This window comes from Rothia sp. 18CD1-1 (assembly GCF_055285355.1).
On the sequence record NZ_JBUZLI010000001.1, the window covers coordinates 242,508 to 357,850 of the forward strand.

The following is a 115,343-nucleotide window of genomic DNA, read 5'->3' on the forward strand; positions in this document are numbered from 1 at the left end:
CGAGCAGAAGCACGGTCAGGATAACCCACTCGTAGGGTTTGAAATAGTGGGTGGCACCGCGTTCACGTTTGGCCCAGACATAGACGGCAGCACCCGGTAGGTAGAGCAGTGCCGTGAGTAGCAGGTTTTGCGGTCCCGCTGCGATAAGTAGCCACACCCCGTAGAGGGAAGCAACGACCGCAATTGCGCAGTCCCGGATACGCTGCTGTTTTTCTTGAGCGTAGCCGTCGCCTCGGGCGGTTATGAGGAGCGCAAAAACCGCTGAGAGTAGGTAGGGGACCAGGATGAGGGCCGCGGCCAGAGTGGCCATAGCCAGGTAAACGTCTTCTGAAAAATATGATGCCACCAGAATAATTTGGGTCAGAATATTGGTTACCCAGAGGGCGTTTGCCGGGGCATCGTTTTTGTTGAGTTTGCCGAAAAAGGCTGGCATGGTGCCGTCTGAGCCGGGTACCTGCATGGTTTCACCGCAGAGTAGAATCCATGAGAGTAGGGCGCCCAGAAGCGAGAGAATCACGCCGATACTGATAAACCATGCACCCCAGGGGCCAACTACGGTAGCCAGCACATCGGCGGTAGAAACATCGGGGAGACCGGCAATTTCCGACCGGCGCATAATCCCTAGCGAAAGCAGGTTTACGGCAATAAGAATAGCGAGAACAAAAGCAAAACCGATAATCGTTGCTTTCCCGACGTCAGAGCGTTTATTTGCCCGCTTGGAGTAGATAGATGCGCCCTCGATACCAATAAATACCCAGACAGTAACCAGCATCATATTCTTGGTCTGGGTAAAAATATCACCGAGCTGAGCATCTTCTCCCCAAAAGTCGATAGTGAAAAGATCAAACCTAAAACCGATAGCACAGATAATGATAAAGACTAGAATGGGAACAATCTTGGCAATTGTGGTAACGGTATTGACCAGGGCTGCGGTACTAACGCCCCTGAGGATAAGAAAGTGGACTGCCCACAGCAGTAGTGAGGCGCAGAATATAGCCGGCAGTGTATTTCCGCCTTCAAAGATGGGAAAGAACTTACCCACCGTTGAAAACAGCAGTACCAGGTAGCCAACGTTGCCGATGAGGGCTGAGAGCCAGTACCCCCAGGCCGAGTTGAAACCCATGTAGTCGCCAAAACCCGCTCGAGCGTAGGCGTAGATGCCGTTGTCAAGCTCTGGCTTACGGGCGGAAAGAAACTGATAGACCAGTGCCAGACACACCATGCCGATCCCGGTGATCAGCCATCCGATAATGGTGGGGCCTGCGCTGGCAGCTACGGCAATGTTTTGGGGTAGCGAGAAAATGCCACCGCCGATCATGGAGCCAATAACCAGGGCTAGCAGTGCAAGAAGGGAGAGACCACCCGGTTTGTGCGCCCCCTCAATTTTGGACGGGGTGGAACCGGTATTTTCGGTGGAGATTGAACTCATGGCACTCCTTCGAGCTGAAACGACGATGTATCCGCTTGATTATCCCTGCCGTGAGACAGGGGAAACATTGTCGACGCTGATTGTTGTTTCGCTCATTAAGTTTACAGGATTATTTATCTGTGTGCATCAAAATTTCCTGTGAGTACTTCGGTGACTTTGGGTTGAAATCAAATTAAGTGATAACCGGTATAATCTACCAACAATGAGCTTACCCTTCTATTCTGTATTATTATTCAATTGAATGGATACTTATTAGTAATACAGGTGTGGCACACAATATTTTTCCTATACTCGAGATTTAACCTAGGCTGAAAAATCCTCACCTATGGGAAGCAGCACGCTCGGTACCGATAGGCCGATGAGCATCAGCGGGTTGACGTACTCCTTGGTTTTGCCCCGACCGCTATAAACACCCCAGTGCAGGCAGCGTTGGGCACAGTGCGGCACCGAGTCGTCCAGATCGGCAATCCTTTCCCCGGCCCTGACCGAGGTGCCTGCCGGCAGCGGACCCTTCACCGGTTCAAAGGTGGAGTGATAACCATCAGAGTGCTCGATGGTTATCACGTCGCGATCAACCACCCTACCCGAAAAAACTACCCGTCCGTCGGCGGGGGAATATACCGCCGAGTCGGAGCTGGCAAGATCAACTCCGCGGTGTCCCGGACTCCACCGCTGTTGAGGCTTCTCAAAGTCCCGCAACACCTCGATATCACCGCTCAGGGGCGGGGACCATGCGTGCCGGCTACCAACTGTGGCTGCTGTGGATACATATCGGGGTGCTGCGATTGCGGTTGCTGACGGTAAGAGGAGCCCCCAGATCAGCACCAAAATATTGGCCAATCTGAGCGCCCCGCACAACCCGGTGTGCATGTGCGGTGGGAAAGGGAGGAATGTCCCGAGAAAAAGCGATAGATTTTTCACCCGTGAGCTCCTTATCCTGTGTCCGGGTGCGAGTACCTCATTCTGAAGATAGGCGGAGGACAGCTGACCGTTCCCCGCGTCTGTAAAAATTGTGGACAGGGTGAGGCAAAAAAATGGTTATCCACAGGAAAGCGGCAGTTTTCTTCCGGGGTGCTCCGATGCATCGTGTACGCGGTCAACCGCACCGGTATGGATGCGGAAGGGTGCGGATAAATTCTCACGTTCGACCCGTCTGCTGTATAGTGGATGATTGCAGTCTGTCCTGGTTGCCCGCCCATGTTTCGAGAAAGATATGGGGGGAATGCGCAGCCGGGTTCAGGAGGAACCCCTCTGGGGAACCTGTGATCCATCCGATGACAACACTGTCTTTGCGGCTCTACGGCCGCACAACAATCGTGAAACGGTGGATGATCTGACAACGCGTAGCGCAAAGCAAAACTTCTCTGTTTGCTCGGGGACTTTCGGTCCGGTAACCCGGTCAGGGCCCCGCGACAAGCGGCTCACCACCGCGACTCTGAGCGCTACTAGGGGAGGGCACAGCGGTGCTACTCCGGATAACCGATAACTACTATGCGCGTGCGCGAACCCCACGAATAGCTAGGGGCCGCCACGGCAACCATAAGAAATGGAGACGACATGCCAGTCGTAACTATGCGCCAGCTTCTTGACTCCGGCGTGCACTTTGGCCACCAGACTCGCCGCTGGAACCCCAAGATGAAGCGCTTTATTCTCACCGAGCGCAATGGCATCTACATCATTGACCTCCAGCAGTCCCTCGCCTTTATCGACCGGGCATACGAGGCCGTCAAATCGACAGTGGCCCACGGCGGGACCGTGCTGTTCGTCGGCACCAAAAAACAGGCTCAAGAGGCAATTGCCGAACAGGCAACACGCGTGAACATGCCCTACGTAAACCACCGCTGGCTCGGCGGTATGCTCACCAACTTCGAGACCGTTTCCAAGCGCATTGATCGCATGAAAGAGCTCGAACAGATTGATTTCGATGACGTATCCGGCTCCCAGTTCACCAAAAAAGAGCTGCTGCTTTTGCGCCGCGAGCACGAAAAACTCGAAAAAACCCTGGGCGGTATCCGCAACCTGACCAAGGCCCCCTCACTGGTATGGATCGTAGACACCAAGAAAGAGCACCTGGCCGTCGACGAGGCCCAGAAACTCAACATCCCCGTAGTCGCTATCCTCGATACCAACTGCGACCCCGATGAAGTCTCCTTCCCCATTCCCGGAAACGACGACGCCATCCGTTCCGTGAACCTGCTGACCCGCGTGGTTGCCGATGCGGTGGCCGAAGGCCTGCTTGAGCGCAGCAATAAGAAAGCGGGCCGGGCCGGCGAAACCGAGGAGCCCATGGCCGAATGGGAACGCGAACTGCTTGAACAGCACGAGACCCAGCAGGCCGAAAAAGCGGCCCAGACCCAGGAAACCCCGGCAGAATAAAGCCCGGTTTTTACAACCTGTTGAACTAGAACAACCAAGGAGTTCACTATGGCGAACTACACCGCAGCAGATATTAAAGCTCTGCGCGAGAAGACCGGTGCCGGTATGCTCGATGTCAAGAAAGCTCTTGACGAGGCAGACGGCGACCAGCAGAAGGCACAGGAAATTATCCGTGTGAAGGGCCTCAAGGGCATTACCAAGCGCGAAGATCGCGCAACCGCCGAGGGCCTGATAGCTGCCACCGTTGAAAACGGTGTTGGCTACATGGTTGAGGTTAACTCTGAAACCGACTTTGTTGCTAAGGCAGACCCCTTTATCGAGTTTGGTAACCGGGTGCTAGCGGCTGCTGTGGCGGCTGACGCAAAGACCGTTGACGAGCTTAAAGCGGCAAGCTTTGACGGTAAAACCGTTGAAGAACTCACCACCGACGCCGGTGCTCTGCTCGGCGAAAAGGTTGTGGTGCGTCGCATCGCCAGGGTTGAGGGTGAAAATGTTTCGCTCTACCTGCACAAAACTTCCAAGGACCTTCCGGCCCAGGTGGGCGTGCTGTTGGCAGTAGCGGGCACCGACACCGATACCGTGGCGCACGACGTTGCCGTGCACATTGCCGCAATGAGCCCCAAGTACCTCAGTGAAAATGAGATTCCGGCGGCAGATATTGAGGCTGAAAAGCGTGTGGCCGAAGAGACCGCCGCCGCTGAAGGCAAGCCCGAGAACATTATCCCCAAGATCGTTGAGGGTAAACTCAAGGCTTTCTACAGGGAGAACACCCTGCTTGACCAGGAATTCGCCAAGGATTCCTCAAAGTCTGTTGCCGAGGTGCTCAAGGAAAACGGCGCACAGGCAACCGCCTTCGCCCGCTTCCGTGTAGGCGCCTAGCACCTAGAAAACTATGCGCATATGAATTGTGCATAGAATTATCGACGGCAAACAGAGGGGAGTACCCGGCAGGGTGCTCCCCTTTGCCGTATGCTGATAGTCGAGAAAAGCGAAATTTCGCTGCCCACCCATGACTACCGGAAGGAACCCTCATGTCTGATTCGGCACAGACCCCCATCCAGCGCGACGATACAGGACGCCGCCGCGTACTGCTTAAACTCTCCGGAGAGGTATTTGGCGGCGGACAGGTGGGTATCGACACCGAGGTTATCCGCGGTATTGCGGAGCAGATCGCGGCCACCGTGGGTACGGTGGAAACCTCTATTGTGATCGGTGGCGGTAATTTCTTCCGCGGTGCTGAGCTGTCTACGGCGGGCATGGACCGTTCGCGGGCCGACTATATGGGTATGCTGGGCACCGTGATGAATTCGCTGGCCCTGCAAGATTTTCTGGAACAGGCGGGGATAGACACCCGGGTGCAGTCGGCTATCACTATGCCGCAGGTTGCCGAGACCTATATTCCGCGCCGAGCTATCCGACACATGCAAAAAGATCGCGTGGTAATTTTTAGTGCCGGCGCTGGCCTGCCCTATTTTTCCACCGATACGGTAGCGGCCCAGCGCGCGCTGGAAATCAACGCAAACGAGGTACTGGTTGCCAAAAACGGTGTCGACGGTATCTATACAGCTGACCCCAAAAAGGATCCCGCTGCACAGCGCCTCTACAAGCTCACCTACGACGAGGCCATGCAGAGAAACATCCGGGTGATGGACCAGACCGCCTTCTCGCTCTGCCGCGACAACAGCGTGGTCATGAGGGTATTTGGAATGCAGGGCGAAGGCAATGTTACCCGCGCCATTCTCGGTGAGGAGATGGGTACCCTGGTCACCGCGTAGAGGCGGCATCACCGGCCCAAATCTACTAGACTGGGATACAGCTAAACCGGAAAGTGCCCTCGTGCGCTGACTCAATACATAAGGAGATCACAGGTGATCGAAGAAACTCTAGCTTCTGCGGGCGACAAAATGGATAAAGCAATTGTTGCGCTACAGAATGAATTTGCACAGGTACGAACCGGCCGCGCAAACCCCTCCCTCTTCTCGGCTATAAGCGTGGAGTATTACGGAACACCGACCCCTCTGCAGCAGCTGGCGTCTTTTCAAACTCCCGAGCCGCGCACTATTCTGGTTACCCCCTACGACAAGTCTGCGCTACGCGATATTGAAGAAGCACTGCGTAACTCTGATCTGGGGGCTAACCCGGCCAATGACGGCAACGTGATCCGCCTGGTCATGCCCGAGATGACGGAGGAGCGCCGCCGCGAATACACCAAGCTGGTGGGGCACAAGACGGAAGAGGCGCGTGTCTCGGTGCGCAATATTCGCCGTACCGCCAAAGCGGCTATTGACAAGTTTGTCAAAGACGGTGAAATCGGTGAGGACGACGGTGCGCGCGCCGAAAAAGAGCTCGATGCCCTGACCAAAAAACATATCGACCAGCTTGATGATCTGCTCAAGCGTAAGGAAGCGGAACTGCTTGAGGTCTAACATATGACTTCTTCTCCGCTTTCCCGGGAAGGGCCTCCTGTTCAGAAACAGTCGAGGGCCGGGCGTAACCTCTCCGCTGCTATCAGCGTTGGCGTGGTGCTGGGTGTTGTGCTCGTTGTTGGCCTCTTTTGGGTGCCGGAGGTGCTGGTGCTCCTTGCCTCTGTGGCGGCAGCGGTGGGAACCTGGGAGGTGACCCACGGTATCAACCAGAAACGTGGAATGGGGATACCGGTGCTCCCTGCCGTGGTTACCGCCTTTCTCCTTCCCATCTCCGCCTACGTGGGCGGAGGGCAGTGGCTGATTTTTGCGGTGGTTGCCTCTATTCTGGTGTTGATCGCCTGGCGGCTTTTGGGGAGCAAAGAGGGCATGATCATGTCCGTGATGGGCTCGGTCTTTGCAATGAGCTGGGTACCCTTCATGATTGCGCTAGCCATGCTCCTTTTCCGTGAGGACCGGGGGGCGGCCAAGGTCTTGATGATTCTGATTATGGCGATAGGCAATGACACCTGGGGGTATATAGCCGGTGTGCTGTGGGGTAGGCATCCGATGGCGCCCAAGATTTCTCCCAAAAAAACCTGGGAGGGTTTTGCCGGATCCATGGTGGGGTCAATCCTCGTGGGTATTGCTGTGGCGCTCATGATCGATATGCCCTGGTGGCTGGGCGTGGTACTGGCAGTATTTTTGGTGGTGACCGCGACAGCCGGTGACCTTTCGGAGTCGATGGTTAAACGTGAGATTGGTATCAAAGATATGTCCAATATCCTGCCCGGGCACGGTGGGGTGATGGACCGGTTGGATTCCATTGTTTTCTGCCTGGCTATTGGCTACGTTATTTTTACGGTTTTTGGTTCAATCATCTAACGTCGTATCTGCTTCCCCGGCACGGTCGTATCCGGCTTGACAGCTCTTCTTTTGCAACGGAGTCTAAGAACATGACACATCAGGAAACTCCAGGTATCAGCGAATTTCGTATGGCAGAGGGCAGTATGCCCGGCTACAGCTGTGCCGAGGTCGACAGCTATTTCAGCAAACTGGCAGATGACTTTGAAGCAATTCGTGCCGGGCGCCCCTACCTGGGAATCACCAGCTCAGACGATATCCGCGCTAACTGTTTTACCGCGGTGAAGGGTGGCTACCTTCCCGAAGACGTGGACAAGGCACTGGATAGGGTCGAAGATCGTTTTGCCGAGTTTGAGCGGGAGCGAGTCCTGGCTGCCGGTGAAGACGCCGCCTGGAGAGAAACTATTGAGGCTGAGGCCCGGCTCATTATGGGTAGGCTGGATAGGCCGGCGGGAAACCGTTTTCGCCGCCCCTCAAAGAAGCTGACCAAGGGCTACTACACCGCCGATGTCGATGCGCTGTGTGACCGCTTGCGGACACATTTTCGTGAGTCTGAGAAGCTCACGCCGTCGCTGGTGCGCGGCTCGTCTTTTCGCCTGTCCACCGGTAACACCTGCTACGAGGAAACCCAGGTTGACGCTTTTCTCGACCGGTGCATCAAGCTGATGCTTGATCTTCGCTAATCCCTGACCGGGGGAGGCTGTACCCCCGTATCTGTAGTATACTTATCGTTGGTTTTGTAAAACTGGGTGTAAACCCTCCCTAAAGATAGAGAGAAAACAATGGGAATTATTAGCTGGATCGTTCTGGGCCTGATCGCCGGTGCTCTGGCAAAACTGATTATGCCCGGCAAGCAGGGCGGCGGTATTCTTGTGACCATGGTCCTCGGTATCGTGGGCGCTTTTATCGGTGGCTGGCTGGGTACTTTCCTTCCGGGTCTCTCCAACGGGATTCAAGGGATTAGCCTGGGAACCATCGTTACAGCCACTATCGGCTCGATTATTGTGCTCTTTATCTACGGTGCGGTCACCGGCAAAAAGTAAGGGGTAGTCTTTAGAGTAGAGAATAAAAATCCTCTCACCGGTGCCGGTGAGAGGATTTTTCGTTGCCTATTCAGGCGATCACGGTACAGGGAATTATCACGGGGGAGAAATGCGGAGTATAGCTCAGATTCTGCGAGCAACCAAAAAACTCAACCACTACTATGTGCTTATCACGCTCTGCGCTCTATTAACCACGGGCAGTGCTCTCATCGCCCCATTTGTTATTAAGGGGGCAACCGATACCGTGGTTGCTTACACCGGCGGTGATCACTCGCGCGGGTTGACCGCGGTCGTCTGGTTCGCCCTGGCCTACCTACTGGCCCAGCTTGCTCACACCCTATTCACCAATATTGGTGGCTACCTGGGCGACGTGATGAGCCAAAAAATGCGCACCATGCTCTCGACCGCCTACTATGAAAAACTCCTCTCGCTACCGCTGTCATACTTTGACGAAGAGCTTACCGGAACCATCATTTCCCGCCTGAACCGAACCATCACAGAAATTACCCGGTTCATCCAGATGTTCAGTAACACCTTTGCCTCCCTCATTCTCACCACGATCTCGGTGCTGGTGATCAGCGGCTGGTACTACTGGCCCCTGGCGGTGCTCCTCCTCATCATTTTCCCCGTCTACTTCTGGCTCACCGGCAAAACCAGTGTGCGATGGCAGGTCTGGGAGGAAGAAAAGAACCGCAATATAGACACCGCTTCGGGGCGGTTTAGCGAGGTCATTAGCCAGATTCGGGTGGTCAAATCGTTTGGGCAAGAAGGCCGAGAACTGGGGATCTTTAGCAAACTCTTTACCCACACCATAGGAGTCACCTCGGAACAGTCACGGTACTGGCACCTGATGGACGTGCTGCGCCTGGCCTTCCTCAATATAGTTTTCTTCCTGCTCTACCTCCTCATCTTTGTGCGTACCGTGCAGGGGCACTTCAGCATAGGCGATATGGTGTTGCTCATTCAGCTGATGGGTATGGCGGTACAGCCCATCAACTCGCTGAGCTGGGTTGTTGATACCGCCCAGCGGGCTATAGCCGGTTCAAAAGACTACTTTAGGGTGATGGAGAGAGCCTCAGATCCCCGAGCCCTGGCACTTACTCAAACCAGCGAGCAGGTACAAGAGCCGCAACCACTTAAATCCGCCGTCGGCCAAGAAATTATCCAATTCAACAACGTAAGTTTTGGTTATGACGGTGAAGAAGACGTGCTTCACACCATTGATCTTTCTATTCGGCGCGGCGAAAAAATAGCCTTCGTGGGTGAATCGGGCGGGGGCAAATCAACCCTGATGGCCCTGCTGGAGGGCCTCTATGACCCGCGCGGCGGCACGGTAACGGTGGACGGCATGGATATTCTCCACGGCGATCTCAAAAAGCTGCGCTCTCAGATAGGTATGGTCTTTCAAGAGGCATCCCTCTTTTCGGGCACCATCGCCGAGAACATCGCCTACGCCCGCCCCGGGGCAAGCCGGGCCGACATTGAGGCCGCGGCACAGAAGGCCAACGCCGACACCTTTATTCGCGGATTCAAAGACGGCTATGAAACGGTGATCGGAGAACGGGGCCTGAAGCTTTCGGGCGGACAAAAACAAAGGGTGGCGGTGGCCCGTGCAATCCTTAAAGACGCACCGATCCTGATCCTTGATGAGGCCACCTCGGCTCTGGACACCAAGGCGGAACGGGCAGTGCAGAAAGGGCTGGAGGAACTCATGGCTGGGCGCACAACGCTCATCATTGCGCACAGACTCTCCACCATTTCCTCGGTTGACCGTATCGTGACCCTGCGCGACGGTCTGATTGACGAAATCGGGACACCGGCAGAACTTGCGGCCTCGGGCGGTATCTATGCACAGCTTCTAGATCTGCAAGACTCGGGGTCACGGAAAGACAGAAAGCGACTGCAAAATTTCGATATCGTGGACTAGGCGGAAAGCAGCACCGTAGCGGCTGTGTCAAAATTGGAACATGCCTCAAAAAGCTGCCCTGATTACCCTAGCTGCCGCTACCGCCGCCCACTGTGTCTTCTGGAACCGCCGGGTGCGCCTCATTCACCCGCAGTTGCGACACCCCCTGCTGTACCTGGCGCCGACTAACGGCGCGGTTGCCCTACTGGATACAATCACACCCCCAACCCGGCGGTCTCTACCGGCGACACGGCCTGTTCAGGGCGTTGAGTATACGCGGGTAGAGATCCCGGTACTGGAGGAGAGCGCCGGTCTACCGGGCCATCTCTACCTGCCGCAGAGGCGGGACTCCCGCGGTGGGCTCCTGTGGATTCACGGGGGCGGGCACCTGTTCGGATCCGCGGCCGGCTACCATCGCTACGCCAGCGGGCTTGCACGGGACCTCGGTGTTCCGGTCCTCAGCGTTGACTACCGCAAGGCCAGCCAGGCACCCTACCCCGCAGACCTCAACGACTGCTATGCCGCCCTCCGCTGGTTCCAGCAACAAGATGCTACCTATCGCTTTGACAGCGAACTTATTGCTATCGCCGGGCAGAGCGCCGGCGGAGGACTTGCCGCCGCTCTTGCCCAGCGTGCGGCAGACTCCGGGCACCCGGTTAACTTTCAGTCGCTCACCTACCCCATGCTCGATGACCGTACAGTGCTGAACAAAAACCCGGAAGGGAGGGGAGCCTTCATCTGGACCCCGAGGGATAACAGGTATGCCTGGAGAACCTATCTGGCCGGAAGGGAGGCGGCAGCAGACCTGCCGGCCTACGCCGCACCGGCCCGTCGCCGCACTATGGCTGATCTACCGGCAGCATGGATAGGTGTGGGGGAGCGAGACCTCTTTTACCCGGAGAACCTCACCTACCATCGGCAACTTGTAGCTGCCGGGGTGCCCAGCGAATTCTACGAGGTAGCCGGTATGTACCACGCCGCAGACATGCTACGCCCGAAAGCCCCGGTGATGCAGGATTTCTACACCGCCATGATTGGCGCCCTCAAACGCTCTTTTGAGGGCTAAATACAGTGAACAAGCACAGGGGTGAAATAATAGACCCATGCGATTCGGTTCAAAACAAACCCTGAGGCCCCTACCAGACCAGCTCACACCGGCACTGCTGAAATTCTTAGAAGAAGGCCGCACCGTCACCCTGCTTGGTTCAACCGGATCTATCGGCACCCAGGGGATCGAGGTTATCAACCACCTCAACAGGCTAGCCGGTGCCCCCACCGGCACAGCAGAGGCACCGGTGCGGGTGCTGGCACTTGCTGCCGGGTCGCATTCTCTGGAGCTGCTCGCCCAGCAGGCTGCCGCACTGACACCGGACCTGGTCGCAACCAGCGGAAACGGTGAGGATGCCGCCCGGCTATCCGAACTCATCGAGACAGCCTCCGCCTCGGTCGGGCTGAAAAACTACAGGCCGCGTATTATCCACGGTACCGCAGCCTCTGCTGAGGCAGCTCGGGCCGGCGCCGATGTCGTGCTCAACGGCATAACCGGCTCTATTGGTCTCGCTCCCACGCTGGCGGCACTGGAGGCAGGGGCGCAGGTCGCGCTGGCCAACAAAGAATCACTGATTGCGGGGGGCCCCCTGGTGGCCGCGGCGGTTGATCGCTCGCCGCTGCGGCAGCCCCTGGTTCCGGTGGACTCCGAACACTCGGCACTGGCGCAGGCGCTCTCGGCCGGGACCGTGAAGGAGATCGACCGCCTGATCCTGACAGCCAGCGGTGGCCCCTTCCGCGGTATGGACTATGAACAGCTCCGCGAGGTCACACCGGAGCAGGCGCTGGCTCACCCCACCTGGAACATGGGCCCGGTGGTCACCACCAACTCTGCATCCATGGTTAACAAAGCCCTGGAGGTATTGGAGGCACACCACCTCTTCGGCGTAGATCTAGAACGGATCGATGTTACCGTGCACCGGCAGTCGGTGGTGCACTCAATGGTTCAGTTTATCGACGGTTCCACCGTCGCCCAGGCGTCACCACCCACCATGCTTCTGCCCATAGCGTTGGGGCTCACCTGGCCGCACAGGATCCCGTCGGTGGCGGCCCCCTGCGACTGGTCATCCGCGAGCGAATGGACTTTCGAACCCCTGGATAACAGGGCCTTTCCCGCGGTAGAGATGATCAAGCAAGCCGGTCGACGCGGAGGCACCTTTCCCGCGGTCTTCAACGCGGCAAACGAGGAGGCCGTAGATGCTTTCCACGCCGGCCGTATCCGATTCACCGACATGATAGAGACCGTGGACGAGCTACTCGACGAACACGCCGACTCGTCTGCGGCAACCGAAGAAAAAAACCTCACCCTGGACGCGGTACTGCAGGCAGAAACCTGGGCGCGCACCAGGGCGAGGCAAAAGCTAGAAACAGACTCCTAGCTCACACTAGTAGACGGTCAGACCGCGGGCCCTAAACTGTTCCCGCACCCGCTCGGTCTCCTCCCGGCTGGGCGGCTGCACGTCTTCCAGCTCGTAGTTGAGACCCAGTGTCTGCCACTTATCCGTACCCATCTGGTGGAAGGGCAGCACCTCGACACGGGACACCGAATTGGGCCAGCGGCAGACAATATCCGCCACTTTCTCCACGTTTTCATACGCATCGGTGTAGCCGGGCACCAGCACAAACCGGATCCAGACCTCCTTGCCCAGAGCGTTGAGCCGGTCCCCGAACTCAATCGTGGGGGCAAGTTCTCTACCGGTTACCCGCTTATAGGTTTCCTCATCGCCGGACTTAACATCGAGAAGCACAAGATCGACCGACTCAAGAAAATCATCGGTGGCCGCAGCCCCCAGATAGCCGGAGGTGTCGATACAGGTGTGGATACCCATTGACTTGGCACTCATCAAAATATTCCAGGCAAAGGCCCGCTGCATGAGCACCTCACCACCGGAAATAGTGAGACCTCCGCCGGTGGACTTAAAAACCTTGCGGTAGCGCTTCATACGCTTGATAAGATCTTCCGCCAGCACCGGCTGGCCGTTACGCATATTAAAAGTATCGGGGTTGTGGCAGTAGAGACAGCGCAGCGGGCACCCGTTCATAAACACGGTCATCCGGGTACCGGGACCGTCAACAGCTGTCACCAGCTCCCAGGAGTGAACCGACCCCAGCTTACCCTCACGCATCTGTGCAAGCTGGGCACTGCGCTCAAGATCCGTCGTCTCACCCAGACCCCAGGTACCAGCTCCCAGATGGCGAGACGCCGGGGGAGCAAAATCCTGCTCCCCAGGCGTCTGAACCGTTGTAGTAGTCATACGAATCTACCCAGCGAATACTTAACTATGCGCTGTGGTGGAAGGTACGCGAGAGAACATCCAGCTGCTGCTCACGGGTGAGACGAACAAAGTTCACCGCATAGCCCGAAACACGAACGGTCAGGTTGGGGTAGTTCTCCGGGTGCTCCATGGCGTCCTCCAGGGTGTCGCGATTGAGCACGTTGATGTTTGCGTGGTAGAGGCCGGGACCAACCTGTTCAGCGTTCTGCTCACGGTTAGCCTTCATCGACGCTAGACGCTCTTCAAAGGTTTTCACTGCCATAATATTCTCCTTAGGCGGTTGATAGGTGCTGTGCGGCGCAAGCTGGCTTCCGCCGCACAGCGGAAAAATTGTGGCGGGTACCGGGCACGGTACCCGGTGGAGGTTACTCTCCCTCGGGCACAAAACCCGAATCGAGAATACCTACCAGGTTCTTCACCTGCTCCTCCTTGGTGCGGCCCAGAGCGGTGGGGGTAATGGTGTTGGTCAGCGAGATACCGTCGAGGGCATCCTGGTAATCCAGCTTACCCACCGACAGCATGGAGGCAACCATACCGTGGGTGTCCTTACCGTTCTCCGGGTTAGCGCCGGGGGAGAAGGGGGTGCCGGCACGGTGACCGGACGGGAAGCTACCGGTAGCCTTACCGTACACCACGTTTGAGGTGATGGTCAGCACCGACTGGGTCGGGATAGCATCGCGGTACATGGGGATAGCCTTGATTTTGCTCATCACGGTGTGCACCACGGTGGCTGCGATATCATCGGCCAGGTCATCGTCGTTGCCGTAGGTGGGGAAATCACCCTCGGTCTTGTAGTCAACAATCAGGCCGGTCTCATCGCGGATAGGCGTAACCTTGGCGTACTTGATAGCCGAGAGCGAGTCGGCAACAATGGACAGCCCGGCGATACCGCACCCCATAGCACGAATAATATCTGAATCGTGCAGGGCCATCTCAATAGACTCGTAGGCGTACTTGTCGTGGCTGTAATGAATAATGTTGAGAGCCTCAACATAGGTCCCAATCACCCAGTCAAGCATTTCCTCGTATTTCTGCCAGACCTCGTCAAAGTCCAGGGGAGCGTCGCCGACGATAGGCTCGTAACCGGTGACAACCTGCTTGCCGCTGACCTCGTCACGGCCACCGTTAATGGCGTATAGCAGAGCCTTGGCGGCGTTCACGCGGGCACCGAAGAACTGCATCTGCTTGCCCACCTTCATGGGGGAGACACAGCAGGCGATAGCGGCGTCGTCGCCCCACTGGTTACGAATCTGCGGATCAGACTCGTACTGGATAGAGGAGGTCTCGATCGAGATAGCCGAGCAGAACTCTTTGTAGCCGGTCGGCAGGTTCTCATCCCAGAAAATAGTGATATTGGGCTCGGGTGCCGGACCGAGGTTGCGCAGGGTCTGAAGCAGACGGAAAGAGGTTTTGGTGACCAGGGTACGGCCGTCGTCACCAAACCCGGCGTCAGACCAGGTGGCCCAGTAGGGGTCGCCCGAGAAAATCTGGTCGTAGTCGATAGTGCGCAAGAAACGAGTGATGCGCAGCTTGATCACCAGCGCGTCGATCATCTCCTGAGCATCGGACTCGGTAATCAGACCGGCGGCCAGATCACGCTCGAAGTAGGCATCCAGGAAACCGGAGAGGCGGCCAATGGACATAGCCGCGCCGTCCTGAGACTTCACCGAAGCCAGGTAACCGAAATAGGTCCACTGCACGGCCTCGTGGGCGTTGCGGGCCGGGTTCGAAATATCAAAACCGTATTTCTCAGCCATCTTTTTCAGCCGCTTGAGGGCTTTAATCTGCTCCGCGTGCTCCTCGCGGTAGCGTGCCCAGTGCTCGGAGAAACCCCGGTCGAGGGTGCGGTTCTTGTCGTTTTCCTTCTCAGAGATCAGAAAATCAACACCGTAGAGTGCCACACGGCGGTAGTCGCCGATGATACGGCCGCGACCGTAGGCGTCGGGAAGACCGGTAATAATGTGCGATGAGCGAGCCGCACGAATGCGCGGGGTGTAAATATCAAAAACCGCGTCGTTATGGGTCTTGCGATACTCGGTGAAGATCTTCTTGACCTCGGGGTTATACTCCTTGCCCGCTTCTTTGATGGCTGTCTCAACCATGCGCCAGCCACCGTTGGGCATCATGGCGCGCTTGAGAGGAACATCGGTCTGTAGACCCACAATGACATCGTCGTCTTCAGAAATGTAGCCTGCGGGGAAGGCGTCGATCTCGGCGGGAGTGTCAACGTCAACATCGTAGATACGGCGCTTGCGCTCCTCGGAGAGATACTTGGTTTCCAGGGTGTCCCAGAGGCGCAAAGTTTTTTCGGTGGGGCCTGCCAGGAAGGAGGCGTCACCCTCATAGGGGGTGTAGTTGCGTTGGATGAAGTCACGCACATCGACGTGCTCCTGCCAGGGGCCACCCACAAAACCTGCCCAAGCCTCCTGTTTGGGGTCGAGCTGATCAGATGCTTGCGAACGATCCGCGGTAACGGTCATATTGTGCTCCTGTAGTAAATGCGGGTCGGAAACCACAAATATTTTCCGACAATACTTATCGTATATAAGGTGGGCGAATAAAGCCTCATCGCTTGCTTCTTATTCACGTGCCCGCCAACGACTCTGTAGCCAGACTACCGCTATATTCCGGGGATTTTCAAGGAACACGCTTACCGCTGAATAAGAGATTGGGTGACAATCACAACCATTAATTCCCATTGTTAAGTTAGGGAAGAAAATACCTAAAGAATTGAGTAGAAATGACCTTTATAGGTGACGAGATATTTTCCGCCCCGGCCCTTCCGGGCAACTACCCGGGAATCACCCGGGTAAATGTGGTTTGATAGGTGCTGGTCTGATAACGATACGGATTGCCTGCTGAGTAGAGGAAGTGAAGACTGCATGGGAACCCTGCTTTTTATAGCCGGTGTGCTGATCATGGCGGTGGCGATCGCCCTGTCAATAGCGCTGCACGAAATCGGGCACCTGCTACCGGCAAAATTTTTTGGTGTGCGGGTTCCCCAGTACATGATCGGTTTCGGTAAAACTCTCTTCTCTGTCACCAGGGGGGAGACAGAATACGGTGTGAAAGCCATCCCCCTGGGCGGATACATCTCCATGGTGGGCATGTATCCGCCCGAAACCAAAGAACAGAGACCGGGGAGGCTCGCCGAACTTTTCAGTGAAGCCCGCCGCGCCGACTCCCAACGAATCACCCCCGATGATGAGGGGCGGCTCTTCTACCAGCTGCCCATCTGGAAGCGGGTTATCATCATGCTGGGCGGGCCCAGTATGAACCTGCTCATCGGTATCGTGTGCATGGCGGTTCTCATCTGCGGATTCGGCCAGCAACAGCCGACCACCACGGTCTCGACGGTGTCCCAGTGCATTCAGTCGGTGTCGGCCACCGACGTCACAGCAGGACAGGAAGCGGACGGCAGCTGCGACGCCGCGGACAGCGAATCGCCGGCTAAGGCGGCCGGGCTGATGCCGGGAGATCGCATTGTCTCCTTTAACGGCCAGAGCGTTGACTCCTGGAGCCAGCTCACCGCCCTCATCAAAAACCGCGCCGATCAAGAAACCGCGATGACCGTTGACCGCGACGGCAGAAATATCGACCTGACTATCACCCCTCTGCTCACGGTACGGCCGGTCATGAACGAGCTCACCGGCCAATACGAGATGAACGACGACGGCAGCTATAAAACCCAGTCGGTTGGTTTTATCGGTATCGGCCCCACCTCGCAGCTAACACCGGGAACCATCGACCAGGTTCTTCCCACCGTGGGGCAGACCATGGAAAGTATCGGTGCTACCGTGCTTAAACTTCCGGTACGGGTATACGGGGTAGCAAAAACCCTGGTGACCGACGGTGAACGTGCCGAAGATTCCCCCGTCTCGGTGGTGGGTGTGGGCAGGGTTGCCGGTGAGATTGCGGCAACAGATCAGATTGACCTTCGTTCTAAAGCCGCCTCCCTTGTGTCGCTAACGGCCTCTATGAACCTCATGCTGTTCGTGTTTAACCTTCTGCCGTTACTGCCGCTTGACGGCGGGCACGTGTTTGGGGCGCTGTGGGAGGGGGCGCGTAAACTGTGGGCCCGGCTCTTGCGCCGGGCTGATCCGGGGCCCTTTGACCCGGTGAAACTGCTTCCGCTGACCTGGGCGGTTGCGGGATCTTTTATGCTGATGTCGGTTATCCTGATCGTGGCGGATATTGTTAAACCCATCTCGGTTTTTTAGGTTCACTCTCGTGCCCGTGCACCGGGCGGGGTCGGGTGTGAGTTCAGCCCGAGCAGTTTACCCAGCTGTCGGTGGTGGTGGCCGGGTAGGACCTCGGCGGCAAAAACTCTCGCCGCAGCCTGCCTGTCTCCCATTTTGGCCGCGAAGGCCTCGCCCATACTTATATCGTGAGTAGGGGCCGGGTAGAATTCCAGCAGATCACCGGCCCTTACCTGACCAGGTTCCAGCACCCGAAAATAGGCGCCGCAGTCGCCGCGGGCGGTAAAGGTTTTAACCCAGCCCTTACGCCCCACCCAGCTGGCAAAAGTGCGGCAGGGCTGACGGGGGACACTCACCTCAAGCAGGGCCGAACCGATACGTACCTTCTGGTTGATGAGTACATCTTTCCATCTGATACCCTCGGTGGTGAGATTCTCCCCAAAGGCCCCGTTGGTGTATCGCTCACCGTTGTGTTGGCCCCAGAAATCAAGTTCTTCGCGGGCAAAAGCATAGACGGCTTTCTGGGCCCCACCGTGGTGCCGGGAATCCCCGATGAGGTCTTTCCGGACACCCGAACCGTCCCCGTAGCTGGGCCCCGGCACAAAAACATCGAGCACAGCGACGGGTAGTTTGTCTATGCCGGTGAGCCGGTCTTCTCCGGTGGGGCAGGGGCGCGGTGCGGCGATATTGGCCGATAGTACCGTGCCGCGGATAGCTGTCGTGGCGGAGGATGATGAGGTCATACTGTGATATTACATATTTTGTGTCATCGTCCGGAAGGGGTTTCTCCGGTGGTGACTGTGGGTAATCTCTATTCGGTTAAAAGCTGAAACTGGTGCACAATAGATAGCGGTATCAGCGCGGTAACACAGCGTGCTGAGTGAAAGTTTTTGGGAGGAATACCTTGGCCTCGGTCGATCTAGGAATGCCGGTACCGGCACCGCAGACCCTCGCTCCGCGTCGTACAACCCGCCAGCTAAAAGTGGGCAAAGTGGGGGTTGGCTCTGACTCTCAGGTGTCGGTGCAGTCGATGACCACGACCAAGACCCACGACATCGGTTCGACCCTGCAGCAGATCGCCGAACTCACCGCCGCCGGCTGCGATATTGTGCGTGTTGCCTGCCCCACCGATAAGGATGCAGAGGCACTGCCCATTATCGCCCAGCAGTCACAGATACCCGTGATAGCCGACATCCATTTCCAGCCCAAATACGTGTACCAGGCTATTCAGGCCGGGTGCGGCGGCGTGCGCGTAAACCCCGGTAATATCCGCAAATTTGATGATCAGGTCAAAGAGATAGCGCAGATGGCCGCCGACCACGGTGTCTCCCTGCGTATCGGTGTCAACGGTGGCTCCCTGGATAAGCGACTACTACAAAAATACGGTAAAGCAACCCCGGAAGCCCTGGTGGAATCTGCCGTGTGGGAGGCATCCCTCTTTGAAGAGCACGGATTCCGGGACTTTAAAATATCGGTGAAGCACAATGACCCTGTGGTGATGGTGGAGGCATACAGTCAGCTTGCCGCCGCCGGCGACTGGCCCCTGCACCTGGGTGTGACCGAGGCCGGGCCGGCCTGGCAGGGCACCATCAAATCGGCCACCGCCTTTGGGGCACTGCTCTCCCGCGGGATCGGTGACACCATCAGGGTGTCCCTCTCCGCGCCGCCGGTTGAGGAAGTCAAAGTGGGACTTAAAATTCTGGAGTCCCTCAACCTGCGCCAGCGCCAACTCGACATTGTCTCCTGCCCCTCCTGCGGACGTGCCCAGGTGGATGTGTGGGAGCTTGCCGAAAACGTGACCAAGGGCCTCGAGGGTATGAAGGTGCCGCTGCGCGTTGCGGTCATGGGCTGTGTGGTCAACGGTCCCGGTGAGGCCCGCGAGGCAGACCTGGGCGTTGCATCGGGCAACGGCAAAGGGCAGATCTTTGTGAAAGGGGAAGTGATTAAGACGGTACCCGAAGCAGAAATCGTCGAAACCCTTATCGCCGAAGCAAACCGAATCGCCGATGAAATGATTGCCCGCGGCGAGTGGACCCCCGACGGCACAGCCCAGCAAGCACAGGTCTCTGTCAGCTAAATGGCAAACCGGTGTAAAAAACCCGACCTGCTGATCAGGCCCCTGCACACCGGTGACCGTGCAGCTCTCGAATCCATCATTGCCGGTAACCCGTTGGCTTTCCTCTACGCCGCCGAGCACCTTGACCATTTTGGGCTACCGGAACCGTCAGCAGTGAGAATTCACCGGCGGCAGTACGGGTTCATGGGTATTTTTGTGTCCCGCCAGATTGGAGGGACGATCGCTAACACCGGTCTTGCCGCGCCCGAGACAGCGGTACCGGCCAGCGGGGGCGAGCATACCCGGGGGTTTCCGCGGCGGCTGCGGACAGCCGCAAACAATTTCTTAGCCCCGCTCTCACACCTGGTCAGGGGCGCAGACCAGAACGCCGCGTACCCGGAGCCGGCTATGTCCGCGACCAATAGGGGCACCGGCGAACAGTCGCCTCAGCCACAGTTCCGCCTGGAGGGTGCCTTCTGGCTGGGAGCCAACTGTGTGCCCCTGGTGATACCGGACCGGTACCGGCGACAGGCAGCAGCTGTTATTGAAAAATACTCTCGCACCATTGCCTCACTATTCGGTGAAGCGCACGAGGTGCTACCCCTCTGGGAAATGCTTGACGGTAAAATCGGTAGGCCATTTTCGGTGCGCGAGAACCAGCCGCTGCTCCATCTTCCCCCGGACCAGCGCCTGGACACCCTGACATCTCAAAAACTGGGCCGGGCCCGGCTAGAGGCTCCCCCGATCGATCCGAGCGGGGTGAGGTGGGCGCGCACATCGGATCGCCCCTCTCTTCTTCAAGCCTCCGTAGCTATGTTTACCGAGGAGGTGGGCTATAACCCGCTGAGTCGAGATCCTACCGGCTACGCGAGCAGGGTCGACCAGCTGATCCGCACGGGCCGTTCGGTGGTGGCCACCAATAGCGAGCAGGTCGTGGTTTTTAAAACCGATATCGGTCTAGCCCACGCTGATACCTGCCAGATCCAGGGGGTCTGGCTGCACCCGAGCTACCGGGGCATGGGCCTATCAGAACCCCTCCTCGCCCGTGCATTTGAGCTTATCCGCCCCCGTTTTCCGCATATTAGCCTCTATGTCAACGACTATAATCGCCGGGCCCGAAAAGTCTACGAGTCGCTGGGTATGAGACAGCGGGGCCGGTTCGCGACGGTACTCTTTTAGACCCCGGCTGCGGCTTTTACCCGCCCCCTATCTGACCAGAGGCCTGTCGGCGCGGTAGACTGATCACGATTATGCCCCCACGGGGGAGTAGCTACACAGGATTGGACAACTCAGGTGACCGTTACCCGCCTTTCACAGCTCTTTCTGCGTACTCTGCGCGATGACCCGGCAGATGCCGAAGTTGCCAGCCACAAGCTGTTAGTACGTGCAGGCTATATTCGCCGGGCAGCACCCGGTATCTACACCTGGCTACCTCTGGGTCTCAAGGTGCTGTCCCGGGTGGAAAATATTGTGCGCGAAGAAATGAACTCCATTGGCGCCCAGGAAGTCCACTTTCCCGCCCTGCTGCCGAAAGAACCCTACGAGCTGAGCAACCGCTGGGACGAGTACGGCGATAACCTCTTTCGCCTTACAGACCGTCGCGGCTCAGATATGCTCCTGGCCCCCACTCACGAAGAGATGTTTACGCTGCTGGTCAAGGACATGTACAGCTCCTACAAGGATCTGCCGGTTTATCTCTACCAGATTCAGACCAAGTATCGTGACGAGGCTCGCCCCCGTGCAGGGCTGTTGCGCGGGCGCGAGTTCATTATGAAAGACTCCTACTCTTTCAACCTCGATGACCGGGGCCTGGAGGATGCCTACTTTGCCCACCGTATCGCCTACCAGAGAATTTTTGAGCGGCTAGGTCTGGAGATCGTGATTGTGAAAGCGCAATCCGGTGCCATGGGCGGATCCCGCTCCGAGGAGTTTCTGCACCCCACCCCGATCGGTGAAGACACTTTTGTGTACAGCGAAGCCGGATACGCGGCTAACGTTGAGGCGGTCACCACGGTGGTACCCGAGGCGAAGGACTGGAGCACCACCCCGGAGGCACGGGTGCTAGAGACCCCCGACTCACCGACGATCGACACCCTGGTGGAGAGGTCAAACGCCCTGCACCGTCGTGAAGATAGGGCCTGGGAACCGGCAGATATCCTCAAAAACGTGATGGTTGCCGTGATACTCCCCGACGGTAGCCGTACCCTGGCTGCTGTGGGTGTGCCCGGCGACCGTGCGGTCGATACGGGCCGGCTCGAAGCGACTATCGGCCCCGCCCTGGGTATCGGCGGCGAGGTGGAAGTGGAGCAGGCCACGGAGGAGGATCTCCGCGCCTACCCGCAGCTGGTAAAAGGCTATATTGGCCCGGGCCTTTCACCGCAGAAACCGCTACTGGGTAGAGAATCCGAGACCGGGATCCCCTATTTTCTGGATCCCCGAGTGGTGGAGGGGAGCGACTGGGTGACCGGTGCGAACGCCCACGGTCAACACGTCTACCACCTCACCGTTGGCCGAGATTTTGTGGCGGACGGAACCGTTGAGGCTTGTCAGGTGCGCGAGGGGGATCCGGCCCCTGACGGCTCCGGCCCACTTATTGCCTCCCGGGGTATTGAGATGGGGCATATTTTTCAGCTGGGCCGCAAATACGCGGAGGCCCTGGATCTCAAGGTGCTCGACGACAGGGGAAAACTACAGACAGTGACCATGGGGTCATACGGTGTGGGGATCACCCGGGCACTAGCCGCGATCGCCGAGGACAATCACGACGATCGGGGACTCATCTGGCCCCGCAATGTGGCTCCCGCCGACGTGCATCTGCTCGTTACCGGTAAAGGTGAAGAGCTGGTGGCCGGTGCCGCCGCTCTTGCCGAGGAGCTCGCTGAGGCCGGCCTCGATGTCCTGTTCGATGACCGCCCCAAGGTTTCCCCCGGCGTAAAATTTGGTGACGCAGAACTACTGGGTGTCCCCACCATCCTGGTGGTGGGCAGGGGCTTCAAAGACGGCAGGGTGGAACTCAAAGACCGCCGCAGCGGAAAGACCCGGGATGTCGGTCTTGACACCGTGTGTGCCGAGGTGCTCGCCGAGGTGGCAGACTAGGCTCATTCTTTAGCGGACCGGGCGGTGGTCGCCCCCGGGGAGTTCTGCCGGGCTTGCGGCATCGCTGAGTTTGAGCTGCAAGAAAACGAGGTCCAGCCACCTGCCGAACTTTGTGCCCACCTGCGGCATGGTAGCAACCCGCTGAAAACCCAGCCGTTCGTGCAACCTGATAGAGCCGGTGTTTTCTCCGGTGATACCGGCGACCATGATATGCATATTCTGTTCTGTGGCCAGGCGGATCAGTTCGCGTATCAGCCGGGTTCCTGCACCCTGCCCGCGGGCCGTATCACGCACGTAGACAGAGTGCTCCACGGTGTGGCGGTAGCCCTCCCAGGCGCGCCAGCTGCCGAAGGTGGCGTAGCCGAGTGCCCGATCGGTCTCATTGGTGTACACGATAACCGGGTAGCCCCGGGCCCGGTGGTCGTGCAGCCACCGGAGCCGGTCTTGGCAGGTGACCGTCGACTCGTTCCAGGTGGCCACGGTGTGGAGCACGGCCTGGTTATAGATGTCGGTGATAGCGGGTATATCTGCGTCGGTGGCGTGGCGTACGGGCATCAAACTATCCTTCGTTGATGTTGTCGGCGGTGAAGGTGAGCTCAACCAGATCGTTGAAGAGCGCGGTATCGGTGGCAAGTGCCGGGTCAGCCAGTGCGGTGTTGGCGTGGCTAATAACGGCAGCGCGTAGGTGCTCTAACGATTCCTGCGGATCCGAGGTATCGACACTGTAGCTGGCTTTGACCGGTGCCGGATAAAATGTGCAGGAGATACTAGTGACGATCTGGTTGCGCCATTTCTCAGCCCGGTTTAGCCCGGTGGCGACAGCACCGGTTCTGCTAGCACTGTAGTGATCGACATCGCTTCGGGCGCTGTATATTTGAGCGGTGTAGAGGTAGGCGTTGACGGTGTCTGCCAGGCTGTCTACCGGATCGGGGGCCGACACCCGCTCGGCAGGGGCCGAACAGGGGGTCTCGGGGCTGTTGCCGGTTACAAAATCGGGCAGCTGGCTGCCGGGGTCAAACACGGTATGGCTAAACTTCCACAGCTTTTGGGCGATAGCGAGTGTAAGCGCGCGGTCTTGCCGGTTGTCGGCGGTGGTAAAGCCGGCATAAGCCTGCTCGGTGATATCTTCTAGCCGGTCTTTGATGGTGTGCTGTTCGGGTTCAAGGTGGGTCGTTTCAGCCCTTCCCTGCCGACGGGCAGATGCGGGAAGCATGGCCAGGGTGTCGTCGGTGAGGGCGAGGGTAGCCTGGCTCTGCTGGGTTTCGGGCACCGATTCGGCAAGGTCGCGTAGCTGATAGAGACTGCGGGCAAGGTCAGCGCTCTCGGCCAGCTGCCGGCTCGTCTCAGCCTGCCAGCCCACGCCAAACAGACCTAGACCGGCACACACCAGCGTGCCCACAGCGGCAATAGATGAAACCGCCGACGATATTTTCACCGCTTCACACTCCCTAGAAAATGAGGCAACACCCCATTCTTGCACACGGGATAATTACGCTCAGAGCACCCGGAACGGATCGTGCAAAATACACGGCATCCCGGTAGGATAGGGGGCTACACAAAGTGAGCAGAAATGAGGGGATATGGCCAAAACCCACCACGAGACCGCCCGCACCCGCCGGGCCAACCAGCGCGCTGAACGGGGCATTACTGCGCCGGATGCAGAGCAGAGTTTTCTCGACACCGCCAGGATGGAGGAGATCCTAGAGCCTGTCGTTGGCCAGTTCGGTTGCGTGCTGGAGAGACTCACAGCCCGCGGAAGCGGCAACAACCGCACCCTCGAAATTGTGGTCGACTACGCAAGCGGTACCGAGCCGCTCTCCCTAGACACTGTCGCAGAAATATCGCGGGCACTGTCCGACCGGCTCGACAGCGCAGACGACGGCGACGCCCCCTACCTTCTTGAGGTCACCTCTGCGGGGGCCACCCGCCGTCTCACCGAAACCCGCCACTGGCACCGCTCGGTGGGTAGATTGTTAGCCATTACTCCGGTTGCGGGGGAAAAATTTTTGGCTCGTCTGCTCGATGTGACCGAGGAGGGGCCGCAGATCAGCCGCAAAAAGAACACCAAAAAAGGACAGAAAGAATCCTACGAAGAACCTCGGGTGCTGCCCTGGGAATCAATTTCTAGCGCAAAAGTTGATATTGAATTCAACCACTAGAACTATTTTCGCTAGAATCTAGTACCAAATGTAAGAATTTGTGCGGGGGCAGCTCGCGTGAATCGACCACAGCGGCGGAGCCGGGATACCAGCGTATCTTAGCCCTGTTCTCCACGGAAAGGCCTGCAATGGATATTGATCTGAGCAACCTGCGTCTGCTCGAAAAAGAGCGCGATATTGCGATAGACGAGCTCATTCCCATGATTGAAAACGCGCTGCTTCTCGCCTACCAGAAACAGCCCGGCGCCATCAAAAATTCGCGTGCAGAAATAGACCGAAAAACCGGCACCGTGACCATCTGGGCCCCGGAACTCGACGACGATGACCAGCCTATCGGTGAATTTGACGATACCCCCAACAACTTTGGCCGTATCGCCGCCTCAACCGCGCGACAAATTATCTTCCAGCGGCTGCGGGAGGCCGAGGACTCCAACCTGCTCGGTGAATTCCGCGACCGTGAAGGTCAGCTGGTATCCGGTGTGGTGCAGCAGGGCCCCAACCCCCGCATGGTCCAGGTTGACCTGGGCACGGTGGAGGCGGTTTTACCCAGCTCCGAGCAGGTACCCGGTGAGAACTACCGGCACGGGGCCCGTATCCGCGCCTACATTCTTGAGGCCCGCCGCGGCCCCAAGGGTCCCTCTATTGTGCTTTCGCGCTCGCATCCTAACCTGGTGCGTCGCCTGTTTGAGCATGAAGTTCCCGAGATTCAAGATGGCTCGGTGTCGATCATGGAGGTTGCCCGGGAGGCCGGGCACCGGACCAAGATCGCGGTGAAGGCGAATAAACCGGGTATTAACCCCAAAGGTTCCTGTATCGGCGAAATGGGTTCGCGCGTGCGCGCTGTGATGGAGGAGCTCAATCACGAGAAAATAGATATTGTTACCTACTCTGAGGATCCTGTTGAGTTTATAGCAGCGGCTCTCTCGCCGTCGAAGGTGAAGTCGGTGTCGGTGATAGACCAGCGCGCTTTCTCGGCGCGTGCGGTGGTTCCCGACGACCAGCTTTCACTGGCCATTGGTAAAGAGGGGCAGAACGCGCGTTTGGCTGCCAAGCTCACCGGATGGCGGATTGATATTCTTTCTCAGTCGCGCTATGAGCAGGCGGTTGCCGAGTCCATTGCTCAGGACGATCAGGCCATCACCGACGAAAATATGGGCTAAAACACTTATTTGCGTCTAGTTCCGCTCGCGGGGCTAGACTGGAAGATGGTTCAACCGAACCTGCACCCGTATGATCACGTGACCGGCGTTCTGCGCGCTGGTTCTATCGGCCAATGTGAGGAGGGGACACCCTGAGCGACCCCCTGCGAACCTGCATCGGTTGCAAAGAAAAAACCGCTCAATCAGATTTAGTCAGAATCGTTTGTCTGCCGGACCGGGGTCAGCTACCCCGCGCCGTAGTGGATGAACGACGACGGCTTCCCGGTAGAGGAGCCTGGATCCACCGTAGCCAGGAGTGTCTGATAGCCGCCCAGAAAAAGGGGGCATTCAGCCGCGCTTTCCGAACCCGGGTGAATGCCGCGGAGCTGGTGATAGGAGCATAGCGCCCGTATTATCCGGTTTCGCTCTCGGGGGCTAGACCCCGGGTAGGCAACCAAGATAAGTCAACTCGTTTGACGGCTTCTTAGTGTGAAAGCGAGTCAGAAAATGATGGAAACCCAGTGAGTGCCGCACGATGAGTACCAGCCTGTGCTCAAAAGTCGGCAAAAAACAGGGCAGGTTCTCTGTGAGAACTGTGCCCCCCTATTCCAAGTACTGAAGGTTCGCGCCGTTCTGGTGCGAACCAGAACAGGAGAACCGTGGCAAAGCCCCGCGTGCACGAGATCGCCAAAGATCTCGGCATTAAATCTAAAGAAGCTGTAGCTAAACTACAGGAGCTTGGCGAGTTCGTGAAAAGTGCGTCATCAACGGTCGAACCGCCGGTGGAGAAGAAGCTGCGTGCTGCCTTCCCCAAGAAAGAATCAACAGAGCCTAAGCCCGCCGAGGGCAAGCCGGCGGCAGAGGACGCTAAGACGGCGAGTCCTTCGCCGCAAAAGCCTGCCGGGCCGACACCCGCGCCCAAGCCGGGTGCACCTCGGGCAGCTGTTCCCAAGCCGGGGCCCGCACCGGCAAAACCTGCGGACGATGCCCCCGCCGCCCAAAAACCCGAACCGGGTACATCGGGTCCTGCACCGGCCAAGGAGACAACACCCAAGCCGGCTGCTCACAGGGGTCCGCGACCGGGCAATAATCCTTTCTCTACCTCGCAGGGGATGACTCGGCCCGAGGCCGCAACACCGGCGGCACCCAAACCCGCCGCGCCCAAACCCGCTGCTCCCAAGCCCGGTGGACCCAAACCCGGGCCGCGACCGGGAAACAACCCTTTCTCCACCTCGCAGGGGATGGGTAAACGCGGTGACCGCAATGAGCGCGGTGGCGGCCCCCGCCCGGCAGGTGGCCGGAACCAGCGCGGTGGCAGCGGTGGTAACCGTTCCGGTAATGCGCCCCGCCCGGCAGGTGGCCGGAACCAGCGCGGTGCCAACCCCGCCGCAGCCAGCCGCCCGGCACCCGGTGCAGAGCACGGTAGCACCACCAGGCAGCCCGGTGGCAACCGCCCCTCACCCAACATGATGCCCAAAATATCAGCCAATGCCGGCGCACCCGCTTCCGGTGCTCCCGGTGGTGGACGCAGCGGTAGCGGCTCAGGCCCCCGCCGCGGTGGTACCGGCGGCTTTAACCGCGGTCCGGGCCGCGGGGGCCCCGGCGGGCGCGGTAATGCCCAGGGTGCTTTTGGCCGCGGTGGCGGTAAGCGCTCAAAGAAATCGAGGGCAGCAAAGCGTCGCGAGCAGGAGCAGCTGCAGGCACCCAGTGTGGGCGGTGTGGTTGTGCCCCGCGGCGACGGCGAGACCCTGGTGCGTTTGCGCCGCGGTGCCTCAATCATGGATTTTGCCGAAAAAATTGAGGCAAATCCGGCTTCGCTGATCACCGTGCTCTTCCACCTGGGAGAGATGGCAACCCAGACCCAGTCACTGGATGAGGACACTTTCGAGCTTCTCGGTGCGGAACTGGGCTACAAGGTACAGATTGTCTCCCCCGAAGACGAAGAGCGTGAGCTGCTGGAGTCCTTCGATATTGATCTTGAGGCAGAAGCCGAGGGCGAGGGCGAGGACGTGCTGGAGTTCCGTCCGCCGGTCGTGACCGTGATGGGTCACGTCGATCACGGTAAAACCCGGCTTCTCGATGCTATCCGGAACACCAACGTGATAGAGGGGGAGGCCGGCGGTATCACCCAGCATATCGGCGCGTACCAGATCACCACCGAGGTGGGGGGTGAGCCCCGAAAGATCACCTTTATCGACACCCCCGGCCACGAGGCATTCACCGCCATGCGTGCCCGCGGTGCGCAGGTAACCGACATCGCGGTGCTGGTGGTTGCCGCCGACGACGGCGTGATGCCGCAGACCGTTGAGGCACTCAACCACGCCCAGGCGGCCGAGGTGCCGATCGTGGTGGCCGTGAACAAGATTGATAAAGAGGGCGCTAGCCCCGATAAGATTCGTGGACAGCTCACCGAATACGGTTTGATACCCGAAGAGTACGGTGGGGACACCATGTTTGTTGATGTTTCTGCGCGGCAGAACCTGCACATTGACGAGCTGCTTGAGGCGGTTATCCTGACCACCGACGGTGCGCTGGAGCTGAAGGCCAACCCCAATAAGGAGGCCCGCGGTGTAGCTATTGAGGCTAACCTCGATAAGGGCCGCGGTGCGGTGACCACCGTGCTGGTGCAGTCGGGTACCCTGCACGTTGGGGATGCTATCGTGGCCGGTGTTGCTCACGGCCGCGTGCGGGCCATGTTCGATGAGAACGGCCACAATATTACCGAGGCCGGGCCGTCCCGACCGGTTCAGGTGCTGGGTCTGTCAACCGTGCCCCGTGCCGGTGACACCTTCCTTTCGACCGATGAGGAGCGCACGGCACGGCAGATTGCCGAGAAGCGTGAGGCCGCGGACCGGAATGCTCAGCTGGCTAAGCGTCGTAAGCGGGTTACCCTGGAGTCCTTTGACGATGCGGTGGCCGAGGGCAAGATGGACACCCTCAACCTCATTATTAAGGGTGATGTTTCGGGTGCCGTTGAGGCGCTGGAGGAGTCGATAATGAAGATCGATGCCGGCGGCGACGAGGTGCAGATCAGGGTGATTCACCGCGGTGTTGGCGCGATCACCCAGAATGACGTCAACCTGGCCACGGTGGATAACGCGGTGATTATCGGCTTCAACGTGCGTCCGGCCGAGCGGGTAAACGAGCTTGCCGACCGCGAGGGCGTGGAGATGAAGTTCTACTCGGTGATCTACTCGGCAATCGACGATATTGAGGCGGCCGTCAAGGGTATGCTCAAGCCCGAGTACGAGGAGGTTGAGCTGGGCTCTGCCGAGATCCGTGAGGTCTTCCGTTCCTCCAAGTGGGGTAACATCGCCGGTTCGCTGGTGAGGTCGGGTATTATTCGACGTAATTCGAAGGCACGCCTGGTGCGTGACGGCGTGGTGGTGTCGGATAATCTCACGATTGAGTCGCTACGACGGTTCAAGGACGATGCCACCGAGGTGCGTGAGGGCTACGAGTGCGGTATCGGTTTGGGCTCTTTCAACGATATTAAAGAGGGCGATATGATCGAGACCTGGGAGCTACGGGAGAAGCCGCGGGTCTAGGCTCTGTAGCCGGTTGACACGGGGCGAGCGGGGATGGTCTGTGGGCCGGCCCCGCTCGCCCCGCGTGGGACTGACGATAGACTTACCTGTAAGGACTGAAGAAGGAGAGGACCATGGCTGATGCGGCACGCGCTGCCCGCCTGGCTGATCGTATTAAGGTGATTGTTGCCCAGGCTTTGGAGCGCCGTATTAAGGATCCGCGGCTGGGTTTTGTGACCGTGACCGATGCGCGGGTGACCAATGATTTACAGCATGCGACCGTCTACTATACGGTGTATGGCAGTGAGGAGGAGCAGGCCGCTACACGGGCGGCACTGGAATCTGCTCGGGGAGTTCTACGGTCCGAGGTGGGCAAGAATATTACTGCCCGTCTGACTCCGACCCTGACTTTTGTGGCTGATGAGGTTCCCGTCAATGCCGCCCATCTGGAGGATCTTCTGCGTAAGACCCGTGAGCGTGATGAACAGCTTGCCGCCGCTTCTGTCGGGGCCGAGTACGCCGGTGACGCGGATCCCTATAAGCAGCCCGAGGCCGCTGACGATGAGAGTGAAGACTAACGAGCTGTGGCTAAGAAACAGCATAGTGGCCCGTCCGGGCTGATCGTGGTGGATAAGCCGGCGGGTATGACCAGTCATGATGTGGTTTCCCGGGTGCGGAGACTGGCTAAAACCTCCCGGGTAGGCCACGCCGGGACCCTTGACCCGATGGCAACCGGACTGCTGATTCTGGGTGTGGGTAAGGCGACCAAACTGCTGAGGTGGCTGGTGGGGGAGTCGAAGACCTATCGCGCGACCATCCGTTTGGGTGCGGTGACGGTAACCGATGATGCTGAGGGACAGCTGGTTGAGCTTGCTGACCCGGGGAGGCTGGCTGCGCTGACACCGGAGCTTATTGGGCAGGAAACTAAAAAATTGACGGGCGATATTATGCAGGTTCCGTCTGCGGTTTCTGCTATTCGGGTGAACGGTGTGCGTGCTTATGCGCGGGTGCGCGGCGGTGAACAGGTGCGGCTGGATCCCCGGCCGGTGCGGGTATCGGATTTTAGTGTGCACGGCATAGACACGGTGGACACCGACGGGTCGGGTAGAAAATTTTGTGATCTCGATGTGACTGTTTCCTGTTCTGCGGGCACCTATATTCGGGCGCTGGCCCGTGACCTGGGGGCCGCCCTGGGGGTGGGGGGGCACGTGAGGGCCCTGCGCCGTACCCGGGTTGGCGGAGTGGAATTGCGCGAGGCACACACGTTGGTGGACCTGGAAGAGACGGTAGAGTCCGGGCACCGTCTGCCCCTGCTCTTGCTCGACGATGTGGCGGCACGGCTTTTTCCGGTGAGGTCGCTCAGCCCCGAGCAGGCAACGGATCTTTCCTATGGTCGCCCCATCGAGCCCGAGCCGGTTTTGTCTGACACGGGCCGGGGAACCGGGGAGAAGTCTCGGGGGGTGGTTGCCGCTTATGCTCCTTCGGGTCAGCTGGTGGCCCTGGTGGAGAACAGGGAGGTGAAGGGGAGGCAGGTGTCTGCCCCGGTACTGGTTTTTGAGGCGGGGCAGCGGTTTGACCGGGCCTTCGAGACCGGGGTGTAGCAATGATTGGGGGCTATGATTTCTGGTTTTGGATCACCCTGGTGCTGGGGGCTGCCGCGTTCGTGATATGTTTCTGGCAGTTCCTTCGGGGTAGAGAACCTGATGACTGGAGTCAGGGTGCAGTTATTGCCCTTCAGGGCTGGCTGTTTATCTACCTGGTGGGTTCGATTATTATGCAGGTGGTAACCGACGGCCCCGGTGGTGACTGGCTTGAATACTACGGCTACCTGTTGACCGCTATGGTGATACCCGCCGGTGCTTTTACCTGGTCGATGAGTGAGCGTTCTCGCTGGGCAACCCTGGTTTTGGCACTGGTGGGACCGGTGCTGATTGTGATGGTGCAGCGCATGAATATCATCTGGTACTACTACTAGTATGGTCCCGGTAGTTTTGTCCGAAATTTTCCCCGTAGCCGAGTAAGAGAGACAGCGAGTAAGAGCATGAGCCAGACAGCCCCCGCTAAAAATAGCGGATTCGGTAGGATCCTTATTGTTGTGTACTGGATTTTTTCGCTCTCTGCCGGGGCACGGGCGGCCTATCAGATGATCCGTAAGTTCGATGAGGCACCGCTGTCGATTTCGCTTTCTGCCGTGAGCGCGGTGATCTATATTGTGGCCACCGTATTTTTGGCGAGAAAAGATGCGGTTTCATGGCGGATAGCCGTGTCTGCTCTGGTGGTTGAGCTGGTCGGTGTTCTTGGGGTGGGTATTTTCTCTACTGTTTATCCCGAGTATTTTCCGATTGCCTCGGTGTGGTCGCATTTTGGGCAGGGCTACGGCTATATTCCGCTGCTGCTTCCGGTGGTTGGCCTGTGGTGGCTCTTTCACACCCGTGCCGCGTCTCTGGGGCAGAAGTAGGAACAAAACGGCTTGCGTTTCTGTGTGCCGGGCCTGCTTTAGCCTAGTATGGGAGAGGCGCAAAGGAGAGAGATGGAACTGTACCGGAGACTCAGCGATGTTCCCGCTGATTTTGGCCCCTCGGTGGTGACCATTGGTAATTTTGACGGCGTGCACACCGGCCACGCGGCGGTGCTACGTACCGTGAGTCGTCTTGCCCGTGAGCAGGGGCTGGTTGCTGCGGCGGTTTCTTTTGACCCGCACCCGGTGAGTGTGCACCGCCCATCGGCTCCTTTGCAGGAGATTATGGGGCAGCGGGACCGCCAGAGGTTTCTAGAGCTGCTGGGTATTGAGGCATACCTGCTGATTCACTACACCCTGGATTTTGCGCGGCAGAGCCCCGAAGAATTTGTGAAAAACACCTTTGTTGACTGTCTGCACGCCCGGTATGTGGTGGTGGGTGATGACGTGCGGTTTGGTCGCGGAAATTCCGGGGATTTGCTGGTGATGCGGAAGCTGGGGGAGAAGTACGGCTTTGATGTGGTGGCGGTTGATGACCTGATGGCTGATGACCTGCACCGAACATCGTCTACCCGTATTAGGGAGCTGCTTGCAGGCGGTGACGTTGAGTCTGCGGCGGGGCTTTTGGGCCGGCCTCACCGGGTGAGCGGTGAGGTGGTGCACGGTGCCGCACGGGGCCGTACCCTGGGTTTTCCCACCGCCAACATGGGCCCGGAGTCCGACGGTTTTATTCCCGCGGACGGCGTGTATGCCGGCTGGCTGGTGGATGGGGCCGGGCAGCGTCACCCGGTGGCTATCTCGGTGGGCACTAACCCGACCTTTGAGGGGCTGACATGCCGGCAGGTGGAGGCACATGTGATTGACCGCCCCGAGGAGGCCGTGGAGGACTTTAACCTTTACGGTCAGCGGGTGGTCTTGGAGTTTACGCACAGGCTACGCGACATTGTTGCCTATGAGGGACCCGAGCTACTGATTGCGCAGATGAACCGGGACGTCGCCGAGGCTGGGCGATGCCTGGGTATCGTTTAAGGTTTTTCGCGGTATCGGCGGTTCTAGCAAGCTGGGGAGTCTCGTACCCTACACATATGCAATAAGACTTACCCAAAGACTCCAGAGGCAGCTTTTGTTGGGTGCACATGGTTTCTTTCTGGGCTAGCTGGCCGAAGGACGCGAGGGCGGGGTCTTAGACAGAACACAGGCTGATTCCACGTCTATGGTATCTCCGACTGATGAGATGAAATGAGAGACACGGGTGCCTAGCTCGGTGTAGTAGACATTTTCAGTACCGCCGTTTGTGAGGGTAATAGATTTAACATCGTGTCCTTGTTCTTCCCAGATTTTGTTCATGTGATCTAGCATCTGCCGGTACTGCTCATGAGTATAGTTTTGCGACTCATCAGAGATCCGTAGGCTGATCATGTATAGAGACTCCTTAGTTTTAGGATTACTATCACAGGCACTGTAGGGATAGTAGTCAGAGTCGGGTTGCACGTCTGCGATATCAAAGGTGCGACCGGTACCATGCGTATAGATGGTCGGGTCGTGACCGGTGTATTCCAGGGTGGTCTCTATCTCCTGCCGGGCTGAGGTCAGAAAATCCTCCCAGATCCGAGCCTGGGTAGCCTCATCAACCGGGAGATCTTCTACCGTGTCTACCCTCTCAACACACCCGGCCAGTAACAGCACAGGAACCACCAACAGCACCGCCAGGACCCTACGAGGGAGCCTGTTCTTGTTCTGTGTGGCCGTGACCGGTAGTGAAGATGTGGGTGTGGTTTTCATTGTTGGTTTCCTTGATCGGGGGTGGAGTCAATTGGTACCGGGCCATTACTGACCACATCGTCGAGGTTGATTCCTTGGGAATCAGCCATTTTCTTCATAAGCTGATCAAAAGACCCGGTAGCCCGAGCATTCTCAAGCATCTGCTCAGTCACCGTGATCTTAGTATAAAGACCACTCTGGGGATTCCTCTCATAATAATAAGCCCTCAAATACACACCCTCCCTCTGCGGGGACTAATAGCCTGTACTGTTTAACTGGCCGAAGGACGCGAGGGCGGGGTCTCAGGCAGAACACAAGTGGTTTCTATGCCTATGATTTCTCCTCCGGATGAGATGAAATGAGAGACGCGGGTGCCTAGCTCGGTGTAGTAGACATTTTCAGTACCACCGTTTGTGAGGGCAATAGATTTAACATCGTGCCCTTGTTCTTCCCAGATTTTGTTCATGTGATCTAGCATCTGTCGGTATTGCTCATGAGTGTAGCCTAGAGACTCATAAGAGATACTCAGGCTGAGTAGGTAGAGGGACTCCTTGGTTTTCGGATTATCACCACAGGCCCTGTAGGGGTAGTCATCAGAATCAGGTTGCACCTCTGCGATATCAAAGGTCTCCCCATTCCCATGGGTATAGATGGTTGGGTCGTGGCCGGTATAGGAGGTGGCGGCCTCCACCTCCTGTCTTACAGCAGCATAAAAGTCTTGTCTGATCTGTGCCTGTGTTGCTTCATCAACCGGCAGGTCTTCTACCGTGTCTACCCGTTCAATACACCCAGCCAGCAACAGAATAGGGACTACGAGCAAGATACTAAGAGCCTTCCGGGGGAACCTGTTCCTGGTTTTACTGGCCGGGAGTACCGGGGCTGGTAGGTGTGTAGGGGTATTTGGCCTAGCTGTCATGATGTGGGTCTCCTTGCACTAGTCTGAGGACTGGCTTGTGGAATCAACCGGTACCGGGCCATTACTGACCACATCGTCGAGGTTGATTCCTTGGGAATCAGCCATTTTCTTTATAAGGAGATCAAAAGACCCGGTAGCCCGAGCACTTTCAAGCATCTGCTCAGTCACCGTGATCTTAGTATAAAGACCACTCTGGGGATTCCTCTCATAATAATAAGCCCTCAAATACACACCCTCCCTCTGCGGGGCCATGCTCTTGAGGGCTGCTTCTTGGCCCTCTAACATAGTCGCCGCGTCTGGAGCCCAGTAGCCTTGTTGCTCACCGAAACCAGGATCAGTAAAAGAAGGATCACTACTGGTATCGACCGGGTGATGATCCACATCATGCCAATAATTACCCTGAGCATCAACCAGAGCAGTCTCCCCGAATTCTTGGACGAAATCGATATTATGAGGGTGTTTGCGGTAAGACCCGTACTGGCCAAACGGGGCCAACCAGTCCATGGAGGGGCGGCTACTATAGAGCTGCTGCTCACCCTGATCATTCTTTTCTAACCGCCAGTCCCCGGCATTAGCCGCTTCCACAGCCTCCTTCGTCAAACCAGCAGAACCATAAAACACAGCATTATCAGCCGCGGTCTGCATCGTCGAGAGAGCCTCAGCCGTAGTGGTCGTCCCGTAAGAATGAGCCTGCACCGACACATAGGGGTCGTTATAAGCATCGGTGACCCCGGCACCGTGCTCAGGAACCACGGTAGTAGCAGACTTAGTAACATTAACCCCGTCCACAAAAGCGGCTAACTGTTGTCCGCCTCGGATAGCGAGCTCGTTACTGAAAACGCTACGGGTATCGTCCGGGGAGGGAAGCCAGGATTCAGGAACAGCCAGTTTTGCTATATCCCTGGCCATATACTCTAAAGAAGTCGATGTCGTATCATCCTGAGTAGGCGTCTCATACCCTATATAAGCGATGGTAGCCGTAGTCTTACCGGTATCAAGTAGCTGCCTTTGCTGGTGGTTGTAGATGGTGGTGGCGTGCTTGGTCATGTCTTTCATGCTGGCGGTGACATTATTATTCATGCCCGGAATCGCTACCGTGACCGCATCAGCAGTATCCACGTCCCCGACCGCGGTCGCAGCCAGCACATTATTCTCATCCACCCCATCATCATCCCTACTATTAGAAATATCCAAGAGCACAATGGATACCGGGGCTTCTTTGCTGCCCATCTTGGCTGCTTCCTGGACCTTGCGGAGTGCTTCCAGGCTGGGCTCGTCCAGATTCGCCGGGTTCCGCTCCGATAACAATTTATCCACCAGAACCCGGTTAGCCTGATCCCGGACACTATAGGGCACCCCGTTCAAATTCCCCACCAAACCCGGAGCAGTCTGAACCAGGGTCTGGCGCTGGTCCTCAGAAAGCCCGGCCCACCACGCCTTGACCGTAGCCGCATCCCAAACCGTGTCCCCGGTACCGGCCAAAGGATAAAAAGCTAGATCACTATGAGCAATAAAAAACACACTCAACTCTTCAACAGAAAGCTCCTCCAAAGCCTTGAGATAAACCCGATAAGCCTCCGCAGACTTCCCCGCCCCAGCAGCTTTCACCGCCACAGCATCCAAAATCTGAGCATCAACCCCGGTCACTTCTTCCAGAATACGAGCCGCGGTCGCAGCAAACCGAGCATAAGAATTCGTCGTAGAAAACCTACCCAAAGTCGCAACCTGCTCAATATCAGTAATCCGATACTCACTCACCGCGATCTGTATCTTATGCCGATACTCACCCCGCACCTCATCCACGACCTGCTGAGCCCGACGAATAGTCGCCATCTCATCAGGATACTCAGCATCCAAATAAGACACTAAAGGACTCGATAAAATACCACCATCTTCCTCACCCACACGAGAAAGAGATATCCCTGTCTCATCAGCTACCAACGAGACCCGCGCACCAAACCCTGAATCCCACGTCGCTCGAGCAGCCCGCAAAGCCTGATCCGCCCGAGTCTGCATACTAATCAAATCAGCTTTCCAATTACCAACCGTCACCTCAGCCGTAGTCATCTTATCCACCAGATCCTGCAAATTAGCCCTAGCCTCCTGCCTGATCTGCTCAAGCTTGCTAATACGATCTGATCTCGTCTCACCCAAATCAATCTGAGCCAGATTATTATCCAAACCTTGAAAAGTTTTTGCTTGAGTACCCCAGTGAGCAATAATCGAATCCCACCCATAAGGATTACCCGGAGCCGGATCCCCACCAGAAAGAGGAAACCAATCAACCGGCCGAGACAGACCAGGACTCCCCACAGAAAACCCCGAAGCATAAGCAGACAAAGAATACTGAGAAGACATCATTAACCCTCCTGACCACCGGCCTGTAGAAACACAGAAACAGACATAAAAACCAACCCTTTCAAGCATCGGTAGTTTTTAACTTTGTTGCGGTATTTGCTTGTTAGGCTAGTCAGCTCTTACAGTGTTTGTCTAGTATCTTTACCGTGTTCGGCAGGGTCGTGGAGTAGCGGTTGACCTCAAGAGTTGTCCCCTTAAATGGCGGCACAACACCGGTGGTGGGCGGGCATATTCTCGGTAAAACACGCGCCAACACTGTAGGCCGTTCAGTGGGCAAAACATACCGTGGTAGGGCAAAAAATATTTCACCCTACCACGATTATTAAGTTTTATGAAGCTTGCCCTACGCACTCGGGACCGTGCTCTACCCTAGTACTCTTCGTGATCCCGCGGGTCAAGACCAAATCCAGACACACCGGTATCAAGACTGCTGATCCTGCCCATCTGCTCCTCGGTGAGCTCCCAGGTGAACACGTCAAGATTCTGCACCAGCCGGTCAAGATTCCTACTCTTCGGTATGGGGAGCAGCTGCTGCTGCACCTCCCAACGAAGCACCACCTGAGCCACAGACCTCCCCACCTCCTCAGCAATAGCCGCAAGCACGGGGTTCTCCAGCAGGTCGGTCTTCCGCCCCAGAGGCGCCCAGCACTCGGTGATGATAGCGCGGTCAGCGTTATAGCCCCGCAACCGCTCCCGCTGAAAATAGGGGTTGAGCTCCACCTGGTTAAGCACCGGGGTTTCACCGGTCTCAGCAATCAGCCGGTCAATATGCTCGGGCAAAAAATTAGAGACACCGATAGACTTCACCAACCCCTGCTCGCGGGCCGCAATAAGCCCGCGCCAGGCATCAACATAGGAGTCCTGGCCGGGGTTAGGCCAGTGAATCAGCACCACATCCAGATAATCAAGCCCCATGCGCGCCAGCGAACCCTTCACCGACTCCACCGCCGGCCCGTAACCGTGATCAGCACCCGGAACCTTGGTCACCACAGACAGCTGACCCCGATCCACACCGGACCGGCTCACCGCCCGACCCACCGTCTCCTCATTGTCATAGCGCACCGCCGTATCAATCAGCCGGTAACCGGCACGGATCGCCTCAGAAATCAGCGTCTCACCCTCCGCACCGGTCAACCCGTAGGTCCCCAAACCAAGAGGAGCAATACTGTTCCCATCACGCATAATATGGTTTTGCACCATCATTAACCCTTTCCCTCAACCTCAGAATCATAAGAGGCTACCGCCTCAACAACAGACAGCGCCAGCCGCGCCGAACGCGGCGCCACACTATCGGTAGAAAGATGAAAATCCTGCCCCGCCTGCGGCCCGCACAGGTCAGAAATACCGCGGGCCGCAATAAAAGCCACCCCCTGACTCGCACACACCTGGGCGATAGCGGTGGTCTCCATATCGGTGGACACCGCATCCGGGAACACCTGGCGGGTATCGGACACATTCGCCGCCGTCACAAAAGAACCCCCTGAGAGCATGGTCCCAAACAAAACCCGCTGACTACCACCGGACACCGCGGCTTTCACCCGCTCCACCAGGGAAACCGGGCTACGATACCTCTCCGGCATACCGGGCACCTGCCCGCGCGCATAGCCAAAAGCAGAAGCGTCAGCATCGGTGTAAAGGTAGTCAGTGCCTACGGCGATATCGCCCACCCGCACATCGGCCCGCAAACCACCGGCGGTACCCGCAGAAACCACAACACCGGCACCCGGTGCCACCAAAAGCGCGGCCGTGGCCGCCGCAGCAGCGTTAACCAACCCGATACGCGAGCGCACCAACAAAAAAGGCACCTCACCCGTATCACCGGTGACGGTGCGGGGGTAGAACTCGGCCTCTCCGTGCGAAAACGATTCGCCGGCCTCCTCACTGAGATCGAAAAAAGGAGCGGCTTCCTCATCCATCGCCACCTGGATGACCGCCGCCGCATGAAAATGTGCGGGCGAGATGAGCACCACTAGGCCATCACCTGCTCCCAGTCGTCGCGGCGGGCCAGAAAATCTTGCACCGCTGCCTGTGCCTGCTCAAGAGAATGGTTGGCACCCCAGCCGCACTGTACCTCGTTGGCGGCGGGGACCTCGGTCGCGTCCAGGATATCCTGCAGGGTCACGGCAAGCAGGGGCAGAAACTCCTGTGGCTCAACCCCCAGGGTCAGCGCATAAAAACCGGTCTGGCAGCCCATCGGGGAAAAATCGATGAGGGAATCGGTGTGGTTACGCATATAGTGGGCGCTCATATGCTCGATAGAATGAATGGCCTTCATCTCGAGGTGTTCGGTGTTGGGTTGGCAGAAACGAATATCGTATTTGATGAGGGTCTGGCCCCCGGGAAGCTCTTGGCGGCCGGCTACCCGCACGTAGGGTGCAGAAACCGCCCGGTGGTCAAGGTCGAAAGATTCAACATTGGTTTTTTGGGTCTCGGTCATGCCTCCATTCTTTCCCACCCGCACCCGGCGTATCAAACACCGCACCGGTGCCCGGCCAAAAGGTTCAACTTTTAACCGGTGTTGGGGTTAGGCTGTTGAGGGATAGAGAATTATTTGCGCATACGGTATGCGAAAACATGAATGTTAAAAATCTGCAAGGAGATAAATAATGAACGTTCTGGTACCCACCGCGGCAGCATCAGCCGGTCTCATCGGCGGATACTCCCTGGCCCGCCGCACCGGAATACGCGCGGTAGGCGGCATAGGTCTAGCAGCCGGCGGTGCGGTAGCTTTTGCCGGCTGGAAGAAAAACAGGGGAGTGGGTACCGCGCTTGCCCTCACCGGAGTCTACCTGGGAAGCTTTGGCTACTCGCACGCTCTAGCCAAAAAGATAGGTGCCTGGCCCTCGGTTTATACGGTAACCGGTGCTACCGCGGCGGCCTCCCTGCTATTCGGGCGGGCAAAGAAAAACTAGGGTGAGCACTGCCGGTAGTCTCGGCAGAATCGGCACGCGAGGCACGGTGGGTGTATAACTATGTAGAACGGCAGCACGTATCTGTTGCCGCACACCGCATACAAGCAATTGAGGTACCCGTACATGAGCAACCCAGCCAGTGAGCGTCCAACCGCCCCTCCACCCGCAGCATCCGCCCAGCTCACGCGGGGGCTCTCACTGCGCCATATCCTCTTTATTGCCCTGGGATCAGCCATAGGTACCGGCCTCTTCTACGGCTCTGCCTCGGCGATCAGCCTGGCCGGGCCCGCGGTCCTGCTTGCCTACCTCATCGGCGGAGCGGCAGTCTTTATGGTTATGCGCGCTATGGGCGAAATGGCACTGGCACACCCGGTATCCGGGGCCTTCTCAGAATACGCGACCCGCTACCTGGGGCGCTGGGCAGGATTTGTTACGGGGTGGTCCTACGCCTTTGAAATGGCCCTGGTAGCAATAGCCGATGTCACCGCCTTCTCCGTCTACATGCAGTTCTGGTTCCCGCAGTCACCGGCCTGGGTGTGGGTCGGGGTGGTCATGCTGGTGATCATGGGCATTAACCTGGTACAGGTCAAAGCCTTTGGCGAAAGCGAATTCTGGTTCACCACAATCAAAGTAACCGCCATCATCGCCATGATCGGCGGCGGAATCATCCTGCTTCTCTTCGGCATGAGCTCTGATACGGGCCAGCCCTCAACAATCGCCAACCTCTGGAACCACGGCGGTTTCTTCGCCACCGGTCTCGGAGGCTTTATCGCCTGCTTTACCGTGGTGATGTTTGCCTTCGGCGGTATTGAAACTATCGGAATTGCCGCCGGTGAAGCCGAAAACCCCGCCACCTCTATTCCCAAAGCGGTCAACACCACCCCGGTGCGTATCCTGCTTTTCTACGTGCTCACCCTCACCGTCATCATGTCACTGACCCCCTGGAACAGTATCGACGGCAGCACCTCACCCTTCGTACAAATTTTTAGCAGCCTGGGTATCCCGTTCGCCGCGCACATCCTCAACTTTGTGATCATCACCGCCGCGGTGTCGGCAATCAACGCGGATGTCTACGGTGCCGGGCGAATGCTCTACGGCCTGGCCACCCGCCGCATGGCACCGGAATCCTTCACCAAAACCGACCGCCGCGGCACCCCCTACATGACGGTGGCCTGCATGGGGCTGGTGCTCATCGTGGGTGTGATCATCAATGTCCTGTTTGAAGATGTTTTCCTGGTGGTGGCTGCGCTGGCAACCTTTGCCACCGTCTTGGTCTGGATCATGATCCTGGTCTCCCACATCGCCTTCAAACGTCAGCTGGCGCGCACCGGGGAAACGAGCAGCTTCCCCAGCCCCGGCTGGCCCTGGGCCTCCTACCTGGCTCTGACCTTCATGCTGGCCATCGTGGTACAGTTCGCCTTCTTCGAAAAAACCCAGCTTGCCCTGATTGTGGGTGCGGCCTGGTGTCTTCTGCTCTATGTGCTGTACCGGGTGTTTGTGGGCCGGCAAAGTACCGACCACCGGCCAGCGGCCCCCGAGAATAAAAAACTATAAATTTCTAGAAAATTTGAGAGACCCTCACACTTTTCTCTCACCCTCCCATCGGGTAGTGTTAGATCTGCATGTGACTGCAGTCCGTGGTTGTCACCTGCGGAGTCCCACCCGGCGGGTGCGACTCACACCCCGGTAGCAAAAATACTACTCGGGCCGTACACGGCACTAACTCTAGGAGTTATTTAGTGGCACTCGATCCCGCAGTTAAGCAGGAAATCATTAAAGAATACGCAACCCACGAGGGCGACACCGGGTCACCCGAGGTGCAGATTGCGGTTCTGTCCCGTCGGATCTCAGATCTGACCGAACACCTGAAGTTCCACACCCACGATCACCACTCCCGTCGTGGTCTCATGATCCTTGTGGGCCGCCGCCGCAACATGCTCGGCTACCTCAAGCGGATTGATATCGAGCGTTACCGCTCACTTATTGAGCGTCTAGGTATTCGCCGGTAAACAATGAGCCGGTAGGGCGGCGTCACCGATACCCGGTAGCGGACGGTGTCTGCCGCCCTCACGCTCGATCCCCTCCACCTTTGGACACGACCATACCCCCTGCGGTCCTCGGTTGCGGTTTACGGAACATCTCGATAAGGTCCGTGAATTCCAATCGAAGATCGGTTCTAGGGGCCCGTGTCCACCCGGACTAAGAGAAAGTAGAGGCACCTTGGAAGGTCCCGAAATTCAGTTTGCAGAAGCAATCATTGACAATGGAAAATTTGGGCAGCGAACGGTTCGTTTTGAAACCGGTCGGCTAGCCAAGCAGGCAGCCGGTTCCGCCCTGGTCACCATCGACGAGGAAACCACCCTGCTCTCGGCCACCGCCATCGGCAAGAGCCCCCGCGATGGTTTCGACTTCTTCCCGCTCACCGTCGACGTTGAAGAGCGCATGTACGCCGCCGGGAAAATCCCCGGATCATTTTTCCGCCGCGAAGGCCGCCCCTCAACCGAGGCGATTCTGGCCGCCCGCCTGATTGACCGGCCCCTGCGCCCGGCTTTCACCAAGGGTATCCGCAACGAAGTGCAGGTGGTGGTGTCGGTGCTCACGATGGAGCCCGACGAAATCTACAACACCGTGGCTATCAACGCCGCCTCCTGCTCCACCACCCTCTCGGGTGCCCCCTTTTCGGGCCCTATCGGCGGTGTCCGGGTAGCGCTGATCGACGGTCAGTGGGTGGGCTTCCCCAAGTATTCGCAGCTTGAAGATGCCACCTTTGACATGGCGGTGGCCGGCCGTATCGTGACCAAGGCCGACGGCAGTGAAGACGTGGCGATCATGATGGTTGAGGCTGAGGCCACCGACCATTCGTGGAAGCTCATCAAAGATCACGGTGCTACCGCCCCCACCGAGGAAATTGTTGCCGAGGGGCTGGAGGCTGCCAAGCCCTTTATCCGGGCCCTGTGCCAGGCCCAGCTCGCCCTGAAAGAAAAAGCGGGGAAGCCGGCCATGGAGCTGCCCACCTTTGGGTCTCACGGTGACGACGTCGATACCGCGGTGCGCGAGATTGCCCAGCAGAAGATTGTTGAGGTCTACTCGATCGCCGCCAAGCAGGAGAGAGAAGATGCATCGGCCGCCCTGCAACAGCAGCTGGTGGAGGAACTGGCCGGTGAGGGTAAAGAGTTCGAGGGCCGCGACGACGAAATCAACGCGGCTTTCAACGCCCTGACCAAGCAGACCGTGCGCCAGCGGATCCTCACCGACCAGGTGCGTATCGACGGTCGCGGGCTGACCGATATCCGCCAGCTGACGGCGGAGGTCGAGGTGCTGCCGCGCGTGCACGGGTCGGCTATCTTTGAGCGGGGCGAAACCCAGATTATGGGTGTCACCACCCTGAATATGCTCAAGATGGAGCAGCAGCTTGACTCTCTCTACCCGGTGAAGTCAAAGCGTTACATCCACCATTACAACTTCCCGCCCTACTCCACCGGTGAGACCGGCCGCGTGGGATCGCCCAAGCGTCGAGAGATCGGACACGGTGCCCTGGCCGAGCGTGCGCTCACCCCGGTGCTCCCTTCTCGCGAGGAATTCCCCTATGCCATTCGCCAGGTTTCTGAGGCGCTGGGGTCAAACGGATCAACCTCCATGGGTTCGGTCTGCGCCTCGACCCTGTCCCTGCTGAACGCCGGTGTGCCCCTGCGGGCCCCGGTCGCCGGTATCGCCATGGGTCTGGTGTCTGACGAGGTGGACGGTGAAACCCGCTACGCTGCGCTGACCGATATTCTCGGTGCAGAGGACGCCCTCGGGGACATGGATTTCAAGGTGGCCGGTACCTCTGAGTTTGTGACGGCTATCCAGCTTGACACCAAGCTTGACGGTATTCCCGCCTCCGTGCTCGCGGGTGCCCTCAGCCAGGCGCGCGAGGCCCGCCTGCACATTCTTGAGGTGCTCAACGCCGCTATTGATGCCCCTGACGAGATGAGTGACTACGCGCCGCGGGTGATCTCTGTTTCTGTCCCTGTCTCCAAGATCGGTGAGGTGATCGGGCCCAAGGGCAAGATGATCAACCAGATCCAGGAGGACACCGGTACCGATATTTCGATTGAGGATGACGGCACCGTCTATATCGGGGCAACCGATGGGCCCTCCGCTGAGGCGGCACGGGCCGCTATCAACGCGATTGCCAACCCGCAGGTGCCCGAGCTGGGCGAACGCTACCTTGGCACCGTGGTGAAAACCACCACCTTTGGTGCGTTTATCTCGCTGACCCCCGGCAAGGATGGTCTTCTGCATATTTCTGAGCTGCGCAAGCTCAACGATGGCCGCCGTGTCAACGATGTTGACGACGTGGTTTCTGTGGGCCAGAAGGTTCAGGTTGAGATTGTCAAGATTGACGACCGCGGTAAGCTCTCGCTAGCCCCGGTCTTTGCTGAGGGTGTGGCCGAAGAGTTCGAGACCGACATCGAGGCTTAGCCCTGGGTTTTGCTGTGGCCCCGCAACCGTACGGTTGCGGGGCCACAGCTTTGAGGGGGTAGACTGAGGGACGCTAGATTTTCTGCCCGCTAACCACCGTATTGTTATCTTGATTGTTGTCTTGAGGAATTTATGCCGACTATATTGCCTACCGACCCCGACCTCACCGCCGAAGAAGCTGACTATCTGAAGGGTCGGGTTATTGATGAGGGGGAGGGCGGTAACGAGGTGCGCCGTTCGATTCTTCCCGGCGGAGTGAGGGTGATTACCGAGCGTATGCCCTCATCGCGCAGTGTCTCGATTGGTTTTTGGGTGGGGGTCGGTTCACGGGATGAGCAGCCGGGTATGCTCGGCTCCACCCATTTTCTTGAACACCTGCTCTTTAAAGGCACCGGTAGCCGGACTGCCCTCGATATTGCCCGGGCCTTTGACGAGGTGGGCGGGGAATCCAATGCGCTGACTGCCAAAGAGCACACCTGCTACTATGCCCGGGTACTTGGCGATGACCTTGCCATGGCGGTTGATGTGCTGGCCGATATGGTGGCAGACGCGGAGATTGACGCCGACCTGCTGGAGCAGGAGCGCGGGGTAATCCTTGAAGAGCTCGCTATGGACCAGGATGACCCCACCGACGTCGTCTTCGAAAATTTTGTGGAACAGCTCATGGGGCGGCACCCGCTGGGGAGACCGATCGGGGGCAGCCCCGAGGAGATTCGCTCGGTGCCGCGCGAAAAAGTGTGGGAACACTACCGCCGGTTCTACACCCCCGACCGTCTGGTTATTTCGGCGGCGGGCGGACTGCACCACGGGGAGGTGGTGAACCTGGTGCTGGATTCGCTGTCCCGCCGCTGGGACCTTGCCGAGGGAGCGCCCCCTCGGGCCAGGCGGGTGCGTGGACGGCAAGAGATTTTTCCCGAAACCAAACAGCGGCGGGTGCACAAGGGTTTTGAGCAGACCAATATTGTGATGGGATGCCCCGGTATTATTGCCGGCGACGACCGCCGGTTCGCCCTCAGCGTGCTCACCTCGGCCCTGGGCGGGGGCATGTCGTCACGACTTTTCCAGGAGATCCGCGAAAAACGCGGACTGGCCTACTCGACGTTCGCCTTCTCCGGGGCATACTCAGATACGGGCTATTTTGGCCTCTACGCCGGGTGCCTGCCGGAAAAAGTTGAGCAGGTACGCCAGCTCATGGGCCTGGAATTTGAAAAAGTAGCGCAGCGTGGGCTGGAACCGGACGAGCTGACCAAGGTGGTGGGGCAGCTGGGTGGGGCAACGATTATGGGAGCCGAAGACGCCGGTTCCCGTATGAGCAGGCTGGGCCGGGCGGAGCTGGAGTCGGGCCGCTACACCAGCCTGGACGAACTGCTGGAGAGCATCCGGTCGGTTACCCTCGACCAGGTGCACTCGCTGGCAGCCTGGCTAGCAGAGCAGGAGATGGTAACCACAACGGTGAGTTAGCGGGCTGCTACCGGTTGTTGACGGCTTCTACAGCCTCCGCTACGGTGCGAGCGTATACCCGCTGGCCCTCCCCGGTGGGGTGTACCCCGTCGGAGACCAGGTAGTCGCTGTGCCCGGCGGCGGCCGAGGCCCAGTCGGCGACCACCACGGTATCGGGGTGTTTTTCTGCCGCTTCCCTGATCAGACTGTTTGACTGTTCCACCCAGGTGAGATGAGCGGGGGCGACACCGGTGACAAAGACGATGGTGCGTTCGCCGCCGGGGGAGAGGTGGGTGACGGTTTCGTCGATCAGCTGGGCGCTCATCGTGGAGTTGGTGGCCAGCGAGATCACCACGGTGGTCCCCAGTTTTCCTTCTGCGGCTTTTTGCGTGAGCTCCGGCAGTACCTGGGAGAGAGTGCGGGATACCTCGGCGTCGATATCGGCCTGCGGGAGCAGTTCCCGCAGTGATTCTGTGGCGGCAACCGTCACGGAATCCCCGATAATTGCCACGGGGGTGAGGCCGGCGGCCTCGACGGGGTCCCGGTCTTGCTGCGCGTCGGCGTGGGGACGTGTTCCGGGGCTGTCAGATCCCGCGGCAACCACCGCCTCCGCCTCGGTCATCGCGGGCGCGGTCGCTACCGCCACCCCGGTGGATCCCAGACCCAGTATGAGCGCTATGGCTCCGATCGTCGGAAGGGTCGCAGCCCCGCGCACTGCGGCGTACCAGGCGGCTAGCGCGCCGCCAAAGCCCAGCGTGCGCACCGGTTCCTCCACGTACATGAAGGAGAGACCGGCGATGACCAGGGTGGTCACGAGCACCAGCAGCATGACACCGTGCCCGGGGCTGGCGCCAAAGATATAGTGGGCAAGCACGTAGAGCGGCCAGTGCCACAGGTAGATCCCGTAGGATCTTTTGCCGATCCAGACCAGAGGGGGAAGCGAGAGAAGACCGCGCAGAAGGCGGGTGCCCGGTGTGTCAACATCGGCAAAAAGCGCCTGAATGACACCGGCGGAGAATATCGAAGCTACCAGTAGACCCCAGGGCATCAGCAGGGGGGAACGGTGACCGAGTTCAAAGCACAGGACGATGATACCGGCCAGGGAAAACCAGCCCAGCAGGGTGCGGGCGAAGCCTGCTGCGCCTTCACCGTATCCCACCACCGGATAGAGACGACGATCGGCCGGCGGGTACATGCTCCAGGGAATGAGCAGGGCTAGAAACACGCCAATCATGAGCCCGAACAGGTGGGTGTCCGTGCCGTAGTAAACCCGGCTGGGGCTGGCACCGGTGAGTGTCAGTACCGTGGCGACCAGAAGTGATAGCAGTCCCAGTATGACCGGTACGGCAGCCCGGCGGGACCACCGGCTCACGGACATGAAGAGTAAAACTAGAAGGACCGGCCAGAAAATATAGAACTGTTCCTCGACCGCCAGAGACCAAAAATTGGTGAGAAGCTCGGGGGAGGTTTGCGCAAAATAGTCGTTGTTGGAGCCGATATAGAGCCAGTTGGAGGAGAAGGTGAAGGCCCCCAGCACCTGCCGGCCCAACCCCACCTGAATATCGCCGCGCACCAGCAGGGCCATGCTACCCACTGCGGCTACCAGTACCAGGATGGCGGGGAAGAGACGGCGGGCACGGCGCACCCAGAAGGAAACGATGTTCATTCGGCCGGTATAGGCGGCTTCGCGAAGAAGCAGGGCGGTGATGAGGTAACCGGAGATTACGAAGAAGACATCGACGCCGACCATGCCGCCGGGAAGTGTGCCGGGCCAGAGGTGATAGACCAGCACAGCGAGTACCGCAACCGCGCGCAACCCGTCGAGGCCGGGCAGAATATAGTGCCTTGTTCCTTCTGCCGGATCCACGGTGGAGTAGAAAACATGGTCGTCTTTCACATCAAACCTCATGGTGCGCTATATGGGCGTGGTTCCTACCCAGAAAACCCTAGTCGGAAGGTAGATAACGGCAACTTTATAAGTTTAGAACGGATTTGCCGGGGGACAAAGTTTGGGGGTGCGTTATAGAGTTGATCGTGAAAAAGAACTCGAGGTGATACGAGGAGAAACTGTGGGCAGGGTCTGGAAGGTAGCGGTAGCGGGTGCGCGGGGCCGGATGGGCGCCCGTGCGGTGAGTGCTGTGGCTGCCGCAGCTGATATGGAGCTGGTGGCAAGCCTTGGTCGCGATAGCGAACGCGAGCTTCTTCTCTCCAGCGGGGCTGAGGTGCTGGTTGATCTCACCGTGCCTGCCGCCACCGAAGCCACTGTGCGGTTTGCTGTGGAGCACGGTATTCACGCGGTGGTGGGAACCACCGGCTGGGATGAGGAGAAACGCGCGAACCTTGCCGAGCTGTTACGGGTCCACCCCCGTGTGGGTGTTCTGATCGCACCGAATTTTGCTATCGGTGCTGTTTTAGCCGCGGATTTTGCCGCACAGGCTGCCCCCTATTTTGAGTCGGTTGAGGTGATCGAGATGCACCACCCCGGCAAGGTCGATGCTCCCAGCGGCACCGCCGTCCATACCGCAGAGAAGATTGCGGCCGCGCGCAGAGAAGCCGGGACCCCGGTGCCCCCCGATGCCACGGAGACAGACCGGGGCGGTTCCCGCGGCGCACGTATTGACGGTGTGCCGGTGCATGCGGTGAGGCTGAGGGGGCTCACCGCCAGCCAGGAAGTTCTGCTGGGCGATGCCGGTCAGCAGCTGGTTATCCGCCATGATTCTTTTGACAGGTCCTCATTCATGCCCGGTGTTTTGCTGGGAATCAGGAAGGTGGCCGCTCATCCGGGTCTCACCTACGGGCTCAACCGCTACCTGGGGATCTAGCCGCGAGCATGAATTCTCTGAAGTTATATACGGTGTGCGCAATCGCGATGGGGCTGCTCACGCTCTGGCTGCTGCCGATAGCTGCGGTCACCAAACTTTTTATTCTGGTGACCCTGGTCTTTTGCGCGGTTTTTACCGTGGTTGAGGCCCGTCATATGGGTAAAACCTTTGTTGCGTTGGCCGCTGCCGCACTGGTCTTCTACCTGGCGCTGAGTCTACAGCGCGGTGTTCTTCTGCTGGAAACCCCTCGGCCGGCCCCGGTGCTGTTGGGGGTTGGGCTGGTTGCGCTTGCCGGCGTGGCAACCTGGGCCGTGGGCAAAGAAATCGTGTTCGGTGCTCGGGTGCAGCGGATGGCAGACGAGCTGGGGCAGGCGGGGCAGCAGGTGACCGAGCCCCTCCCGCGCTCTGCCTCGGGCAGGGTTGACCGAGCCGCAGCCGATGCCGAGTTCGAACAATTCCGGGTAGTGCTTGCCAGCGATCCCGGAAACTGGAAAAACTGGTTCCGTGCGTCGACCCTTTACGGGCAGGCCGGCGATAGAAAACGGGCCCGCCGGGCCATGCGGATAGCCTGGGCGGTGCGGGCCGGGCACACCAATATTGACCTGAGGCTGTAGTCGGAACTGACAAACGTAAGTTTTCACACTGCAAAAAATCGGGCGAAAGAAAACAAAACCGGGTAGGCTTGTGTCTATGTCCGAGCCTTCACCCACACCTAAAGATAGTGCCGCCGAGCCCATCTTTGGTCGGCTGCTTACCGCAATGGTCACCCCCTTCACCGGGGAGGGCCTGGTAGACGAGCAGGCAACCGCGGCGCTAGCCGAAGACCTGGTGAACAGGGGCCACGACGGGCTTGTGGTGTGCGGGACTACCGGTGAATACTCGACCATGACCGATGAGGAAAACGAGCGCGTCTTTCGCATTGTCAAAGAGGCCGTGGGGTCCCGGGCAAAAATTGTTGCCGGCGTGGGTTCTAACGACACCGCCCACACCCTAGCACTGGCCGCCCGGGCAGAAACGGTGGGTGTGGACGGGCTGTTGGTGGTCACCCCCTACTACAACAAGCCCACCCAGGCCGGGCTTGCCGCCCACTTTGGGGCTGTCGCCGATGCCGTATCAACCCCGGTTATGCTCTACGACATTCCCGGCCGCGCGGGTATACCCATCCAACCCGAGACGTACCTGAGACTGGCCGAACACCGCGCCATTGTGGCGGTCAAAGACGCTAAAGCAGACTTTGGTGCCGCTACACGGGTGATGGCGAAAACAGACCTCCAGTACTATTCTGGGGACGACGGACTCACACTGCCCTGGCTGTCGATCGGGGCTGTCGGGCTGATTGGTGTTACCACCCACGTGGCGGCGGAATTTTTCCGCCAGCTGATCGACGCCGCGCTCGCCGGAGACAGTGCCCGCGCACAAAAACTTCACCGTGACCTTGTCCCGGTGGTGAACGCAACCATGACCCGGGTCCCCGGCTGTGTGGCCGCAAAAAATATTCTTTCCTGGCAGAGCAGGCTGGACTCAGCCTCTGTGCGCCTGCCGCACGTGGCACCTACCGTTACAGAAGAGAAGCTCATGCGGGCAGATCTTGCTGACTCAATGATAGCTGGCACCATTATTCGATAACACAGGTAGATCGGGACAAGCGGGCTCACGAACGCGCGTGTTTGTGGGCTCGCTTGTCCCGTGACATGAAAGGTAAAATATATTGGCAGTAATCGACTCAGAAATTCGTTTGCCGAAGAAATTGAAGAGAGACACGCTGCGCGTGGTTCCGCTGGGCGGGTTGGGCGAGGTTGGCCGCAACATGACCGTCTACGAAATTAACGGGAAACTACTGGTGGTGGACTGCGGGGTGCTGTTCCCCGAAGAGTCTCAGCCCGGTGTTGACCTGATCCTTCCCGATCTCAACTACATTAAAGATCGCCTCAACGATATTGTTGCGGTGGTCCTCACCCACGGTCACGAGGACCATATTGGGGCCGTGCCCTATTTGCTGAAGCGTCGACCCGATATTCCCCTGGTCGGGTCTGAGCTGACCCTGGCGCTGGTTGAGGCAAAACTCGCCGAGCACCGGATTAAGCCGTATACACTCACGGTAAAGGAGGGGCAGGTTGAGAACTTTGGCCCCTTTGAGTGCGAGTTCGTGGCGGTCAACCACTCGATCCCCGATGCCCTGGCGGTCTTTATCCGCACGGTCGCCGGCAAGGTGCTGCACACCGGTGACTTCAAGATGGACCAGCTGCCACTGGACGGGCGACTGACCGACCTGAGGCATTTTGCCCGCCTGGGGGAGGAAGGGATTGACCTTTTTCTGCCCGATTCGACCAACGCCGAGGTGCCGGGTTTTACCCCCACCGAAAAAAATATTGGTAAAGTTCTCTCCGCTGTTTTCCGTGATGCCCCCCAGCGCATCATTGTGGCGTCTTTCTCCTCGCACGTGCACCGGGTGCAGCAGGTTCTCGATGCCGCCGCCGAGCGCGGCCGCAAGGTGGTTTTGGTGGGGCGCTCTATGGTGCGCAATATGACTATTGCCGAGAAGCTGGGTTACCTGAAGGTACCGGAAAACACCCTGGTTGATCTGAAGAGAATTGACGACTACCGGGCTGATGAGATCGTGCTGATGTGCACCGGTTCGCAGGGTGAGCCCATGGCCGCCCTCTCTCGGATGGCCAGCGGAGACCACAAGGTGCAGGTGGAGGAGGGGGACACGATTGTGCTCGCCTCGTCGCTGATTCCCGGTAACGAGAACTCGGTGTACCGGGTGATCAACTCTCTGCTCAAACTGGGTGCCGATGTGGTTCACAAGGGCAACGCCAAAGTGCACGTTTCGGGCCATGCGGCCGCCGGTGAGCTGCTGTACTGCTACAACATTCTCAAGCCCAAGAACGTGATGCCCGTGCACGGGGAGGTACGCCACCTGATTGCCAACGGTAACCTGGCGGTAGAGACCGGGGTTCCGCGGGAAAACGTGATTCTTGCCGAGGGCGGTACCGTGGTCGATGTGGCCGGGGGTAAGGCGGCGATCGTGGGACAGGTCAAGTGCGACTATGTCTTTGTTGACGGCCGCTCGGTGGGAGAAATTACCGAAGAGGACCTCAAGGACCGCCGTGTGCTGGGTGAAGAAGGGTTTGTTTCGATTGTGACCGTGATCGACCGTAACAGCAAGCGGGTGGTTTCCGGGCCCGATATCCATGCCCGCGGTGTTGCCGAAGACGAATCGGTTTTCGACGATATTATTCCCAAGATCACCGCGGCTCTGGAAGACTCTCTCCACCAGTCCGCGGACAAGACCACCCACCAGCTTCAGCAGATTGTGCGCCGCACTATCGGCGCCTGGGTGGCCCGCCGTTTGCGGCGCAAACCCATGATTATTCCGGTTGTGGTGGAGAATCCGGTGGAAAAGGGACGATAATACAAAAAATCTAAACATGTAGTTTAGGATTACAATGTCTGTGTAGCCAGTGCGGAGAACGCTCGCGCACATCGCGAGTATTCTCCGCAGAACCTTGATAACACGGGATATATGACACCAAAAACATCGTCGGGCTCGGGCAATACAACGCGGGCCAAAAAAAACACCTCGCGGGCACGAACCGCCAGCCGTCAGCGCACCAGCTCTTCCCGACAACGGGGGGCCGAGCCGCAGAACTGGCTGAGCAAAACGGTACTCGGTGCCTGGATGGGGTGCGCCCACGCCGTGGGCGCCGCCGTGCGTCGCATGGGTGCTCTACGCACCGACATCGGCCCCGAAGACCGCCGAGACGGCGGTGCCCTGCTCATTTTGCTCTTTGGTGTGATGACAGCCGGAGTGGAATGGTGGGCCTGGCGCGCCCTGGAGGCCCCGGGCTGGATAAACTGGCTGATCAACCTCTGGCATGTTGCTGTGGGCGGCACCTTTGGGCAGGGGACCCTGTTGATCCCCGTATTTGCTCTCATTTTCTCGTTTAGGATTTTCCGCCATCCCCTGGACGTGCACGCTAACAACCGCATAGCCCTCGGCATGCTGGTGATGGTGAGCGCCCTGTCGATGCTGGGAGCAAAACTCGCCGGCTACCCCACGCTGGCGGAAGGGTTCGATGCTGTCTGGTCGGGGGGCGGAATCGTGGGCTTAACCCTGTCTGCGCCGCTGGTACGGCTGGTGGGCGGGATCGAATTTTTTGAGTGGCTCATTATTATTTTGATTTTTATGGTGGGGCTGCTCATTGCCACCAAAACCCCCATCCGCCATATCTGGCCCAAGACCGTGCACATTATCGGTCTGCTACTGGGCGAAAAACCCGCCCGTGCAGGTGATGAGGCCAACACCGATGTACTGGGCGGGGAAGAACACGACCGCAGCTACCTCTACGAGACAGAAGGCACCTCGACCGGAACTACCCCGGCTCGGCGCGGCCTGCTGGCCTGGTTGGGCCTGGGGCGTAAGGGTCAGCAGGATCGCCGTCTTGACCGCTACGACGGCGACGAAGCTTTCGACACCGCGCTCCTCTCCGACGACTACGACATCTATGGGCGAGATATCCCCGGTGAAACCGGGCGGAAGAACACGGCAGAACCGGCGAAGGCCCGCCGCGGCTCGGGAACTCGGAACAAAAGAAACTCCAAAAACGAACTCTTTGACCAGGGAGACTGGGAAAAAGACCCAACCCTCATCGACACCGACTACGACCGTTCCTCTGATGCTCCGGCCCAGCGGCTGGCCCAGGCCCAAAATGCCGCGGTGGAATATGGCAGGGTCGGCAGCGATGAAACCGCCCTCATCGAGGCCGGCTCCGCCGGGGCACAGGCATTTCCACCGGCCCCGGTAGCCGACACGGCTGCCGCCAGCGGACGGACCGGTAAAACGCTGCAAAATAACACGGTAGCGGCCCCCACCAACGAGCCGCGCCCGGGCCAGGTAGTGGAGTCTTCCCAGGGCAACTACGAGCTACCCGAAGAGGCAATGCTGGTGACCGGCCCACCGGCCAAAGAATCCTCCGAGGTCAACGAACACGTCGTGCAGGCACTGGCTAATGTGCTTGACCAGTTTAACGTTGACGCTGAGGTCACCGGCTTTTCTCGCGGCCCCACCGTCACCCGCTACGAGATCGAGCTGGGAGCCGGAACCAAGGTGGAGAGGGTCACCGCCCTTTCCAAGAACATCGCCTATGCCGTGGCATCGGCCGATGTGCGGATACTCTCGCCCATTCCGGGGAAGTCAGCTATCGGTATCGAAATCCCCAATACCGACAGGGAGACCGTGGTGCTCGGTGATGTTCTGCGCTCGCCGCAGGCGCACACCAACGACCACCCCATGATCATGGGCGTGGGCAAAGATGTTGAGGGAGGATTCGTGCTTGCCAACCTGGCCAAGATGCCGCACATGCTGGTGGCCGGTGCTACCGGGGCCGGTAAGTCCTCTTTCGTCAACTCGATGATCACCTCTATTCTTATGCGGGCAACCCCCGACCAGGTGCGCCTGGTGATGGTTGACCCCAAGCGGGTGGAGCTCACCGCCTATGAGGGTATCCCGCACCTGATTACCCCCATTATTACCAGCCCCAAGAAAGCGGCTGAGGCACTGCAGTGGGTGGTACGCGAGATGGACGCCCGCTACGATGACCTGGCCCACTACGGCTATAAACACATTGACGATTTCAACCAGGCTGTCAAAGCGGGTAAAATCCAGCCCGAGCCCGGGTCTAAACGTCAGCTGAGAGCCTACCCCTACCTGCTGGTGATTGTGGATGAGCTTGCCGACCTCATGCTCGTTGCCCCGCGCGACGTCGAAGAGTCGATTGTGCGTATCACCCAGCTGGCACGGGCTGCCGGTATCCACCTGGTGCTGGCGACACAGCGGCCCTCGGTCGATGTGGTCACCGGCCTCATTAAAGCCAATGTTCCCTCCCGCATGGCCTTTGCCACCTCGTCGGTGACCGACTCCCGGGTGGTGCTCGACCAGCCCGGTGCCGAGAAGCTGATCGGCCAGGGTGATGCCCTGTTCCTCCCCATGGGGGCCTCAAAGCCTATGCGTGTGCAGGGGGCTTGGGTGGGTGAATCTGAAATTCACGAAATTGTGGAGCACGTGAAAGCCCAGATGCCGGTTCACTATCAGGAAGATGTTTTTCAGGGTGCCGAGAAGAAGAAGATCGATGAGGATATTGGCGACGACCTTGACGACCTCTTGCGCGCAGCAGAACTGGTGATCACCACCCAGTTTGGTTCAACCTCCATGCTGCAACGCAAACTGCGGGTGGGCTTTGCTAAGGCCGGTAGGCTCATGGACCTGATGGAGTCGAGAGATATTGTGGGCCCCTCAGAAGGGTCGAAGGCACGCGATGTTCTGGTGCTTCCCGATGACCTTCCGGCGGTTCTTGCAAAAATTCGCGGTGAAGATCCACCGGCCGGTCAAACCGCCACCGGTGCTACGGATACCGGCTGGGAAGACTCCTCACCGCAACAGACCGAGACCGCGGCACCCGCCGGTGCCCCCGCCCAGGACTACCATGATTCGGCCGATGAACCCGACGAAGATGCCTGGAATCTGACCGGCCGCTCATAGGTTGCCAGCTGCTGTTTTAAGTTTATGACCGAGAAAGGGGGGCCCGCGTGAGTCAGACTCCGCATGCTTCTAACTGGAATCTTCCCAATCTGCTCACCGCCGTGCGCATCGCTATGGTGCCGCTATTTGTGTGGTTGATGGTGCTGGGAGGACCCTACGGGAGTGACCACCTGGGTGCCCGCTGGTGGGCGTTGGCGGTCTTTGTGCTTGCCATGGTGACCGACTGGCTCGATGGACACCTGGCCCGCTCACGCAACCTGATCACCAGTTTTGGCAAGATTGCCGACCCGATCGCCGATAAGCTTTTGACCGGTTCTGCCTTTGTGATGCTGTCTCTGCTCGGTGAACTCTGGTGGTGGGTGACCGCCGTAATTTTGGTGCGGGAGTGGGGTATTACCGTCATGCGGTTCTTTGTGATTCGTTACGGTGTGATGGCGGCCGGTAAAGGTGGAAAACTGAAGACCGTTCTTCAGACGGTAGCCCTGGTGCTGCTGCTTATACCGCTGGGCTTGGTCGCTAGCTGGGCATTGATTCCCGGCTATATTCTGATGGCGGTTGTTCTGGTGATTACAGTGACCACGGGGATTGACTACGTTGTTAAGGCTTTTCAGCTGCGCAGAGATTATCTGGCAAAAAATAGCTAGGACCCTGGACGGGCGCTACCTTTCTGGTTAAGAATGGAAGAGGAGCATCTATTCCGGTGTCTTTGGTGGTACCCGGTGCGTGGTGCTAGTTCTCTAGGAGGTAGTTGTGGCTGAGCTAACCGAAACCAACCCTATTGTTGTGGTCGAGCAGGACCCGGTGCGTGCGGCTTCGCCCCTGGTAGCTCTCGCTGTACGGCGCGGAGTAAAAATTGCTACCGCCGAGTCGCTGACCGGTGGAATACTGGGGGCAACTATCTGCTCTGTTGCCGGGGCCTCTGCCACCTACACCGGTGGGGTTATCTCGTACGCGAATTCGGTGAAAGAGAATGTGCTCGGTCTGCCCGGGGACCTTCTTGCCGCACGCGGTTCGGTGGATCCGCGGGTAGCTGAGCTGATGGCCGAACACGCTGCCAGAATGTGCGGTGCAGACTATGCGGTTTCCACCACGGGGGTGGCGGGCCCCGATCCCCATGATGGGCAGCCGGTAGGCAGGGTCTATATCGGCGTGTTTGGTCCTGACGGTATTCGGTCTATTGAGAAAAACTATTCGGGGCACAGGCAGCAGATTAGGGAACGGGCAGCCTTTGATGCTCTCCAGATTCTTCACCGCGAGATGATGGACGCCTGAGTTGCTACCCCGCAGTGAGTCTCCCAAGTTTTTCCAAGAGAACGCCCAGACATATTTCTGGGAATCGGGGAATGAAAACACAGGTTCATGCTGTTATATGTATTGCAAGCCTTGAAGTTGCTTTCGGCAGAGACGACCGTAGACGGTCGGTGAGCTGCCGGGTAGCGCCACAAGCTAAAAGGTCGCTTGCCAATAACCGAAAATAAGTTAGGCTAATGGAAACCGCCGCTGAAGATTTCAGCGGCCTACAAAATACCAGGAGATAGGTATAAAAATGACTAAGCAACCCGTGTCCGTGAACGGTGTCGTCCGTTGGAGGGATGTGGGTCAGACCGCAAAGACTGCCCCCGCCCCCCGCGAGCAGAAAGAAATTCTTCTCCGGCACGCTATCGGCGAGGTTCTTCGCGATGTTCGTCAGCGCCAGGGCCGCACCTTGCGTGAGGTGTCGCACAGTGCTCGTGTTTCGCTGGGCTACCTGAGCGAGGTGGAGCGCGGACAGAAAGAGGCGTCCTCGGAGCTTCTTGCTTCGATCTGCCAGGCACTGAAGATTTCGCTGTCACAGATGCTGCGCGAGGTATCAGACCGTATGGCGGTTGAGGAGGGGTTCTCGGTTCCCGATACCGTTCCCACCGAGCTTTCGGAACAGTTCAAACGCGAATACGGTATTGCGGCAACATCCTCCAGGGATATTCCCGGTGCTGAACGTCCTTTGGCAACCCGATAAAAATCGTTAAACCGTTTGAGATAGGGGAGTTGTGTATCCGATGCGGGTACACGGCTCCTCTTGCTGTGTGTTCTGGAGGTCCTCATGAAAATAAGTGAGTTCTGGGAAGCGATGGGGTACGAGTTTGGTGACAGCTATGCCAGGGTGCTTGCCCGTGATTTGGTGCTTTCAGAGTTTGGCAATATCACCGCTGCGGAGGCCCTGGAGAAGGGGGAGGACGTGCGCGGGGTCTGGCTGGCAATTTGCGAGGTTCAAGAAATTCCCGAGGCCCGCCGCTGGGGTCCCGATAGGGCCCCTAAACCCTGATACCTGCCTGCGGTGGATGCTACCGCCGGTGAAAGTAGAAAATATGTTCGAATACGGGTAAGCTCTGTACACAGGCAGATGATCTATATAGTGTGGTGACTTTTATCCACAGTTTTAAAAAATCACCCTAAATTGTCAGTGGGTTCCCCTAGTGTGGTTCATGAATGCACAAGCTATGTCCCACGGGATTAAGTGAGGTAAAGACTAATGGCAAAATCGCGTAACACCCAGCAGGTTGGCAGGGTCGCTGAAGAGGGCCGCGAAAAAGCGCTGGAGACGGTGCTGGCGCAGATTGATAAGAACTACGGCAAGGGCGCGGTGATGCGCCTGGGTGATAAGGAGGCTGTGCGGGTTGAGACTATTTCAACCGGTGCCCTCTCCCTCGATGCTGCCCTGGGTATCGGTGGACTGCCGCGCGGGCGGGTGATTGAGATTTACGGTCCTGAGTCTTCGGGTAAGACCACCGTGGCCCTGCACGCGGTGGCAGATGTGCAGAAGAAGGGTGGTATTGCCGCCTTTATTGATGCTGAACACGCGCTTGATCCGGTTTACGCGGCCAAGCTGGGGGTGGATACCGATGCGCTGCTGGTCTCCCAGCCCGACACCGGGGAGCAGGCGCTTGAAATCATGGATATGCTGGTGGGTTCTGGCTCCGTGGATATTGTGGTGGTTGACTCGGTGGCGGCCCTGGTGCCGCGTGCTGAGATTGAGGGCGAGATGGGGGATTCGCACGTGGGTCTTCAGGCCCGTCTCATGTCCCAGGCTCTGCGCAAGATTACCGGCCGGCTCTCGCAAACCGGCACCACCGCTATTTTCATTAACCAGTTACGCGAGAAAATTGGTGTCTTCTTTGGCTCTCCCGAGACCACTACCGGCGGTAAAGCACTGAAATTTTATGCTTCGGTCCGTATTGACGTGCGCCGTATCGAAACCCTCAAAAACGGTGCCAACCCGATCGGTAACCGCACCAGGGCCAAGGTGGTTAAAAACAAGATGGCTCCGCCCTTCAAGCAGGCAGAATTCGATATTCTCTACGGTGAAGGCATCTCTATCGAGGGCGGAATTATCGATATGGGTGTTGAGAACGACATTATTAAAAAGTCCGGGGCCTGGTTCACCTATGAGGGGGATCAGCTGGGTCAGGGCAAAGAAAATGTGCGCCGTTTTCTCAAAGATAATCCCGAGCTTGCCCAGGAGATCAAATATAAGACCCTGGTCAAGCTGGGCATTGTTGAGGCAGAAGAAACTGAAAGCCCCGCCGAAGACAACCTGGCCGGTGTGGTTGACCCGCTTGATGCGGTGAGCGAGAATTTCTAGAAGGAGCCGGGTCGATGGAGGCTGCGCGGTAGAGACGCGGGGTGCGAGAGATGGAAGAGAACGAAAGGCGAGAGATGCGCAGTGATTTTCCTGACTGGCACCCTGCCGCCGGTGCGGCAGAAGACCTGACCGGTAGCGGGGCCAGCGAACCCTCCGCTGATGGCGGGGACGGAGGCTCAGGCCGGGCAGCGGAATCAGAATTCACCAGAGCAAAGAATATTGTGCTCAACCAACTTGCCGCCTCGGCCAAGAGCCGAGCCCAGCTTGAGAAAAAGCTGAATGACCGGGGTATCAGTCCCGACACCGCTGCCGATGTGCTCGACAGGTTTGAGGCGGCCAAGCTGGTTGACGACGCCGAGTTCGCTCAGATGTACGTGCGCAGTCGGGCCACAGCCAAAAAGCTTTCCAGAACCGCTATCCGCAGGGAACTCAACGACAGGGGTATCAGCGGTGAGATAGCAGAACTTGCACTGGAACAGCGCACCGAGGCCGACGAACGGGCCGATGCGCGCGAACTGGTCCGCAAGAAGCTTCGCCCCGGTACAGATCTATCTCAGCGGACAGAGCGAGAAAAAACTATGCGACGACTGGTGGGAATGCTAGCCCGCAGGGGTTACCCGCAGTCACTTGCCATCAACGCGGTGAAACACGAAATGGATAGGTTCTGTGCGGAAAACGGCGCTGGGCAGTACCCCGAAACCCCGTGACGGGCTACCCCCCGCAACTTTTATCCCGTGCACGAAAACAGCGGCTACTGAGGCAGCGGACACGGCAGCCGCTCATAGCCATCTAGTACCCTTTAACGGTGACCTTGAATCTTTCTGAATCCACAACAGCAGAAACAGCCCCCGCCACACGCACCTACGAGGTGCGCACGTTCGGCTGCCAGATGAACGTACACGACTCTGAGCGCATGAGCGGCCTGCTGGAAGCCAACGGCTACGTACCGGCAGAAGAGGGAAAAATCGCGGACCTGGTGGTCTTTAACACCTGCGCGGTGCGGGAAAACGCGGACAACAAACTCTACGGCAACCTGGGTATGCTGGCCTCGGTCAAACGCGACCGTGAGGGGATGCAGATTGCCGTGGGCGGCTGCCTGGCGCAGAAAGATCGGGACACCATCCTCCAAAAAGCCCCCTGGGTGGACGTCGTTTTTGGTACCCACAACATCGGATCGCTCCCCACCCTGCTCGAGCGTGCCCGCCACAACCGGGAGGCTCAGGCAGAGCTGTTGGAGTCGTTGGAGGTCTTCCCCTCCACCCTGCCGACCAAACGCGACCACGTCTACTCCGGCTGGGTCTCCATCTCGGTGGGGTGCAACAACACCTGCACCTTCTGCATCGTGCCCTCACTGCGGGGTAAAGAAAAAGACCGCCGCCCCGGGGATATCCTAGCCGAAGTGAAAGCGCTGGTCGCCGATGGTGCGGTTGAGGTGACCCTGCTGGGGCAGAACGTCAACTCCTACGGGGTTGAATTTGGTGACAGGCAGGCATTCTCTAAACTCCTGCGGGCCTGCGGAGAGATCGAGGGGCTGGAGAGGCTCCGTTTCACCTCCCCCCACCCGGCAATGTTTACCGACGACGTTATCGACGCTATGGCGCAAACACCTGCCGTGATGCCCGTGCTGCATATGCCCCTGCAATCGGGGTCAGACAGGATTTTGAAGCAGATGCGCCGCTCCTACCGCTCCAAGAAATTCCTGGGGATTCTCGAGAAGGTGCGCGCAAAGATACCCCACGCGGCCATTACCACCGACATTATTGTGGGGTTCCCCGGCGAAACCGACGAAGATTTTGAGCAGACCCTGCGGGTGGTTGAGGAATCCCGGTTCTCGTCCGCTTTCACCTTTCAGTACTCGATTCGCCCGGGTACCCCGGCGGCGACCATGGATAACCAGGTGCCCAAGGCGGTGGTTCAGGAACGCTATGAGAGGCTGATCGCCCTGCAAGATCGTATTGCCGGCGAAGAAAACCGTAAGCAGCTGGGTAAGACGGTAGAGCTGATGGTTGTTGCTGAATCCGGCCGGAAGGCGGAACAGACTCACCGCCTGGCGGGGCGTACCCCCGATATGCGGCTGGTGCACTTCTCCGTTCCCGACGGTGCCGAGACCCCGCGTCCCGGCGACTTTGTGACCCTGCCCATCACGGAGGCCGGCTCCTTCCACCTGCTTTCCGATCCGGAACCGGCACAGTACGCGGTGCGCAGATCCCGGGCCGGCGATGCGTGGGATCGTGCTCAGGCGGACTCCTGCGGTGCCGGAACCACACAGGTGCCCGGTGCCCCGGTTAACCTGGGTCTGCCGACCTTCCGCAAGTAGTTACCTACCATGTCGGCATTACCCGTTATCTCGGTGGTTGGCCCCACAGGTTCCGGTAAAAGTGATCTGGCCATAGAGCTGGCTCTGGCGCTGGATGGCGAATGCGTCAACGCCGACTCCATGCAGTTCTACCGGGGCATGGATATCGGCACGGCTAAACTGGCCCCGGAAGAAATGCGGGGGGTGCCCCACCACCTACTCGATATTATGGATGTGCGTGAGGAAGCCTCGGTGGCGGTTTTTCAGCGTCAGGCCCGTGAACTGTTTAGTCAGATAGCCGCCCGCGGAAAGGTTCCCATCCTGGTGGGTGGCTCCGGCCTGTATGTTCGGGCGGCCCTAGACCACCTAGAATTTCCGGGAACAGACCCGCAGGTGCGCGCACGGCTTGAAGCCCAGCTGGCACGGGAGGGCAGCGGGGTTTTACGGGCCCGGTTGGCCAGTGTCGATCCCGAGTCCGCGGCACGGGTCACCGACGAGCGTCGTCTGGTGCGCGCCCTTGAGGTGTGGGAGGTGACGGGCCGGCCCTTTTCGTCGTTTATGCCGGTGCGCCGCTACGTGTCTGAGGCGCTACAGATCGGCATTAACGGGGACCGCCACCAGCTGCATGAACGTCTGCATACCCGGGTTGTGGTGATGAACCGGCGGGGCCTGTTGGCCGAGGTCGAGCGGCTGGAGTCCCGGGGACTGCGCGAGGGTAAAACGGCCTCACAGGCTATCGGCTACAGGCAGTTTCTGCGGGTGCTTGACTCAAGCCGCGGCCTGTTGAACGAGCCCTACACGGTCGATCGGGCAATTGAAGATACGGTGACGGCCACCCGGCAATTTGCCCGCCGCCAGCTCACCTGGTTTAGGGCGGACCCGCGGGTGAGCTGGATCGACTGGGCCGGTGCCGACCCGGTGGCACACGCGGTCAAACTGGCCCGCGATTTTATGGGGCGGGGCGGGTAACCCAACCCGGTGTAGGCCGAGGGCTTGAGAGCCCTCGACAGCGTAAAATAGCACAGGAGAATCGTTTGCTTGAGAGGGTGCAATGAGTGAGAACCAAAACAGGTGGGGGCAGGCCACCGGTGTATCCCTGACAAAGGGGCAGGCCACCGGCAACGACTTTGTGCTGGTGACAGACCCCGACGCTGCCCTTGATATCACCCCTGAACTGGTGGCCGCTGTCTGCGACCGCCACTTTGGTATCGGGGCAGACGGCTTGATCCGGGCCGTAAAAACAAAGGCGGTGAGCCCCGGTACTGAATCGGGGGAGGACCGATGGTTTATGGACTACCGCAATGCCGACGGCAGCGTTGCCGAAATGTGCGGTAACGGTGTGCGCGCCTTTGTGCACTACCTGGTGACCGAGGGGCTGATATCCCTGGCCGAGGGGGAGCAGGTGCAGATTGATACCCGGGCCGGGGTAAAAACTGTGGGCAAGACCGAGGACGGCTACGCTGTCGATATGGGGCCCTGGAGCCTTATTCACGGCGACCAGGCACGGGACACCGGCTCTGACTCCACGGTGAGTGCCGGGGGACTGATAACACCGCGTCCGGCCCTGTCGATCTCTATGGGAAACCCGCACACCGTGGTCATGCTGGGCAGCATTGGCAAACTTGAGGGGCTGGGCTTGGAGAAAGCTCCCCAGGTTTCCCCCGTCCCGGCTCAGGGCACCAACGTGGAGTTTGTGGTTCCCGAGGAAATCGAGGAGACCATGGCAGAAACCGGTGCCTCGGGTGTGGGGGCTGTGCGTATGCGTGTCTACGAGCGCGGCGTCGGCGAGACCCTGTCCTGCGGTACCGGGGCGTGTGCCGCTGCGGCGGCGACCCGGTTTTGGGGTGGGGAAGAAGCCCCCGATGAGTGGCTGGTGTATGTTCCCGGCGGCACCCTAGCCGTCACCTTTGTGCTGGGTCCCGATGATCTGGAACACGTGGTCTTGGCGGGGCCTGCCGAGATGGTGGGTAAGGTGATTCTTCTCTAAAACAGTTGCGCCCCCCTCTGCCGGGCCGGCAACCGGCGCCGGCCTATAGCCGGGACACCCGTATAATCCTGTATCCCTTTGCTGTGTCGTACCGGTCCACCTCAAAGACACCGGGATAGCTGCGGTCAAGGTCCTGCTGAAGCCACCTGTGCAGAGAATCTGCCCCCAGGTTTTTCTGCACCACGAGGTATGCCTGACCGGCGGGAGCCAGACGCGGTATCCAGGTCCGTAAAATTGTGTGAAGTACCTGTTTACCCACACGGATGGGCGGGTTAGACCAGATGGTGTCGAAGGTGAGAGACTCATCCACCTCATCGGGATGGTGGACTTCCACGCCGGTGAGCCCCAGCCGGGCAGCATTGCTGCGGGTGAGACGGGCGGAGCGGCCATTGACCTCCACGCCCACCACCTTTGCCCGCGGTAGCTTGAGGGCGAGAGCGAGGGTCAGCGGCCCCCAGCCGGTGCCAATATCCAGCACCGTCTCACCCCGCGGCTGCGGCACCTTCTCCAGCAGGATTGCGGTTCCCTTATCGACCCCGGCGGGGCTGAAAATACCGGCGGCAGTCTCCACGGTCACCGTCTTCCCCGCGAGGTCAACCTCAACCGGGCGGGGGCGAAAATCACCGGAGGGGTCAGAAGAAAAATAATGCTGCGCAACCATAGAAACCACTCTACTGCCGCCCACAGCGGCCCACCGGCAGAGACCGACTCGCTGTGAGAAAAACCGCCCCCGCGGATAGACCGGCACAGATAACATAGATCAAAGTACAGCGTGAAAGGAATGAATGGGCACCCCTGAAAACAAGACCACAGCAACGGCGGGTCAACAACCCAGCGACGAACTCTTACGAGAAACGGTTGACCGCGTTTTGGGTCGCTCGACCGCCCAGCCACACAGGCACAGCGTACTCGAAGAAAGGGCCCGCGAACTCTCGAGTGACACCCCCGAATATTCGATCCACGACGGTGACCAGGAAGACCTCGCAGACCGCCGCGCCCTCCGCCGCGTATCCGGGCTCTCCACAGAACTTGAAGATATCACCGAGGTTGAGTACCGCCAACTGAGACTGGAACGGGTGGTACTGGCCGGCCTCTGGACCGAGGGCACGGTTGAGGAAGCAGAGAACTCTCTGCGTGAACTGGCTGCCCTGGCGGAGACCGCCGGCTCCGAGGTACTCGACGGTATTGTGCAGCGCCGGCTCAAGCCCGACCCAGGAACGTTTCTCGGCTCGGGTAAAGCGCTAGAACTCAAAGATATTGTGACCGCGCACGGTGCCGATACCGTGATCGTTGACTCGGAGCTGGCGCCTTCCCAGCGTCGCGCCCTGGAGGATATTGTCAAGGTCAAGGTGATTGACCGCACCGCGCTTATCCTCGACATTTTTGCCCAGCACGCTAAATCGCGGGAAGGTAAGGCGCAGGTGGAGCTGGCCCAGCTCGAGTACATGCTGCCGCGTCTTCGCGGCTGGGGCGAATCTCTTTCTCGGCAGGCTGGCGGGCGCGCAGCCGCCGGTGAGGGTATCGGTTCCCGCGGCCCCGGCGAAACCAAGATAGAGATGGACCGGCGGAGGCTACGCGCCCGCATGGCAAAGCTTCGCCGCGAGATTGCGGCCATGGAACCGGCACGCCAGACCAAGCGTCTCAACCGCCGCCGTCACCGGGTACCCTCGGTGGCTATAGCCGGCTACACGAACGCGGGTAAATCGTCGCTGTTGAACAGGCTCACCGACGCCGGTGTGCTGGTTGAGAACGCGCTTTTTGCTACCCTCGACCCCACCGTGCGCAGGGCCCAGACCCCCGACGGTGTGGGCTACACACTCTCTGACACCGTGGGGTTTGTTCGCTCGCTGCCCACCCAGCTGGTTGAGGCTTTCCGCTCCACCCTTGAGGAGGTGGCTGATGCCGACCTCATCGTGCACGTGGTTGATGGCTCCCACCCCGACCCGGAGGGGCAGATCAGGGCTGTCCGTGAGGTGTTTGCAGAGGTGCAGGCGCAGAATATTCCCGAGATCATTGTGCTGAATAAGGCCGACACCGCAGATCCTTTGACGGTGGCGAGGGTGCGTCAGCGTGAGGCGCACACGGTGGTGGTTTCTGCTCGTACCGGCGATGGAATTGACGAGCTGAAACAGCGTATTGCTCGAATGATTCCGCGGCCCTCCGTGGAGGTACATCTTCTGGTGCCCTATGACCGCGGTGGGGTAGTTTCGCGCCTGCACGAGTGGGACGCGGAGATTCTTGACACAGCGTTTGTGACCGACGGCACCTATGTGCGGGTGCTGGTTCGCCAGGAGGCGGTGGCTGAGCTCGCCGAGTTCAGCGTGGACGGTGAGCTGCTGGAGCTGCTGCAACCGGAAATTGACGAGGCTGTGCGTACCGGGGCCGTGGAGACCACCCGCTGATGAGTGGGAACCAGAGGAGGGCCGGAGAGGTGCAGGCCCCCACCGGCAGCGAACCGGAGACCCTGCCGGGGGCGCAGCCGGTGGTGAAGCTGCTGGATACCGCCGTGCAGAAGAGCGGAGGGCAGATACGGGCGGGCCAGCGGATGATGGCGGCGCGGGTAGCGCAGGCCTTTGAGCTGAACCAGCATCTGCTGGTTCAGGCCGGTACCGGCACGGGTAAGTCTTTGGGGTATCTGGTTCCGGCCCTGCACGCCGCCCGCGGCAGTGAGAAGCCGATTGTGGTTGCGACGGCAACCCTGGCCCTGCAATCGCAGATCGTTAACAGGGATATTCCGCGTTTGCTGGAGTCTCTGGCCGATGAACCCGAGTCGGAGATGGAGGTGGCGGTGCTCAAGGGACGTAATAACTATGTTTGCCTGCACAAGGTGGCCGGCGGTTACCCCGAGGAGGAACAGGAAAGTCTCTTTGGCCGTGATGTGAGCGGGGAAGTTGGCAGGCTGGGCGAGGAGATGGTGCGCCTGCGCGCCTGGGCACAGACCACCGACTCGGGGGATAGGGACGAGCTGATGCCGGGCGTTTCCGACCGCGCCTGGCAGCAGGTTTCGGTTTCAGCCTCGGAGTGCTTGGGTAAGCGCTGCCCGCTGGTGGAGTCTTGCTTGAGCGAGCAGGCTAGGGAGCGGGCGGCGAACGCCGATATTGTGATTACCAACCATGCCCTTTTGGCCATTAACGCCTTTGAGGGAATCGGGGTGCTTCCCGATCACGAAATAGTGATTATCGATGAGGCACACGAGCTGGTTGACCGGGTGACCGGGGCGGTGACCGGCTCCCTGTCCGCGCTCATGGTCTCGACCGCCGCACGGCTGGTGCGCAAAAATACCGCTGCCAACCATGAGCCGCTGGAGCAGGCTGCCCGAGCCCTGGACAGTTCTCTGGACGGTGTGCCGGCCGAACTTTTGCCCGCAGGTTTACCCGAGCGTGTGCGTAGCGCGATGGAGGCTGTGCGCGATGCCGGCCGCGCAGCGCTGTCCGACACAAAAAGCGATGCTAAAGATGCTGATGCCGGCCGGCAGATGGCGCGGGCTAAACTCACCGAGATCGTGGACCTTGCCACACGGATACTGGAGGCCGATGAGAGGTTTGAGGCGGTGTGGGTTTCCCGTTCCGGCTCCTGGGAGCAGGGGCGGGGATATGTTCCCGCTGCCGACACGGATCCGGCAACTCTCACCATTGCACCGCTGTCTGTTGCCGCCCGCCTGCGGGAGGGGCTTTTTGAGGGACGCAGCGTGGTGCTCACCTCGGCGACGCTGGCCCTGGGCGAGTCCTTTGACCATGTTGCCGGTGCACTGGGTTTGCAGGGTTCAGGTGCTCCCCGGTGGCAGGCTGTCGATGTCGGTTCCCCCTTTGACTATCCCCGGCAGGGGGTGCTGTACCTGGCGGCCGATCTTGAGAAACCGGGGCGCGGTATTTCACAGCAGCAACTTGATCGGGTAGTGGACTTGGTCAAGGCTTCCGGTGGCGGGGCCCTGGGTCTTTTTTCCTCGCGGCGGGCGGCAGAGGAAGCCGCAGCCTATGCGCGGGATAAGACGGAGTTTAGGGTGCTGGTGCAGGGGGAGTCGTCTCTGCGCGCACTGGTGGCAGAGTTTGCTGAGGATAGCGCCTCCTGCCTTTTTGGCACAATGAGCCTGTGGCAGGGTGTGGACGTTCCGGGGGATTCGTGCCGGCTGGTGATCATCGACAGGATTCCTTTCCCCCGCCCCGACGATCCGCTATCGGCGGCACGCACGCGCGCCGTGGCCCGGGGCGGGGGCAACGGTTTTATGGCGGTTTCTGCCTACCGTGCAGCGGTACGAATGGCCCAGGGGGCCGGGAGACTGATTCGCACCACGTCAGACCGCGGGGTGGTTGCGGTTCTCGACTCCCGGTTGGCCACGGCCCGCTACGGAAACTACATTGTGGGCGCGCTCCCACCGTTTTGGCGGACCGGCAATACCGAGACCGTGCTGGCGGCCCTGCGGCGGCTGGCCGCCAGCACGGACGGGGAAGAAACTGGGTAGCCTTTTTAAAAAGAGACTACGCTGGTGAGCTAGAGGCTTCTGAGGACAGAGACGACCTTTCCCATGATGCTTGCCTGATCCCCGAGGATCGGCTCATAGCGGGTGTTCTGCGGTAGCAGCCAGGTATGGCCGTCCCGCTGGCGGAAGGTTTTTACCGTTGCTTCATCATCGAGCAGTGCGGCCACAATGTCCCCGTTGACAGCGGTGTTTTGGGAGCGGACTACCACCCAGTCGCCGTCGCAGATGGCCGCATCGATCATGGAGTCTCCCCTAACCTTGAGCATAAAAAGATCACCTTTGCCCACGATCTGGCGGGGCAGGGTCATCACATCTTCGATGGACTGCTCGGCCGTAATGGGGCTTCCGGCGGCAATTCTGCCGACGAGGGGGACCACCGCAAAGTCATCGGAGTCCTGTTCCAGCTGCGGAAGTTGGACGATGGCGGTACTACTCTCCTCCGTTTCCTCCTGCGGGGGGTTGAATTCGTCGGTGAGAAGCTCGATGGCCCGGGGGCGCTTTGAATCGCGGCGAATATAGCCCATGTCGGCTAGGCGGCCGAGCTGGTGGTCGACCGAGGAGAGGGAAGCTAGGCCCACCAGGTCGCCAATTTCGCGCATGGAGGGAGGGTAGCCGTAGGTGTCAATGAACGTGGCAATGGCGGACAAAATACTGTGCTGACGCGCGGTGAGGGGGCGTTTCTTTGGCTGACCTGTTCCCTGCACGGGACGAGTATTTTTTTCGCTCACGGTGTTCCCCTCGGTAGAAACTGCTTATCGTGTCAGACCCCCGGCGCACACTGGATGGTGCGCTAGCCTTCCTCGAAATGATGCTCGGGCGCGGCACCGAGAAAACCAAAAACACGGGTGTCCTAGTACAAGATTAGGGGACCGAGAGTGAAAATCCAAACATTTGTTCTAATTTCTGTCGACTGTATTCGAATTTTCTGGTAGAACATAAATACGGGTTTCGAATATAGGTTCGAAAAATGGTTCGAAATCTCACGCACACCACCTTGTAAGGAGAACTCTCATGAGCATGATGGCAGTACCTAGCCGGGTAGCAAACGTTAGCGGTAGCAGCCTTTCTCTGCGCGGTATCCGGAGGGCGAGGGATAGGCGGCGGCAGAAAACCTGGCATCTTACCCGCCGCGGCCGCTTCGTTTTTCGAGGCCTACCCCTGCTCACCCTTGCCACCCTCATTCTTCTGGGCGCTGTAGCCCTGGCTCACCCCGGTATGGCCCGGGCCGGAAACGATGAACAGAGCCAACCCGCCACCGCGCTGGTTACCGTTCGGGCGGGCCAAACTCTCTGGGAAATTGCCGGTCAGACCGCACCCACCCAGGATGTCCGCGATGTGGTCAATGAAATTATGGAGCTCAACGATCTCAGCTCGGTGTCGATCGTCAGCGGCCAGCAGCTTGAGGTTCCTCTGTATACCCAGCAGTAGCGGAGGCCAACACGGCGGTGAGATACGCTTCTCACCGGTAGACTGTTGAGCGTGACTGAACGACTTGAGAGACTCAGCCGGCTGCCGCTACGCGACGATCTGCGCGGCCGCTCTCCTTACGGGGCGCCCATGATCGACGTGCCTGTAGCCATCAACGTCAACGAAAACACCCACCCCCTCCCCGACGAGGTGGTGGACGCCATCTCTCGGGAGGTGGCCCGCGCCGCACAAACCCTCAACCGTTACCCAGACCGTGAATTCACCGCCCTGCGCGAAGAACTCGCCGCCTACCTGGGGAGCGGTCTTGGTGCCGAGAATATATGGGCCGCCAACGGCTCTAACGAGATTCTGCAGCAGCTCATGCAGGCCTTTGGTGGCCCTGGGCGCACTGTCCTTAGTTTTGTGCCCACCTACTCCATGTACCCGCTTTTAGCGGACGGCACCAACACGGCCTTTATCACCGGTCGTCGGGCAGAGGATTTTTCTCTGCCGGCAGAGTTGGCCCTTGAACAGGTCAGAGAATACAGGCCGAATATGGTGGTGCTGTGCTCACCCAACAATCCCACCGGAACGACCCTTGATCTCGCGGTGGTTGAGGCGGTTTATGAGGCCATGGCTGAACACAACGGAATCACGGTGGTCGACGAGGCATACGCCGAATTCGCCCGAGACCCCCGCAAGACCGCGCTCACCCTGCTTGCGGGCAGACCTCTTCTGGTGGTTTCACGCACCATGAGCAAGGCATTTGGGTTAGCCGGGGCCCGCCTGGGCTATTTTGCGGCCGATACGGCAATAGCCGACGCCGTGCGTCTGGTGCGCCTGCCCTACCACCTGTCTGCACTCACCCAGGCTACCGCGGTTGCTGCGCTGCGGCATCGGCGGCAGCTGCTGGCAAATGTTGACGATATCCGGGCCCAGCGGGACCGAATCGTTAAAAAACTCACGGACCTTGGGTTGCGGCCGGCACGATCAGACTCAAATTTTGTGTTCTTTGGTGGGCTCCGCAATGAAAAAGAGGCCTGGCAGTATTTGCTTGACCGCGGGATCCTGGTCCGTGACAACGGGATCGCGGGGCATCTGCGGGTTACCGCCGGTACCGAGGAGGAGACCACCGCCTTTTTGGAGAATCTTGAAAACTATGTGCGCGATAGCGGGGAGATAGAACACCGGCAGCCCAGCACGGGCTAGGGAATGGCCGGACATTTTCTTACCCGTGCTATAGGCTGTGGAACAGGAAAATGATAAACCCACGGGGGAAACATGGAAACAAGCACCGGGATCGGCCCGCGTCTGGCGCAGGCGAGCAGGGAAACCAGCGAATCGTCGGTGAGCCTCACGATTAATCTGGACGGCCGGGGAGACTCTGACATAGACACGAGTGTGCCCTTCTTCGATCACATGCTCACCGCCCTGTCGCGGCACTCGCTTATAGATATGAATATAAAATGCAGCGGAGACACCCATATTGATGTGCACCATACGGTGGAGGATACCGGTATTGTGCTGGGTCAAGCCCTGCGGGAGGCGCTGGGAGATAAAGCCGGAATTCGCCGCTTTGGCGAGGCCACCGTGCCGCTTGACGAGGCAATCGCCCACTGCGTGGTGGACATTTCGGGTAGACCCTACCTGGTGCACCGGGGTGAACCCGAGGGTTTTGAATACCACCTGATCGGCGGGCACTTTACCGGATCCATGGTTCGGCACGTGCTGGAGGCTATCGCGTATCACGCTGGAATATGCGTGCACATGACGGTTATGGGTGGCCGAGACCCCCACCATATTGCCGAGGCAGAGTTTAAGGCGCTGGCTCGTGCTCTGCGGCAGGCACTTGAGCCGGATCCGCGCCATACCGGTATTCCTTCTACCAAGGGGGCGCTCTAGTGGCGGGGAACGCGCAGCCTGCCGTTGTTGTGCTTGACTACGGGGCGGGCAATATCCGTTCGGCCGTGCGTGCCCTGCGGCAGGCCGGTGCCAGGGTGATTCTCTCCCACCGGGAAGACGACGTGCTGGCCGCAGACGGCCTGGTGGTTCCCGGGGTGGGTGCCTTTCATGCTGTGGTTGAGGGGCTCGAGAGGGTGCAGGGTTTTCGTCTCATTGGCCGCCGTGTGGCGGGGGGACGGCCCGTGCTGGGTATCTGCGTGGGTTTGCAGGTGCTCTTTGACAGGGGAGTTGAACACGGTATTGAATCGCGGGGAATGGGGGAGTGGCCCGGAACCGTTGAGCGGCTCAAGTCGGAGGTGGTTCCGCATATGGGCTGGAACACCGTGCAGCCGCCGCCGGGATCCACTCTTTTTCGCGGCGTAGAAAATGAGCGGTTCTATTTTGTGCACTCCTACGGGGTGCAGCGCTGGGACTTTGAACAGAACAGCGATTCTATGGCCCCGCCGCAGGTAACCTGGTCACACCACGGTGGCCCCTTTATCGCCGCGGTGGAGAACGGCCCCCTCAGCGCCACCCAGTTCCACCCCGAAAAATCTGCGGATGCGGGGATTCAGCTGCTCAGAAATTGGATATCAACCCTGCCTATCAGTGGCAGACTTGACCACCGTCTAGAGGAGGAGCGCTAGTGAGTACCGCTGTTTCGGGTTTGATTTTGATGACGTTCGGAGCCTTTTTTGTGGGCGGTGCCTGGTCGTTTCGCCAGCAGAAGCTGCCGGTTCCTGTGCAGGTTGTCATGGCGCTTGCCGGTCTTGCCGTGTTTGTCTACGGCGGATACATACTTTTCACCTACAACTGAGTTAGCGAGGTAGAGCACACCATGGTAGAGGATCGTTTAGAGTTACTTCCCGCTGTCGATATTGTCGATGGCCAGGCCGTGCGGCTGGTTCGGGGGGAGTCCGGTTCGGAGACCGGCTACGGGGACCCTCTTGAAGCGGCGCTATCCTGGCAGAGAGCCGGGGCACGGTGGTTGCACCTGGTTGATCTTGACGCGGCTTTTGGGCGCGGAAACAACACCGAGGCGCTTGCGCGGGTTGCCGAGCATACCGACATCAAGATTGAGGTATCCGGCGGTATTCGCGACGATGAATCCCTGGAACGAGCCCTATCGCTTCAACCGGCCAGGGTTAATCTGGGCACCGCAGCCCTCGAGGACCCGGAGTGGACGGCGAAGGTCATTTCCCGCTACGGGGAGAAAATCGCGGTGGGCCTAGACGTGCGCGGTACCACCCTTGCCGCACGGGGGTGGACCCGGGACGGCGGTGATCTCTGGGAGGTTCTGGACCGCCTTGAAGAGCAGGGGTGCTCCCGCTACGTGGTGACCGATGTGACCAAAGACGGTACTCTGCGGGGTCCCAATCTCTCCCTGCTGAGAGAGGTTGGGCGGCGTACCGCTAAACCGGTGGTTGCCTCCGGCGGTATTTCAAGCCTCGACGATATTCGGGCTCTGCGTGAACTGGTTCCTCACGGGGTGGAGGGCGCCATTGTGGGTAAGGCGCTCTACGCTCACAAATTTAGCGTGCGGGAGGCCCTGGAGGCTGCCGAGGGTCGGGCCTAGCGTGTATGGCTGAGAACAACTACGAAGATATGCGAACCGGTCTGCCCGAACCCGAACCGGGGTCAAGCCAGCTTCCCTCCCACATTCAAGCGCAGCTGGCAAGCGCCGGTGGAGTGACCGATACCGCCGGCCAGCCCTGGGCGGGGCGTAATCTGGGGGAGGGAACCAGCCACACCCACAGGTTTCCTGCCGATACCGGGGAAACATCTGCCGCGGTTGATGAAGCCTGTGCCCAATTTTTAGCGGGAGACATAGGCGAAGAAGACCTGGTAGGTGTGCTGGCGGGCAGCCGGGTTTTTGCCCCGGTGGTTGCCGAGGTCTCGCACGCGGTGATTACCGAAGAGGGACTGGTCACCGACAAAGAGTCGGATATGGCTCTGATCAGTATGACAGCCCCCGACGGACGGAGGGCACTGCCGCTTTTTACCGATGTTGAATCGCTGACAAACTGGCATAAGAAAGCGCGGCCGGTTGCCGCAGAAATGCGCCGGGCAGCGCTTGCCGCCGTGGAAGACGGCAACCAGCTGATTGTGGTTAATCCCGGACAGAACCTTACTTTTGTGCTGCGCCGCCCCGCGATGTGGGCCGTCGCCAGGGGACAACGGTGGATACCCTCCTATAAGGATCCTCGGGTGTCTGAAGAGCTAGAGCGGCTGGCTGCCGGTATTCCGGAGGTGGTGGACCTGCGCGCTGAAGCCGGGCAGGGTGTGGCGACGGTCAGCGGGGAGGGACAGCGGCTCACCGGTGGTGGCCCGGGGCCCGAACTTAAAATCACTGTCCGCCTTATTCCCTACCTCAACCGCCAACAGCTGGATACAACGATAGCGGTTTTTCAGCGCGCATTGGCTGCCAGCACGCTCGTCTCCGAGCGGGTGGACTCGGTGCAACTGGCGCTGGAGACAGCCGGCTAGAAGACCGGGCCGGTGAATTTTTCCCCGGGGCCCTGCCCCGGGGCGTCGGGAATGGTCGATGCCTCGCGGAAAGCAAGCTGGAGGGTGCGCAGCCCGTCACGGAGGGGCGCGGCATGCTGCGAACCTATCTCGGGTGCCGCCGCTGTCACAAAACCCGCCAGGGCGGTAATGAGTTTCCGTGCCTCATCCAGGTCTTTGAGGTCGTCGGCATTTTCTTCGGCTGCGAGACCGCACTTGACCGCGGCGGCGCTCATGAGGTGAACCGCCGCGGTGGTGATTACCTCAATGGCGGGGACTTCGGCAATATCGCGGATCTGATCGTTGACAGCCTCGAGGTGTTCGGCGGTGAGGTTCTGCTCGGTGTAGGAGGTTTGTCCGTCGAAACGAAAAGAGTTGTTATCAGTCATAGAACAAGAATCTCATACGGGTGGGGAAGGCGATAACTGAGACTGACGCGGACCCCTAGAAAATAGCCGCGACCACTCCGGCTGATCGGCTATTTTCCCCGACTAGGTCTTGAAAAATTCCCGGCCGACCGGTACAGTAGAAAACTGTCTGCAAGCGGAGGCTACTCCCACCCGCATCGACCGCGCCGTAAGGCTACCAAGGTTGTCGGGTTTGTAGGCTGGCTATCACCGCTAGAAGGCCGGCCACGAGATAAGCCTTTGCTTGCGTGCGCAAGCAAAGGCATTTTTTATGCCCTCTTGCGCCCCACACCAATCACGGGGAAACCCACTGAGCTAACAGGAGCTACTTATTAGCGATCCACGCATTAATGAACGTATTCGCGTTCCGGAAGTCCGCCTGGTTGGCCCCGGCGGCGAACAGGTTGGCATTGTTCGTGTTGAAGATGCCATGCGTCTAGCACAGGAGGCCGACCTCGACCTTGTGGAGGTTGCCCCCTCCGCAAAACCGCCGGTATGCAAGCTCATGGACTTCGGCAAGTACAAATACGAAGCCGCGGTTAAAGCACGTGAATCCCGAAAGAAGCAGGTTAACGCCTCTCTCAAGGAAATCCGTTTCCGTCTCAAGATTGACACCCACGACTACGAAACCAAGGTGGGTCACGCCCGTCGTTTCCTCACCGGTGGCGACAAGGTCAAGGCGATGATCCAGTTTCGCGGCCGCGAACAGCAGCGCCCCGAAATGGGGGTGCGCCTGCTCGAACGCATGGCGGCAGATCTGGCTGAGGTTGGGGCTATCGAGTCCAACCCCCGCGTAGACGGCCGCAATATGGTTATGGTTCTCGCCCCGCTTCGCGGTAAAGCAGAAGCCCGCCGCGGATCCCAGCAGAAGCGTTCGGGGTCCCGCAGGAGCCGTGAACGTGTCGATACCCAGACCGCGCAGCCTGTCAGCAACTCCGTGGCAGACTCGATGCCCGAGGAGCTTAAGGCACAGGCACGGCAGGCAGCCTCCGAGCAGGAGGGCTGACCCGGAAACGGACACCGGTGGTTCGGTCACGGTGAGCGAACCACCCGGTTACGGTTGCACGCTCCGCGTTTCCACGGGGCGTGAATCCACCTCGACCACGCGAACCTAGGTTCGCCCAAGAGTTCTTTCGAGAGGGATCTCGAAAGCAGAATGTAAGGAGAATGGCAGCTATGCCGAAGCAGAAGACCCACTCTGGTGCTAAGAAGCGCTTCAAGCTCACCGGTACTGGCAAGGTAAAGCGCCAGCAGGCCAACCGCCGACACTACCTGGAGCACAAGTCCTCGCGGCTAACCCGCCGTCTGGCATCCGACCAGATTGTAACCGGCGGTCAGGCAAAGGTCGTCAAGAAGATGCTGGGTAAGTAAGCCCGGTTCTCAGACAGCCTGAACAGTTCAATGTGTGCCCGCCAGGGCCTCATAAGATTTTTAGACTCGCTCCCCCGTAGCCTGTTAATAACGGTCACCGGGGGACACAAAGACGAAGGAGACGCACGTGGCACGTGTGAAGCGCGCGGTTAACGCGCATAAGAAACGCAGGGTAGTTCTTGAACGCGCATCGGGATACCGGGGGCAGCGTTCCCGCCTCTACCGCAAGGCAAAAGAACAGGTCACCCACTCGCTGGTATACAGCTACGACCACCGCCGTAAGAAAAAGGGCGACTTCCGCCGCCTATGGATTCAGCGCATCAATGCTGCCGCCCGCGCAGAGGGACTCACCTACAACCGGTTTATCCAGGGCCTGAAAGCGGCTGAAGTTGAGGTGGACCGGCGTATGCTGGCAGAGCTGGCCGTTAACGACCCCGCCACCTTCTCCACCCTGGTTGAACTCGCCAAAAAGAACCTGCCCGAAGACACCTCGGCAGCCAAAGCGGCCTAATATCTCTATCCTCCTCCCTCTAAGGAATGAGGAGCTACCGCTATAAAAGGTGCCGCACCCGTTACGTTCGGGTGCGGCACTTCTGTTTGCCAGAGATGAATTCCGCAGAAATTTTTGACGCTGGGTTTATCTATCGTCACAGCTGTGATGACAGATGTCATTCATTTGGTGACTCCTGTGACTAATAGAGGACGTCGCCCGGATGGCATAGTGAGACTATGAACCGATGGACCAATGATGAGCAACCTCACCAGACCCCCGTAAAACGCAGTTTTGCAGCAGACATGATGAGTCTGAGTTCAGCATCGACGCTGGGACGAGAACTGTTAGCTGCGGCCATACAAACCGGGGCAATTGTTGTGTTACTCTTTGTCGTTTTCCCGGATCGTCTCACTGCGTCGTGGCGCTGGTTTCTGATCGCAGCAACTGTCATCTACTTTGCCATCCGGTTCGCCACAGGTATCCCAAAGTGGCGTCGGTACTGACGGTTTCTCTTGCAGGCTCAGATCCAGCCTTCTCTCCAGGCGATCCTGGCGGCTGAGACTCTGGTCGGAGCTCCGAGTTTGGTCATTGCGCTCGAAAGGTAGTTTCGTACAGTTCCTTGAGCAAGGTGTGTACGCTCGGCAATAACGTTGATAGTAGACCCATCTAACGCCTCTCGAAGTACATCAATTTCACGATTCGTCAGAGGACAGTTGCTTTCGGAGAGTGCCGCAGTAGCAACTGCGCCATCTACATAGCGACCTCCGTTATGAACCGTACGAAGAATATGTGGGAGCTCTTTGACAGAAGTTGCTTTCGTAACGAACGCAAGCACACCTATATCGAGTGCACGCCGCAAGACGGCTGGTCGGGCGTATCTGGTGAGCAGGACAATACCGGTGTTTTCGGAGGCCTCACGAATAGTGGCTGCCACTTCGAGACCATCAAGTTTAGGCATCTCGAGATCGAGCACCGCAATATCGGGGCGAAGCCGCCTGACCACCTCCACTGCTTCTTCACCGTCCTGTGCGGTGCTAATGACCTCGATGTCATCATTCAGACAGAGTAGGGTCATAATCGCTTCCCGCAGGAGAAGTTCATCATCTGCGAGAACCACGCTGATTGTGCTCATTCTATGTCTCCTTTTACGTTGGGAAGCCATCCGGCTAACTGTCCGCCGCCGTCCTGAATGAAGTCTAGTTCACCGCCGAGCTTGTGATATCTTTTTGTAAGCATCTTCAACCCGGTGCCCAGTCCCGTGTCGGCTATGGCTGGTGTTGGCGCACCGTTAACACCTAAATCAGCCACAATAAGGGCAACACCGTCTTGCCCGTTACGATGCTCTTGCCACGTTGAAATTGAACATGCCTGCGCCTGCGTATGTTTGAGGATGTTCGTGATGCCTTCCCTTACAGTTAGCCCGAGTAAACGATCAGCTTCGTTGCCAAGGTCCGGTATGTCTTTCGTATCCCTGCTGACGGATATACCGGCGGCTCGGAGTACACGGATTGCGTTAGTGATCTCATCGTCCAAGTGGACCTCGCGGTTCGCGTAAACGACACGGTGCATCTCGTCGAGGGCTTCTAACGTAATAGTCTGGATACGATTAGCGTGATGAGCGGCGGCGGGGTAGTCTGCCCGCTCAATGAGTCGACTTACCAGTTCGGCCTCTACCGTGATTAGACCCAGATGTTGACCTTGGATATCATGGAGGTCGCTCGCGAAGCGCTGCCGTTCGGTGATGACCGCTCGTTCTGCTTCCCTTGTGCGCAAGTCATCGAGTTCGAGTGCCAGTATGTATATTGAATCCTGTCCGAGAACACCCAGTGCGAGAAGTGCTGCGATGAGGAGTGTCAGCGGCTCCCATACATTACCTCTGATAGTATCGATGACCCAAGATACCAACCCTATGCTGATTGTTGCGATGAACAGGCGCAGAACGCCATCCCAGAATGATTCGTAGCATACTGCTGTCAGCGCCCATGCTAAAGGTACAATCGCTGCGATCTTAGGGGGACTCATTACGGGAATCAGAACAATTATGATGAGCGCCGCTATAAGTACTCCGGCACGCATCAATTCCCGAGCCTTCGGTCTGTAGAACCAGCGTGTGAGGCAGCAATAGGGGTTAAATTTTGCAGTAACTAGCAAGGAGCCACCGAGGCTGATAAACAGTGCTGCAGACACCATACCTACCCACGCAAATACTGGGGGCGATTCACTTAGGAGGACTGTCGTCGGGGTGATGATTGTCCCGACTGCTAGAAGGATATGCGTGGAATGTACGTAGATGGATATAGCTCGGAAACGATTGAGTCCAGCTTCCTGCGTATCCAGACTCATGTGTATCTCCGTTCACTGCTTATGCACATTTGCTCTCCGGGGGTCTGCAGTAACCTGTTGAGACATAGGTCAACGCCGTCGTTCCCACCGAAAGGTCTTCCAACTCACCAGTGATAGAATTATGACCCACATTACCATATAGATGAAATCGACGATGATCTCATTTGTGCTGGCTGTTCCCAGGTACCACCCTATTGCGGTTAGATGCCCATTGGCTGCCAGGGGTACTGCAAGCACTATGGCGATGATATCGGGGTTAATGGAAGGGAGTACGGCTGTAGCGCCCATTGCAGCAACGAAGAAGGGCATCATCGTCCACTGTGATTTTTCCGGTGTGGAGGTTAACCCACTTGTGGCTACACCTGCCAGTGCTGCAATTACCAGTCCTAGCAGTACTGATGCACTAATGAGTAGTGGGTGCTGTGGTAGCGGTGCTCCAAGGAGAATCAGCCCGGTAAAAACTGTGAGAACCTGAAAGGTGCCAACCAGAAGAGGTGGCACGAGCAAACCAGCGATAATTCCTATACTTGGTAGTGTGGTCGTTCTCAGGCGCTTTAGTGCCAGTGTGTGCCGCCGAGCGGTGAGTGTGTTGAGTGCGACAAAGTATACGGTGATGCACTGGGTTGCGACGAGATTTCTGCCGGCTACCTGTGCCCATGCTTGCGGGTTAAGGGAAGCGTCGGTAAGAGCTGTGATTGCAATCAGCCCGGCGGGAAGTAGGAGGGTGAGTGCGATCATTACGGGTTGGCGGAGGAATACTAAAGTTTCTGCAGTTGCAAGAGACCGGAAGAGTTGGACGGCACTTTTATCTGTGTCTCGTTGAAATTGGCTCATGGTAGTCTCCGTTGGCGTCATTTTGGTCATTGTGTTTCCTTTTACGTCATGAGTATTAGTTAGTGGTTGATACGCCAAAGAATACTTCTTCGAGGGAGGCTGGCGTGCAGTGCAGTTGTTCAACTACAAGATTGTGAGCTCGTGACCAATCTATGACAACACCGACATCTGACTGGAGCTGAGGAGTCCGGATAGTGACCGCTAACTTTCCCTTGTCTCCGGTCTTTTCGAGTTCTCCATGTAGAAGCTGATTTAGCTCGGAGACTTTAGCCGCACCGGTGTGAACTGAGAAGCTGATCCTTGACGGGATTGACGCCAGGACTTCGGACATGGGTCCCGCGACGGCTACGCGCCCTCGATCGAGGATTGTCACGTGCTCAGCTAGATTTTGCGCCTCCTCAAGATAGTGCGTGGTGAGTAAGACAGTTGATCCGTTGGTGTTCAACTCGCGGATAATTTCCCACATGGTCCGGCGTGATTGAGGATCCAGGCCGGTAGTTGGTTCATCGAGCACGATGAGGCTCGGTTTTCCCCAGATAGCCATAGCAAAGTCCAAACGCCGCCGTTCACCACCGGAAAGCACAGACACCGGTGTTTTTCGCCGGTGCTCTAGGCCTACAATTTCCAGCACCCTCGCGATTGAATCCTCACGGATATTTAGGCGTTGCCAGAGTGAGAGTTGCCCGAGCACCGTCATCTCGTCTACAAGTCCAGATTCCTGTAGCATCGTCCCGATTCTGCCCGCAACAGCAGTTCGATGCCGCCATGGATCCTGCCCAAAAACCGTCAGTGTACCACCGGATGGACAGCGGAAACCCTGGATACTTTCCAGTAGAGTAGTCTTTCCTGCCCCATTAGTACCGAGAAGTGCATGAATCTGTCCGGGCTCGACAGAAAATGAAACATCATCAACAGCAACGAATGTTCCATATATGCACGTGACTCCCTTAACAACGATAGTGGAGGAGTGAGAATTAGTTTCAAGGCGTCTCGCCCTGATTTTTATCAAATTATTAATCACACCCAAGGCTTCCTATGTGAGATATGTCGCTCAGGCCGGAAAAGGCTTCCGGGTTAGGCTCTAAAACGTAGTCTTTACCGCGCGGATACGTATCACCTGAGGGCACCCTAGGTAACGGACACCGGCTGTATTTCGGCGTGGTGTATCCTATAGACGCTGTTTTATTGCCGTATCTCAAGTCTCCCAACACGATTGATCACAATATAGTGCCAATGATCATGAGATTAAATGGAGGATTACACCCCTTGTGCTGATATTTGTCATAAATTCAGGTTTGTAGAGGGTATAGATATAATTCGAAATATCCAGTCTCAATGCATGGTGTAGAAGGGGATGGATTATGGAGTTTCCTTGTCCATCCTAATCCGCCCCCCACCGGTACCCGGTAGAGTGGTAGCCGTGGATTTTAGAGAACGCCTGTGTACCCCCGTGATGCTGGAGAACCCTCGTGCTGACCGTGTGAGGGGTGTTGTTTCGTTGGTGACTCGCCGGGGGCGGGCTAAGACCGGGCAGTTTTTGGTTGAGGGGCCGCAGGCTGTGCGGGAGGCGCTCAAATATCACCGGGAAAACGCCCCGGTGCTTGATTCTGTCTATATCACTGAGGCGGCTTTTGACCGGCACCGGGATATCGTTGAGCTTATGGAGGCGGTCTACGGCACCCCCACGCCCGAGCCGGGACGCAGGGTGTTTATGCGCATGGTTACTGAGCCGGTGCTTTCTGCCATGACGGAAGCGGTTTCACCCCAGGGGGTGGTTGCTGTTGCTTTCCAGCAGGATATTCCGCAAATACCCATTCTGGCCGGTGCCCGTACACCGCGGCTTGCCGCTGCACTGGTGCGGGTACAGGATCCGGGGAATGCGGGCACCATTCTGCGGGCGGCCGATGCCGCCGGTGCCGATCTGCTACTCACCACAGCCGGTTCGGTTGACCTCTACAATCCCAAAACGGTGCGGGCCAGTGCCGGTTCTCTCTTTCACCTGCCTATCGTGCAGGGTGTTGATCTCGAACAGTATGTAGAAGCGGCCAGGGCGCAGGGCATGGGTGTGCTTGCCGCCGACGGCTACGGAGAGGTGAGCCTTGACGACCTCGCCGAGGCAGCCGCTGCCGGCCGTCTCGGGGTGAAAACTCCGCTGCCGGCCGTCTACGACCTGGCCCGGCCCACCCTCTGGCTCTTCGGTAACGAGGCCGGCGGACTGAGCGGGGAAGAAAAAGTGATAGCGGACGCAAAAGTTTCGGTACCAATCCACGGCCGGGCCGAATCTCTGAACGTAAGTATGGCCGCAGCGGTGTGCCTCTACGCCTCAGCCCTGGCCCTCTCCGGGGGAAACCCGTGAACGGCCCCGCCCGCAACAGCCTTTTCCCCGTGCAGGTGGTGGGTGCGGCTATCCTCGATTCCCTCTCCAAGCCGAGCAGGATTCTGCTGGGTCGGCGCAGTGCCCCGGCTGAACTGGCCGGGCTGTGGGAGTTCCCCGGCGGCAAAGTGGAGGCGGGGGAGAGCTGCCGGCAGGCCCTTACCCGTGAACTGGCCGAAGAATTGGGGGTGTCGGTGAGACTGGGGCAAGAAATAGTCGGTGAGTGTGAGCAGGGTTGGCGGCTCAACCGGCGGGCGGCCATGCGGGTTTTTTGCGCTGAAATCATCGATGGAACCCCCGAAACCCTGCAAGACCACAGTGCTCTCCGGTGGTTTGCTCTCACCCGTAAGCTCCTTGACCTACCCTGGATTCCCGCCGACCTGCCCATTGTTAACGGTCTTCTTGAAACAGCCGGGACAGATACCCCCGCCAGCAGAAACCACTAGAAAATACTCACGGGACAACTCGGCGTCCCCCGATTCTGGCCCCAACCGGGCTGAGACCACTAAACTTGGGAGAGGCCGTAGAACCGCGGTGGTACACCCACCGGCACAAACACCGACCAGCCAGCACAGAACCGTCAAGAGATTGAGCAATATATGACTGAGCCCCTACCGCAAGACAGCAGGGAGCCAGAATCTTACACAATTCTGGCAAACATCAAAAATATTTTGGAAGACGACCCCGAAGGCGGACTCGAAACGGTCATCAGGGCGTTCTCCCAAGAATTTGAGCGCGCCCAGAAAGAGATCAATGAGGCAACCCCCGATTTTGACCGGCTCAAGAAAACCCGCCTGGCTTTCCTGGGCGAGAAGGGCGGCTTCACCCTGGCTAACAGGCAAATGCGTGAACTGCGCAAAGAACACCGGGCAGAAATCGGCAAAATCATGGGGGCATTCCGCGGTCGCCTGGCCAAAGCCCTCGAAGAACGTAATACCGAGCTTGAAGAAGAGCGTGACGCCCGCATTCTGGTAGAAGAAGCGGTAGACGTCACCGCCGCAATACCGCGCCGGGCCCTGGGCGGGCGCCACCCCCTCAATATTCTGCAAGACCGCCTAACCGACATCTTTGTGGGCATGGGCTGGGAGGTGGCCGACGGCCCCGAGGTTGAATCCGAGTGGTTTAACTTTGACTCACTCAACTTTAAACCCGACCACCCGGCACGTGAACTTCAAGACACTTTCTTTATCGAACCGGCCTCAGCCCACCTGCTTTTGCGCACCCACACCTCTCCGGTGCAGATGCGCGCGCTGCTGTCTCGCCCGCTGCCGGTGTACGTGGTGTGCCCCGGTCAGGTCTACCGCACCGACGAGCTTGACGCCACCCACACCCCGGTCTTCCACCAGCTTGAAGGTCTAGCCGTCGATAAAAACCTGACCATGGCAGACCTCAAAGGAACCCTGGAACACCTGGCCCGGGAGATGTTTGGGGCGGAGGCTAAAATACGGTTGCGGCCCAACTACTTCCCCTTCACCGAGCCCTCCGCTGAACTGGATCTCTGGCACCCCGGCGCCAAAGGTGGACCTGCCTGGATCGAGTGGGGAGGCTGCGGAATGGTCAACCCCAACGTGTTACGTGCAGCCGGCATCGACCCCGAAGTCTACTCGGGTTTCGCCTTTGGCATGGGCCTTGAACGCACCCTCATGTTCCGCAACGGTGTTGCGGACATGCACGACATCATTGAGGGAGATATTCGCTTTAGCCAGCAGTTTGGAATGGAGATTTAAATGCGTGTTCCACTTTCGTGGTTGCGTGAATACGCACCGGTACCGGCGGCGGCAACCGCCGAAGACGTGATGGCCACCCTGGTGAAAGTTGGCCTTGAAGAGGAGGCGGTTCACCGACCCACCGACGAGCTCTCGGGCCCCATCGTGGTGGGGCAGGTGCTTTCCATGGAACCGGAGACCCACTCCAACGGCAAGACCGTCAACTGGTGCACGGTGCGGGTGGTTCCCGAGGGACAGAAGCAAAAGCTGACCGGTGAGGGTATCGAGGAAGACGGTGTGCAGGGCATTGTCTGCGGTGCCCACAACTTTAAGGTCGGTGACAAGGTGGTGGTGACCCTGCCCGGCGCGGTCCTGCCCGGTGGGTTTGCTATCTCCGCGCGGAAGACCTACGGGCATCGGTCTGCGGGCATGATCGCCTCGGCCCGCGAGCTGGGCATCGGTGAGGAGCAGGGCGGTATTTTGGTGCTCTCCACCCTGGGCCTCGACCCCGAGCCGGGAAGCGATGCCTTAGAGGTGCTGGGGCTCTACGACCAAGCCGCCGAGGTCAACGTGACACCGGATCGCGGCTACGCTTTTTCAATCCGCGGTATAGCCCGTGAATACTGCCACGCCGTGGGCGCCGACTTCCAAGACTTTGTGCTTGACCTCGCCGAGCGTGCACCGGCTGCTAACAACCTGGGGGTGCCGGTGAATCTCACCGATGAGGCTCCCATCCACGGCAAACCCGGCTGCACCCGGTTTGTCAGCCGCCGTGTCAACGGAATTGACCCGACGGCCCCGACACCGGTTTGGCTCTCCTCGCGGCTGCACCTGGCGGGTATCCGCTCGGTGTCCCTACCGGTGGATATCTCCAACTATGTGATGCTGGAAACCGGCCAGCCCCTGCACTTCTACGATGCTGACAAACTCAGCGGTGGTTTCACCGTGCGACGGGCAGAGGCGGGCGAGAAACTCACCACCCTCGATGGTAAAGAGCGCGAACTTCACCCCCAAGACCTGCTGATCTGCGACGACTCCGGCCCCGTGGGCCTTGCCGGGGTGATGGGCGGGCAGCGCACCGAATGCTCAGCCGAGACCCGAAACATTGTGATTGAATCGGCACGCTTCGATGAGGTGTCTATCGCCCGCTCCGCCCGCCGGCACAGGCTCACCTCCGATGCCTCAAAACGGTTTGAACGCGGGGTGGACCCCAAGCTACAGGCCGCCGCAGCTCAGCGGGCAGTTGAGCTACTGGTCAGTCTGGGTGCCGCTGAGGCCGATGCGGGAGTAACCGATATTGACCGCGCGGTGGCCCCCCCGCCCATTACCCTGCCACGGGGCTACACGGCCGGCCGTATCGGAGTTGACTACACCGAATCCCGGATCGTCGATCTGCTGACCGCTATCGGTGCACGGGTGACAGCGGGCTCGGACTCGTTCTCGGTGCTGGCCCCCAGCTGGCGCACCGACCTGACCGACAAAGAAGACCTCACCGAAGAGATCGCCCGGCTGGACGGCTACGATAAGATCCCCTCGACCCTGCCGGTGGCGCCCCCGGGGCGGGGCTACACCCGGGAACAGGCCGTGCGTCGCCGCGCCTTTGATGCCCTGGCTGCCTCGGGGCTCACCGAGGTCTTCGCCTACCCCTTTGTATCCCGCGAGGACAATAACCTGTGGGCAAGCCCGCTGGCCGGGGTAAACCTCGAATCCCTGAAAGTGGCCAACCCGATCTCTGAGGCATCCGGCTGGTTGCGGCGCTCGCTGCTTCCGGGCCTGGTTCGGGTGCTCAAACGTAACCTGTCCCGGGGGTTTAGGAATCTTGCTCTTTTTGAGCAGGGGCTGGTGTTCATCCCCGGGCAACAGCTGGGATCGCCCGATATTCCGGGCCCGGGTGTGCGCCCCAGCGAGCGGGAGCTGGACAACCTGATGGAGGGTATTCCCGACCAGCCGCGCTATGTTGCCGGGCTCTTTACCGGGGCCGAGCACGACGGTATGCCCGGTACCCTGGCCCGCCCCTATGACTGGCGGGACGCGCTGGACGCGGCACGTTTGGTGGCCGACTCCACCGGTACCGAGATAGGTGTGGTACAGGGTGCCCACCAGGCTTTCCACCCCGGGCGCACAGCGGCCCTGATGCGGGGAGACACGGTGATCGGTTTCGCCGGGGAGCTGCACCCCAAGCTACTTCAAGAGCTCGATATGCCCGAGCGAACGTGTGCCTTTGAGCTGGATTTCTCCGCCCTGGTCGCAGGTGGTTCCGGTGCTGTTGAAGCTCGCGCTATTTACGGCTTCCCGGCAGCAACCCAGGACGTTGCCCTTATCGTCGATACCGGTGTGTCTGCTGCCCAGCTGTCGGAGGCGCTCACCGAGGGGGCCGGAGACCTTCTAGAGGATATCCGCGTGTTTGACGAATACCGAGGCCCGGGGGTGCAAGAGGGCAAAAAGTCTCTTGCCTTCGCCCTGCGGTTTCGGGCCGCAGACCGCACCCTGACCGCCGACGAAGCCTCGGCTGCGCGCCAGGCCGCGGTCGATCTGGCTGCCGAGCGCTACGGGGCTGTTCAGCGCGGCTAAGAATAGATGAGAGCGCCGGGCTGCCGCTTCCGGCGCTCTCACTGCCGCCCACCTGTTTGCTGTGAGTGCGGCGGATTCACGTAGAATGTTCTACTGTGTGTAAATAGGCGATACAAGATTTTCTTTGGAGAATAATTCGTGGCTGATGACCCCCAACAACCGCAGGAAGACAACGATGGTTTCTTCGAGATGGTCGATGACGACTACGGTCTTGAAGATACCGTGGATGCGCGTACGCGCTGGCTCACCGTGGGAACGGTTGCGCTGGCGATAATTGTGACCATTTTTTTGGGTGTCACGGGGATCCGTTCGCTTAACACGGCCAGCGATGATGCCGGATATGAAGACAGGACCTGGGTGATGACAGGTACCTTTGTTGATCTCACCCCCGATCTGCTCACCAAGTCTAACGTGGCTAAATACTCGGGTAACCTGCCCGCTGACCGCTCGCTCAACGGGGTCATTTTCAAGTCTGACCTCTCCGACGCCAAAGAGGTCAGCAGCGGCGCCAGCGTAGAGTTCCGCGGTTCACAGACCGGCCAGTCCAGGGGGGACTTTCCTCAGGAAGTTGATGCCCTGCTCGCCAGAACGGGGGACAACCAGGTGGAGGTGATCCGTACGGGTAAAGTGGGGTCTCTGCACCAGGTCACCACCGACTCGGTACGCAACGCCACCTTTGCCGGCTGGGCCTGCCTGATAGGAGCTTTTGTGGTTTTTGCGGCCGGTATTGCCGCAGCCGTGTGGCTCAACCGCCGCGGTGGGCGGAAATATGCGGATACCTACGACGAAGACGAAGTCTAGAACTATCCCGCTCACAGCGGTTCACTGCTGTCCGTGTATAGATAATGCAAATATTTGCATATAATTGAAGGGCTAACAGAGTTTTTGTTTTCCCTCCGGATAGGGCAAATCTACCATGGCGATTCCTACAAGCAAGACGGCCAGACAGGCGCGGATTGTTGACCTGCTCTCCACCCACCGTGTGCGTTCGCAGGCTGAGCTGGCTCAGCTTCTGGTTGACGATGGTGTGCGGGTCACGCAGGCAACTCTCTCACGCGATCTTGTGGAGGTGGGGGCGGAGCGGGTGCGCGATGAAAAATCCGGGCTCATCTACACGGTCCCTCACAGTCCGGTGCGGCGTTCTTCGTCGGAGGGTGCTGATTCGCGTATGGTTGCTCTCTTTAAAGAGCTGCTGATTACGGCGGAAGTTTCCGCTAACCTGGTGCTGCTACGCACCCCGCCCGGTGCCGCACAGTTTCTTGCCGCCTCTATCGATCAGGCCGCGCTACCCCCCATTTTAGGGACGGTGGCCGGCGACGACACCGTGCTGGTGATCTCCCGGGACCCCCTGGGCGGGGAAGATCTGGCCCAGAAGTTTTTGAGCTGGGCCGCCTAGTGTGCCGACCGAACCCGCGATGTGTTTTCTGTTGTCTCGTGGTCATGTAGAAGCTGCTGCATACGGGGAAGGTTGAAGAAGTGGGCGACTTCGGCGGGACTCTGGGTGCCCAGGCCCGTATTGGCGCCGGCGGCAAGAAGTTTTTTGGTGATGGTGTCGTTGTTGCGGAAGACGGCGCAGACCAGGGCGGTTTGCCCGCGGTCGTTGAGCCGGTTGAGGTCTGCCCCGCGTTCTAGTAGGGCGCTCACGAGATTGGGGTGCTGGTGGTAGGCTGCCAGGATGAGCAGGGTGTCTCCCTTGGAATCGGTGAGGTTTACCGGTACACCCTGGTCGAGGAGTGAGGTTACCGCCTGGATTTTTCCTTCCCGGACCAGGTTAAAAACGGTGTTGAGCAGTTCGAGTTCTTCTGTGCTGAGCTGGGACATATATCCTCCTAGATACTATTATTAATAATTCATAATAACAGGAGCGGGGGGTGCCCGCACAGCATCGACCGCACGAAAGACACACATCACGGTGGCAGGTTCTACTATGGGACAGTAGCCACCCCACCGAAAGAACACGAGAATTTTTTGCCCATGGTCAACCTGTCACACCTGCTCATCCGCCACAGAGAATCTGCCGAGCTTGCCATCACCGGTGACCTCGGCCGCCTCAGCTACCGCCGTTTCTACCGCCACGTGGGTGCGGCTCGCGAGCATCTGAGCCGGCTCGGTATCGGGGAAGGAGACCGCCTTGCTCTCTCCCTGCCCAATATCACCGCAATGCCCGTCTACTATTTTGCTGCGCTGTCTCTGGGGGCAATCTGTGTGCCCCTCAACCCCCTGCTGACCGAAAGAGAACTTCGTTTCCACCTCGACGACAGCGGGGCGGCCCTGCTCATCATCGGTCGAGGCGCCCGTGTCCTCCAAGACGGTGCCACCCTAGAAGGAATTCGGGTTGACATCCTTTCCGGGGACCGCCAGCTTGACGAGTCCCCTCAACCCTGGCAACCGCTGGAGGTCACCGATGACACACCGGCGGTTCTCCTCTACACCTCGGGTACCACGGGAAAACCCAAGGGGGCGGTGCTCACCCACGGCAATCTCTGGGCAAACGCCACCACCGTTGCCCGGGTTTTTGACTACCGGGGAACCGATGTGCTCTTTGGCGGACTTCCCCTCTTTCATTCCTTCGGCCAAACCGTTTCCATGAACGCGGTTTTTGCGGCCGGTGCGGCGGTGGCGCTGTTACCCCGCTTCAGCCCGGAGGCTGCCGCCCGGCTCTGCGTGGAATCCGGGGTGAGCGTTATTGCGGCGGTACCCTCCATGTACACCGCTATCGCCGCCTACCTTGAAACCCGTACCCCGCAGGAGCTTGCGGGGAAGATCCGCTTTGGTATCTCGGGAGGTTCCCCCCTTCCGGCCTCGGTGCATTCCGATTTTATGCGCCTGCTCAACTGCCCGGTGCTAGAAGGGTACGGGCTTTCTGAAGCATCGCCGGTTGTTTCTTTCAACCGCCCCGGGCACCCCCCGGTTCTGTGCTCGGTGGGGACAGCCTTGGACGGGGTTAGGGTACAGGTCCGCGACGATGAGGGTGCGGTGCTAGTGCCGGGCTCTGCCGGGCAGCTGTGGGTTGCCGGGGCAAACGTGATGGCCGGCTATTGGAAGGACCCCGAGGCCACCGCCGCTATTTTTGACGGCGACTGGCTGGCCACCGGAGATATTGCCCGAATCGATGGGGACGGAAATATTTTTATCGTTGACCGCATGAAAGACATGATTTTGCGCAACGGCTACAGTGTCTACCCCCGCGAGATTGAGGACGTGATTGATAGCCACGCCAGTGTGCGACAGGTGGCCGTGGTGGGCATAGCTAGCAAGAGTGTGGGTGAAGAGGTGTGCGCGGTGGTGGTCCCGCGGGAGCCTCTTTCCCCAATCGAGCGGGAAAAGCTGGTGGCTGAGCTCGATGAACTCTGCCGAACCAGCCTTGCCGCCTACAAGTATCCTCGGCAGTTCCGAATCGTTGATAGTCTCCCTCTGGGGGCCACGGGTAAGATACTCAAGTGGCAGCTGAGATCTTCAGGGCAGGAGCCCTCTGACCGCTGAGGCAAAACACCCCGCATCAGAGCCTGGCAGACATGGAAGCGCTAACAGCTGAGCCCAGCAGAAGGAGCCGGAAACTCCTCTCGGTAGAGTCGGTGAGTAGCTGGGCACCGTTTTTGAGGGCGTCTTCTAAATTCATGGGCAGGGGAATAATAGAGGCGTAGGCGCCGATCCCCGTCTCGTGAACCCGGTGCGCACTATGACCGATTGTCCCGGCAAGGGCCAGCACCGGGGTGCCCTCAGCCCGTGCGCGGCGGGCAATTTCGGCCGGAACTTTTCCGTGGGGGGTCTGCCCATCTATCGCGCCCTCAGCGGTCACCACCAGGTCGGCCCGCCCTATTTCTTGGGTGAGATCGGCGCCGGTAAGGCCCGAGTCCACCAGGGCTTCAAACCGGGGAGTGAGCTCGGCACCGAGAAGCGCCAAGCCCGCCCCCAACCCACCCGAGGCACCGGTGCCGGGGCCGTCATAAAAATTAGTGGTGCTGTGGGGATCGATACTCAGCCGGGTTTCGGTCAGCAGCTGTGCCCAGCGGGTGAGTGCCCGGTCCAGTTTTTCTACCTGCTCGGCGGTTGCGCCCTTTTGCGGGCCAAAGACTCGGGCAACTCCGCGGGGGCCGCACAGCACATTGTGCTGGTTGAGAGCGAGAATAATCCGTGTGTTGAGAACGTTCGGGTCCACCCCCGAAAGGTCGATAGCGGTTGCTTGTTCGAGGTGGATACCACCGGCGGGCAGTTGCCGACCACGGGAATCGAGTATCCTGGCCCCCAACCCGGCCAGAGCTCCAGCCCCACCGTCTGAGGTCCCAGAGTCACCGCAACCCACCACAAGGGTGTGGACACCGGGATGGGAAGCGGCCTCCACCATGAGTTCCCCCACACCGTAGGTACCGGTGAGGCCGGGGTTGTGCCGATCCGGGGGAATGAGGGATAGGCCGGCGGCCGCAGCCATCTCCACCAGGGCCACCCCGCGGTGTGCGCCTCCCAGCAGGGCAAAGTGAGAATCTATCTTTTCTCCCAGGGGCCCGGTCACCTCGGTGGCGACCAGCCGTCCCCCGGTAGCCTCGGCCAGAAGCCGGGTGGTACCCTCACCACCGTCAGGTATAGGCAGGGTGCGGACCGCGGCACCGGGAAGGATCCGGTGAATACCCGCGGCAATAGCCGAGGCCACCCGGTCGGCCTCCATGCTTCCCTTGAAACCCGAGGGTGCAACCAGGATACGCTGCGGAATAATCATTGCCATGATAGTAACTACCTTTCGTAAGAGGTTATTTCTGCGCCCGGTGGGGCTTTAGGGGCTCACCCGCATACCCAGGAGCGGCCATACACCGGTGGCAAAAACCCAGATGAGGAGCATATGCGCCGGTGCCAGCCAGATACTCAGCTTGAGTAAATCGGCTGCCGTATAGGTGTCAAGATCGTCAATATCGCTGAAGAGGGCCACCGGTTTTGCCGAACTGGTGAGCGTGTGGCAGAAACCGGCCGCGGCGGTCGAAATAAAGGCCAGTGCCCGGGGGTCAGCCCCCAGCGGAGAAGCTGCGGCGATAACCAGCGGAATCAGCACGGTGGAGCGCGCACTGCGCGACTGAATAAGCAGGTGGGAGGCGGTAGATACAAGAATAACCAACCCCAGAAACACCGTGCTGCCCATCCCGGCTACCGGCATAAACAGGGTGCCGGCCAGCCAGCTGGCCGCCCCCGAATCGTTGAGGGCAGAGCCCAGCGTGAGGGTTGCCGCCATAAAAATGAGCAGAGACCAGGGGACCTGTCTCAAACCGTCAGCCAGTTTCATGACCCCCACACCGGGAGCCGTCACCGCCAGGGCGCCGGCCAGCGCCACCAGGAGTGCGCTGACTCCGTGCAGGGGCTCAGTCGCCCAGAGAACAACCACGGCGCAGAGAATACACAGAACAGTTTTTTCGTCCCGGCTCACGGGGCGCGAAGATCCCAGTGCGGCGGAGAAATCGAGCCGGTAAGAGCGTTCACGATTGGTCAGAAAAAGCCGCAAAATAAGCTCCGTGCACAGGAGACTGGAGAGCAGGCCCAGCGGGGCACCCCAGACGAGCCACCGCAGGAAACCCACCGGCTGTTCACCGGAGGAGCGCAAAATTTCATCGGTGATCAGGTGGGCTCCCGCCCCCAGGTAAGACGAAACCGCCGAGAGCAGAATAACCGAGGGGACGAGCAGCGAAAGCGCTTTGACGGTGTTGGGGTGGCTCCTCAGCGCCTGGGCTAAGGCCATAAAAACCGGGAGGGCCAGGGCTGCCCGCCCCGAGGTGGAGGGGATGGCGAAGACGGTGCAAAAGAGCGAGATCGACAGGAGGTAGAAGAGAGTCCGCACGCTGGTCTCTCTACCGATAACCCGGCCGGTGATCCGGTACGCCAGCCCCGTATGGGTAACACCCTGGGCCAGCAGGGTTGCGGCGATCAGCAGCCAGATGATCTGGTTTCCCAAAGAGTCCGTAAAATCTTCCGGGGAAAGCACCCCGGTGGCCACGGTGGCTACGGCTGCCGCCAGGGCAACATAGGTGTCTGCGATTCGCGTAAAAATCCAGGCCCAGAGCGCAAGCACAAAAATACCGAGGGTCACAGCACCCGCCCTGTCCAGGGAGAGGCTGATGTGGGCGTAGACGATAAGCCCCAGAACCAGAACAGCACAGAGCACTGAGATGGGTAATGCGGCCCGACGGAGGCTCCAGCCTTCTACCGGAGGAAGCTGATGCTCGGGTGCACGGGAGCGTTCGTTGCGGTCGAGGGAGAAGAGAGTACTCATAGCGATAACCTGTAACCTGCCCCTCGCACCGTGGTGATATAGGAGTCACCGATCTTTTTACGCAGGGCCCGTATATAGACATCCACAATATTTGAGCTGGGATCAAAGTCCATTCCCCAGACCATACCGATCAGCTGCTCCCTTGAAAGCACCTGGTTTTTGTGCTGCATCAGGGTGAGCAGTAGCGCAAACTCTCTGCTGGTGAGCTCCTGCGCTTTGCCATCCACCGAGACAAGCCGCGAACGCGTATCGAGTCTGAGGCCCCGGTGACTGAGAACCGTGGGCTCGGAAGGGGCCGGTTTTTCGGCCAGCCTCAACCGGATTCGCGCCAGGAGCTCGGCAAACTGGAAGGGCTTGGTCATGTAGTCGTTGGCTCCGGTTTCTAGTCCCTGCACGGTGTCGGTGACAGAATCTCGGGCGGTGAGCATAATGATGGGGGTCTGTACCTGCGCCGCCCGCAGACTCTTCATGAGGCTGAAACCGTTCATGGAGGGCAGACCAATATCGAGAAGGATCAGATCGAAGCCGCCGCTCTTGGCCATGTCGTGGGCGCGTTGGCCGTCGTCTTCCAGCGTTGCGGTGTATCCGGCTGCCTTGAGTCCCTTGATGATAAAGGAGGATATGCGGGGGTCATCTTCGATGACGAGTATGTGACTCACGGGTTCACCTCTATACTTTCTGGGGTGTTGGTATGGGCGGGGATTGAGATACCGAATACTGTTCCGGTGCCGCTATCGGGTGCGGCTACCCAGACCTGGCCGCGGTGCCCCTCGGCAATGGTTTTGACAATGGCCAACCCGAGGCCGGCCCCGCTACTGTGTTGCTGTGCTGTGGCCGGATTCTTGGCGTTGCTCCTGTGAAAACGGCTAAAAAGAATGTGAGAGTCGGCGGGGTCTACGCCGGGGCCGTGGTCACGGACCCAGAAGCTCAGTATTTTCTGCCCGGATTGTTCGCTGAATCGGCTGCCCAGCTCGATGCTGGACCCCTCGGGTGAGTACTGCACCGCGTTGGCGCACAGCTGTAGGAGCGCCTGGGTTATTCTCTGTTCGTCGAGCTCAGCCTCACCGTCGGCGATCTCCGTAACCAGCCATCGGTTGCCGTGAAAAGCCTGAACCTTTGATTCGAGGCTGATCATGAGAGCGGCCGGGTCTGCGGGTTTGGCGCGAATAAAATCCGGTCGCTCCGATTTTGCCAAAAGGAGCAGGTCGGCGACGATGCGGCCCATGCGGTCAAGCTCGTCGTCGACCAGTTCCAGGGTCGCTGCCTGTTCCTGGGTGCTTCGTTCCATTAGTTCGAGGTGACCGCGCACAATGGTGATGGGGGTGCGGAGCTCGTGGGAGACATCGTCGAGAAAGCGTCGCTGGGTTGTCGCTGACTCTTCAAGGCGGTCTAGCATCTGGTTAAAGGTGAGTGACATGGCGGCTATGTCGTCTCTGCCGACTACCGGTACCCTGCCGGTAAAATTTTTGTCGGAGACCGCTTCTGCCACCTGCCGCAGATTACGAATGGGCTTGAGGATCTGGCCGGCAACAAACCATGCAATACCAAAGGCCAGAAGCAGAGCCAGAAAGGCTATACCGCACACGGTGGTCATGGTCCGGTGGAGGTCGTCCATAGAGGGGGTGACGTATTTGACCACCACAAACTGGCCGCCACGGTCCTGCCCGGACTCGCCGGTGCCTATGTCTATACGGCCCCAGTGAAAGGTCCCGTGAGGGGTCTGCTCCACCCCGGAGTTCTGAGGGCTTGTGCTGATTCTGTGTAGCATCTGCTGGTCCTCGTGTAACCGGTAGCCGCCCCACTGCTCCGAGACTTCTTCCTCGCTGAGGTAGAGGACCTTGTCCCGGACAATACCCAGTTGCTGCTCATGCTCGCCGGGATACTGGCGGGAAATATAGACTTCCAGCATCTCTGCCGGTGAACTAAAAGCCTCGGAGGTCCGGGGATTTTTCCCCTCCTGCGCAAAGGTTCTCAACTCGCTGAGCTCCTGGGATATTTCGGTGTTGACCTTCTCGATCAGATCGCGGCGCATCACCTGGTAGACGCTAAAAATAATCGTTGCAAGAGCAACCCCGGCGGTCAGGGTCACCCACCCCACTATCCTCCAACGAGTGGAAGGAGTGAGTATCCTTCTGACGATGCCGGCAACAGCGGGGAAAGAAAAGCGGCCTCTAATCGTCATTGTCGACACCGCCGTCTTCTGGGTAGAGGGCGGTGTCGTCGTCGGTTTCTACCTCCGGGGTGTCGTCGTCATGGGGGATGTGGTCAACGTCGTGGGAGGGCACAGCCTGCTCGACGGGCACCTGCTCGATAGTGTCGGGGCTGGCCGGTGCGGACTCTTGCCGGTTCTGCGCTGCGGCTTCTGTGTCCGTCGGCCGGTGCGCGGAGTCCAGCACCAGGGGATCGGGGGAGATGGAGGGCCCCTGAACCCGCTGTGAAAGGCTCAGCGTGAGAAAGAGCAGTAGCCCGAGGATGGCGAAGATCGTTCCGATAAAGAATGATTTTTTGACCATAGACATTAGTATGCCAAGCGGTTCTAAAACCTAGATGAGCGAAAGGTTAAGGTTTTTTCATGGACGGTGCACGGGCCTATTTGCATATTTATCAGCAAGGGAACATAATTATGTAGAACTATGCGGGTGCCTGTCTGACCCCCGCGGGCTAAGAAAGGAATCTTATGAAAGAGCGTATCGTGCTCGCCTACTCCGGTGGGCTTGACACCTCGGTTGCTATCGGCTGGATCGGTGAAGCCACCGGGGCTGAGGTTATCGCGGTCGCCGTCGATGTTGGCCAGGGAGGCGAAGAACTCGAAACGGTGCGTCAGCGCGCCCTCGACTGCGGGGCGGTAGAGGCCTATATTGCCGATGCTCGCGACGAATTCGCCAACAACTACTGTATGCCCGCACTCAAGGCGAACGCCCTGTACATGGACTCCTATCCGCTGGTCTCCGCACTCTCCCGCCCGGTGATTTCCAAGCACCTGGTCGCCGCGGCCCAGCAATTTGGTGCAGGTACCGTCGCCCACGGTTGCACCGGCAAAGGCAACGACCAGGTGCGCTTTGAAGTCGGTATCCAAACCCTGGGGCCCGACCTCAAATGCATCGCCCCCGTACGTGACCTGGCCCTTACCCGAGATAAGGCGATCACCTACGCAGAAAACAATAACCTGCCCATCGAAACCACCAAAAAGAACCCCTTCTCCATCGATCAAAACGTGTGGGGCCGCGCGGTAGAAACCGGTTTCCTCGAAGATATTTGGAACGGGCCAACCAAGGACGTCTACGACTACACCGATGACCCCACCTTTTCCCCGGCACCCGACACGGTGGTAATCACCTTTGACGCGGGTCTACCGGTAGCCATCGACGGGCAAAAAGTAACCCCGCTTGAAGCAATCCAAACAATGAACCACCGGGCCGGTGCCCAGGGTGTTGGCCGTATCGACCTGGTGGAAGACCGCCTGGTAGGCATTAAATCCCGTGAGATCTATGAGGCTCCCGGCGCTATGGCGCTCATTACCGCCCACAAAGAACTCGAGAACGTCACGATTGAACGCGAACAGGCACGCTTCAAGAAAACCGTGGGTCAGCGCTGGACAGAACTGGTCTACGACGGCCAGTGGTTCTCACCGCTCAAAAAGTCTCTGGACGCTTTTATTGAGGACACCCAAAAAATGGTCAGCGGTGAAATCCGCATGGACCTTCACGCCGGGGCGGCAACCGTCACCGGCCGCCGCTCCGACACCTCCCTCTACGACTTCAACCTGGCAACCTACGATGAGGGAGACTCCTTTGACCAGTCACAGGCCAAGGGCTTTATCGAGCTCTACGGCATGTCTGCCAAGGTGGCCTCGGCCCGCGACCAGCGCCTGGGCCTCTCCGCGAACCCCTAAGGAAACCCATGTCTGACCACCAAAAACACGCGACCAACACCGGAGCACTGTGGGGCGGCCGCTTTTCCGGGGCCCCCTCAGATGCGCTGGCGGCCCTGTCCAAGTCAACCCAGTTCGACTGGAGATTAGCTCCCTACGATATCGCCGGCTCCCGCGCCCACGCCAGGGTGCTGGCCCGGGCGGGGCTCCTCACCGCCGCCGAGCTTACCGACATGCTCGCCGCCCTCGACCGGCTGGAGGCCGATGTCCGCAGCGGCGCCTACACCCCGGCAGAGACCGATGAAGACGTGCACGGCTCCCTGGAAAGGGGGCTCCTTGAGCGGGCGGGCAGCGAACTCGGGGGAAAGCTGAGAGCCGGACGTTCCCGCAACGATCAGATAGCCACCCTGGGCCGCATGTACCTGCGCGACCACGCCTCCATCGTCGCCTCCGGCGTGCTCGGTGTCATCGACGCCCTCATGGATCAGGCCCGGTCCCACCCCGAGACACCCATGCCGGGGCGCACCCACCTTCAGCACGCCCAGCCGGTGCTTCTCTCCCACCAGCTTCTCGCCCACGCCTGGGCGCTCTCGCGGGACCTCGACCGTCTGATGGACTGGGATAGGCGCGCCGCCGTATCCCCCTACGGGTCGGGTGCGCTCGCCGGGTCATCACTGGGGCTTGACCCCGAGGCAGTGGCGGCAGAACTCGGTTTTGACTCCGCCACCCACAACTCGATCGACGGCACCGCCTCCCGGGACGTCTACGCGGAGTTTTCCTGGATTGCGGCGATGATCTCGGTTGACCTCTCCCGTCTGTGCGAAGAGGTTATTCTGTGGGCCACCAAGGAATTCTCGTTTGTGAAGCTTCACGATTCTTTCTCCACGGGGTCGTCTATTATGCCGCAGAAAAAGAATCCCGATATCGCCGAGCTGGCTCGCGGTAAGGCCGGGCGATTGATCGGAGACCTGACCGGCCTGCTGGCAACCCTCAAGGCGCTACCGCTGGCCTACAATCGGGACCTACAGGAAGACAAGGAACCGGTTTTTGACGCCATCGACCAGCTTGAGATTCTTCTTCCGGCGGTTTCGGGTATGGTGGCCACGCTGACCTTTAACATCGAGCGTCTTGCCGAGCTGGCACCGCAGGGTTTTGCCCTGGCCACCGATGTCGCCGAATGGCTGGTTCGCCAGGGGGTACCCTTCCGGGTGGCCCACGAGCTTGCCGGAGAAACCGTGCGCCTGTGCGAGCACAAAGACTGCGAGCTGTGGGACCTCACCGACAGCGATTTTGCTTCCATCTCGCCCCTGTTCACCCCCGGCGTGCGCCGGGTGCTCACCGTCGAGGGGTCCCTCGCGTCCCGTTCGGCGCAGGGGGGTACAGCACCGGCCGCCGTGGCCCGCCAGTTTGAGGTACTGGCGAGCGAACTCGCCCCGCAGCGTGATTTCGCCGCGCGTGAGAGGGTCATCGACTAGCGGAGGAGAAACGGCCGCCCGCGGTCCGATCACTTTCTCGTCCCCATTTACGGCTATACTTTCAGCTGGAGGAAAGACCACCGGGGAAAGAACCCGAGGGCTTTCGAGAGTAACCCGTAAGGTATGCGATTCATGAACAAGCCTGTTTCTGTTGATCTCGCTATAGACGAGCTGGTGCCCGCTGCATGCGCCCAGATCCCGGATTTTCCCAAGCCGGGTATTCTCTTCTACGATGTCACCACTCTTTTTGCCCACCCGGAGGTTTTTCGCCGCTGCATCGACGAACTTGCCGCCCGATTTGAGGGTGGGTTTGATATCGTCGCCGGTGTGGAGGCGCGTGGCTTTCTGATCGCCGCCGCCCTGGCCTACCGGGCGGGTACCGGGGTGATGACCGTGCGGAAGGCGGGCAAGCTACCGCGGGACACCTTCACCAAAGAATACGAGCTGGAATACGGGTCTGCCGCTATCGAGATTCACCGTGACGATATTCCCGCAGGGAGCCGCGTGCTGATCGTTGATGATCTGCTGGCAACCGGCGGCACACTTGCCGCCGCGGTCAACCTCATGGGCCAGGCCCGGCTGGATATTGCCGGGGTCGGTGTTTTTCTTGAGATTGAGGGTCTGGGTGGCAGGGAAGCTATCGGTGGCCACCGGGTTGAGACCCTGGCACGGGTCAGCGACAGCTAGGAACCCTCGCACCGGGCGGACCGCCGGTGGTGGGGGGCGGATCGTCTTTAGCTTTCGGGCAGAAGCGAGTAGTATAGAGGGCCCCGTGTGAGACGAGAGAAAGAATGCCGCGTGACCGAGCACCCTACCGACACCGCCGAGACAGCCTACCTGCGTGCCCTGGAGACCGAACGCGCCTACGTGGGTAGACTTTACGAGCGTCTTGACCGGGCACGCGAGGAGGTTGAGCAGAAGCTCGCCGGGGTTCGGAAAAGAGGCGGTAGCGGAACCCACCAGAATCGTTCTGAACGCGACGCCTACGCAAGCCATTACGAAGACCGTTTGGCCCAGCTCAACGCGGTGGACCACAGGCTAGTTTTTGGTCGCCTCGATTTTGACGATCGGACCCGGCGCTACATCGGCAGAATCGGGCTTGCCACGGCCGAGCACCAGAGACTGCTCATTGACTGGCGTGCCCCGGAGGCGGGAACCTTTTACCAGGCGACAGCCTTCGACCGGCAGGGTGTGCGCCGCCGGCGTCACCTCATGCTGGAGGGCCGGCAGGTGGCCGGTATTGAAGACGATGTGCTGGACCCCTCCATTCTTGATAGCTCCGATACCCTGCACGGTGAGGGGGCCCTCCTGGCGGCGCTCAACCGTAAACGAACCGGCCGTATGGGCGATATTGTGGCAACGATTCAGGCGGAACAAGACAGGATTATCCGCGCCGATCTTGCCGGTGTGCGCGTGGTCCAGGGCGGCCCCGGTACCGGTAAGACCGCGGTGGCGCTACACCGGGCCGCCTACCTGCTCTACACTTTTCGGGAGAGACTGAACAATGCCGGGGTGCTGGTGGTCGGCCCCAGCGCCTCCTTTATGTGGTATATCGAGCGGGTGCTGCCTTCGCTGGGGGAGACAGGCGTGGTGATGAGTTCGTTGGCCACCCTGTACCCGGGCCTGCACGCCGTCGAGGAGAAAAACCCGGAGGTGGCCAGGCTCAAGGGTGACCTGCGCATGGTTGAGGCGGTTGCGGCTGCGGTGCGGGACCGACAAAAAACTCTGCCCACGACCAAGATCGTGACGGTGGGTACCACCGACCTTGAGCTGACCCCGCAGATGGTGAGACACGCGCGGGATCGGGCACGGGCCACCGGGAAAGTACACAACGAGGCCCGAGACACCTTTGTGAAGATTTTGGTGCGCGATCTGGCCCAGCAGCTGTCGGAGAAACTCGATGCCGCCGCAGGCCGGGAGGTTGAGCGGCCGCACCTTGAAGACGATGTGCGCGAGTCCCTCGATGTCCGCCGCGCCCTCAACCTGGCCTGGATGCCGCTGTCTGCCGAGACACTGATTCGTTCGCTTTTTTCAAAGCGGCACTATCTGGATTCGGCGCTGAAGAATTTTACCGCGGCAGAACGGAGTCTGCTTCTGCGCCCGGCTGACTCACCGTTGACCGAGGCCGATGTGCCACTTCTCGACGAGGCGGCAGAGTTGCTGGGAGATTTCGGTAAGGTGACCGGTTCAGCGGCGGCTGCCCGGGCGGAGGCCGAGCACCGGGCTAACCTTGACAATGCCCGCAGGGCATTAGAAAACGTGCACTATGAGCTGGAAGACCGGGGTGTTGACGGTGTAGTGACCGCCGAACAGATCGCTTTCTACAACGAGACCGGCGCCCAGCGGATGGACGCCGCTACGGCAGCCCGGGCCGACCGCACCTGGACATACGGACACGTGGTGGTTGATGAGGCGCAGGAGCTGTCTCCCATGCAGTGGCGGCTACTTTTCCGCCGGTGTCCCATGAAGTCTTTTACCATTGTGGGAGATATCGCTCAGGCGTCGTCGGCTGCCGCCGCGAAATCGTGGGCGCAGGCCCTTGAGCCTTTTGTGGGGGACCGCTTGAGCGTGGAGAACCTGACCGTTAACTACCGTACCCCGGCCCAAATCTCTGATGCGGCGGTGGCTGTGGCGCGTGCTGCCGGGCACCGTGTGGAGGTTCCGCGGGCGGTTCGTCGGGGGCAGTGGCCGCCGGTTGTGCGGCGGGTGAACTCGGCGGAGCTGATTCCCGCGGTGGTAGATACTGTGACCGAGGAGGTGCGGGCTACCGCCGGGGGGCTGATCGGCGTGATTGTTTCTCAAGCCCAGTACGGTGAGGTTGCTTCTGCTGTGGCGGGGGCGCACCGGGGGCGCACCGGCACGTCTCAGACAGCTCTCGAACACCAGATTCTTGTTCTCACCCCGTGGGAGGCGAAGGGGCTTGAGTTTGATACCGTGATTATTGTTGAGCCGTCACGGATAGTGGAGGAGGCCCGCGGCGCGGTGGGTGATCTCTACGTAGCGATGACCAGACCCACCCAGCGGCTGTACATGATGGGGGCCGAGAAATTTCCGGCGGGGCTGGAGGCGGACTAGCGGCTGCACCGCCGGTTTGACTAAATCCCGGATAGGTTACACTTTCAGTATCCCGTTTGCGGGTTGCCGTACGAGCGTGAAATGGAGAAACGGTGTCTGTGAGTACCCTGGAACATCAGCACAACGATGATTCTTTTGAGAACATCTGGCAGGAACTAAAATGGCGCGGCCTGGTGCAGGTGAGTACCGACGAGTCTGCTTTGGAGAAGGCGCTGAGCGAGGAGAGTCTTACCTTCTATACCGGCTATGATCCCACCGCCGCGTCCCTGCATCTGGGTCACCTGGTGCAGCTGCTGCTGATGAGGCGTTTACAGCTGGCAGGGCATAAGCCGCTGGGGCTGGTGGGTGGAGCCACCGGGCTGATTGGCGATCCGAGGCAGACCGCCGAGCGGGTGCTGAATTCGCGGGAGGTTGTTGAGGGCTGGGTGGCTGACCTTCGTCGACAGATTGAGCGTTTTCTTGATTTTGAGGGTGAAAATGCCGCCCGCATGGTGAATAATCTGGAGTGGACAAGCGGGCTGTCGGCCATTGATTTTCTGCGTGAGATCGGTAAGAACTTTCGTGTGGGAACCATGATTAAAAAAGAGACCGTGGCCAAGCGACTCAACTCCGACGAGGGAATTTCCTACACCGAGTTTTCCTACCAGATTTTGCAGGGTAATGATTTTCGGGAGCTCAACCGCCGGTACGGGTGTACTCTTCAAACGGGGGGATCCGACCAGTGGGGTAACCTGACGTCGGGTACCGAGCTGATTCGTAAGACCGACGGTAAGCAGGTGCACGCTATCGGTACCCCGCTGATTACGAACGCCGACGGCACCAAGTTTGGAAAATCCGAGGGGAACGCTATCTGGCTGGACCCGACGATGTGCACCCCCTACGCCTTCTACCAGTTCTGGCTTAACACCGCCGATGCCGATGTTATTGATCGTCTTAAAGTCTTTACTTTTAAGACCCGTGCCGAGATAGCCGAGTTTGAGGGATCTGTTGAGCGGGAGCCTCATAGGCGGTTGGCGCAGAAGGCGCTTGCCTACGAGGTGACATCGCTGGTGCACGGGCTGGAGGCGACCGAGAAGGTGATTGCCGCTTCCGAGGCTCTTTTTGGGAGGGGGGAGCTGGTTGATCTTGACGAGGAGACGCTGGTTGCCGCTACCGCAGAGCTACCGCACGCGGTGCTGGGGCGGGATCAGCTTGATATGGTCACCGTGCTGTTACAGACGGGGCTTGCCGCCTCTAAATCCGAGGCGCGCCGTATCCTGAAGGAGGGCGGTGCCTCGGTGAACAAGGTCAAGGTTGCCGGCGAAGATTCCCGGGTGGAGACCGATGATCTTCTCCTGGGTAAGTACGCGATTATTCGCCGGGGGAAGAAGAACACCGCGGTTATCGAGCTGGGATAGCTTCTCACCCACCGGTAGCGGTCGGCACCTCCGTGTGCCTTGGTCCCGGTAGAGTAGCCGCGCTAGAATGAGATTCAGCCATTGTGAGGCGCTTTCACACCGCCCCAACCATAGAGGAGCACATTTGTCTGACACACCGCAGCGCGAATCAGCCGACCGGGGAGGCGCCCACCGCCGTAGGGACGGTTTCACGCAACGAGACAGGCGCGGGACCAACCGCCCGGGAAACGACAAGCATCAGCGCGGCGGGCAAAAACGTCGAAGCGCCCGCGAAAACGCTGCGGCGTCTGCTACCGGTAAGAGTAGCGGCTATCGGCCCTCAAAACCGGCAGCCCCCGACCTCGACACCGATATTACCGGTAAAGAACTAGACTTTTCGGTGCAGCGCGAGCTACGTGCCCTTGAAAAAGATAACGCAGAAAATGTGGCCAAACACCTGGTCATGGCCGGACGCTATCTCGATATTGACCCCCGCTTTGCCCTGCAGCACGCCACCTACGCGACCAGCCGTGCCGGCCGTATCAGCTCGGTGCGTGAGGCGGCCGGTGTGGCCGCCTATGTTGCCGAAGATTTTGAGATGGCGCTACGCGAGCTCCGCACCCATCGCCGTATCAGCGGGTCCAACGAGCACCTTCCCCTCCTCATCGACAGCGAACGGGCACTGGGACGTATCGACAAGGCGCTTGAGCTTGCCGCTGACTCCAAAGAACTGGATCTCAAGCCCGCCGAACGGGTAGAGATCGCCCTGGTAGTTTCGGGTATCGAGCGGGACCGGGGAAATACTGCCGCGGCACTGGAGGCCCTCGAAATTCCTGAGCTCAACAGCAAGCGCGGATACGATTACAGCCCCCGCCTCTTTAGCGCCTACGCAGATCTCCTCGACCATGTCGGCCGCGACACGGAGTCGGCGCGCTGGCGCAGACTGGCCCGCATGACAGAGGCGGCCCTGGGACAGGGAGACTTTGCCGAACCTGAAATCTTTGATATCTACGGTGAATCCGAGCTCTTTGAACATGAAGCAGCTCTTGAGCCTGAGCGGGCTGATTCCGTCAAGACCGAAGCCGAAGAAGCCTAGCATGCTCCTCGATCATCACGATGCAATTCTGAGCGACCTCGACGGTGTGGTCTACGCCGGACCCTTTGCGATTGAGGGAGCACCCGCGGCGCTCAACCGGGCACAGCAGCTGGGTGTTTCGGTGGCTTTTATTACCAACAACGCCTCGCGCAGCGTCGACGCGGTGGCCCAGCATCTTCAGGACCTGGGAGTCGCAACCGACCCTGACCACGTGATCAGTTCGGCCCAGGCGGCCGCAGAACTTCTCAAAGACCGTATTGCGCCGGGCTCCCGGGTGCTTATGTGCGGGGCCCCGGCCCTGGCCGACTGTGTGCGGGAGGCCGGCTTTGAGCCGGTCTATTCCCAGGCTGAGGAGCCGCGGGCGGTTGTCCAGGGGTTCAATCCCCGTATAGTCTGGGAAGACCTTGCTGAGGCATCGTACACGCTGGCAGATCAAGAAGTGCTCTGGGTTGCCTCCAATACCGATCTCACCATTCCCAAGGAGAGGGGGATCGCGCCCGGTAACGGAACCCTGGTGGCGGCCGTGGCAGCCGCCACCGGAAGAAACCCGCTGGTGGCCGGAAAACCCCGGGCACCAATCTTTAAGACGGGTGCGCAGAAACTCAACAGCGTGAACCCCCTGGTGGTGGGTGACCGGCTTGACACCGACATACAGGGCGGACATCGGGCAGGAATGGCTACCGCGGCAGTGATGACCGGTGTGGAAACCTACCGCTCCCTTCTTTCTGCGGTGCCAAAAGAACGGCCCACCTATATTCTTGAAACTCTCGCTGACCTTTTTACCGACTACCCGGATATTCGGGTGGATACCGGTCGAGGGCGTGTTCGTGCGCGCGGGGCCGGGTTCGAGGCGACCGTCGAAGACGGTATCGTAACCGTTACCGGCACGGGTACTGAGGCTAACTACTGGCGGGTCAGTTGCTGCGCCTGGTGGGCGGCCAACCCCGACACTACTCGGCAGGTTTCTCCGCGGGAGATCCGCCGTGGCTGAGAAAGAATCCGCGGAGGATACCGCCGACGACTATGAGCAGTTCGAACAAGAGCTTGAGGCGGTGCTGTCACTCGACCCGGTGGAGAGGATAAACCGCTACTCGCAGATACAGCAGCGGCTCGACGCAGAACTGCACGATACGGACACCGAGGGCTAGAATGTCACCGGTGAGATTGGATAGGGAACTGGTGCAGCGCTCGCTCGCCAGGTCAAGGACTCTCGCCACCAAACTCATTGCCGACGGTGCAGTGCGGGTCAACGGGGTGGTTGTGAGCAAAAGCTCTTTCCCGGTACGTCCGCAGGACAGCATCGAGGTGACCGCAACGGATCTGACCGAATACGTTTCCCGTGCAGGGCACAAGCTTGCCGGTGCCCTGCACGCTTTTCCGCAGATTACCCCCGCGCACAAGCGCTGCCTCGACGCTGGGGCCTCCACCGGCGGGTTCACCGACGTTCTACTACGCCGGGGTGCCCAACGCGTTGTTGCCGTCGATGTGGGGCACCATCAGCTGGCACCGAAAATAAGAACCGACCCCAGGGTAGAGGTCCACGAGGGCATGAACGTGCGCTACCTCAAGGCCGACGATATTGGGGGACAGGTGCAGCTTACGGTCTCAGACCTTTCCTTCATTTCTCTCACCCTGGTGATCCCGGCGCTGGCCGCGGTCACCGAAAGCGGGGGCCAGCTGCTACTCATGGTTAAGCCCCAGTTCGAGGTGGGCCGGCAGAAACTCGGTAGCGGTGGGGTGGTGCGGGATCCTCACGTGCGGGCCGAGGCGGTGGAGAAAGTGGCCTGCTCGGCGCGCGACAGCGGCCTGGAGGTGGAAGGGGTGGCAGACAGCCCTCTCGCGGGCCATAACGGTAACCGCGAGTTCTTCCTCTACTGCCGCAAACACTAGTATTCGAATATTCTTTCGAATATCGGGGTGTTTTGTATCCAAAAAAGCCGAAGTGCAATACCCTAGGAGACGTGACTACTTCAAAGAATTCGGCCACACAGGCTGCGTCAGGCAGTCTACAGGACCGCAAAATCCTGGTTTTCGCCCACACCGGCCGCGATGAGGCCCGCAGGGCGGCCCGCAGCGTGTGCACGCAGCTTTACCGGGCGGGTCTCACCCCCGTGATGGAGCGGGCGGATCTTGAGTCCCTCCGCGAGAACTGGGGTCAGCCGGTACCGGTTGAGGTGGTGCGTGAAACCGTTGCCCTGGTGAATATCGAACTGGGTATTGTGCTGGGCGGAGACGGCTCTATCCTGCGTGCGGCCGAAAAGGTCCGCCACACCGAGATCCCCCTGGTCGGTGTTAACCTGGGGCACGTCGGTTTTCTGGCCGAATCGGAAGAATCAGACCTGACCGAGACCGTTGAGCGCATTGTCGCCGCCGAATACGAGGTGGAGGAGCGCATGGCTATCGATGTTCGGGTGTGGAACGGGCACAGGAAACTCCTGGAAACCTGGGCGTTGAACGAGGCCAGTGTGGAAAAAGGCAACCGGGAGAAAATGATCGAGGTGGTGATCGAGGTCGACGAACGCCCGTTGAGCACCTTCGGGTGCGATGGTGTGGTGATGGCTACCCCCACCGGGTCTACCGCCTACGCCTTTTCGGGGGGCGGCCCGGTGGTGTGGCCCGAAGTTGAAGCCATGCTCATGGTCCCGCTCAGCGCCCACACCCTTTTCTCCCGCCCGCTGGTGACCGCACCCACCTCAACCCTGGCGGTGGAGATGCTCCCCGTCGGCGGGGTGTCGGGGGTGCTCTGGTGCGACGGCCGCCGAACCCGTGACCTGCCGCCGGGATCCCGCATAGAGGTGGCGCGCTCACAAAAGTCTGTGCGCCTGGCGAGAATCCACCCTGCGCCTTTCTCTGAGCGGCTGGTGGCCAAGTTTGAGCTACCCACGAGCGGATGGCGCGGACCCATCGACAGCACCACAAACCCCGACAACTAGCCGAGAAAGACCTCAACAGTGATCGAAGAAATCCACCTCCGTGATCTGGGTGTCATCACCGATGCCCGCCTACCCCTGGGGCCGGGGCTTTCCGTGCTCACCGGAGAAACCGGGGCCGGTAAGACAATGGTGGTTACCGCCCTCGGTATGCTCCTGGGGGCTCGCAGTGATGCCGGTGCGGTGCGCAGTGGAGCAGATAAAGCCCTGGTTGAGGCGGTACTGTGCCTACCCTCTGACCACCCCGCACTGGCCCTAGCAGAAGATGCCGGGGGGTCAACCGAACATATCGATGACCACAGCAGTGAACTCTTGCTGGCCCGAACCGTATCCGCGGCGGGGCGTTCGAGGGCGCACGTGGGCGGTTGTTCAGCCCCGATCGGACGGCTATCCGATATAGGACACACATTGATCGCCCTGCACGGGCAGTCGGACCAGCTGCGCCTCAAGTCTGCCGCCGAGCAGCGTCGTGCCCTCGACTCCTATGCCGGCCCCGCGCTGGCCCGTCTCAAAGAGCAATACCTGGATACCTACCACCGCTATCGGCAGGCCGCCACCGAGCTGCGCGAGGTGCGGGAAAATTCGCGCGCGCGGGCGCTGGAGGCCCAGACCCTTCAGGGGGCGTTAGCCGAGATAGACGCGATAGCACCGGTGGCCGGTGAGGACACGGACCTGGCTGCTGAGGCGCAAAAACTTGCCAACGTGGAGAGCCTCCGCCTGGCGGCGGCCGGGGCGTCGGAGGTGCTGGCCGGATCCGAATACGACACCGATGCCCCCAACGTGATGGCCTTACTTGACCGGGCGCACTCCTCGCTTGTGCAGGGTGCAGATAACGACCGTCAGCTGGCCGAACTGGCGCGCCGGGTCAACGAGGCGCTGATTCAGGTGACCGATATTGCGGAGGAGGTCTCGGCGTACTCGTCGTCGCTGGACACCGAGGGGCCGCAGCGTCTGGCCCAGGTACAAGAACGCCGCGCCCAGCTGACCGGCCTCACCCGCAAATACGGTGCCAACGTTGCCGAGGTTCTGGACTGGGCAGAGGAGTCACGCGCCCGTTTGCAGAGCTTGAGCGATGACCCGGCCCGCGAGGAGGCCCTGGAGGCAGAGTTGGCTCAGCTGCTCGAAAAGCTGGGTGCCCAGGCATTGGAGCTGAGGAGGATTCGGCAGGAGGCCGCGCAGAAACTGGCGGCGGCTGTGACTGCCGAGTTGGCCGCACTGGCCATGCCCAACGCTTCCGTGGTGGTGGCGGTAGAGGAGACCGAAAAATTTGGTGCGAGCGGAAAAGATTCGATTACTTTTCTGCTGAAACCGCACCGTAAAGCTGAGCCTCGACCCCTGGGTAGGGGGGCCTCGGGCGGTGAGCTTTCCCGTGTCATGCTGGCACTGGAGGTGGTGCTTGCGGAGGTGGACCCGGTCCCCACTTTTATCTTTGATGAGGTTGACTCGGGGGTGGGCGGTAAGGCTGCTGTAGAAATTGGGCGGCGGCTGGCCATGCTCGCCCGCCGTGTGCAGGTGCTGGTGGTAACCCACTTACCCCAGGTTGCCGCCTTTGCCGATCAGCATATTCTGGTTCTCAAAAACGACGATGCGTCGCTTTCTCAAGTGCAGGTGCTCACCGAGGAAGAGCGAGTGGTGGAACTGGCGCGTATGCTTTCTGGGCAGGAGCATTCGTCCTCAGCGCGGCAGCACGCCCGCGAGCTGATAGAGATGGGCAGGGAACTCTAGCCGGTTGCCGTTTCTCCGGGGAGGCGCCACAGAGGTTGACACTCGTGTAAAATTGTCGGGATGCATTTCTACGATGATGTCGGTGACGCGCCCCGGCTCGATGCTGCCGAGGTGGCCACCGGGCAAGAAACGATAGCCGATATTCTTAATCCGCGCTATGTGGTATCCAGGGAGACCAAGTTTAGCGGCCATGTGTGGGATGTGGTGCGCGAGCGGGTGTCCCTGGAGGACGGTGGGGAATCTTTTGACAGAGATTTTCTGCTGCACCCGGGTGCGGTGGCTGTGGCGGCTCTCAACGATCAAAATCAGATTCTACTCATTAACCAGTACCGGCATCCGGTGCGGGCTAACCTGTGGGAGGTTCCGGCTGGGCTGCTCGATGTGGAGGGTGAGGAGCCGCAGGCTGCGGCCGCCCGCGAGCTAGCCGAAGAAACTTTTTTGCGGGCCAGCCACTGGGCGAGTCTCATGGAGTTTTATAATTCTCCCGGCGGCACGGGGGAGGTGTGCCGTATCTTTCTGGCCCGCGGTATCGAGCGGATAGACCCGTCTGAGCGTGAAACCCGCGAGCGGGAAGAATCTGAGATTGTGGTGCGCTGGGTGAATATTGACGAGGCCGTGGAGGCGGTGCTGGCCGGGAGGATCCATAACGCTGCCGCAACTAACGCGATCCTTGCGGTGTCTGCGGCACTGGCCCGGGGGCTGGACACCCTGTACCCGGCAGATGCCCCTTTTCGGGCGCACCCGGGTTTTCGTTCCGCTGATTTTAGGGGCGAACTCCGGCCGGCAGAGGGTCTCTAACCCTTGGCTCAGAAGCGGCCGGCCTCGGAGAGGATTGCCCGGGAGATGGAGCGCTACCTGCAGTATTTGGCCCTGGAAAGGGGGCTGGCCCGTAACACCCTGGAGTCCTACCGCCGTGATTTGGGCAAGTACCGCGACTACCTGCACACGGTGGGGGTGATTGAGCCGCGGGCTATCAGCAAAAAGCACGTGAGAGATTTTTCTGCCCACCTTGCTCAGGCCCCCGTATCCGCTGGTGGGCGGTCCAGTGCCCGCAGCGTGGCCCGGGCGATTGTAGCGGTGCGCGGGCTACACCGTTTCTGGTTCACCGAAAAGATTACTCTCGTGGATCCGGCGGTGGCGGTGCATCCGCCGCAGACCGGAAGCCGGCTTCCCAAGGCTATATCCGTCGACCGGGTGACCACCCTGCTGGAGGCCGCAAACACGGGGACACCTACCGGTCTGAGGGACCGCGCGATCCTGGAGTTTCTCTACTCCACCGGCGCGCGTATATCGGAGGTGATCAACGTTGATCTTGATGACCTGTCTCTGCACTCGGGTAGCGGGATAGGGGACAGCGCGGCGGTGCGCCTGTTCGGTAAAGGCAATAAAGAGCGGATAGTGCCGGTGGGGTCTTTTGCCGTGAAGGCACTTGATGACTACCTGGTGCGCGCCCGGCCGGGCTTTGCCGCACGCGGTGCGGGCACGGCTGCTCTCTTCCTCAATGCGCGCGGGCGCAGGCTCACCCGGCAGGGGGCCTGGCTGATTCTTAAAAAAGCTGCTGAGGCAGCCGGGCTTGACGTAGAGATTTCCCCCCACACCCTCCGCCACTCATACGCCACCCACCTGCTGGAAGGTGGCGCCGACATTCGGGTGGTGCAGGAGCTGCTGGGTCACTCTTCGGTGACAACCACCCAGATCTATACCAGGGTAACCGCCGACACCCTGCGTCAAGTTTTTACCGAAACGCATCCCCGAGCCCTTGAGGAGTCTCATGAACGCCACCGTTAACTGGCTGCACCTGGCCGGAGCTATCCCCTATATGCTCGTGCTGGGTCTGATCATGAGTTTCAGCCCCACCGCCTACGGGATAACCGTCCACACCCTGGTGCGTGATAAAGACGCGGTGAGGGCGGTACGGTGGATTGCCCTGGGTGTTGCCGGGGCCTCAACCCTGCTTATTCTTCTTTTTATCCCTTTTAACCCCACCGTGCTGGTTGAAAATTTGAGGGGTCAGGTCAACAGGATACTGCTCCAGCGGGGGATAGACATTCTTGCCGGTGTGCTGCTTCTTGTGAGCGGCCTGTGGCTGTGGTTTCGGCGGGGAAGGCCGCGCAAAGAGAAAAAGAGTCGGGGGGTGCGCACGCTTTCTGCCGGCAATGCTTTTCTGCTGGGGTTTGCTAACACGCTGGCCGGAACCAGCGGTGTTGCCACCATGTATGTGACCAGCCGTGTGCTTGCCGGGGTCAGTAGTCTACCGGTGGTTCAGGTGTCGGTCTACTGCGTTTTTCTGGTGGGGCTGCTGGGCCCCTATGCGCTTATTATCTTTGCCTGGGACCGCTATCCCGCGTTTGCCGATGTCCTCACCGCAACCTTTGACCGGATCGGATCCTACAATTTTCGGCCGCTGATTGCGCTTCTGGTGATTGCCGCCGGCCTGGTTTTTCTCTGGCTGGGGATTTTTGTTCGCTAGCCCGGTGGCTAGGCTACTCGGGATCTTAAGAGAGCCGGATACTGTTCTCACCGGCACACTGGGCAGAAACAGTACCCGCGTTTGACCGCGGGTTGTACCCTAGTAGACGAGAGCAATTTTTTCGCTACAACGAATAAAGGTGAAGTTAGTGACCAAGACCCCCCATGAGCCGCAGCTTGGCCCCACCGGGCGGCCGCTGAAGGTTTACCCCGACCCGGCACCGCTGAGCCAGCACGGACCCGCCCGTATCATCTCTATGGTCAACCAGAAGGGCGGGGTGGGAAAGACCACCTCAACCATTAACCTGGGGGCAGCTCTGGCGGAGTGCGGCCGCAAAGTGCTGCTGGTTGACTTTGACCCGCAGGGTGCCCTCTCGGCGGGTTTTGGTGCTAACCCGCACGAGCTTGACCTGACCGTCTACAATGTAATGATGGATCGTAAAGTCGATATTTACGATGTTATTCAAAGCACCGATGTTGAAAATATTGACCTGCTCCCGGCAAATATCGACCTTTCGGCGGCGGAGGTGCAGCTGGTGAACGAGGTCGCCCGCGAACAGGTACTCGCCTCATCGCTGCGCAGGGTTGAAAATGACTACGATGTTATCCTGATCGACTGCCAGCCCTCCCTGGGACTGCTCACCGTGAATGCTCTCACGGCTAGCCACGGCGTGATTATCCCGCTAATCTGTGAGTTCTTTGCTTTACGTGCTGTAGCCCTGCTTGTGGATTCGATCGAGAAGGTCCAGGACCGGCTCAACCCCGGACTGCAGATCGACGGCGTACTGGCTACCATGTTCGACTCGCGCACCCTGCACTCTAAAGAGGTGCTGGCCCGCATCATCGATGCCTTTGGCGATACGGTCTTTGACACGGTTATCAAGCGGACCGTGAAGTTCCCCGACGCCACGGTGTCGGCGGAACCTATCCTTTCCTACGCTTCCAACCACCCCGGCGCTGACTCTTACCGGCAGCTGGCACGCGAACTGATCAGCCGCGGGGGAGCACCCTAGAAAGAAGGACGCTGCCGTGATGGCACCGACAACACTTTCAGCGGGAAAGAAGGCCGCGCAGACCGGCGGTTTTTCGCTGGTTCTTGAAAATTTTGAGGGCCCCTTTGACCTGCTGCTATCCCTCATTGCGCGCAGAAAACTCGATATTACCGAGGTGGCACTCGCCGAGGTCACCGATGAGTTTCTCTCCTACCTGCAGCTTCTCCCCGACGATGGCGGGGCCGCAACCCTGGAACAGGTCAGCGATTTTTTAGTGACTGCTGCTACCCTGCTTGATCTTAAGGCTGCGCGGCTTCTACCGCGCGGCACCTCAGATACGGAGACAGGTACTGCCCTACTGGAGGCCCGGGATCTACTGTTTGCCAGGCTTCTGCAGTACCGCGCCTACCGTGACGTTGCCGCAGAGCTTGAAAACCGCTACCGGCAAGAGAGCGGGTGTTTTCCCCGGTCGGTGCTGTCTCCGCAGTTTGCGAAGGTTCTACCCGAGCTGGTTTTTACCGTGGGTGCGGAGGATTTTGCCCGTATAGCGGCCAGGGTACTGGCGCAGCCGGCTGGTGAGGAAGAGCGGCGGGTAACCGATCTGGACCATCTGGTACCGCCGCTGACCTCTATCGCTGAGCAGGAAGAGGTGATTCTGGACCGGCTTGCCGCGTCACCGCAGCTTTCTTTGGCGGCGCTGCTATCCGGTAGCGAAGAGTTTGAGATTGCGGTGGTGCGTCTTTTTGCCCTGCTGGAGCTGCTCAACCGTGATCTGGTGCGGGTCAGCCAGCATGAGCCCCGGGCAGAGGTGCTGGTCAGCGCCAGTGATCTCTCACTCGAGAAGGATAGCCGGAAAGGAGGAGGTACCCCGTGACCGATAACGGTACCGATAGCACCGCGGACAGGCCCACCCCCGACACCCCCCGGGCAGAGCCCGAGAAGACGCAGACCTATGCGCAGGAGCAGAGTGATTTTCCCACCGCTACCGCTCAGGACTCTGCGGTCGGGGTGGAGCTGCAACCGGGAGGTGTTAAAGCGGCGGTAGAGGCGGTTCTGGCAGTCGTTGATACCCCGGTAACCGTGCGCGACCTTTCGGCGGCACTCACTGTTTCAGAGGCACGGGTTGAGGCCGCGCTCGATGAACTCTACCGCGACTACAGCGGGTTTGATGACGGCGAGAAAATCCACGAACCGCGCGGATTCGAGCTGAGGCGGATAGCCGGCGGCTGGCGCCTCTACTCCAGGGCAGATTTTAGTCCCTGGGTGGGCAGATTCCTGGTGGGTAAGACCACCGCGAAACTACCGCGGGCGGCCATGGAGACACTGACCATAGTTGCCTACCGGCAGCCGGTGACCAAAAGCCATGTGGCCCATATCCGCGGCGTGAGTGCGGACTCGTCTTTTCGAACCCTGCTCACCCGCGGGCTGATTGCTGAGACAGACCCCGACCCGGAGACGGGCACCCGCCGCTACGCTACCACCGACCTGTTTTTAGAGAAACTTGGACTTGACAGTATTGACCAGCTACCGCCGCTAGCCCCCTATCTGCCCGATACGGACGATATTGAGCTGGCAGGCGAAACCCCCTAACCCGTTGTATGACCAGAGGAGAAGAATAAGAATATGGCACAGAACAGATCAGCCGGCCGTAGTACACCCGCGGGAGGCAAAGCCCGTCCCGGAAAAAGGCAGGCACAGCCAAAGAAAACCGGGAACAGAAACGGGCGGGAAAGCCGGTCTGCGAAATCCGCCAGTGGCCGCACTACCGGCGGTAGGGGTCCCGCTTTCCGCTCGGGAAAACCCTTTGCACGGGAGCTGGGGGAGTACCGTCCTCAGCCTTCCGGTAGATATGCCGGGCCCCACCGCCCACGCCGCCCTCGGGCTGAGCCCGTCGACCACTACGATTTTTATGATCGTGACGGTGTGCGGCTTCAAAAACTGATGGCTCAGGCCGGGGTGGCCTCACGGCGGGTGTGCGAACAGATGATTGAGGAGGGGCGGGTGACCGTCAACGACACGGTGGTCACCGAGCTGGGGGTGCGCGTGAACCCCGAGCAGGTGATCGTGCGCGTAGACGGTATCTCGGTGCAGACCGATGAGAAGAAGGTCTACCTGGCGTTTAACAAGCCTGCCGGGGTGGTTTCAACCATGGAAGACCCCGAGGGGCGACCCGGTATCAAAGATTTCTTGCGGTCTTCCATGAACATAAGGGTTTTTCACGTGGGTAGGCTCGATATTGACACCGAGGGGCTACTGTTGCTGACCAACGACGGTGAACTGGCCAACCGTCTCACCCACCCGTCCTACGAGGTTCCTAAAACCTACCTGGTGCAGGTGCCCGGCCCCATGGATCAGGGTGTGGGCGAGCAATTGAAGAGGGGAATCCGCCTGGAAGACGGTATGGCGCGGCTCGATTCTTTTAAGCTCGTTGACTCGACTCCGGGGCATGTGCTGGTTGAGGTACAGATTCATTCGGGAAGAAACCGCATTGTGCGCCGACTGTTTGAGGCGGTGGGCTACCCGGTGGAGAAGCTGGTGCGGGTGGAGATGGGCCCGGTGCGGATAGGTTCACAGAAGCAGGGTACGGTGCGGAACTTGTCCAAGGTGGAGATTGGCCAGTTGCTGGCCTCTGTCGATCTGTAGGCTTGTAGCGTGGACACTGTTGATAATTATGCCCCGGCTCAGCGAGGTGTGGGCGGGGAGAGCGTGTCGGTTGTGCGGGGGCCGGTGCTGGTGATCGGTGCCGGGCTGCTGGGGGCCTCTGTGGGCCTTGCTCTGCGTGCCCGGAAAGTTCCGGTGTACCTGCTTGATGTTTCACCTACCGTTGAGGCGATCGCCCAGGATATTGGTGCCGGTATCTCCCTGCGGACACTAGCGGATCGGGGGCGGGCAGGTTCTGTCTCGGTGGACGGTGTGGCGGAGAGCTTGGCGCATCTGATGCCGGTGCAGCCGCAGCTGGTGGTGGTGGCATCTCCCCCCGATACCGTGGCTTCGGTGGTGGTTGAGCAGCTTAGGATGTGGCCGAGGGCAACCGTTATTGATATTGCCTCTATCAAGGCCCCTATACTCGCTGATATTGCGGCGTCCGGTGCGGATCTGAGCCGCTATGTGGGCACCCACCCCATGGCCGGGCGTGAGAAATCCGGCCCGGTGGCCGCCCGCGGTGAGCTTTTCACCTCCCGCCCCTTTGTGATCTGTGCCCACGAGACGGCCGCTCGGGAGTCGGTGAAGCTGGCACAAACCCTGGGAGTTGAGCTGGGTTCGACAATCACCTATCTCAGTGCCGAGGAGCACGACCGCACCGTGGCTCTCATCTCGCATGTGCCTCAGGTGATGAGTTCCCTCCTTGCGTCCCGCCTACAGCAGACCCCGCTCTATGCGCTGGGCCTGGCGGGGCAGGGATTGCGCGATACCGTGCGTATCGCAGCCTCCGATCCCGGTCTCTGGGTTCAGATTCTCGCAGCCAATGCGGGCCCGGTGGTTGAGACCCTCTACGGGGTACGGGAAGATCTTGAGCGGCTTATTCGTACCCTGGAGAGTCCTTCTGCTCCCGGGGCCCGGTTGGATATTGCCGAGTTGATGAGCGAGGGAAATGCGGGTGTGGCCCGGATTCCCGGTAAGCACGGTGGCTCACCCGCGGCTTTCTCCCGCCTCACCGTGCTGGTTGACGATACTCCGGGTACCCTCGCCCGGCTACTACAGGAGGTGGGGGAGCTGGGGGTCAACCTTGAGGATCTCCGGCTGGAGCATTCGCCGGGGCAGCCGGTGGGTATGGCAGAAATCTCCGTTAACCCCAGCGAACACGAAAAGCTGGTGGAAGATCTTACCGGTGCCGGGTGGAAGGTTGTTCGCTAGGTGCCGGGCACACACAATGAAAGGCAGTAATACATTGGGTAAAAGACTGGTGATTGCGATAGATGGCCCTTCGGGTTCGGGCAAGTCGTCGGTGTCGAGGGCGGTAGCCAGGCATTTTGATCTTGCGTACCTGGATACCGGTGCCATGTACAGGGCGCTGACCTGGTATGTGCTTGACCGTCGGGTTGATCTGAAGGATTCGGTGGCGGTGATTGCGGCTGCCGAGAATTTTCCCCTGGAGCAGGGCACGTCACCGGCCGAGGAGTTTATTCGAGTGGGCGGTGTTGATGTGGCGGAGGAGATTCGTACTTCGCGTATTTCGGAGGCTGTTTCTGCGGTTGCCTCGCTGCCTCGTGTGCGCGAAATTCTGATTGCTACCCAGCGTGCCATGATTGCTGAGGCACCGGCGGGTATGGTGGCTGAGGGTCGCGATATCACCACCGTGGTGGCGCCCGATGCCGACGCACGGGTTCTGTTGACCGCCTCCGAGGAGGAGCGTATGCGCCGTCGCGGTATCCAGCTGGGCGGACAGAGCAGCAGCCAGCTGCGGAAACAGGTGAGTGAGCGCGATAGTAAAGATTCCAGGGTCACCAGTTTTACCGAGGCAGCCCCGGGGGTGACGCTGGTGGATTCATCGGACCTTGATTTTGAGCAGACCGTAGCCGCGGTACTCACCGCGGTTGAGGAGCAGCTTGCCCGCCCCGATC

Annotated in this window: 109 protein-coding genes and 1 pseudogene (2 of these 110 cut by a window edge); 81 read left to right on the top strand and 29 right to left on the bottom strand. The window is 59.4% G+C overall.

Annotation, left to right across the window (positions count from 1 at the left end):
- Positions 1 to 1,429: the 5' portion of an arginine-ornithine antiporter gene (gene arcD / locus ACS1BR_RS01135; RefSeq protein WP_463559587.1), read on the bottom strand. The gene continues 53 nt to the left of window position 1, outside the view; 1,429 of the gene's 1,482 nt are visible here — the first part of the coding sequence; it begins with the start codon at positions 1,427 to 1,429; the stop codon falls past the left edge of the window.
- Positions 1,430 to 1,732: 303 nt separating this feature from the next.
- Positions 1,733 to 2,350 carry a peptidoglycan DD-metalloendopeptidase family protein gene (locus ACS1BR_RS01140; RefSeq protein ID WP_463559588.1) on the bottom strand — a complete coding sequence of 206 codons (618 nt, stop codon included), beginning with the start codon at positions 2,348 to 2,350 and terminating at the stop codon, positions 1,733 to 1,735.
- A 636-nt stretch (positions 2,351 to 2,986) separates the two neighbouring features.
- On the opposite strand from ACS1BR_RS01140, the gene rpsB reads away from it, so the two are divergent.
- The 10 genes from rpsB to dxr all read left to right on the top strand — a co-directional run bounded on the left by rpsB (position 2,987) and on the right by dxr (position 12,446).
- Complete coding sequence (gene rpsB, locus ACS1BR_RS01145; RefSeq protein WP_463559589.1) at positions 2,987 to 3,805, top strand: 30S ribosomal protein S2; 819 nt, start codon at positions 2,987 to 2,989, stop codon at positions 3,803 to 3,805.
- A gap of 48 nt (positions 3,806 to 3,853) precedes the next feature.
- On the top strand, positions 3,854 to 4,684 hold the full coding sequence (gene tsf / locus ACS1BR_RS01150) for a translation elongation factor Ts (protein ID WP_463559590.1): 831 nt from the start codon (positions 3,854 to 3,856) through the stop codon (positions 4,682 to 4,684).
- 152 nt (positions 4,685 to 4,836) lie between these two features.
- On the top strand, positions 4,837 to 5,580 hold the full coding sequence (gene pyrH / locus ACS1BR_RS01155; protein ID WP_463559592.1) for a UMP kinase: 744 nt from the start codon (positions 4,837 to 4,839) through the stop codon (positions 5,578 to 5,580).
- Positions 5,581 to 5,673: 93 nt separating this feature from the next.
- Positions 5,674 to 6,231 (top strand): ribosome recycling factor, encoded by a 558-nt coding sequence (gene frr / locus ACS1BR_RS01160; protein ID WP_463559593.1) that lies wholly within the window; start codon positions 5,674 to 5,676, stop codon positions 6,229 to 6,231.
- Positions 6,232 to 6,234: 3 nt separating this feature from the next.
- On the top strand, positions 6,235 to 7,092 hold the full coding sequence (locus ACS1BR_RS01165; RefSeq protein ID WP_463559594.1) for a phosphatidate cytidylyltransferase: 858 nt from the start codon (positions 6,235 to 6,237) through the stop codon (positions 7,090 to 7,092).
- A 71-nt stretch (positions 7,093 to 7,163) separates the two neighbouring features.
- Positions 7,164 to 7,754: a DivIVA domain-containing protein gene (locus ACS1BR_RS01170; RefSeq protein ID WP_463559596.1), complete on the top strand. Its 591-nt coding sequence runs from the start codon at positions 7,164 to 7,166 to the stop codon at positions 7,752 to 7,754.
- Positions 7,755 to 7,853: 99 nt separating this feature from the next.
- Positions 7,854 to 8,114 carry a GlsB/YeaQ/YmgE family stress response membrane protein gene (locus tag ACS1BR_RS01175; protein WP_463559597.1) on the top strand — a complete coding sequence of 87 codons (261 nt, stop codon included), beginning with the start codon at positions 7,854 to 7,856 and terminating at the stop codon, positions 8,112 to 8,114.
- A 109-nt stretch (positions 8,115 to 8,223) separates the two neighbouring features.
- Complete coding sequence (locus tag ACS1BR_RS01180; protein ID WP_463559598.1) at positions 8,224 to 10,041, top strand: ABC transporter ATP-binding protein; 1,818 nt, start codon at positions 8,224 to 8,226, stop codon at positions 10,039 to 10,041.
- A gap of 40 nt (positions 10,042 to 10,081) precedes the next feature.
- A complete protein-coding gene (locus ACS1BR_RS01185) occupies positions 10,082 to 11,086 on the top strand; it encodes an alpha/beta hydrolase fold domain-containing protein (protein WP_463559599.1) in 1,005 nt (334 codons plus the stop codon).
- A gap of 37 nt (positions 11,087 to 11,123) precedes the next feature.
- Positions 11,124 to 12,446, top strand: a complete 1,323-nt coding sequence (dxr, locus tag ACS1BR_RS01190) for a 1-deoxy-D-xylulose-5-phosphate reductoisomerase (RefSeq protein ID WP_463559600.1) — start codon at positions 11,124 to 11,126, stop codon at positions 12,444 to 12,446.
- 6 nt (positions 12,447 to 12,452) lie between these two features.
- On the opposite strand, the gene pflA is transcribed toward dxr, so the two are convergent.
- The 3 genes and pseudogenes from pflA to pflB form a co-directional block, all read right to left on the bottom strand.
- Entirely contained in the window at positions 12,453 to 13,322 is an 870-nt protein-coding gene (gene pflA / locus ACS1BR_RS01195; protein WP_463559601.1) for a pyruvate formate-lyase-activating protein, read from the bottom strand.
- A 25-nt stretch (positions 13,323 to 13,347) separates the two neighbouring features.
- Positions 13,348 to 13,596, bottom strand: a pseudogene (grcA2, locus tag ACS1BR_RS01200) (autonomous glycyl radical cofactor GrcA2); the annotation flags it as partial.
- A gap of 112 nt (positions 13,597 to 13,708) precedes the next feature.
- Complete coding sequence (gene pflB / locus ACS1BR_RS01205; protein WP_463559602.1) at positions 13,709 to 15,823, bottom strand: formate C-acetyltransferase; 2,115 nt, start codon at positions 15,821 to 15,823, stop codon at positions 13,709 to 13,711.
- 402 nt (positions 15,824 to 16,225) lie between these two features.
- Between pflB and ACS1BR_RS01210 the strand changes: the two genes are divergently transcribed.
- Entirely contained in the window at positions 16,226 to 17,563 is a 1,338-nt protein-coding gene (locus ACS1BR_RS01210) for a M50 family metallopeptidase (protein ID WP_463559603.1), read from the top strand.
- A gap of 2 nt (positions 17,564 to 17,565) precedes the next feature.
- Here ACS1BR_RS01210 and ACS1BR_RS01215 read toward each other — a convergent pair whose 3' ends face one another.
- Positions 17,566 to 18,285, bottom strand: coding sequence for an MOSC domain-containing protein (locus ACS1BR_RS01215; protein ID WP_463559604.1), 720 nt, complete (start codon positions 18,283 to 18,285; stop codon positions 17,566 to 17,568).
- Positions 18,286 to 18,467: 182 nt separating this feature from the next.
- On the opposite strand from ACS1BR_RS01215, the gene ispG reads away from it, so the two are divergent.
- From ispG to ACS1BR_RS01230, 3 genes are all read left to right on the top strand, one after another.
- Positions 18,468 to 19,619 (top strand): flavodoxin-dependent (E)-4-hydroxy-3-methylbut-2-enyl-diphosphate synthase, encoded by a 1,152-nt coding sequence (gene ispG / locus ACS1BR_RS01220; RefSeq protein WP_463559739.1) that lies wholly within the window; start codon positions 18,468 to 18,470, stop codon positions 19,617 to 19,619.
- A complete protein-coding gene (locus ACS1BR_RS01225) occupies positions 19,620 to 20,777 on the top strand; it encodes a GNAT family N-acetyltransferase (protein ID WP_463559605.1) in 1,158 nt (385 codons plus the stop codon).
- A gap of 114 nt (positions 20,778 to 20,891) precedes the next feature.
- A complete protein-coding gene (locus ACS1BR_RS01230) occupies positions 20,892 to 22,694 on the top strand; it encodes a proline--tRNA ligase (RefSeq protein ID WP_463559607.1) in 1,803 nt (600 codons plus the stop codon).
- Between the two features lie 9 nt (positions 22,695 to 22,703).
- On the opposite strand, the gene ACS1BR_RS01235 is transcribed toward ACS1BR_RS01230, so the two are convergent.
- Positions 22,704 to 23,249: a GNAT family N-acetyltransferase gene (locus ACS1BR_RS01235; RefSeq protein WP_463559608.1), complete on the bottom strand. Its 546-nt coding sequence runs from the start codon at positions 23,247 to 23,249 to the stop codon at positions 22,704 to 22,706.
- A 4-nt stretch (positions 23,250 to 23,253) separates the two neighbouring features.
- The gene (locus ACS1BR_RS01240; RefSeq protein WP_463559609.1) at positions 23,254 to 24,129 is read right to left on the bottom strand and encodes a hypothetical protein; all 876 of its coding nucleotides are present in this window, start codon (positions 24,127 to 24,129) and stop codon (positions 23,254 to 23,256) included.
- Positions 24,130 to 24,274: 145 nt separating this feature from the next.
- On the opposite strand from ACS1BR_RS01240, the gene ACS1BR_RS01245 reads away from it, so the two are divergent.
- The 9 genes from ACS1BR_RS01245 to ACS1BR_RS01285 all read left to right on the top strand — a co-directional run bounded on the left by ACS1BR_RS01245 (position 24,275) and on the right by ACS1BR_RS01285 (position 33,006).
- The gene (locus ACS1BR_RS01245) at positions 24,275 to 24,853 is read left to right on the top strand and encodes a ribosome maturation factor RimP (protein ID WP_463559610.1); all 579 of its coding nucleotides are present in this window, start codon (positions 24,275 to 24,277) and stop codon (positions 24,851 to 24,853) included.
- Between the two features lie 128 nt (positions 24,854 to 24,981).
- Positions 24,982 to 26,013, top strand: a complete 1,032-nt coding sequence (gene nusA, locus ACS1BR_RS01250; protein ID WP_463559611.1) for a transcription termination factor NusA — start codon at positions 24,982 to 24,984, stop codon at positions 26,011 to 26,013.
- 155 nt (positions 26,014 to 26,168) lie between these two features.
- Positions 26,169 to 26,396, top strand: a complete 228-nt coding sequence (locus tag ACS1BR_RS01255) for a YlxR family protein (protein ID WP_463559741.1) — start codon at positions 26,169 to 26,171, stop codon at positions 26,394 to 26,396.
- Positions 26,397 to 26,651: 255 nt separating this feature from the next.
- Positions 26,652 to 29,540 (top strand): translation initiation factor IF-2, encoded by a 2,889-nt coding sequence (infB, locus tag ACS1BR_RS01260; RefSeq protein ID WP_463559613.1) that lies wholly within the window; start codon positions 26,652 to 26,654, stop codon positions 29,538 to 29,540.
- Positions 29,541 to 29,653: 113 nt separating this feature from the next.
- Positions 29,654 to 30,097, top strand: a complete 444-nt coding sequence (gene rbfA / locus ACS1BR_RS01265; RefSeq protein ID WP_463559614.1) for a 30S ribosome-binding factor RbfA — start codon at positions 29,654 to 29,656, stop codon at positions 30,095 to 30,097.
- A 6-nt stretch (positions 30,098 to 30,103) separates the two neighbouring features.
- Entirely contained in the window at positions 30,104 to 31,120 is a 1,017-nt protein-coding gene (truB, locus tag ACS1BR_RS01270) for a tRNA pseudouridine(55) synthase TruB (RefSeq protein WP_463559616.1), read from the top strand.
- A gap of 2 nt (positions 31,121 to 31,122) precedes the next feature.
- On the top strand, positions 31,123 to 31,494 hold the full coding sequence (locus ACS1BR_RS01275) for a hypothetical protein (RefSeq protein WP_463559617.1): 372 nt from the start codon (positions 31,123 to 31,125) through the stop codon (positions 31,492 to 31,494).
- A 66-nt stretch (positions 31,495 to 31,560) separates the two neighbouring features.
- A complete protein-coding gene (locus ACS1BR_RS01280; RefSeq protein WP_463559618.1) occupies positions 31,561 to 31,977 on the top strand; it encodes a hypothetical protein in 417 nt (138 codons plus the stop codon).
- A gap of 72 nt (positions 31,978 to 32,049) precedes the next feature.
- Positions 32,050 to 33,006, top strand: coding sequence for a bifunctional riboflavin kinase/FAD synthetase (locus ACS1BR_RS01285; RefSeq protein WP_463559619.1), 957 nt, complete (start codon positions 32,050 to 32,052; stop codon positions 33,004 to 33,006).
- Between the two features lie 123 nt (positions 33,007 to 33,129).
- Here ACS1BR_RS01285 and ACS1BR_RS01290 read toward each other — a convergent pair whose 3' ends face one another.
- The 7 genes from ACS1BR_RS01290 to ACS1BR_RS01320 form a co-directional block, all read right to left on the bottom strand.
- Positions 33,130 to 33,759: a hypothetical protein gene (locus ACS1BR_RS01290; protein WP_463559620.1), complete on the bottom strand. Its 630-nt coding sequence runs from the start codon at positions 33,757 to 33,759 to the stop codon at positions 33,130 to 33,132.
- A complete protein-coding gene (locus ACS1BR_RS01295; protein ID WP_463559621.1) occupies positions 33,756 to 33,911 on the bottom strand; it encodes a hypothetical protein in 156 nt (51 codons plus the stop codon). Before ACS1BR_RS01295 ends, ACS1BR_RS01290 begins: the two co-directional genes overlap by 4 nt.
- A gap of 98 nt (positions 33,912 to 34,009) precedes the next feature.
- Positions 34,010 to 34,654, bottom strand: a complete 645-nt coding sequence (locus tag ACS1BR_RS01300) for a hypothetical protein (RefSeq protein WP_463559623.1) — start codon at positions 34,652 to 34,654, stop codon at positions 34,010 to 34,012.
- An 18-nt stretch (positions 34,655 to 34,672) separates the two neighbouring features.
- Positions 34,673 to 37,081: an alpha/beta hydrolase gene (locus ACS1BR_RS01305; protein ID WP_463559624.1), complete on the bottom strand. Its 2,409-nt coding sequence runs from the start codon at positions 37,079 to 37,081 to the stop codon at positions 34,673 to 34,675.
- Positions 37,082 to 37,381: 300 nt separating this feature from the next.
- Positions 37,382 to 38,215 carry an aldo/keto reductase gene (locus ACS1BR_RS01310; protein WP_463559625.1) on the bottom strand — a complete coding sequence of 278 codons (834 nt, stop codon included), beginning with the start codon at positions 38,213 to 38,215 and terminating at the stop codon, positions 37,382 to 37,384.
- A complete protein-coding gene (gene mtnN, locus ACS1BR_RS01315) occupies positions 38,215 to 38,982 on the bottom strand; it encodes a 5'-methylthioadenosine/S-adenosylhomocysteine nucleosidase (protein ID WP_463559626.1) in 768 nt (255 codons plus the stop codon). The genes ACS1BR_RS01310 and mtnN overlap by 1 nt, the downstream gene beginning before the upstream one ends.
- Positions 38,982 to 39,449 (bottom strand): S-ribosylhomocysteine lyase, encoded by a 468-nt coding sequence (locus tag ACS1BR_RS01320; protein ID WP_463559627.1) that lies wholly within the window; start codon positions 39,447 to 39,449, stop codon positions 38,982 to 38,984. The genes mtnN and ACS1BR_RS01320 overlap by 1 nt, the downstream gene beginning before the upstream one ends.
- 169 nt (positions 39,450 to 39,618) lie before the next feature.
- Here ACS1BR_RS01320 and ACS1BR_RS01325 point away from each other — a divergent pair, with 169 nt between their 5' ends.
- From ACS1BR_RS01325 to ACS1BR_RS01345, 5 genes are all read left to right on the top strand, one after another.
- Positions 39,619 to 39,924, top strand: a complete 306-nt coding sequence (locus ACS1BR_RS01325; protein ID WP_463559629.1) for a hypothetical protein — start codon at positions 39,619 to 39,621, stop codon at positions 39,922 to 39,924.
- A 123-nt stretch (positions 39,925 to 40,047) separates the two neighbouring features.
- Positions 40,048 to 41,478 carry an amino acid permease gene (locus ACS1BR_RS01330; protein WP_463559630.1) on the top strand — a complete coding sequence of 477 codons (1,431 nt, stop codon included), beginning with the start codon at positions 40,048 to 40,050 and terminating at the stop codon, positions 41,476 to 41,478.
- 185 nt (positions 41,479 to 41,663) lie between these two features.
- Entirely contained in the window at positions 41,664 to 41,933 is a 270-nt protein-coding gene (rpsO, locus tag ACS1BR_RS01335; RefSeq protein ID WP_463559632.1) for a 30S ribosomal protein S15, read from the top strand.
- Positions 41,934 to 42,144: 211 nt separating this feature from the next.
- Positions 42,145 to 44,388, top strand: coding sequence for a polyribonucleotide nucleotidyltransferase (locus tag ACS1BR_RS01340; RefSeq protein ID WP_463559633.1), 2,244 nt, complete (start codon positions 42,145 to 42,147; stop codon positions 44,386 to 44,388).
- Between the two features lie 132 nt (positions 44,389 to 44,520).
- Positions 44,521 to 45,849 (top strand): M16 family metallopeptidase, encoded by a 1,329-nt coding sequence (locus ACS1BR_RS01345; RefSeq protein WP_463559634.1) that lies wholly within the window; start codon positions 44,521 to 44,523, stop codon positions 45,847 to 45,849.
- A gap of 7 nt (positions 45,850 to 45,856) precedes the next feature.
- On the opposite strand, the gene ACS1BR_RS01350 is transcribed toward ACS1BR_RS01345, so the two are convergent.
- A complete protein-coding gene (locus ACS1BR_RS01350; RefSeq protein WP_463559635.1) occupies positions 45,857 to 47,737 on the bottom strand; it encodes an acyltransferase family protein in 1,881 nt (626 codons plus the stop codon).
- Between the two features lie 145 nt (positions 47,738 to 47,882).
- On the opposite strand from ACS1BR_RS01350, the gene dapB reads away from it, so the two are divergent.
- The 14 genes from dapB to dapF all read left to right on the top strand — a co-directional run bounded on the left by dapB (position 47,883) and on the right by dapF (position 63,093).
- The gene (gene dapB / locus ACS1BR_RS01355) at positions 47,883 to 48,650 is read left to right on the top strand and encodes a 4-hydroxy-tetrahydrodipicolinate reductase (RefSeq protein ID WP_463559742.1); all 768 of its coding nucleotides are present in this window, start codon (positions 47,883 to 47,885) and stop codon (positions 48,648 to 48,650) included.
- An 8-nt stretch (positions 48,651 to 48,658) separates the two neighbouring features.
- Positions 48,659 to 49,264, top strand: a complete 606-nt coding sequence (locus ACS1BR_RS01360; RefSeq protein ID WP_463559637.1) for a hypothetical protein — start codon at positions 48,659 to 48,661, stop codon at positions 49,262 to 49,264.
- Between the two features lie 76 nt (positions 49,265 to 49,340).
- Positions 49,341 to 50,276: a 4-hydroxy-tetrahydrodipicolinate synthase gene (gene dapA / locus ACS1BR_RS01365; RefSeq protein WP_463559638.1), complete on the top strand. Its 936-nt coding sequence runs from the start codon at positions 49,341 to 49,343 to the stop codon at positions 50,274 to 50,276.
- An 82-nt stretch (positions 50,277 to 50,358) separates the two neighbouring features.
- On the top strand, positions 50,359 to 52,065 hold the full coding sequence (locus tag ACS1BR_RS01370) for a ribonuclease J (protein WP_463559639.1): 1,707 nt from the start codon (positions 50,359 to 50,361) through the stop codon (positions 52,063 to 52,065).
- 111 nt (positions 52,066 to 52,176) lie between these two features.
- Positions 52,177 to 55,191 (top strand): FtsK/SpoIIIE family DNA translocase, encoded by a 3,015-nt coding sequence (locus ACS1BR_RS01375; RefSeq protein ID WP_463559640.1) that lies wholly within the window; start codon positions 52,177 to 52,179, stop codon positions 55,189 to 55,191.
- A 47-nt stretch (positions 55,192 to 55,238) separates the two neighbouring features.
- Positions 55,239 to 55,835, top strand: a complete 597-nt coding sequence (pgsA, locus tag ACS1BR_RS01380) for a CDP-diacylglycerol--glycerol-3-phosphate 3-phosphatidyltransferase (RefSeq protein ID WP_463559642.1) — start codon at positions 55,239 to 55,241, stop codon at positions 55,833 to 55,835.
- Positions 55,836 to 55,941: 106 nt separating this feature from the next.
- Positions 55,942 to 56,463 carry a CinA family protein gene (locus ACS1BR_RS01385; RefSeq protein ID WP_463559644.1) on the top strand — a complete coding sequence of 174 codons (522 nt, stop codon included), beginning with the start codon at positions 55,942 to 55,944 and terminating at the stop codon, positions 56,461 to 56,463.
- A 274-nt stretch (positions 56,464 to 56,737) separates the two neighbouring features.
- Entirely contained in the window at positions 56,738 to 57,187 is a 450-nt protein-coding gene (locus tag ACS1BR_RS01390) for a helix-turn-helix domain-containing protein (protein WP_463559645.1), read from the top strand.
- Between the two features lie 84 nt (positions 57,188 to 57,271).
- On the top strand, positions 57,272 to 57,493 hold the full coding sequence (locus tag ACS1BR_RS01395) for a DUF3046 domain-containing protein (protein ID WP_463559646.1): 222 nt from the start codon (positions 57,272 to 57,274) through the stop codon (positions 57,491 to 57,493).
- Positions 57,494 to 57,700: 207 nt separating this feature from the next.
- Positions 57,701 to 58,810: a recombinase RecA gene (gene recA, locus ACS1BR_RS01400; RefSeq protein WP_463559647.1), complete on the top strand. Its 1,110-nt coding sequence runs from the start codon at positions 57,701 to 57,703 to the stop codon at positions 58,808 to 58,810.
- A gap of 50 nt (positions 58,811 to 58,860) precedes the next feature.
- Positions 58,861 to 59,517, top strand: a complete 657-nt coding sequence (locus ACS1BR_RS01405) for a regulatory protein RecX (RefSeq protein WP_463559648.1) — start codon at positions 58,861 to 58,863, stop codon at positions 59,515 to 59,517.
- A gap of 98 nt (positions 59,518 to 59,615) precedes the next feature.
- Positions 59,616 to 61,127, top strand: coding sequence for a tRNA (N6-isopentenyl adenosine(37)-C2)-methylthiotransferase MiaB (miaB, locus tag ACS1BR_RS01410; RefSeq protein ID WP_463559649.1), 1,512 nt, complete (start codon positions 59,616 to 59,618; stop codon positions 61,125 to 61,127).
- 9 nt (positions 61,128 to 61,136) lie between these two features.
- Positions 61,137 to 62,075 carry a tRNA (adenosine(37)-N6)-dimethylallyltransferase MiaA gene (gene miaA, locus ACS1BR_RS01415; protein ID WP_463559650.1) on the top strand — a complete coding sequence of 313 codons (939 nt, stop codon included), beginning with the start codon at positions 61,137 to 61,139 and terminating at the stop codon, positions 62,073 to 62,075.
- Positions 62,076 to 62,157: 82 nt separating this feature from the next.
- Positions 62,158 to 63,093: a diaminopimelate epimerase gene (gene dapF / locus ACS1BR_RS01420; RefSeq protein WP_463559651.1), complete on the top strand. Its 936-nt coding sequence runs from the start codon at positions 62,158 to 62,160 to the stop codon at positions 63,091 to 63,093.
- Between the two features lie 43 nt (positions 63,094 to 63,136).
- On the opposite strand, the gene ACS1BR_RS01425 is transcribed toward dapF, so the two are convergent.
- Entirely contained in the window at positions 63,137 to 63,754 is a 618-nt protein-coding gene (locus ACS1BR_RS01425; protein WP_463559652.1) for a class I SAM-dependent methyltransferase, read from the bottom strand.
- A 124-nt stretch (positions 63,755 to 63,878) separates the two neighbouring features.
- On the opposite strand from ACS1BR_RS01425, the gene hflX reads away from it, so the two are divergent.
- Entirely contained in the window at positions 63,879 to 65,495 is a 1,617-nt protein-coding gene (gene hflX, locus ACS1BR_RS01430; protein WP_463559653.1) for a GTPase HflX, read from the top strand.
- Positions 65,495 to 67,552 (top strand): ATP-dependent DNA helicase, encoded by a 2,058-nt coding sequence (locus ACS1BR_RS01435; RefSeq protein ID WP_463559654.1) that lies wholly within the window; start codon positions 65,495 to 65,497, stop codon positions 67,550 to 67,552. Before hflX ends, ACS1BR_RS01435 begins: the two co-directional genes overlap by 1 nt.
- A 29-nt stretch (positions 67,553 to 67,581) precedes the next feature.
- On the opposite strand, the gene lexA is transcribed toward ACS1BR_RS01435, so the two are convergent.
- A complete protein-coding gene (gene lexA, locus ACS1BR_RS01440) occupies positions 67,582 to 68,298 on the bottom strand; it encodes a transcriptional repressor LexA (RefSeq protein ID WP_463559655.1) in 717 nt (238 codons plus the stop codon).
- A 289-nt stretch (positions 68,299 to 68,587) separates the two neighbouring features.
- Between lexA and ACS1BR_RS01445 the strand changes: the two genes are divergently transcribed.
- From ACS1BR_RS01445 to ACS1BR_RS01475, 7 genes are all read left to right on the top strand, one after another.
- Positions 68,588 to 68,998, top strand: a complete 411-nt coding sequence (locus ACS1BR_RS01445) for a LysM peptidoglycan-binding domain-containing protein (protein WP_463559656.1) — start codon at positions 68,588 to 68,590, stop codon at positions 68,996 to 68,998.
- A 51-nt stretch (positions 68,999 to 69,049) separates the two neighbouring features.
- Complete coding sequence (locus tag ACS1BR_RS01450) at positions 69,050 to 70,186, top strand: histidinol-phosphate transaminase (protein WP_463559657.1); 1,137 nt, start codon at positions 69,050 to 69,052, stop codon at positions 70,184 to 70,186.
- 72 nt (positions 70,187 to 70,258) lie between these two features.
- A complete protein-coding gene (gene hisB / locus ACS1BR_RS01455) occupies positions 70,259 to 70,879 on the top strand; it encodes an imidazoleglycerol-phosphate dehydratase HisB (protein ID WP_463559658.1) in 621 nt (206 codons plus the stop codon).
- Positions 70,879 to 71,565, top strand: a complete 687-nt coding sequence (hisH, locus tag ACS1BR_RS01460) for an imidazole glycerol phosphate synthase subunit HisH (RefSeq protein ID WP_463559659.1) — start codon at positions 70,879 to 70,881, stop codon at positions 71,563 to 71,565. The genes hisB and hisH overlap by 1 nt, the downstream gene beginning before the upstream one ends.
- Positions 71,565 to 71,735 (top strand): hypothetical protein, encoded by a 171-nt coding sequence (locus tag ACS1BR_RS01465; RefSeq protein WP_463559660.1) that lies wholly within the window; start codon positions 71,565 to 71,567, stop codon positions 71,733 to 71,735. Before hisH ends, ACS1BR_RS01465 begins: the two co-directional genes overlap by 1 nt.
- A gap of 21 nt (positions 71,736 to 71,756) precedes the next feature.
- A complete protein-coding gene (priA, locus tag ACS1BR_RS01470) occupies positions 71,757 to 72,494 on the top strand; it encodes a bifunctional 1-(5-phosphoribosyl)-5-((5-phosphoribosylamino)methylideneamino)imidazole-4-carboxamide isomerase/phosphoribosylanthranilate isomerase PriA (protein WP_463559661.1) in 738 nt (245 codons plus the stop codon).
- 5 nt (positions 72,495 to 72,499) lie between these two features.
- The gene (locus ACS1BR_RS01475; RefSeq protein WP_463559662.1) at positions 72,500 to 73,405 is read left to right on the top strand and encodes an SseB family protein; all 906 of its coding nucleotides are present in this window, start codon (positions 72,500 to 72,502) and stop codon (positions 73,403 to 73,405) included.
- On the opposite strand, the gene ACS1BR_RS01480 is transcribed toward ACS1BR_RS01475, so the two are convergent.
- Positions 73,402 to 73,812, bottom strand: coding sequence for a DUF1844 domain-containing protein (locus tag ACS1BR_RS01480; RefSeq protein WP_463559663.1), 411 nt, complete (start codon positions 73,810 to 73,812; stop codon positions 73,402 to 73,404). The genes ACS1BR_RS01475 and ACS1BR_RS01480 overlap by 4 nt on opposite strands.
- Before the next feature lie 397 nt (positions 73,813 to 74,209).
- Between ACS1BR_RS01480 and infC the strand changes: the two genes are divergently transcribed.
- From infC to rplT, 3 genes are all read left to right on the top strand, one after another.
- Positions 74,210 to 74,836, top strand: a complete 627-nt coding sequence (infC, locus tag ACS1BR_RS01485; protein WP_463559743.1) for a translation initiation factor IF-3 — start codon at positions 74,210 to 74,212, stop codon at positions 74,834 to 74,836.
- Positions 74,837 to 75,006: 170 nt separating this feature from the next.
- Entirely contained in the window at positions 75,007 to 75,201 is a 195-nt protein-coding gene (gene rpmI / locus ACS1BR_RS01490; protein ID WP_463559664.1) for a 50S ribosomal protein L35, read from the top strand.
- A 127-nt stretch (positions 75,202 to 75,328) separates the two neighbouring features.
- Positions 75,329 to 75,712 carry a 50S ribosomal protein L20 gene (gene rplT / locus ACS1BR_RS01495; protein WP_463559665.1) on the top strand — a complete coding sequence of 128 codons (384 nt, stop codon included), beginning with the start codon at positions 75,329 to 75,331 and terminating at the stop codon, positions 75,710 to 75,712.
- 502 nt (positions 75,713 to 76,214) lie between these two features.
- Here rplT and ACS1BR_RS01500 read toward each other — a convergent pair.
- From ACS1BR_RS01500 to ACS1BR_RS01515, 4 genes are all read right to left on the bottom strand, one after another.
- Positions 76,215 to 76,826, bottom strand: coding sequence for a response regulator transcription factor (locus ACS1BR_RS01500; RefSeq protein ID WP_463559666.1), 612 nt, complete (start codon positions 76,824 to 76,826; stop codon positions 76,215 to 76,217).
- The gene (locus tag ACS1BR_RS01505; protein ID WP_463559667.1) at positions 76,823 to 78,037 is read right to left on the bottom strand and encodes a sensor histidine kinase; all 1,215 of its coding nucleotides are present in this window, start codon (positions 78,035 to 78,037) and stop codon (positions 76,823 to 76,825) included. Before ACS1BR_RS01505 ends, ACS1BR_RS01500 begins: the two co-directional genes overlap by 4 nt.
- 69 nt (positions 78,038 to 78,106) lie before the next feature.
- Positions 78,107 to 78,901 (bottom strand): hypothetical protein, encoded by a 795-nt coding sequence (locus ACS1BR_RS01510; RefSeq protein WP_463559668.1) that lies wholly within the window; start codon positions 78,899 to 78,901, stop codon positions 78,107 to 78,109.
- Between the two features lie 25 nt (positions 78,902 to 78,926).
- Entirely contained in the window at positions 78,927 to 79,892 is a 966-nt protein-coding gene (locus ACS1BR_RS01515; RefSeq protein WP_463559669.1) for an ABC transporter ATP-binding protein, read from the bottom strand.
- Positions 79,893 to 80,291: 399 nt separating this feature from the next.
- Between ACS1BR_RS01515 and ACS1BR_RS01520 the strand changes: the two genes are divergently transcribed.
- The 6 genes from ACS1BR_RS01520 to ACS1BR_RS01545 all read left to right on the top strand — a co-directional run bounded on the left by ACS1BR_RS01520 (position 80,292) and on the right by ACS1BR_RS01545 (position 86,918).
- Entirely contained in the window at positions 80,292 to 81,227 is a 936-nt protein-coding gene (locus tag ACS1BR_RS01520) for a TrmH family RNA methyltransferase (RefSeq protein WP_463559670.1), read from the top strand.
- Positions 81,224 to 81,691, top strand: coding sequence for a (deoxy)nucleoside triphosphate pyrophosphohydrolase (locus ACS1BR_RS01525; RefSeq protein ID WP_463559671.1), 468 nt, complete (start codon positions 81,224 to 81,226; stop codon positions 81,689 to 81,691). Before ACS1BR_RS01520 ends, ACS1BR_RS01525 begins: the two co-directional genes overlap by 4 nt.
- Before the next feature lie 153 nt (positions 81,692 to 81,844).
- Positions 81,845 to 82,972 carry a phenylalanine--tRNA ligase subunit alpha gene (gene pheS / locus ACS1BR_RS01530; RefSeq protein ID WP_463559672.1) on the top strand — a complete coding sequence of 376 codons (1,128 nt, stop codon included), beginning with the start codon at positions 81,845 to 81,847 and terminating at the stop codon, positions 82,970 to 82,972.
- On the top strand, positions 82,973 to 85,522 hold the full coding sequence (gene pheT / locus ACS1BR_RS01535; RefSeq protein ID WP_463559674.1) for a phenylalanine--tRNA ligase subunit beta: 2,550 nt from the start codon (positions 82,973 to 82,975) through the stop codon (positions 85,520 to 85,522).
- A gap of 138 nt (positions 85,523 to 85,660) precedes the next feature.
- Positions 85,661 to 86,323 (top strand): hypothetical protein, encoded by a 663-nt coding sequence (locus ACS1BR_RS01540; protein ID WP_463559675.1) that lies wholly within the window; start codon positions 85,661 to 85,663, stop codon positions 86,321 to 86,323.
- 115 nt (positions 86,324 to 86,438) lie between these two features.
- The gene (locus ACS1BR_RS01545; protein ID WP_463559676.1) at positions 86,439 to 86,918 is read left to right on the top strand and encodes an arginine repressor; all 480 of its coding nucleotides are present in this window, start codon (positions 86,439 to 86,441) and stop codon (positions 86,916 to 86,918) included.
- Here ACS1BR_RS01545 and ACS1BR_RS01550 read toward each other — a convergent pair.
- Positions 86,915 to 87,343 (bottom strand): ankyrin repeat domain-containing protein, encoded by a 429-nt coding sequence (locus ACS1BR_RS01550; RefSeq protein WP_463559677.1) that lies wholly within the window; start codon positions 87,341 to 87,343, stop codon positions 86,915 to 86,917. The two genes, ACS1BR_RS01545 and ACS1BR_RS01550, sit on opposite strands and share 4 nt — an antisense overlap.
- A 153-nt stretch (positions 87,344 to 87,496) precedes the next feature.
- On the opposite strand from ACS1BR_RS01550, the gene ACS1BR_RS01555 reads away from it, so the two are divergent.
- Complete coding sequence (locus tag ACS1BR_RS01555) at positions 87,497 to 89,005, top strand: AMP-binding protein (RefSeq protein WP_463559678.1); 1,509 nt, start codon at positions 87,497 to 87,499, stop codon at positions 89,003 to 89,005.
- Between the two features lie 16 nt (positions 89,006 to 89,021).
- Here ACS1BR_RS01555 and ACS1BR_RS01560 read toward each other — a convergent pair whose 3' ends face one another.
- From ACS1BR_RS01560 to ACS1BR_RS01580, 5 genes are all read right to left on the bottom strand, one after another.
- Positions 89,022 to 90,242: a glycerate kinase family protein gene (locus ACS1BR_RS01560; protein ID WP_463559680.1), complete on the bottom strand. Its 1,221-nt coding sequence runs from the start codon at positions 90,240 to 90,242 to the stop codon at positions 89,022 to 89,024.
- A 48-nt stretch (positions 90,243 to 90,290) separates the two neighbouring features.
- Positions 90,291 to 91,772, bottom strand: coding sequence for an SLC13 family permease (locus ACS1BR_RS01565; RefSeq protein WP_463559681.1), 1,482 nt, complete (start codon positions 91,770 to 91,772; stop codon positions 90,291 to 90,293).
- Positions 91,769 to 92,431, bottom strand: a complete 663-nt coding sequence (locus tag ACS1BR_RS01570) for a response regulator transcription factor (RefSeq protein ID WP_463559682.1) — start codon at positions 92,429 to 92,431, stop codon at positions 91,769 to 91,771. Before ACS1BR_RS01570 ends, ACS1BR_RS01565 begins: the two co-directional genes overlap by 4 nt.
- Complete coding sequence (locus ACS1BR_RS01575) at positions 92,428 to 93,861, bottom strand: sensor histidine kinase (RefSeq protein ID WP_463559683.1); 1,434 nt, start codon at positions 93,859 to 93,861, stop codon at positions 92,428 to 92,430. The genes ACS1BR_RS01570 and ACS1BR_RS01575 overlap by 4 nt, the downstream gene beginning before the upstream one ends.
- 82 nt (positions 93,862 to 93,943) lie before the next feature.
- Positions 93,944 to 94,285 (bottom strand): hypothetical protein, encoded by a 342-nt coding sequence (locus tag ACS1BR_RS01580; protein ID WP_463559684.1) that lies wholly within the window; start codon positions 94,283 to 94,285, stop codon positions 93,944 to 93,946.
- Between the two features lie 164 nt (positions 94,286 to 94,449).
- On the opposite strand from ACS1BR_RS01580, the gene ACS1BR_RS01585 reads away from it, so the two are divergent.
- The 20 genes from ACS1BR_RS01585 to cmk form a co-directional block, all read left to right on the top strand.
- Positions 94,450 to 95,664 carry an argininosuccinate synthase gene (locus ACS1BR_RS01585; protein ID WP_463559685.1) on the top strand — a complete coding sequence of 405 codons (1,215 nt, stop codon included), beginning with the start codon at positions 94,450 to 94,452 and terminating at the stop codon, positions 95,662 to 95,664.
- 8 nt (positions 95,665 to 95,672) lie between these two features.
- On the top strand, positions 95,673 to 97,118 hold the full coding sequence (argH, locus tag ACS1BR_RS01590; RefSeq protein ID WP_463559686.1) for an argininosuccinate lyase: 1,446 nt from the start codon (positions 95,673 to 95,675) through the stop codon (positions 97,116 to 97,118).
- Positions 97,119 to 97,250: 132 nt separating this feature from the next.
- A complete protein-coding gene (locus ACS1BR_RS01595; RefSeq protein ID WP_463559687.1) occupies positions 97,251 to 97,805 on the top strand; it encodes an adenine phosphoribosyltransferase in 555 nt (184 codons plus the stop codon).
- A gap of 111 nt (positions 97,806 to 97,916) precedes the next feature.
- Positions 97,917 to 100,193 (top strand): HelD family protein, encoded by a 2,277-nt coding sequence (locus tag ACS1BR_RS01600; RefSeq protein ID WP_463559688.1) that lies wholly within the window; start codon positions 97,917 to 97,919, stop codon positions 100,191 to 100,193.
- Positions 100,194 to 100,285: 92 nt separating this feature from the next.
- Positions 100,286 to 101,590 (top strand): tyrosine--tRNA ligase, encoded by a 1,305-nt coding sequence (gene tyrS / locus ACS1BR_RS01605; RefSeq protein ID WP_463559689.1) that lies wholly within the window; start codon positions 100,286 to 100,288, stop codon positions 101,588 to 101,590.
- A gap of 124 nt (positions 101,591 to 101,714) precedes the next feature.
- Positions 101,715 to 102,665 carry a hypothetical protein gene (locus ACS1BR_RS01610; protein WP_463559690.1) on the top strand — a complete coding sequence of 317 codons (951 nt, stop codon included), beginning with the start codon at positions 101,715 to 101,717 and terminating at the stop codon, positions 102,663 to 102,665.
- Between the two features lies 1 nt (position 102,666).
- Positions 102,667 to 103,656 carry an HAD-IIA family hydrolase gene (locus tag ACS1BR_RS01615; RefSeq protein WP_463559691.1) on the top strand — a complete coding sequence of 330 codons (990 nt, stop codon included), beginning with the start codon at positions 102,667 to 102,669 and terminating at the stop codon, positions 103,654 to 103,656.
- Entirely contained in the window at positions 103,649 to 103,813 is a 165-nt protein-coding gene (locus tag ACS1BR_RS01620) for a hypothetical protein (RefSeq protein WP_463559692.1), read from the top strand. The genes ACS1BR_RS01615 and ACS1BR_RS01620 overlap by 8 nt, the downstream gene beginning before the upstream one ends.
- 1 nt (position 103,814) lies before the next feature.
- Positions 103,815 to 104,555 (top strand): TlyA family RNA methyltransferase, encoded by a 741-nt coding sequence (locus ACS1BR_RS01625; protein WP_463559693.1) that lies wholly within the window; start codon positions 103,815 to 103,817, stop codon positions 104,553 to 104,555.
- Positions 104,556 to 104,626: 71 nt separating this feature from the next.
- Positions 104,627 to 105,598, top strand: a complete 972-nt coding sequence (locus ACS1BR_RS01630; protein ID WP_463559694.1) for an NAD kinase — start codon at positions 104,627 to 104,629, stop codon at positions 105,596 to 105,598.
- Positions 105,599 to 105,616: 18 nt separating this feature from the next.
- Complete coding sequence (gene recN, locus ACS1BR_RS01635; protein WP_463559695.1) at positions 105,617 to 107,320, top strand: DNA repair protein RecN; 1,704 nt, start codon at positions 105,617 to 105,619, stop codon at positions 107,318 to 107,320.
- Between the two features lie 60 nt (positions 107,321 to 107,380).
- Complete coding sequence (locus ACS1BR_RS01640) at positions 107,381 to 108,118, top strand: NUDIX domain-containing protein (RefSeq protein WP_463559696.1); 738 nt, start codon at positions 107,381 to 107,383, stop codon at positions 108,116 to 108,118.
- A gap of 45 nt (positions 108,119 to 108,163) precedes the next feature.
- Positions 108,164 to 109,108, top strand: coding sequence for a site-specific tyrosine recombinase XerD (gene xerD, locus ACS1BR_RS01645; RefSeq protein WP_463559745.1), 945 nt, complete (start codon positions 108,164 to 108,166; stop codon positions 109,106 to 109,108).
- Positions 109,092 to 109,790: a GAP family protein gene (locus ACS1BR_RS01650; protein WP_463559697.1), complete on the top strand. Its 699-nt coding sequence runs from the start codon at positions 109,092 to 109,094 to the stop codon at positions 109,788 to 109,790. Before xerD ends, ACS1BR_RS01650 begins: the two co-directional genes overlap by 17 nt.
- Positions 109,791 to 109,938: 148 nt before the next feature.
- A complete protein-coding gene (locus tag ACS1BR_RS01655; protein WP_463559699.1) occupies positions 109,939 to 110,802 on the top strand; it encodes a ParA family protein in 864 nt (287 codons plus the stop codon).
- Positions 110,803 to 110,821: 19 nt separating this feature from the next.
- Positions 110,822 to 111,655: a segregation and condensation protein A gene (locus tag ACS1BR_RS01660; protein ID WP_463559700.1), complete on the top strand. Its 834-nt coding sequence runs from the start codon at positions 110,822 to 110,824 to the stop codon at positions 111,653 to 111,655.
- Complete coding sequence (gene scpB / locus ACS1BR_RS01665) at positions 111,652 to 112,371, top strand: SMC-Scp complex subunit ScpB (RefSeq protein ID WP_463559701.1); 720 nt, start codon at positions 111,652 to 111,654, stop codon at positions 112,369 to 112,371. The genes ACS1BR_RS01660 and scpB overlap by 4 nt, the downstream gene beginning before the upstream one ends.
- A gap of 33 nt (positions 112,372 to 112,404) precedes the next feature.
- Positions 112,405 to 113,424: a pseudouridine synthase gene (locus ACS1BR_RS01670; RefSeq protein WP_463559702.1), complete on the top strand. Its 1,020-nt coding sequence runs from the start codon at positions 112,405 to 112,407 to the stop codon at positions 113,422 to 113,424.
- 48 nt (positions 113,425 to 113,472) lie between these two features.
- Positions 113,473 to 114,636 carry a prephenate dehydrogenase gene (locus tag ACS1BR_RS01675; RefSeq protein WP_463559746.1) on the top strand — a complete coding sequence of 388 codons (1,164 nt, stop codon included), beginning with the start codon at positions 113,473 to 113,475 and terminating at the stop codon, positions 114,634 to 114,636.
- 16 nt (positions 114,637 to 114,652) lie between these two features.
- Positions 114,653 to 115,343, top strand: partial view of a (d)CMP kinase gene (gene cmk / locus ACS1BR_RS01680; RefSeq protein WP_463559703.1) — the 5' portion only. It continues 5 nt past the right edge of the window; only the first 691 of its 696 coding nucleotides appear in the window; it begins with the start codon at positions 114,653 to 114,655; its stop codon lies beyond the right edge, outside the window.

Excerpts from the sequence above, each read along its gene's own strand:
- rpsB (WP_463559589.1), top strand. The coding sequence starts at position 2,987 with ATGCCAGTCGTAACTATGCGCCAGCTTCTTGACTCCGGCGTGCACTTT.
- tsf (WP_463559590.1), top strand. The coding sequence starts at position 3,854 with ATGGCGAACTACACCGCAGCAGATATTAAAGCTCTGCGCGAGAAGACC.
- pyrH (WP_463559592.1), top strand. The coding sequence starts at position 4,837 with ATGTCTGATTCGGCACAGACCCCCATCCAGCGCGACGATACAGGACGC.
- ACS1BR_RS01165 (WP_463559594.1), top strand. The coding sequence starts at position 6,235 with ATGACTTCTTCTCCGCTTTCCCGGGAAGGGCCTCCTGTTCAGAAACAG.
- ACS1BR_RS01170 (WP_463559596.1), top strand. The coding sequence starts at position 7,164 with ATGACACATCAGGAAACTCCAGGTATCAGCGAATTTCGTATGGCAGAG.
- ACS1BR_RS01175 (WP_463559597.1), top strand. The coding sequence starts at position 7,854 with ATGGGAATTATTAGCTGGATCGTTCTGGGCCTGATCGCCGGTGCTCTG.
- ACS1BR_RS01180 (WP_463559598.1), top strand. The coding sequence starts at position 8,224 with ATGCGGAGTATAGCTCAGATTCTGCGAGCAACCAAAAAACTCAACCAC.
- ACS1BR_RS01185 (WP_463559599.1), top strand. The coding sequence starts at position 10,082 with ATGCCTCAAAAAGCTGCCCTGATTACCCTAGCTGCCGCTACCGCCGCC.
- dxr (WP_463559600.1), top strand. The coding sequence starts at position 11,124 with ATGCGATTCGGTTCAAAACAAACCCTGAGGCCCCTACCAGACCAGCTC.
- pflA (WP_463559601.1), bottom strand. The coding sequence starts at position 13,322 with ATGACTACTACAACGGTTCAGACGCCTGGGGAGCAGGATTTTGCTCCC.
- pflB (WP_463559602.1), bottom strand. The coding sequence starts at position 15,823 with ATGACCGTTACCGCGGATCGTTCGCAAGCATCTGATCAGCTCGACCCC.
- ACS1BR_RS01210 (WP_463559603.1), top strand. The coding sequence starts at position 16,226 with ATGGGAACCCTGCTTTTTATAGCCGGTGTGCTGATCATGGCGGTGGCG.
- ACS1BR_RS01215 (WP_463559604.1), bottom strand. The coding sequence starts at position 18,285 with ATGACCTCATCATCCTCCGCCACGACAGCTATCCGCGGCACGGTACTA.
- ispG (WP_463559739.1), top strand. The coding sequence starts at position 18,468 with ATGCCGGTACCGGCACCGCAGACCCTCGCTCCGCGTCGTACAACCCGC.
- ACS1BR_RS01225 (WP_463559605.1), top strand. The coding sequence starts at position 19,620 with ATGGCAAACCGGTGTAAAAAACCCGACCTGCTGATCAGGCCCCTGCAC.
- ACS1BR_RS01235 (WP_463559608.1), bottom strand. The coding sequence starts at position 23,249 with ATGCCCGTACGCCACGCCACCGACGCAGATATACCCGCTATCACCGAC.
- ACS1BR_RS01245 (WP_463559610.1), top strand. The coding sequence starts at position 24,275 with ATGGCCAAAACCCACCACGAGACCGCCCGCACCCGCCGGGCCAACCAG.
- nusA (WP_463559611.1), top strand. The coding sequence starts at position 24,982 with ATGGATATTGATCTGAGCAACCTGCGTCTGCTCGAAAAAGAGCGCGAT.
- rbfA (WP_463559614.1), top strand. The coding sequence starts at position 29,654 with ATGGCTGATGCGGCACGCGCTGCCCGCCTGGCTGATCGTATTAAGGTG.
- ACS1BR_RS01275 (WP_463559617.1), top strand. The coding sequence starts at position 31,123 with ATGATTGGGGGCTATGATTTCTGGTTTTGGATCACCCTGGTGCTGGGG.
- ACS1BR_RS01280 (WP_463559618.1), top strand. The coding sequence starts at position 31,561 with ATGAGCCAGACAGCCCCCGCTAAAAATAGCGGATTCGGTAGGATCCTT.
- ACS1BR_RS01285 (WP_463559619.1), top strand. The coding sequence starts at position 32,050 with ATGGAACTGTACCGGAGACTCAGCGATGTTCCCGCTGATTTTGGCCCC.
- ACS1BR_RS01290 (WP_463559620.1), bottom strand. The coding sequence starts at position 33,759 with ATGAAAACCACACCCACATCTTCACTACCGGTCACGGCCACACAGAAC.
- ACS1BR_RS01300 (WP_463559623.1), bottom strand. The coding sequence starts at position 34,654 with ATGACAGCTAGGCCAAATACCCCTACACACCTACCAGCCCCGGTACTC.
- ACS1BR_RS01305 (WP_463559624.1), bottom strand. The coding sequence starts at position 37,081 with ATGCTTGAAAGGGTTGGTTTTTATGTCTGTTTCTGTGTTTCTACAGGC.
- ACS1BR_RS01310 (WP_463559625.1), bottom strand. The coding sequence starts at position 38,215 with ATGATGGTGCAAAACCATATTATGCGTGATGGGAACAGTATTGCTCCT.
- ACS1BR_RS01320 (WP_463559627.1), bottom strand. The coding sequence starts at position 39,449 with ATGACCGAGACCCAAAAAACCAATGTTGAATCTTTCGACCTTGACCAC.
- ACS1BR_RS01325 (WP_463559629.1), top strand. The coding sequence starts at position 39,619 with ATGAACGTTCTGGTACCCACCGCGGCAGCATCAGCCGGTCTCATCGGC.
- ACS1BR_RS01330 (WP_463559630.1), top strand. The coding sequence starts at position 40,048 with ATGAGCAACCCAGCCAGTGAGCGTCCAACCGCCCCTCCACCCGCAGCA.
- ACS1BR_RS01345 (WP_463559634.1), top strand. The coding sequence starts at position 44,521 with ATGCCGACTATATTGCCTACCGACCCCGACCTCACCGCCGAAGAAGCT.
- ACS1BR_RS01350 (WP_463559635.1), bottom strand. The coding sequence starts at position 47,737 with ATGAGGTTTGATGTGAAAGACGACCATGTTTTCTACTCCACCGTGGAT.
- ACS1BR_RS01360 (WP_463559637.1), top strand. The coding sequence starts at position 48,659 with ATGAATTCTCTGAAGTTATATACGGTGTGCGCAATCGCGATGGGGCTG.
- dapA (WP_463559638.1), top strand. The coding sequence starts at position 49,341 with ATGTCCGAGCCTTCACCCACACCTAAAGATAGTGCCGCCGAGCCCATC.
- ACS1BR_RS01375 (WP_463559640.1), top strand. The coding sequence starts at position 52,177 with ATGACACCAAAAACATCGTCGGGCTCGGGCAATACAACGCGGGCCAAA.
- ACS1BR_RS01390 (WP_463559645.1), top strand. The coding sequence starts at position 56,738 with ATGACTAAGCAACCCGTGTCCGTGAACGGTGTCGTCCGTTGGAGGGAT.
- ACS1BR_RS01395 (WP_463559646.1), top strand. The coding sequence starts at position 57,272 with ATGAAAATAAGTGAGTTCTGGGAAGCGATGGGGTACGAGTTTGGTGAC.
- recA (WP_463559647.1), top strand. The coding sequence starts at position 57,701 with ATGGCAAAATCGCGTAACACCCAGCAGGTTGGCAGGGTCGCTGAAGAG.
- ACS1BR_RS01405 (WP_463559648.1), top strand. The coding sequence starts at position 58,861 with ATGGAAGAGAACGAAAGGCGAGAGATGCGCAGTGATTTTCCTGACTGG.
- miaA (WP_463559650.1), top strand. The coding sequence starts at position 61,137 with ATGTCGGCATTACCCGTTATCTCGGTGGTTGGCCCCACAGGTTCCGGT.
- dapF (WP_463559651.1), top strand. The coding sequence starts at position 62,158 with ATGAGTGAGAACCAAAACAGGTGGGGGCAGGCCACCGGTGTATCCCTG.
- ACS1BR_RS01425 (WP_463559652.1), bottom strand. The coding sequence starts at position 63,754 with ATGGTTGCGCAGCATTATTTTTCTTCTGACCCCTCCGGTGATTTTCGC.
- hflX (WP_463559653.1), top strand. The coding sequence starts at position 63,879 with ATGGGCACCCCTGAAAACAAGACCACAGCAACGGCGGGTCAACAACCC.
- ACS1BR_RS01435 (WP_463559654.1), top strand. The coding sequence starts at position 65,495 with ATGAGTGGGAACCAGAGGAGGGCCGGAGAGGTGCAGGCCCCCACCGGC.
- ACS1BR_RS01445 (WP_463559656.1), top strand. The coding sequence starts at position 68,588 with ATGATGGCAGTACCTAGCCGGGTAGCAAACGTTAGCGGTAGCAGCCTT.
- hisB (WP_463559658.1), top strand. The coding sequence starts at position 70,259 with ATGGAAACAAGCACCGGGATCGGCCCGCGTCTGGCGCAGGCGAGCAGG.
- priA (WP_463559661.1), top strand. The coding sequence starts at position 71,757 with ATGGTAGAGGATCGTTTAGAGTTACTTCCCGCTGTCGATATTGTCGAT.
- ACS1BR_RS01475 (WP_463559662.1), top strand. The coding sequence starts at position 72,500 with ATGGCTGAGAACAACTACGAAGATATGCGAACCGGTCTGCCCGAACCC.
- ACS1BR_RS01480 (WP_463559663.1), bottom strand. The coding sequence starts at position 73,812 with ATGACTGATAACAACTCTTTTCGTTTCGACGGACAAACCTCCTACACC.
- rpmI (WP_463559664.1), top strand. The coding sequence starts at position 75,007 with ATGCCGAAGCAGAAGACCCACTCTGGTGCTAAGAAGCGCTTCAAGCTC.
- ACS1BR_RS01500 (WP_463559666.1), bottom strand. The coding sequence starts at position 76,826 with ATGAGCACAATCAGCGTGGTTCTCGCAGATGATGAACTTCTCCTGCGG.
- ACS1BR_RS01505 (WP_463559667.1), bottom strand. The coding sequence starts at position 78,037 with ATGAGTCTGGATACGCAGGAAGCTGGACTCAATCGTTTCCGAGCTATA.
- ACS1BR_RS01510 (WP_463559668.1), bottom strand. The coding sequence starts at position 78,901 with ATGACCAAAATGACGCCAACGGAGACTACCATGAGCCAATTTCAACGA.
- pheS (WP_463559672.1), top strand. The coding sequence starts at position 81,845 with ATGACTGAGCCCCTACCGCAAGACAGCAGGGAGCCAGAATCTTACACA.
- pheT (WP_463559674.1), top strand. The coding sequence starts at position 82,973 with ATGCGTGTTCCACTTTCGTGGTTGCGTGAATACGCACCGGTACCGGCG.
- ACS1BR_RS01545 (WP_463559676.1), top strand. The coding sequence starts at position 86,439 with ATGGCGATTCCTACAAGCAAGACGGCCAGACAGGCGCGGATTGTTGAC.
- ACS1BR_RS01550 (WP_463559677.1), bottom strand. The coding sequence starts at position 87,343 with ATGTCCCAGCTCAGCACAGAAGAACTCGAACTGCTCAACACCGTTTTT.
- ACS1BR_RS01555 (WP_463559678.1), top strand. The coding sequence starts at position 87,497 with ATGGTCAACCTGTCACACCTGCTCATCCGCCACAGAGAATCTGCCGAG.
- ACS1BR_RS01560 (WP_463559680.1), bottom strand. The coding sequence starts at position 90,242 with ATGGCAATGATTATTCCGCAGCGTATCCTGGTTGCACCCTCGGGTTTC.
- ACS1BR_RS01565 (WP_463559681.1), bottom strand. The coding sequence starts at position 91,772 with ATGAGTACTCTCTTCTCCCTCGACCGCAACGAACGCTCCCGTGCACCC.
- ACS1BR_RS01580 (WP_463559684.1), bottom strand. The coding sequence starts at position 94,285 with ATGGTCAAAAAATCATTCTTTATCGGAACGATCTTCGCCATCCTCGGG.
- ACS1BR_RS01585 (WP_463559685.1), top strand. The coding sequence starts at position 94,450 with ATGAAAGAGCGTATCGTGCTCGCCTACTCCGGTGGGCTTGACACCTCG.
- argH (WP_463559686.1), top strand. The coding sequence starts at position 95,673 with ATGTCTGACCACCAAAAACACGCGACCAACACCGGAGCACTGTGGGGC.
- ACS1BR_RS01595 (WP_463559687.1), top strand. The coding sequence starts at position 97,251 with ATGAACAAGCCTGTTTCTGTTGATCTCGCTATAGACGAGCTGGTGCCC.
- ACS1BR_RS01615 (WP_463559691.1), top strand. The coding sequence starts at position 102,667 with ATGCTCCTCGATCATCACGATGCAATTCTGAGCGACCTCGACGGTGTG.
- ACS1BR_RS01625 (WP_463559693.1), top strand. The coding sequence starts at position 103,815 with ATGTCACCGGTGAGATTGGATAGGGAACTGGTGCAGCGCTCGCTCGCC.
- ACS1BR_RS01640 (WP_463559696.1), top strand. The coding sequence starts at position 107,381 with ATGCATTTCTACGATGATGTCGGTGACGCGCCCCGGCTCGATGCTGCC.
- xerD (WP_463559745.1), top strand. The coding sequence starts at position 108,164 with ATGGAGCGCTACCTGCAGTATTTGGCCCTGGAAAGGGGGCTGGCCCGT.
- ACS1BR_RS01650 (WP_463559697.1), top strand. The coding sequence starts at position 109,092 with ATGAACGCCACCGTTAACTGGCTGCACCTGGCCGGAGCTATCCCCTAT.
- ACS1BR_RS01660 (WP_463559700.1), top strand. The coding sequence starts at position 110,822 with ATGGCACCGACAACACTTTCAGCGGGAAAGAAGGCCGCGCAGACCGGC.
- ACS1BR_RS01670 (WP_463559702.1), top strand. The coding sequence starts at position 112,405 with ATGGCACAGAACAGATCAGCCGGCCGTAGTACACCCGCGGGAGGCAAA.